Raw genomic sequence first — 115,343 nt, forward strand, 5'->3', positions numbered from 1 at the left:
TTTCACTTTCAAAAACCTAAATGTCCAAAGTGGGAAAGTGGGAAAGTGGGAAACATTTTGGCGAAAAGTTTGGTTGGTATAGATAAATTGCTTATATTTGCACTCGAAAGTATTCAAAGCCTAAAATATAAGGATATACTAATTAATTTAAACACCTGTTGAAACATCAAGTTTTTATGCGAATTATTTGGCGATGTCATTTTTTCTTTTTATCTTTGCATTTAAATAACTAATTACTAATTTTGAATGATGACTAAAAAGTATCTAATGACCCTCTTAGCAGTTCTTTGCTGCGCCATGACAATGGTGGTGATGACCGCATGTTCAAACGATGACGACAATCTGGCACCTGGTGTCGACAAAAAGATTGTGGGCAATTGGTTTTCCGACGTGTCGGGCATGACCTACGCCAAGTGGAATTATGGCAAGACGTGGCAGAACACTGAGTTCAAGACCGACGGAACAGGCAGCACCCGCATCTATTACCTCATAGGCGACAATGCCATCGGCTGCGAAAAGATCGACTTCACCTACACGGCGTCGGCCAGTGGTGAACTTACTATGACGCCAACCGACAGGGACGTGATGACGGCTAAGTGGCAGGTAGTAGGCGATGAACTTCGCTTTGGCGATGGCGATGACATCGATTTGAGTTTCAAGAAGACCACCAGCGACATGGCCGCTAAGTTCGACACCTGGAGCAAGACGGATGGCATGATCGAAGTGCCGCAGCCAGCCAAATACACCGTTTTCGTATATGGCAATGCCGGTGGCAGAATGGATGATATCATAGAAAAGGGCTTCTGGGAGAAAATACAGAAGTACCTGACTGACCACAACAACGTACGCGTGGTGTGCATGTATAAATATGGTAAGGACGAACCGGATGCAGGAAACCCCTTTAAGGGCAAATATGCAAAACCCGGCGACATCGTGTGGTTTGAACTGACAGACAAGACCGACCTCAACAAGATTAAGGAAAGTGGTCTGCAGGCTATCGGCATGGGTGAGGAAGCCAAGCAACTGAAGATATGCAATCCTAACACCATGCGCATGTTCCTCGAGTTCAGCAGCCTGCAGTGCCCGGCATATGAATACGTAATGGGCATCTGGGGCCACGGCTCAGCCTTTGATGCTATGAACGACGTGCCAGGCAAATATGAGATTAAGAATCCGACGCGAGGTGTGATGGCCGACGAATGGGTAGATGACGAGTGGATGGACATGTACGAAATGAATGATGCCATGAAGGCTGCAGGCATCGACCATTTTAATACGCTGATGTTCCACAACTGCTATATGGGTAATATGGAGACACTGACTCAGGCACGCACCTTTGCCGACTATATCTTTGCTTCGGCCCATGTGCTGAGCAGCAACGGCGAGCTGATGACGGGATTTGTACGTGGACTCGTGGAAACAGGCGATCCCGTGAAGGCAGGAGGGTTGATGTTCGAATACAGTACACCTGTATGGCAGAACAGTTATTTAGCTGAAGATGAAGGTATCATCTATAACGGCGACTACAAGATGATTCGCACTGATAAGTTCGAGCCCATCGTCGATGCCGCCAAGCAACTCTGCGACCGTCTTCTGGCACTCTATCCCACACAGAAGGATGCCATCGATCGTGCCACCAAGAGTGTGTATCGTGTTGAGCCTATCAGGGGTAATGAAAGCTTAAAATTCGAATGGGAGAAACCCTTCTTCGACATAGCCGACTATGCCCAGCTGCTGGCTAAGGAGACAGGCGATGCTGAGTTGAAGACCATCTCGGCCACGTTGGACAACGCCTTCAAGGAGGCTTTCATTCACTATCGCGATGTGAACTACAGCAAAGAGCATCTCGACCATTACACGCTGAGTGTGTGTCTGTTGAACCATAAGTATTACAGCCATAACTATCATAATGTTATCACACCGGAGCCGCTCAACAACTACAACGAGGGCTACGAGAAGTGCGACTTCCACAAACTGACGGGCTGGGGCAAGTGGCTCGACACCAACGAGCAAGACCTGGGCAACAACCCGCAGAAAGGCAGCGGCGGTAAGTTGCTCTAGTCATGGGGACTCTAGTCATGGGGACTGGCACCTGGGTATGGGTGCCAGTTCTCCAAGGATGAGAAATAAAGAACGAGGCTTGCATCCCTGAGGGAGTTTGTCTCGCCTCGCAGTATTTCCCATTCATTCAACCCCAGTCAGCATGGCTTAAGCTGAAGGCCTTACTGATGGATGATCCCGCTTTAGCGCACCTTACGCAATTGAAACGCTGCACGTTTCTCCCGTCAGAAGTCAACATTATTTACCAACCTTGGGCACCCATAAAGCGCCCTTTTTTTAGGCCTTTTCGCACTCTCAGACTTTGTGCCGTATAAACTCAGACGCCATGAAGCGTAAGCCCCAGCTTTATGACGAATGAATTTCAGTTTTATGCTGAAGTGTTTCCATACTGTCCACGCTGGTGGTACACGTGGTACATGGTACAAATGGTACATTTACAATTTTGAGAGATGATGAAAGAACTTGACACCATATTAACTCCTGCGAAATCCAGCACGACCTTCTCTTAATCGTTTCATCGCCCCATCGACCCATTGCGTTTTTTCAGGGGACTTTGTCGGAATCTGATGATTTTTCCGCATTAATGTTCGATTTGTGCTCTAAAAATTCTTTTATTTCATAAAAAAGTAGTAATTTTGCGCCCGATTCTCGTTGCCAGTCACATTTGTGGGGCAAATCAGAGACTTTATATGAGCACATTGTCTAATGTGAAAACTCGAAGAGGCGAGACGATTCCTCCTTGCGCTGGGCTTACACCTGGTGCCTCCCCCGAAGCGTTATTTGACGAAAGAGGGGTGTCGGTAGAATACGCCCCAGAGGTTCATAGCTGAAGATAAATGGCTAATCATCGTACAGACGGCAAAACTTACGGTAACCAGTGGTTGTATAGCACGCTGATTCAGGGTCTGAAGATTCTGAATATCCGCGTGTTCTACTGCTTCATGTCCATCTGCGTGATTCCCTTTACGCTGATTTTCAGTCCCGGGGCGCGCCTGACCTATCGTTACTACCACCTGAGGCGGAAGTATGGCTGCCTGAAAGCGTGGTGGGCAACGTATAGGAACCACTGTCTGTTCGGACAGACGGTGATCGACAAGTTTGCGATGTATGCCGGGCATAAGTTCAAGATGGCTTATCAGGGCAAGGATACCTACGACGCGCTGCTGGCACAGCCCGAGGCTTTCATCCAGTTGAGTGCGCACATCGGCTGCAGTGAGATACTGGGTTACACGCTCCACGTGAGCAAGCCCTGCAACGTGCTGGTGTATGGTGGTGAGAAGGCGTCGCTGATGAGTTACCGCAAGGCCTCGTTCGGTGATATGAACATCCGGATGATCCCCGTGGGTGTGGAGGATTCGCACAGTGAGGACATCGTGGAGGCACTCGACAGGGGAGAGATCCTGAGTGCCTTCGCCGACCGGTTCATGAATATCAACAAGGTTGTGGCTTCTACCATCCACGGCTTTCAGGTGAATCTGGCCAAAGGGCCCTTCTCGCTGGCTACGACGCGCGGTATCGACGTGATCATGGCCAGTGCGATGAAGGAGAAGGACGGCTCGTATACGGCCTACTTCACGCCGCTGCCTTACGACCGCAGTCTGCCCAAGGCGCAGCAGCGCCAGCAGATAGCCGATGCCTATACGGCAGAGATCGAGCGGCTGCTCGACAAGTATCCCTATCAGTGGTTTAATTATTCCAATCTATTTATATGAATTTATCACCTGCCTTGAAGAAGGCATATACCAAAGACCAGCTGTCGGCCCGTGAGGCCCAGAGGCTGGCAGAGTTCATCGCCTGGGGACCAGTGGTGTTCCAGGCTTCACGACTGTTGGTGAAGTTCGGTATCCTGCAGATGATCCTCGACTCGAAGGACGGTCTGACGCGTGCTGAGATCGTGGAGAAGACGGGTCTGAGCGACTATGCCGTGAAGTGCCTCGTGGAGGCCGGTCTCTGCATCGGCACGCTGCTCGTGGATCCTGAGACCGACAAGTTCTCCTGCTCGAAGACGGGCTGGTTTGTGCTCAACGACCCCGCCACGCGTGTGAACTTCGACTTCAACCACGACGTGAACTACGAAGGGTGGTTCCATCTGGAGGAGGCCCTGAAGGAGGGGCGCCCTGCTGGACTGAAGCACTTCGGTGACTGGCCCACCATCTATGAGGGCTTGTCGCAGCTGCCTCCGCAGGTTCAGAAGAGCTGGTTTGGTTTCGACCATTTCTATAGCGACTCTTCATTCCCCGAGGCGCTGAAGATCATCTTCGACGAGCACCATGTGAAGTCGCTCTACGACGTGGGCGGCAACACCGGAAAGTGGGCCCTGCAGTGTGTGGGCTATAACAAGGAGGTGGAGGTGACCATCCTCGACCTGCCCCAGCAGATCGGCATGATGCAAGAGAATGTGAAAGGTAAGGAGGGTGCTGAGCGCATCAAGGGCTATGGCATCAACCTGCTCGACACCGAGGCACTCTTCCCGAAGCGCGAGGGTGGGCTGGACGCTATCTGGATGAGCCAGTTCCTTGATTGCTTCTCGATGGAGGAGATCGTGGGCATCCTGAAGCGTGCGAAGGAGGCGATGACGCCTGAGACACGCATCTATATCATGGAGACGCTCTGGGACCGTCAGCGCTTTGAGCCTGCAGCCCTGTGTCTGACCATGACGAGCCTCTATTTCACAGCACTGGCCAATGGTAACTCGAAGATGTATAACACCGAGGATATGGAGGCTTGCATCCGTGAGGCCGGACTGGAGATTGAGACCATCCACGACCATCTCGGACAAGGACATTCGATAATCGTTGTTAAGAGCTGATGGCTGAGAAGAAGTGGGAAGGAACGACGTATGGTAACGGGCTGATGCACCGTTGGCTCATCCGACTGTTGAGAATCATCGACATCCGGGTGATCTACGTGCTGGCCTATCTCTTCGCTGTGACACCCACGCTCACGAAGCCTGGCTTCAAGCACGCCTACCGCTTCTTCCACGACCGCTTCGGCTATTCCAAGTTGCGCTCGCTGTGGCTGGCTTATAAGAACCACTGCCTGTTTGCGCAGGCCGTAATCGACAAGTTCGCCATGTATGCGGGGCATCATTTCGACATCGAACTGGAGGGCTACGACCACTTCCTGGAACTGGCAGCAAAGCCTGAGGGGTTTGTGCAGCTGAGCTCGCATGTGGGCAACTACGAGATTGCGGGCTACTCGCTGGTGGCAGAGACGAAGCGCTTCAACGCCCTGGTCTATTCGGGCGAGAAGGAGGAGGTGATGAGCAACCGCCAGAAGCTCTTTGATCATGCCAACATCAACATGATCCCCATCAAGGGCGACATGAGCCATCTGTTTGAGATCAATGCGGCGCTGGCCAATGGCGAGACGGTGAGCATCCCTGCCGATCGTATCTGGGGAGCCCACAAGGCCGTGAGGAAGACTTTCCTCGGGCGTGAGGCCAACCTGCCGGCAGGTCCCTTCCAGGTGGTGGCCTCAAGAGGGCTCGACGCACTGGTGGTGCATGTGATGAAGACGGGCACCAAGCGCTATAAGATCTACGTCACACCTCTGCAGTATGACAAGAACGCCCCGCGCAACCGTCAGATCGATGAGTTGGCCGATGGGTATGTGAGGGAGTTGGAGCGCATTATCCGCCAGTATCCCACACAGTGGTATAACTATTTTGACTTTTGGAATCAGAAATAACATTTTTAAGAATTATGACAAGAACAGAAATTGAAGAGAAAGTAAAGGCATTCTTGATTGATGACCTTGAGATTGAAGAAGAAAACATTTTCCCCGAGGCTAAGCTGAAGGAGGATATGGGTATTGACAGCCTCGACTATGTGGATATCGTAGTGATCGTGGAGAAGAACTTCGGCTTTAAGATCAAGCCCGAGGAGATGACCACCGTCAAGACCCTGTCGCAGTTCCATGACTACATCCAGTCCAAAGTTGGATAATCTCAGGGAGCTCCCCATTACGGACCTCATCCCCCAGCGCCCGCCGTTTGTGATGGTGGACAGGGTGTTGAGTTGCGACATGGAGGAAGCCGTGACGGAGCTTGTGGTGCGCGAGGATAACATCTTCCTCGACGACCAGAAGCTTGCGCCTGCGGGCATGATAGAAAACATGGCACAGTCGTGCGCGGCGCGCATGGGATGTGTCAACAGGTTGCGTGGCGAGTCGGTGAAGATAGGCTTTATAGGCGATATTCGCGACTGCCGGATCATCCGTCAGCCCCGCTGCGGGGAGACGCTCACCACGCAGGTACATATCATTGAGGAAGTGTTCAGTCTGACCCTCGCCAATGTATCGGTGATGGTGAACGACGAGGAGATTGCCTCGGCACGTATAAAAATTGCCTTAAGTGAAACGCCTGCAGTCGACATTCAGCATTAAGATCCGCTTCAGCGAGATCGATGCCATGCGCGTGGTGTGGCATGGGGCATACGCGAAGTATTTCGAGGATGCCAGAGAGTATTTCGGCGAGGCGTATGGTATCGGCTATAAGGTGATCGAGAAGAACGGCTACTTCGCCCCGTTGGTGGACCTCTCGTTTCAGTACAAGAAACCGCTGACGTATGGCATGACGCCCGAGATCACCATTACCTACCAGCCCTCGGAGGCAGCGAAGATTGTCTTCGACTACGAGATACGCGACAAGGCAACGCAGGAGGTGATGGCCACAGGCCACTCCGTACAGGTGTTTATGGACCTTAACTATGAACTCGTCTGGACGAATCCGGACTTCTATGAGGCATGGAAGAAACAGTGGCTGAAAGATTAACGGTCGTCGTGGCCGATCATATCGTATCGCCCTTAGGGTTTTCTACGAGCGACAACTATGCTGCAGTGAAGGCAGGCCAGACGGGTTTGCAGCGGTATAGTGGTAAGTGGGGTCTGCCCGAGCCGTTCATGGCTGCGCTCATCGATCGCGATGAGGCGCTGGCCGTGTGTGAGCGGGCGGGCATCCATGGTCATTACACCTTCTTCGAACGGCTGGCCATCCTGTCTGTCCAGCAGGCCCTCCAGCAGTGTGAGGTGGATGTGACGTCGAGCAGAACGCTCTTCATCCTCTCGACCACGAAGGGAAATGTAGACCTGTTGCGGGAGTCGCAGGAGGGCATTGCCGAGGAGCGCGTGTTGTTGGGTGAGGCTGCGAAGACCATCGCTGCCTACTTCGGTAATCCCAACCAGCCCATGGTGGTGTCGAACGCCTGTATCTCGGGCGTCTGTGCCCAGATAGAGGCAGAGCGGCTGTTGAAGGCGGGTGTCTATGATGCCGTCATCGTGTGTGGCGGAGATATCTTGTCGCCTTTCATCGTGTCGGGCTTCCAGTCGCTGATGGCACTGACGGATACGCCGTGCCGTCCGTTTGATGAAGACCGCACAGGCATCAACCTGGGCGATGCCGTTGCCACTATTATATATAAAGGTGTAACGGAGCGGCGTGAGGGCGTCTGGACGGTGGCGAAAGGAGCCATCCGCAACGACGGCTATCACATCTCGAGTCCGTCGAAGGTGGGCGAGGGTAGTTTCAGGGCTTTGCGCCACATTCTCGAAGGCGTGGACCCCGAGGAGATTGCCGTGGTGAACGCCCATGGTACGGCGACGCTCTTCAACGACGAGATGGAGTCGGTGGCTATCGACAGGGCTGGTCTTGGCGGTGTGGCTGTGAACAGTCTGAAAGGCTATTACGGACACACGATGGGGGCAGCGGGCATCTTGGAGACGATCATCACGATGCGTGCCCTCGACGAAGGGCTGGTCCTGGCCACGAAGGGTTATGAGAACTTAGGCGTGAGCAGACCTGTCCAGGTGACGAAGCAGAACCTGACGACGCAGAAGCGGACGTTTGTGAAGATGATCTCGGGCTTTGGAGGGTGTAATGCAGCGATGCTGCTCAAACATTGAATCATGAAGATGGTTGCGGAGATAGAGATAACAACTGAGGGGATAAGCCTGAACGGGCATCCTGTGGAGACGAAGGGCGTGGGTGCAGATATGCTGAACGAAGCCTATCGCCACTACGTGAACGACTATCCGAAATACTTCAAGATGGACGGTCTGAGTAAGTTGGGCTTCCTGGCATCAGAACTGCTGTTGCAGCAGCTCGACGAGGAGCGGTTTGTGCCTCGTGAGGACAGGGCCGTGGTACTCTTCAACCGGAGCGGTTCGATAGAGGCCGACCGTCATTATCAGTCTACCATCAGTGATGCAGACAATTTCTTCCCCAGTCCTTCGGTGTTTGTCTATACATTGCCGAACATCGTGACGGGCGAGATTGCCATCCGTAACAAATACCTGGGCGAGACCTCGTTCTGCGTGCTGGACCATCAGGATGAACAGAAGATGCAGCAGGTGATAGAGGGCGCGTTTCAGGATGGTGTGACTACCAGTATCTTAACAGGCTGGGTGGACTATGCCGACCACAGCCATTTTAGTGCGAACATCAAATTAATAACCAACAAAAACGAATAAAGTAAATGGAAGATTTAGTATTAGAGTTGAAGAATGAAATCATCGAGGCCCTGAACCTTGAGGATGTGAAACCCGAGGATATCAATGACGATGATCCTTTGTTCGGTAGTGGTCTGGGTCTTGACTCTATCGACGCCCTGGAGCTGATTGTGCTCTTGGAGCGTAAATACGGTATCAAGCTGAAGGATCCCAACAAGGGTAAGGAGGTCTTCAAGAGTATCAATGTGATGGCGAAGTTCATCACTGAAAACCGTACGAAGTGATTCCCATCTATATCACTGGCAGTGGAGTGGTCTCGGCCATCGGCGTCGGGAAGGAGGCCACGTTGGCAGCACTCCAGGCAGAAGAGACGGGCATCCGGAAGTTGAAGTATCTGGACTCTTGTCATGAAGAACTGCCCGTTGGTGAGGTTCAGCTGAGCAATCACGAGATGAACCAACTGATGGGTGTGGCCGATGATATCCGGCATACACGTACGGCACTGATGGGCAGACTGGCCCTGCGCGAGGCCTTGAAGGAGGCCCGTCTGGAGCGCAACGACCTGAAGGCGATACCTTTTATCTCTGCCACCACCGTGGGCGGTATGGATCGTCGTGAGGCTTATTACGCCGAGGAAGCCAACTGTGACTTGGTGCATGCTGAGATCTCCACACACCATTGTGGAACGTCTACGGAGATGATTGCCGAGCCGTTTGGGGAGTTTGCCTCGATGGCAACGCTCTCTACAGCCTGTTCTTCTGCGACGAATGCCCTCATCACCGGTGCCAATATGCTGCGCTGTGGCATGGCGGATATCGTGGTGGTGGGTGGCTCCGAGAGTCTGTCGAAGTTTCATCTCAACGGCTTCAATGCCCTGATGATCCTCGACCACGAGCAGTGCAGACCTTTCGACCGCAACCGTGCCGGACTGAACCTCGGCGAGGGAGCTGCCTATCTGGTATTGGAGACAGAAGCCTCGGTGAAGCGACGTGGGGTAAAGCCCCAGTTTGTGCTGAGCGGCTATGGCAATGCCTGTGATGCGTTCCATCAGACGGCCTCGTCGCCCGACGGTGAGGGTGCTTACCTGGCAATGCAGGAGGCCCTGCAGTTGGCTGGCCTGAAGCCAGAGGATATCCAGTATATCAATGCCCATGGTACGGGAACGCCCAACAATGACGAGAGCGAGGGGCATGCCATCCAGCGCGTGTTTGGTGAGCATCTGCCGCCCGTATCGTCAACGAAGTCGTTTACAGGTCATACTACGAGTGCCTCCGGTAGCATCGAGGCTGTGTTTTGTCTGCTGGCCCTCCAGCACCAGTTCCTGTTGCCCAACCTCAACTGGCACGAGCCGATAGAGGGTGGAATCATCCCGGTCATGGAGCAGAAGCCTCAGGGGGAGATCCGTCATATCCTGAGCAACGCCTTCGGATTTGGCGGTAATGACTCTTCGATAATCCTCTCAAAACTATGAAGAAAGTATTTATACAGGCGGCAGAGCAGGTGTCGATCCAGGAGCCACTCTCAGAGCGGTGGATGACGGAGCCCCTGAGCTATGACGAGCCTCTCGTCAAGGCCCAGAACCCTGCATTTCGCGACTATATGGCTGCCAACGAAGCCCGCAGGATGGGCGGCTTGATGAAGCGTGCCCTCGTTACAACGCTGAAGGTGTTGAAGGAGACGGGCATCGAGCATCCTGACGCCATCATCACTGGCACCTGTCTGGGTAGTCTCGACTATACGGAGCGCATCCTCGATGCGATGTTGGAGAATGGGGAAGAGGCGCTGAGTCCCACCCATTTCATGCAGTCGACGCACAACACCGTGGGTTCGGCATTGGCCATCTACACCAAGACGCATGGCTATAACACCACCTATTCGCATGGTAGCATCAGCTTCGACCTGACCGTTCAGGATGCCTGGATGCAGATGCAGCTGGGCAAGATCTCCACGGCTCTGGTTGGTGGTCATGACGAGATGACGGAAGGCTATTTCAGTAAGTTGCAGCAGGTGAAATATGTTGGTGTGGAGGGGATGGTGCCCTGTGGCGAGATGGCTATGTCGATGCTGCTGAACACAGACTCCAGCGTAGACCACCTGGCAGAGTTGGCTGGCATCCGGATGAGTTTCCGACCCTCAGGTGAACAGTTCCAGCAACAGTTGGATTCGCTATTGGCTCAGGCAGGTATGACACTGGATGATGTCAGTCTGGTGATGACAGGCATGAATGGCAATCCTGCCAACGACCAGCTTTACAAGCCCATGCTTGATTCATTGTTGGCAGACAAACCCACGATGGACTACAAGCATGTTTTTGGTGAGAACTATGCCGCCTCGGCACTGGGCCTCTATGCCGCTGCCCATCTGTTGAAGCAGAAGGATGAGCTGAAGGCTATCCTGTTGTTGAATCTGACGCTGACAGGCGACTGTTCGATGATGTTGGTTAAGAAATAAGAGATAAGAGGATGATACTGAAGCTGTTACCAATCTCAATCCTGCAATGCATGCTCCTCTCCGGAGGGCAGGTGTTGATGAAATACGGCTTGACCAAAGCGGGTGACTTCTCGTTTACATGGCAGTATTTCGTGAGGCTTTTCACCAATTGGCAGTTTATCAGCTGTGGCCTCTGCTACGGAGCAGGTTCCATCCTGTGGATGTATATCATCAAGCACTTCCCGTTCAGCATGGCCTATCCGATGGTGAGCCTGAGTTACGTGATGGGTATGTTTGCAGCCATCATCTTCTTCCACGAACAGATACCTATGACCAGATGGATCGGGGTATTCCTGATCATGTCTGGATGTGTGCTGATTGCAAAATGATTGAAGATTGAAGATTGAAGATTGAAAATGAGAAAAATACTATTGTCTTGTCTCCTTGTCTCCTTGTTTTCTTGTCTCCCTGCTTGGTCGCAGACGAAGCTTACGGCTGAGCAGCAGAAAGAGATTGTGGCCAAGGTGGACAAATCGGCCTCTGCCATGACGCAGATGCAGTGTGAGTTTTCACAGACCAAGAGCATGAAGCTGTTGAGTAAGGAGATGCAGTCGAAGGGCGTGATGTATTTAAAGAAGCCAAACAAGTTGCGCTGGCAGTATACATCGCCTTATGACTATACCTTCATTATGAATGGCGACAAGGTGCAGATCAAGTCGACGAAGTCTACCAAGAACATTGATGTCCAGGGAAATAAGATGTTCCGTCAGATTACGAACATCATCCTGAACAGCGTCACTGGCGGCACGTTGAAGAGCTCGAACGACTTCACGGTGGAGATGTATAAAGCCGATGCCGGCTATTATGCCAAGCTGTTGCCCAAGAAGAAGGAGCTGAAGCAGTTGTACCAGTATCTGGAGATCTGGTTCAATCCAGCCCTGACGATGGTGAGCAGTGTGAAGATGGTGGAGAAGACGGGCGATGTGACCGTGGTGAAGCTGACCAATACCAAGATAGGTGTTGCCGTTGATGAAAAACTGTTTGCTATTCATTAGTCTGCTGTTCCTGTTGTGTCAGCCGTGTGTGGCTCAGGAGACGGGCGACTCTGTGGTCAGCAGGGAGTATAATCTGTTGATGCAGGTGAAAGGGCAGGAGCTCACGAGCATCTGCATGATGAACGTCTCGCCCGATGGCAGCATCGTGGGTACGGTGGTCAGTGAGATGGGTATGAAGGCTTTCGACTTCACCTATGACCATGGTAAGGCCAAGGTGCTGAATGTGGTGGCCTTTCTGAACAAGTGGTATATCCGCAGGGTACTGAGAAAGGATCTGGCCTATATCCTGCCCAAGTTGGAACCGGATCAGGAGTGTCACTACAAGCGACGCTGGATAACGTACACATTTACCCCCATGAATAATGAAACTGATTAATGATTTTTTTGAGATCGTGTCGAAGGAGTCGGGCGAGGGCACACTGAAGTGCAAGGTCAGACTCCATCCCGAGCACTTCATATACCAGGCCCATTTCCCTGGCAACCCTGTGACGCCAGGCGTCTGCCTGGTGCAGATGGCAGCAGAGATCTTAGGACAGGAGTATCAGCAGAGTCTGATGCTGTCGCTCTTGAAGAACATCAAGTTCAAGAAGATTGTGCACCCGGAGGATGAGCCTACATTTGTCTTTACCAAGGTGGTGAAGGCAGAGGGGATGCTCAGTGCGAACGTGAGCATCGAGGACGAAGAATCCCAATATGTCAAAATGTCGCTGCAATATATGTGCGATCATTCCAACGTATAATAACGCTGGAACGGTCAGACAGGTTATCGATGATGTCCTCAGACACTGCGATCAGGTGATCGTGGTGAATGATGGCAGTACCGATGAGACGGCCGCGGTCCTACAGGCACTCCCTGCAGGTGTCACCGTGGTGACGCATACTGAGAACAAGGGTAAGGGTCATGCGCTGGTGACAGGCTTCAGGAAGGCGAAGGAGATGGGCTTCACCCATGCTGTGACCATCGATGCCGACGGGCAGCATTTCGCAGATGACATCCCTCTCCTGGTGGAGGAGATGAGACGGGACCCTGAGGCAATCATCGTGGGATGCCGTAATCTGACGGAAGAAAACATGCCCAGACAAAATACGTTTGCCAACCGTTTCTCGAATTTCTGGTTCAAACTGCAGACGGGCATTCCCTTGCCGGATACACAGAGCGGATTCCGACTCTATCCCTTGGCCTTGCTGAAAGGGCTGAGTCTGATTACCTCGCGCTATGAGGCAGAGCTCGAGCTGTTGGTGTTTGCCGCCTGGGCTGGTGTCTCCGTGAAATCGGTAAGTGTCAGGGTGTATTACCCGCCAGCAGAAGAGCGTGTGAGTCATTTCCGTCCGGTATATGATTTCTTCCGTATCAGCGTGCTGAACACCATCCTGTGTGTCGTGGCGCTGTTCGTGGGGCTCAAGCAGTGGGCCTATACCATTTTCTCGTTTGCCTATTTCCTGTGCTTTGCCCTCGACATGACGGTGAGGGGCTTCTTCCTCTTAACGTTGGGAGGGGCTACGAAAGAGCACAAGCTGAAATATCATACCATCCTGCAGAGGAAGTCGCGCTTTGTCATCAACCATGTGCCTGGCACGACCTTCTCTTATAGTAATCCGAATGGAGAGACGTTCGACAAACCTGCGATGATCATCAGCAACCACCAGTCGCACCTCGACCTGATGGGTATCATGATGCTGACGCCCAAGGTGATCATCCTCACAAAGAACTGGGTGTGGCACAATCCTTTCTATGGCATTGTGATCCGCTATGCCGATTTCTTCCCCATCACAGATACCGACCAGATGATGAACGACCTGAAGCAGAAGGTGGAAGAAGGTTACTCGGTGATGATCTTTCCCGAGGGAACGAGGTCGGAAGACTGTCGCATCCAGCGTTTCCACCGCGGAGCGTTTTATCTGGCCGAGCAGTTAGGACTGGATATCCTTCCCGTCTATATCAATGGTTTCGGAAAGGTGTTGCCAAAGAAGTCGTGGCATCTGCATCCTGGACACATGTCGGTGGAGGTGATGCCGAGGGAAAAGATGACGGAGGGCTATCGGGCGATGGCTCGGAAGATGCATAAGAAATTCGTTGCGGGCTTTGCCCTCAATGATGAATGATAAATGATGAAGAAGTGTGTGATCATAGGTAGTGGACTGGGAGGCTTGGCCTGTGGCTGTATCCTGGCGAAGAATGGTTACGAGGTAACCGTTCTTGAACAGGGTGCTCAGATAGGCGGCTGTCTGCAGTGTTTCCGTCGTGGTGATGCACTTTTTGAGACGGGCATGCACTATATCGGTAGTGCGGAGCCCGGACAGGTGCTCTATACATTCCTCCATTATCTGGGTGTGGATCAGAAGATCCAACTCTCGAAACTGAATCCCAAGGGTTATGATGTGATTTCTTTTAAGGGACAGCATTACCTGATGGCTAACGGCAAGGAGGCATTTGTTGAGACCCTGGCACAGCAGTTCCCTCAAAGTCGGGAGGAATTGAGCCGTTATTACGACTTAGTGAAACAGGTGGCCTCGTCGTGGGCCATGCATTCGCTGCGTAAGGATGTAGACCTGAACGTGAATGCCGAATACCAGATGCGTAGTGTCAATGAGGTGATCGACAGTCTGATTTCCGATCCCACGCTGCGAGAGGTGTTGGCAGGTATCGTACCCCTCTATGCGGGGGAGAAAGACCATACACCGTTTTATGTCCATGCCCTGATTGCCGACTCGTATGACCAGAGTGCCTCGCGCATTGTGGGAGGGAGTAGTGTGGTGGCTGATGCACTTGCTGATGCCATCAGAGAAAGGGGAGGACAGGTGTTAGTGAAACGTATGGCTTGTCAGATTGAATGTGATGACAAACAGGCTACTGCCGTTATCACCTCGGATGGTGAGCGGTATGCTGCCGATCTCGTGATCAGTGCCATCCATCCTGCCAAGACCATGCAGATGGTCCAGAGCCGACTTATCCGCCCTGCCTATCGTCAGCGTATCATCGAGGGACGTAACTCCACCTCAGCCTTTACAGTCTATCTGAAGTTCCGTAAGGACAGCGTACCCTATATGGACCATAATTTCTATTACTACCGTGGCGACTCCGTATGGGGTTGTGAACAGTATGACGAGGCATTGTGGCCCAAGTTCCTGTTGTATATGCATTTCTGTCAGGAGGCGAATCCCGTCTATGCAACGACGGGTGAGATTCTGACCTATATGACGATGGACGAGGTGCGCCAGTGGGAGGGAACCCATGTGGGCCGTCGTGGTGAGAGCTATGAGGCCTTTAAGCAAAAGAAAGCAGAGGCAGCCATCGCCGCGCTGGAGGAGGAGATGCCTGGCTTGAGCGAAAAGATAGAAGCCTATTACACGTCGACACCATTGACATATATCGACTATACGGGTGTACCGGAAGGGGCGTTGTATGGTATGATGAAGGATGTCGACCTGTTGGGTTCGGCAGGTGTGACTAGCAGAACACGTGTTCCCAATCTCCTGTTGTCAGGACAGAGCATCACGCTTCATGGTATGATGGGTGTGCTGGCAGGTAGTATGGTGACGTGTTCGGAAGTGCTGACGATGGAAGAAATCATTTCTCAACTGAACCAAGCATGATCGTCGTATTCTATTATACTCAGAGTGGTCAGGCGTTGGATGTTGCCAAGCGCATCTGTCAGCCATTGGCAGAGGCAGGCACAGAGGTGGTGTGGAGACCCATCATTCCCCAGCAGACGTATCCTTTCCCCTGGAATAAATACGAGTTCTTCGACTCTTTCCCAGAGACGCGTCTGGGTATGCCGCCTTCTGGCATCCAGCCATTGGATTTCTCAGGCATTGAGAAGGCTGAGCTGGTGATGATTGTCGGGCAGTCGTGGTTTTTGTCGCCTTCGCTGCCCCTCCAGTCGTTCTTCGAGAACGAACAGGTAAAAGCTTATTTGGAAGGAAAGAAGGTCGTCTTCGTCAATGCCTGTCGTAACATGTGGCTGATGACGGGTAGGGCTGTGAAGGCTTATCTCCATGAGATTAAGGCCTGTCAGGTGGGGCATATTGTCCTACAGGATACAGCACCGAATCTGATCAGTGCCCTGACGATAGTGCGCTGGTTGTTGTATGGAAAGAAACAGTCATCTTGGCTGTTGCCCGCTGCTGGTGTCAGGAAAGCCGATATCGAGGATGCCTCACGGTTTGGCGACATCATTAAGATTGCCATTGAGAAGAATGACTTCCAGCATTTGCAGCCACAGCTATTGGCTGCAGGGGCTATCGACTATAAACCCTCCATTCTGCTTCTTGAGAAAACTGGTCACCGTATGTTCGGTCACTGGGCACACTTTATCAGGAAACGTGGCGGATTCAGGGATCCATGCCGTCGTACGCGCGTGAACCTCTTCTTTTATTATCTGCTAGTGGTACTGTTTGTGGTTTCACCCTTTGCCCAGCTTTTTTTCTATCTCACCTATCCGCTGCACTGTGTAGGGAAGCATAAGCGTGAGGATTGTTACATCGAATCAAACAATTAAAAGATATACATTAATCATGATGGACGTTTTTATAACAAAAGCATCGAGATTCTTGCCCAATGATCCTGTCGAAAATGACGATATGGAGGCTTTTCTTGGTATGGTTGACGGGAAACCGTCAAAAGCTAGAAGGGTCATTCTCCGACGTAACGGTATCAAACAGAGGTACTATGCCTTAGACAAGGATGGTAACGTGACACATACGAATGTGCAGATGGCGGCCAATGCCGTACGTGGGCTTCTGGATGACCAGCTGACCATTGATGACATTGATCTGTTATCCTGTGGTACTGGTTCTCCGGAGCAGCTGATTCCCTCGCATGGTGTGATGGTACATGGAGAGCTCGGAGGTAAAAAACATATGGAGGTCGTATCGTTTGCCGGTTCTTGCTGCTCTGGCGCCGATGCCCTGAAGTATGCGTATATGGCCGTGAAACTCGGTCTCTCGAAGAATGCTGTCGCTGTGGCATCAGAAAGGTCTTCGGCTTGGATGCGTGCAAGCTATTTCCAGAAGGAGTCGGAGCAGCTGGCACAACTGGAAGATCAGCCGATGTTGGCTTTTCAGAAAGATTTCCTGCGTTGGATGTTGTCTGACGGTGCTTTCTCGGTGCTGTTACAGGGAAAGCCTTCCGCCTCAGGACTCTCACTGCGCCTCGACTGGATTGACATCACATCGTATGCCAACACCAAGGAGACCTGTATGTATGCAGCTGCCGATAAGGATGCTGATGGTCGTGTGAAGGGTTGGGCTTCTTTCCCACAGAGTGAGTGGCTTACGGAATCTATCTTTGCCATCAAACAGGATACACGTATGCTTTCGGAGTATATCGTGCCGCTGGGTGTACAGTATCTGATAGAGATGGGTAAGAAGCATCAGTTTACGCCTGATGACGTAGACTGGTTCCTGCCTCACATGTCGTCGATGTTCTTTAAGGATGTGATTATCGAGGAGTCGGCTAAGCAGGGATTTGCCATACCAGAAGAGCGCTGGTTCTATAACCTGCCTAAGATTGGTAACATCGGTTCAGCCTCGGCTTTTGCCATGTTGGAGGAACTAATGGATTCTGGTCTGCTGAAGCAGGGACAGAAGGTGCTGGTAATGGTACCCGAGAGTGCCCGTTTCTCGTATTGCTATTTCATGCTTACCGTCTGCTAATGAAGATTGAGGAAGTTCCACAGGACTTGAAATACTGTGAGGGTGCCGTCATGCGGGATCAGAACTATGCCGTCGATGAGGAAGGCCGTTACCATATGGTCAAGAGCGACGGCTGGGCACCCAAGAACGATGCTCTCGATCTAGCCTTGGAGGAAGATAAGGACAAGGAGGAACGCAGCCGCATGGCGATGCGGACCTCTACTGATTTCCAAGGGTTTGAGTTACCCCTTAGTCACCAGCCATCGGCTCACTGTGAGAATGGTGCTATCTCGACGCTGTTGCGCTATTACGGCATCGAACTGTCGGAGCCGATGATCTTCGGTCTGGCCAGTGGTCTGTTCTTTGTCCACCTGCCATTCATCAAGATGTCAGGCATGCCTGTGACGGCTTTCCGTACCTTCCCCGGGGTGTTGTTTAAACGCATCACAAAACTCCTAGGTATCAAGACCGAGACCCGTCGGTATCTGAGTCAGGAACGAGCCATGAAGGCCCTTGACCATATACTTATCGACCAAAAGACCCCTGTGGGCTGTGTGGTGGGCATGTTTGATTTACCTTATTTGCCTCCCGAATACCGTTTTCGCTTCAATGGTCATAATATCTGCATCATCGGCAAGGATGAAAAGTCAAACCATTATTGTGTGCTCGACTCTAACGCTACGCAGAAGGTGACCATCAGTCGTGAAGACCTGATGAAAGTGCGTTTTGCCCCAGGTGGTACTTACCCCTTATTGGGACAGATGTATTGGATAAAATCTGTGCCCGAGCAGTTGCCTGACATGAAGACCCTTGTGGTGAAATCCATCAGGAAGACCTGTTGGTATATGGTGTCTCAGCCTGGTTTCATCCACATTGCAGGCGCCAATGGCATCCTCTATCTCTCCCGTCGTATCCGTACTTGGGAGCAGACCATGGGGGCTCGCAGGGCAAAACTCAATCTGGCACAGCTGATCCGTATGCTTGAAGAGATTGGCACGGGTGGGGCAGGTTTCCGTTTTATCTATGGTGCCTTTCTGCAGGAAGCTGCCGAGAAGACGGGCCTCAGCTTCCTAAACGATTATTCTGTACGTATTACGGAAATTGGCGACCTGTGGCGAGTGTTTGCCTATAAGGCTTCACGTATCATTAAAAAACGTGCAGGCGAGAACTATACCTACGATGACCTGGCAGACTTGTTGCAGGTTATTGGTGATAAAGAAAAGGCCTTTTTCAGAGAATTGGCAGAGGCTGTTCGTTGAAACATAAAATGACCATCATTTCATTATTCCAATTATGAAGAAAAAAGATGTCCCTCAGGACCTGAAGTATTATAAGGGAAGTGTCATACGTGACCTGACTTATGCAGTAGATGATGAAGGAAAATACGAGCCTGTCAGGAGTGACGGTTGGGCTCCCAAGACAGAAGCTTTGGACTTGTTTCTCGACACGCTTGACGACAAAGAAGAGCGTGATAAGATGGAGTTGCTAGTGCCGACGGAGTTTAGTGGTCACGAGTTAAAGATTAACCATAGACATGCAGCCCATTGTGAAAATGGTACCATCTCATCGCTGCTCCGTTTCTATGGCATAGAGATGTCGGAACCTATGGTGTTCGGTCTGGCCAGTGGATTGTTCTTTGCTCATCTCACCTTTGCCAAAATGGGTGGTCTTCCCGTGACAGCCTTCCGCACCTTCCCAGGTGTGCTGTTTAAGCGTATCACACGGCTCCTTGGCATTAAGTCGGCCTCAAAGCGATATCTCAGTAAGGAGAAAGCCATGCGTAAGCTCGACCAGCTGATCTTGGAAGAGAAAATACCAGTAGGTTGTGTGGTGGGTATCTATGATTTGCCTTACTATCCTCCAGAAAACCGATTCCGTTTCAATGGGCACAACATCTGCATCATCGGAAAAGATGAGGAGAGTGGTGACTACCGTGTACTTGACTCCAATGCTACAGAGAAGGTGACTATCAGTCGGGAGGATCTTATCAAAGTGCGCTTTGCCAAGGGCGCCTATCCTTTGTTTGGACAGATGTATTGGATTAAGTCTATCCCTAAAGACCTGCCTGAGCACCTGCGGACGGACAAGCCTGACAAGGAATTCCTGAGACCCTTGGTACTTAAGGCTATCAAGGATACTTGTAAGAATATGACATCACAGCCCAAGTGGTTCCCGTATGTTGGCGTCAATGGCATTCATTACTTGGCACAGAGAATGCGTACGTGGGAACAGAAGGAAGGCAAACGCCGTGCACGTATCTTACTCGTTCAGGTAATCCGTATGCTCGAGGAAATAGGAACGGGTGGCGCAGGCTTCCGTTTCGTCTATGGTGCCTTCCTGCAGGAAGCTTCAGAGCGGACTGGCATTGCCGAACTAAACGACTATTCCATTCGCATCACCGAGATAGGCGATATGTGGCGTGATTTCGGCTATAAGGCCTCAAAGGTGTTCAAACGTCGTGCTGGTGATGATCTGACCTACAACGATCTAGCTGATATGGTTGAAAAGATCGGCGAGGCAGAGCGCTCGTTTTTCCTTGAATTGCAGAAAGCAGTTGAACGTTATATGAAATGATCTCAAGATATTACACATTCATCATTGTTCTCCTAGTGTCGCTGAGCGTGAAGGCTTATAAGCTCACGGCCTATATTCCACAGGAAAACCCCACAGGGACAGGGGTGATTGTTTGTCCCGGCGGCAGTTATTGTTGGCTCGACAAGCAGGGTGAAGGACATGATGTTGCCCAGTGGCTTCGTGATAATGGTATAGCTGCATTCGTCTTGGAGTATAGTCACGCAGGTTGGGCTTCGTTCGCCTTTCATGTCCATATGGCATCCCGTTCTTTTCCAGCAGGTTTTAATGATTTACGTCATGTGCTCGACAGCATACGCTGTCATGCTTCAGAGTATGGTGTGCGCCCAGAGAGGATTGGTTGCATGGGATTCTCGGCTGGTGGGCATTTGGTGATGCACGGTGCAGAACAACTTGCTGGCACGCCAGAATCCATGTTCTTTGTGGCGCCGCTCTATCCCGTTGTGTCGATGACGCATCCTACGACGCACAAGCGTTCGCGCCGTGGGCTTCTGGGTGAATCTCCGTCTCAGGAGATGAAAGACTCCCTGTCGTTGGAGCACCATGTGTCTGCCAAGTGCCCACCGGTGTTTCTGATGAACTGTGACGACGACCCTATCGTACATTATCATAATGCTGAGATGTTGGACTCAGCCCTGACCGCTCATCATATCCCTCATCAGTATGAACATTACCGTACAGGTGGTCATGGATTTGGCGTATCGCCAGAGAAGACAACATCCGAGGCCATCCAGTGGAAGGAACGCTTCCTCGACTGGTTACACCGTTTAATCAAGAATAGCTGATGGTAAATTTTTTCCTCCGAATATTCGATTTGTTACAGCGACGTCGCTCACTCTGCATGTGGCTGTTGGTAGCCTTGACGGCAGTTTTGTTTGTCATGGTTGCCTCGCTGAAGTATAATGAGAATATCTATGATTTTCTGCCCGTTAGTGGCAATGAGCAAAAGGCAATAACCCTATATCAGGATATCTCGGGCGGACAGCGTGTCTTTGCCATGTTCCGTATGAAAGAGGGTGAGACTCTTGATCCCGATCGTCTGACGGAAGCTGTTGATTCCTTCGCTCAAGGCTTACAACCAGTGTTGGAGTCTGGACATATCACAGAGGTAACCTCACAGGTAGATTTCGAGAAGGTGACAGGCATCACCGACTTCGTCTATCAGAACATGCCGTTGATGCTGCGCGACTCTGATTATGTGCGCATGGAGCAGATCCTCTCGTCACCAGATAGTATCGACAAACAGTTGGCAAATGATGTCCAGATGATCATGATGCCTGCAACAGGCTTCTTCTCATCGAACATCAGCAATGACCCGCTGGGACTCTTCGCCCCGGTGATTGACAGGCTGCAGGCCCGTCAGTCGTCGATGCCAATGGAGATTGACAATGGTTATATCTTCTCTTCTGGACGGAAGATGGCGATTGCGATGATGACGTCACCTTACGGAGCTATGGAGTCGGCGAACAACAGCATGCTCGTCAACGAGGTTGATAGTGTGGCCCAGCAGACGATGCTAGCTGTTCCCGGTGTCGATGTGGCTACTACGGGAGCTCCTGTTATTGCAGTAGGTAATGCCTCTCAGATCAAGGAAGACAGCAAGTGGGCCATCTCTATCTCTGTGACGCTGATCCTCTTACTCCTCGTATTCTCCTTCCGCAAGGTGAAGAACCTGCTGCTCATCGGAGTGGCCATCATCTTTGGCTGGCTTTTCGCCATGGGCTTCATAGCGGTCATGCGTAGCGATGTGTCGCTGATAGTGCTGGGCATTGGCTCTATCATCATCGGTATCGCTGTGAACTATCCTCTTCACTTCGTATTGCATACCGACCATAGTGGTACGGTGCGCGAGGTGCTGAAGGAAATGGTGTCGCCTCTGCTTATTGGTAACATTACTACCGTTGGTGCCTTTGCCAGCTTGATACCGCTCGATGCACCAGCTTTGCGCGACTTGGGACTATTCGCAGCCTTTATGCTTGTGGGCACCATACTCTTTGTGCTTGTCTTCTTGCCACATCTTGTGAAGAAACGCCAGGCAGAGGAAGAGGAACGCCTGACATTCGGCAAGATATCATCGATGTCGCCAGAGCGTCACCGTTGGCTGCTCTGGGTCATTCTGGCGCTGACGCTTATCTTTGGTTGGTACAGTCTCGACACCTCGTTTGATACGAACATGCACCATATCAACTACATGTCGGATACCCAGACAGAACTGTTGTCGAGCATGCGGGCTACTGCAGGTTTAAATGATACGGCGAACGTGTACGTCGTCGCGGAAGGCGAGACGTGGGATGAAGCCCTACAGCATCGTCAGGCGATAGCCCCCCTGCTCGACAGCCTTAAGTCGGCAGGAAAGATGCACTCTTATACCGATGTGACAACCATTATCTGCTCACAACAGGAACAACAGCTTAGAATCGACCGTTGGAACGATTTCTGGGAGAATCATCGAGCTGAAGCGATGGCACAGCTACGTAAGAAGGCACCTGCCCATGGCTTCAATGTGGAGGCTTTCAGTGGTTTTGAGTCGATATTGTCAGATACCTATGAACCGAGGTCTTTCGATTATTTCGAACCACTGCGTTCTGTCTTGTTCAGTGGATCGTTTAGCGAGAGTACAGGCCGTTGCTCAGTTGTCGATGTAATAGATGCCGGTGGCCTTGATCCTGTACCAGTTGAGGAGGTGTTGAACGAACGTCTCGACGGCGTCGGTTATGCCTTCGACTTCGTGGGGATGAACAGCGCCATTGCCAACTCGCTCTCCAGCGACTTCAACTATATCGGCTTTGCATGCGGATTCATCGTGTTCCTCTTCCTTTGGATATCCTTCGGACGGTTGGAGCTCAGTTTACTTGCATTCCTGCCGATGGCATTGGGCTGGATATGGATTCTGGGTATCATGAGTATGCTCGACATGCAGTTCAACATCGTCAATGTCATCCTCGCCACGTTCATCTTCGGACAAGGCGACGACTATACTATCTTTATCACCGATGGTCTGCTCAACGAGTATGCTTATCGGAAAAAGTTGCTGCCCTCGTATAAAAACAGCATTGTTATCTCGGCCCTTATCATGTTTATAGGTATGGGCTCACTCATCGTAGCAAAGCATCCTGCCCTCCATTCTTTGGCCGAGGTCACTATCGTGGGCATGTTTACCGTAGTGCTGATGGCGTGGGTGGTTCCTCCTTTGATCTTCAATTGGTTGGTGCGTCGTCATGGTGAGGTGCGTCCAGAGCCTATCACGATCCCCTTCCTGCTACGTAAGCTGATAGGCTATCGTAATCCTCATCAGCCTGGCACTACCCATTATTTCCACCATTACCTTATCGGCAAATACACTTACAAAGGCTTTGGTATCGAACGTGAGACACGCCAGTTGCTGAATCGTTACGACGACTTCAGTGAATGGATAGATGGCTACAAAGCTAAGTCGGGTAGGGTGCACGTCCTGAATGCAGGTCGTGGACAGTTCTCATTGCTTTTCGCCCTCGTCCATCCAGAGATAGACGTTTGGTCGTATGCTTCTGACCCTGACGATGTAGCCTTGGCTGCTGCCTGTGAGCCCATGCCTTCCAATCTCCACGTCTGCAGTGCCACCGCTGAGAAGCCTGCTGGCGGAGATATCCTCGATCTTCAAGAAATCGTAAAATAGTAATATATGACAACAGAGTTTGATGACATCCGACCCTATACCGATGAAGAAATACCGTCGGCCATGAGTCGCATCGCCAGCAGTCAGATGTTGCCCTTGCTGGCATCATATGTCTGCCCAGAACAATCGCTCGACGCAGTGCGCCAGATGCTGCTTAGTTTCAAGTCCATCCATGATTTCCAGTTAGGCATCATGTATCATGTCAACGAGCAGATTATCGCCAATAGTATCACTGCCTTCACCTATGGCGGCACTGAACATATTGAGAAAGACCGTCCTTACCTGTTGGTTAGCAACCATCGTGACATCATGCTTGACGCCTCGCTGTTGCAAAACCTGTTGGTTGACTTAGGTCTTGAGACGTCGCAGATCACCTTCGGTGCTAACCTGATGATGAACCCCTTGGTGGTTGATATTGGCAAATCGAATAAGATGTTCCGTGTGGAGCGCCCAGGTGGTAGCATCAAGGACTTCTATAAGAGTAGCCTCCATCTCTCGGCATATATCCGCCATGCCGTTTGTGACCAGCATGAGTCTGTATGGATTGCCCAGCGTAACGGACGTACCAAGGACGGCAACGATCAAACGGATCAAGGCATCATCAAGATGTTCTGCATGAGTCGCCAGGAGGATAAAATTGCCGCCCTGAGTGAACTGAACATTCTGCCTGTGGCTGTCTCTTATGAGTGGGAGTCGTGTGATATCCTTAAGGCTATAGAGCTTTATGAGAGTCAGAAGGTGAAGTACATCAAGAAACCTGGTGAAGACTTGAACAGTATCCTTACTGGCATCCTCCAGCCAAAAGGTCGTGTGCATTTCGAGTTCTGTCCGATGGTCACTGCTGATGAGTTAGCTGTCTACAACGAGTGCACTAACAACGATTACCATAAGCAGGTGGCCCATCTAATAGACAATCGTATCCATCGTGCTTACCGTCTGTGGCCCAATAATTACATTGCCCACGACATGCTCTATGGTCAGCAGCGGTTCCGCGACCAATATACGGAAGCTGAGCGTCTGGCTTTTGAGAAACATCTTTCGAAGTTAGACAACTACGATAGCGATCTCGAAGTGCTCCGCGATCTACTCCTCGGCATTTATGCCAACCCGGTAGAAAACAAAATAAAAGTAAATAGTGAAGAATTATGAAAGAAAAGATAAGAGAATTACTGGAAGCGGCGCTGCCGCTGGTGGACTTTGATTCCACGTTCTTGTTCAGCGAGCTCGATTCGCTGGGTGTTACCACCATCCTGATGACCCTTTCCGATGAGTTCGGTATCAAGCTCGAGGCTCAGGATGCAACCCCGAAGAACCTGAAGACCCTCGATAGCATCGTCGAAATGGTAAAGCGCAAGCTCGAGCAATGATGCATCTAGAAGATTATTTGGAACAGGATGCGCGCCAGTGGCCTGACAAGACTGCTGTGGTGTGCGATGATTTAGAGGTGACCTATGCTCAGCTCTATGCCCGTACCGTACAGCGTGCAGAAGAATTGCGCGCATCGGGTTTAATGCCAGGTCAGGTGGTTTGCTTGCGTTCTTCTGCCTCTATCGACTTTCTTGTCGACTACTTCGCCCTCCATATGGTAGGCTGTGTAGTGGCTCCTCTGGAGCGCGACATTCCACAGGAAAGTTTCGATGTCATCGCCTGTGAGTTGGGTAGTCATAGCGTACCTGATGGTACAGCCGATATACTCTATACCACTGGTACCACAGGCCAGTCGAAAGGTGTGATGATCAGCCACCGTACGATTGTGGCCGATGCCGAGAACCTTATCGGAGGTCAGGGGTTTAGCCATGAACTGGTGTTTGTCATCAATGGCCCGCTCAACCATATCGGTAGTCTTTCGAAGGTCTATCCCGTCATCTTGCTGGGGGCTACTCTGATGATCGTCGATGGTCTGAAGGATTTGAACAAGTTCTTCGCCGCTTTCGACTATCCCTCCACGAAGATGGCCACGTTCCTCGTGCCTGCCAGCATCCGCATGCTTATTGAGTTTAGCGCAGAGCGGCTCGCAGCACTTGCTGCCAAGATGGATTTCATCGAGACTGGTGCCGCTGCCATCTCCCATGCCGATATGCTGACGCTCTGTCGCCTGTTGCCCAACACCCGGTTGTATAACACCTATGCCTCCACTGAGACAGGTATTATCTGTACCTATAACTTCAACGATGGTCGTTGTATGGCTGGTTGCTTGGGGCGTCCGATGCGTCATTCTCAGGTTACTATCACCCCCGAGGGACTTATCGCCTGCAGTGGTGCCACATTGATGAGTGGCTATATAGGTGACCCAGAACGCACAGCTACTGTGCTCCACGACGATATGGTCTTTACCTCCGATATTGGGCGACTTGATGACGAGGGTATGCTCCACCTGTCTGGTCGTGAGGGCGACGTTATCAATGTGGGTGGCTTTAAGGTTGCTCCCACTGAAGTCGAAGATGTTGCCATGGCTTTCCCTGGCGTCCGCGAGTGTATATGTATCTCTGTCGAACACAAAATTACGGGCCGTGCCCTTAAACTCTTGGTGGCGATGACAGAGGGCCAGACACTCAATCGTCGTGAGCTGGCACTGTTTTTGAAATCAAAACTTGAGGCTTATAAGGTTCCTATGCTTTACGAGCAAGTAGAAGCTGTGGCTAGGACATATAACGGCAAAATCAACCGAAAATACTACCGTCTTCCTGTTGGATAAGTTCTTCCTTCAGGAGATAGTCGAGCGCGGCATCCAGTTCTGCAGTGGGCAACTGGATGTCGCGCAATTCTGTTATGGGGTGTGGTTTCCCATCACTCACCAATTCTAAAATCTTTGACATAGCCTCATTCAGTGCAGGTTCAGATACCATGCCCTCGCTGCGATGACTCAGGCATACGTCGCATTGGTGGCAGTCGTGATCGTTGGCCTCACCGAAATAGCGTAACAGATACCGGCTTCTGCAGATATCGTCCGAGGCGGCATAGCGCGTCATGGCGTGGATACGTTCACGGAACTGTTGCTTGCGCTCTTCATAGACGACAGGCATCAGCAGAATCTGCTCCTTGTCCTCGCGGCGCTGGGTATAGCGAATGTAAGGAGTCTTTTTCTGTGGAATGAAATGTAGGATATGTCTCTGGCCAAGTCCTTTCAGAATCATATAAAGCTGGTGGGTCTGCAGACCGCACTGTGAGGCTATGAATGCCTCGTCGATATAGTTGTAGTCCGTAAACAGCCCACCATAGTTCCTCAATAGCGCAGTAATCACTTTCTCCTCGTTGGGCGTGGTGTTCTCCAGTCGGTAGAGTTCGTTACGACTAATAGTGAACATCACCCTGGCCTGATTGTCCTGCTCTTCCGTGTATTCAATATACCCTGCACGGGTTAGGATCTTTAATGCTGCATCCACTTGAATGGGGAAGTGGTGGAAAGCATGACAGAACTTGTCGATATTGAATTCAAAAGTATAACCGAAACCCGAGCCAACGCCAATCTGATAGAAGTAGGCCAGATGCTCATAGATTTCGCGGATGAAGTCTTTCTCGGGGAAATTGTCGGTAATCCTTTTCTCCAGTTTCCGTTGGTCTCCATCGTTGTAGAGCAACACAGCGTAGGCTTTCTGTCCGTCACGTCCAGCACGGCCTGCCTCTTGGAAATATGCCTCGACGCTGTCGGGACTGTCGATGTGAATCACAAGCCTCACATCAGGTTTGTCAATCCCCATGCCGAAAGCATTCGTTGCCACCATCACCCTAACTTGATCCTCTTGCCAGGCCTTCTGGCGCTTGTCTTTCTCTACACTGTCCAGTCCTGCATGGTAGAATGTGGCAGTGATGCCTGCCTGCTGGATTAGGTCGGCTATTTCTTTTGTGCGCCGCCTGCTACGGACATATACGATGGACGAGCCCCTCAGACTGCTAAGGATGTGGATAAGCTCTTTCTGTTTGTCCTCCGATCGTCTCACGACATATGCCAGGTTCTTTCTTTCGAAGCTCATACGGAAGACTCGCTTCTCATTGAATGAGAGACGGTCTTGGATATCATCAACGACTTGAGGTGTGGCCGTAGCCGTCAGTGCCAGTACCGGCACTCCAGGTAACATCTTACGAATCTTCGCAATTTCCAGATATGATGGCCGGAAATCATAACCCCATTGTGAGATACAATGAGCTTCGTCTACAGTGATAAAGCTCACCTTCATATGCCTGAGTTTCGTCTGGAATAGGTCCGACGAAAGGCGTTCTGGTGATACATATAGGAATCGGATATCACCGAAGATACAGTTCTCCAGAGTGATGATAATCTCTTCGCGGGTTAGTCCTGAATAAATAGCAGCCGCGCGGATGCCTCTTCGTCGCAGGTTTTCCACCTGGTCTTTCATCAGAGCAATGAGTGGGGTAATCACAACACATGTTCCCTCCTTTGCCAGTGCCGGCACCTGGAAAGTGATACTCTTGCCACCGCCTGTCGGCATCAGTCCTAATGTGTCATGACCACTGCCGATAGACTCGATGATCTCCCGCTGAATACCACGGAAGTCATCATAGCCCCAATACTGTTTTAAAAGTGATAGGTAGCTACTCACTTCTCACTCTTCACTTTTTACTCCTCTGATGGCTGAATATCCTCAATCTGCAACTGCACCTCTGTGCGCTTATAAATATTGTCCTCGATAGTGTAGACAATATCAAACGAGCGCTTCGATTTGATATAGCGCGCAGCTGCACTCTGTCCGAAGGCGATACCATTGAGTACGTTGCTCGACTTAGAGTCCACCAGTTCCAGTTTGATGTGTTCCTGCTGACGGCCCACAACCTTCGACGTACCATAGTCATATACATTGCGTGTACAGAACAACGGCTTGGGATTATCAGGTCCATGAGGCGCAAATTTCTTTAGGTCATTGTGCAGTTTCTTCGTCACGTCTTTGAAGTCAATCACTGCATTGATATCGAGTGTTGCCTCTGTCTGCTCCGGCTGGATATGCTCCATCACATATTTCTGAAACCGCTTACGGAACTCTGGAATGTTCTCAATCTTCAACGAGAGCCCTACGGCATACGTATGTCCACCGAAGTTTTCCAGCAGATCGCGGCAACTCTTGATGGCATCATACACATCGTAGCCTGCCACACTGCGTGCCGAACCTGTGGCAATGCCATTAAACTTCGTCAGCACCACCGTCGGCCTATAGTAAAGCTCCGTCAGTCGTGAGGCCACAATGCCAATCACGCCCTTCTTCCAATTCTCGTCGTAGAGTACGATACTCGACTGGTGGCTCTGGCTCTCAAGCTTTGCCACAATCTGGTTGGCCTCCTCAGTCATCTGCTTATCCACATCCTTACGCTGTTCGTTATACTCGTTGATGTGGTTCGCCTCGGCCAGCGCCTTCTCAAAGTCACGTTCTACGAGAAGGTCCACTGCCTCTGTTCCGTTCTGCATTCGTCCTGAAGCATTGATGCGTGGACCAATCTTAAACACAATATCGCTCATGGTAATCTCACGACCTGTCAGACCGCAGATTTCGATGATTGATTTCAGACCCGTCGAGGGCGATGTGTTCAATTGCTTCAGTCCGTGGAAAGCCAGGATACGGTTCTCGCCCATGATAGGAACGATATCTGCCGCAATGCTTACCGCACAGAAGTCGAGTAGGGGAATGAGTCTGGAGAATGGGATGCCGTTGTTTTTGGCAAACGCTTGCATGAACTTGAATCCCACACCGCAACCGCAGAGATGCTTGAAGGGATAGGTAGAGTCCACGCGCTTAGGGTTCAGGATGGCCACCGCATTAGGTAGTTCATCGTCGGGCACGTGGTGATCGCAGATGATGAAATCAATGCCTAAGCTCTTCGCATAGGCGATTTCATCGATTGCCTTAATGCCGCAATCGAGCACAATGATGAGTGTGATACCCTTCTCTGCCGCATAGTCCAATGCCTTTTTACTGATACCGTATCCCTCCTCATAGCGGTCGGGAATATAGTATTCAATGTTGGAATAGAACTGCAGCAAGAACTTGTACACTAAAGCTACCGCCGTACATCCATCGACATCGTAGTCGCCGTACACCATGATACGCTCTTTATGCCCCATGGCATCATTGAGCCTGTCGACTGCTACGTCCATGTCGTTCATCAGGAACGGATCTATCAGCTCATTTAGCATCGGACGGAAGAAACGCTTCGCTGCGCTTTCCGTTTTGATGCCACGCTGAATGAGTAGGTCTGCGAGGATTGGGCTCATCCCAATCTTCTCTCCCAGCTCTTTAGCCGCCGTCTGTCGTTCTGATGTAGGTGGTTCGTAATTCCATTTGAAATGCATTAATATATTTATTTTTATTCTTGTCGCTTTAGTGGCAAAAGGGTACAATAACCCAATATAGCGCCCAAAGGTAAGCATAAAAAATGAAAAAATGGCATAATCTGTTCATTTTTTAACAGATTATGCCGTTTTTTACCTATTTTATAATAAATCAAAGGCCGAGTTTCTTGCGAATCTCTGCGGGGATGGCGTTTTTGTTAATGAGGAAGTCCATCGTGTTTGCGGCGATGAAGGCCTTGGTCATATACCAGGTGCCCTTGTAATCTCCGGACTCGCCCCAAGAGTTCTTCACCATGTAATACTCCTTACCGTTCTGGTCTTTGGCAACGCCATAGATGAGCATGCCGTGGTCGTCGGTAAGTTCCCAGTTGTCAAAACGCTCCTGACGCATCTCCTGAGTGGGGATTACCTCGGGTACGGTGCAACCCAGAGAGTCGATGATGTTACGCTTCTTGTCTGTGGTTAACTTAAGCCATTTGGCCATGTCACTGCCCTGCAGACTTTGGGTCTTCTTGGCATCGATAGCGTAGGCGAGGCCTTTACGGGTAAAGCCATCTTCAGACACGTCACCGCCCCAGGCCACAGTGTAACCCTTCTCAACGGCATTGTCGATAATCTGCATCATCTCGTCCATCGGCAGATTGTAAGAGAGGGGGAAACGCCAGTTATCCTGAACCTCTACGGCAAAGGCGGTGTAGAAAGGATGGTGTGTGTAGCTGGTGATGCTTACGTAGTCATCCAGATTGATGCCCAGTGAAGCCATGAAGGTCTTTGGGGTGTACTCCTTGCCCTCATAGGTGAACTTCTCGGGGCACTTGCCGAGGTAAGCATCGAGGATTCCCTGCATACCGTTCTTCCAGGCATTGGAGATCTTCTTAGCCTTGTTCTTGGCTATAGCGTTGACATAAGGCTCAAGTACAGAGAAGAACTCATTGAAGTTGTTGAGTGAGTCACCATAGAGCGAGCCGGGGAAAGGCATGGTGCCCTCAGGTACGATACCGTGGGTCTTCATCGTCTGGAGCACATCCTCGGAACTGCCGCCCTGGGCGAACTGACAGTCACCATGGTAACGAACCACCTGGATGGCACGCTCCAGATAGGTCTTGTTGGCAACAAACGATTCGCAGAGGTCATAGGTTTTGCCTGTAGCCTTCAGAATCTCTGCCTCAAAGAAAGAAAGGGTGGAGTAGTCCCAGCAGGTTCCTGAACGGTTCTGGTCCTTGATGCTGGTGATGGGGTTCTCCTTAATGATGGTAAAGACGGGCTTGTTGGCGTCTTTTGCGGATGCCTTCTTGTTGGCAGCCGATGCACTGAGGGCCATGATGGCCATGAGTGCGAGTGTTAGAATCTTCTTCATAAAAATGTTTTATTGGTTATTGTTTGCCATGAATGCTTCTACATCCTTTGGATGATATGGGATGCGCTTTGATCCGAGGAAACGGCAGCCTTCCTTGGTAATCAGAATATCGTCTTCGATGCGGATGCCTCCGAAGTCCTTATAGGTCTCGAGTTTCTCAAAGTTCAGGAACTCCTTGCAGTGGCCGCTGGCTTTCCAGTCGTCGATGAGGGCGGGAATGAAGTAGATGCCAGGCTCGTCGGTAAGCACAAAACCTTCTTCCAGACGACGGCCCATGCGCAGGCAGTTGGTGCCGAACTGCTCAAGGTTAGGACGGGTCTCATCGTCGAATCCCACATAGATCTGTCCAAGTCCCTCCATGTCGTGTACGTCCATACCCATCATGTGGCCAAGGCCGTGGGGCAGGAACATGGCGTGGGCACCAGCAGCGACGGCTGCATCGGTGTCGCCTTTCATCAGGCCGAGCTCCTTCAGTCGCTCCGTCATCAAACGACAGACGGCAAAGTGTACATCGGCATATTTTACCCCTGGCTTGGCCACTTCGAGCACGTAGTCGTGACAAGCTTCTACGATGCTGTAGATTTCAAGTTGGCGCTGACTGAACTTGCCGTTGACGGGCATTGTCCGGGTGTGGTCTGAACAGTAATCGTTAAGTTCGCAGCCCGCATCACACAATACCAGACGACCGTCTTCTAGTTTGGCGTCGGAGGGAGAGCCGTGCATGATCTCTCCGTGTTGGGAGAAGATGGTAGCGAAACTGTTGCCCTGGGCGAGGCTGCGGGCGATGCCGTCTACCTGTCCGGCTACGAAACGCTCGGTAACACCAGGACGGATGAGCAGCTGGGCTGTAGTATGCATGGCGTAGCCCACGTCGCAGGCAGCTTCGATATAATCAATCTCCTCAGCACTCTTTGTGGCGCGCATTTTTACTATTGCCTGAATAAGGGGCAGCGAGGCTGCCTCTTTCTGCTTGGCGGGATGGATGCCAAGGAGGTCCATGATCTGGATTTTTGTGTCGTGGCGATAGGGAGGCAGGAAATGGATGTCTGAAGACTGATGTTTGATATAGGATGTAAGTTCCTTCATCGGAGCAGTCTTGCTGACACCAACCTCAGCGGCGAGGTCAGCCACAGAGGGGGTATAGCCCATCCATACAATGTCCTCGACATCGATATCGTCACCGAAAAGGATTTCCTCGTCATTGTCGATGTCGATGACGCCCACCAGTCCGTCGCGATGCTGTCCGAAATAGTAAAGGAACGAAGAGTCCTGACGCATCGGGGCATAGGCATTGGCAGGATAATTGGCAGGCGACTCATTGTTGCCGAACAAGATGATTACGCCGTTACCAACAAGTTTCTTCAGTTCAGAACGGCGCTGTATGTATGTCTCCTTATTAAACATTTGTTGAGTTAATCGTTTTTATGATCCAAATTTTCGGCAAAGATACATATTATTTATTAAAATACATCAGCATCATGTCATTTTTTTGCATTATTTATGCAGAGATAGAGAAAAACGCTCGATTTGTACTTTTGTCTGAAATAAAATTATTAATTTTGCAGCCAAATTAGAAATCAATACAAATAAAAATGGGAAAAGTAATACTTACCGGTGACCGCCCCACCGGAAAACTCCACCTCGGACACTATGTTGGCTCACTGCGCCGTCGTGTCCAGTTGCAAAATGCGGGCGACTACGACCGTATGTTCGTGTTTATGGCTGATGTACAGGCACTTACCGACAATGCGGATAATCCTGAGAAAATCCGTCAGAACATCATAGAGGTAGCCCTCGACTATCTGGCAGCAGGCCTCGATCCTGAGAAGTGTGTACTCTTCATCCAGAGTCAGATTCCTGAGCTGGCTGAGCTGACCACCTATCTGATGAACCTGGTATCAGTAAGTCGTGTACAGCGCAACCCCACAGTGAAGACAGAAGTGAAGATGCGTGGCTTTGAGGGTGAGAGCATCCCCCTCGGATTTTTCTGCTATCCTGTGTCTCAGGCTGCTGACATCACCCTGTTCAAGGCAACTACAGTTCCTGCTGGTGAGGACCAGGAGCCTATGCTGGAGGTGACACGTGAGTTAGCTCGTCGTTTCAATCAGATCTATGCCCCAGTACTGGTAGAGCCGAATATCCTCTTGCCTGAGAATTTGTCTGCCCGTCGTTTGCCTGGTACTGATGGTAAAGAGAAGATGTCGAAGTCGCTTGGCAACTGCATCTATCTCTCTGATTCTGCTGATGACGTATGGCAGAAGGTTCGTTCAATGTATACCGATCCTGAGCATATCAACTTAAACGATCCCGGCCATGTAGAAGGTAATGCGGTGTTTACTTATCTCGATGCCTTCTCATGTGATGAGGACTTCAAGGAGTTCTGGCCCGACTATCAGAACCTCGACGAGCTGAAGGATCACTACCGTCGTGGAGGTCTTGGCGATATGAAGTGTAAGAAGTTCCTCAATCAGGTGCTCAATAAGTTCCTTGAGCCCATGCGCCAGCGTCGTGCTGAGTTTGAGAAAGATATCCCTGAGATCTATAATATCTTAAAGAAGGGTACGGAACAGGCCCGAGAGGTTGGTGCCCAGACGATGGATGAGGTTCGTAAGGCTATGCGCATCGACTACTTCAACGATGCCGAGCTCATCCGCCAGCAAGCTGAGCGCTTCGCTAACAAATAAACAATTCACCCCGCCAATCGGCGGGGTGTTTGTTTTATAAGTCATGCTTCGTTTCGGCTATAATTCAGGTAGAAGCAATTGATACCGTTCATGTACTTGTGTTCGATATTCTTGCACAAGCGCGACAGTAAGGCTCCTCGTAGATTTTTCTCATCGAGATCCATTAATTCCTCGTCTGCATATTTGTAAATCGGATTTCGCAGGGGACCTTTGCTCTTGACCACTACCGTAAATTCCTTTTCCTTGTCGATGATACGTACATCGAAGGCCTCATCCTCCTTGGAGGTATCCGCTTCATGCGTCTCCACAATCTCATAGAGCAGTTCCTCCAGTGCCATGTCCGCAGCCATACCGTCTTTCAGCTCGCATGCCTCTACAAAGGGGCGCACCTGGGTCAGGAATGCCTCTACGCCCTCAGTGGTATAAGGTACGGAGACAGTGACGGCAGGGTTCGACGGCACAGAATCCTCCAATGTAGGCCAGTCATAAAACGGATTCATGCGATGCACCACATACGCCATTGCCACTATTACCAACAGCAGGAGCCAGGAGGTGACAGGCAGGATATACCAGATGAGACTAGGGGTGTAGATGGCCATGATGACAATAATGCCGATGGTTCCTACGTTGGTAATGATTTCTATCCATCGGCAGAGCTTCTGATGCCCCTGCACGAAGTAAAGCACGCTCAGTGTCTCTGACAGGGCATTGGGCAGGAAGGCGAGGCTCATCAGGCGGAACGGGGTGTAGCACTGTGCTATCAGATCGTCTTCAGCGCCATATATTCTTGCCAGCATGTCGGGGAAGAGGAATATCAGCAGGCTCACCGCCACCATCACCATTGTCAGCAGGCGGAAGATGCGCCGTATGAGCATGCGGAAGCTGTCGTAATCTTCTTCGCCCAACAGGATGCCGCCGATATTGCTGATGGCAGTGTTCGAGCCGGACAAGGCCAACATACAGATGCCGTTGATCTGGAAATAGATGGTAAAGATATACATGCCGTCGGCGCCGAGCTTTCCTATAACCAGCGAGTTCATAGTGAAGGCCAGAGCCGGAGCCAGCAAGGCTGATATCAGCATAGGGAGTCCGATGGAGAAACACTCACGATACTGTTTGATGCTGCATATCTTCTCTGGTCGCCTGAGTCGGAATATCTTACTGTTCTTGCGCATATAGCCTGCCAGCGAGGTGAAAGCGAGCAGATTGCTGAGTCCTGAAGCATACGAGGCACCAGCCAAACCCATATCGAACACGCCGCAGAGCAGCAGGTCGAAAATGACATTGAGTATCTGAGAGATGATGATACGACGGGTGATGAGGCGCGGATTGCCGTTGGTGATGATGTAGGAGATGGGCACACCACAGACGGCTGCTATGAAGATGGCGAACATGTCGGCATGAATATAGGGCTTCAGCATGGGCAGCAGCCGTTCGTCGGTGGTAATAATGCCTGCCACCACGTCTAGGAAAGGCAATACGAGGACGATGAGCAATAGTGTGGAGAAGACGACATAGTACAGGTGGTTATTGAACACTCGGTTCACCTTGTCGTAGTTCTGGGCACCAATGCCTCGGGCGCTCAGGAAACTGGCTCCGGCACTCATCATGCCGATGATGATGAACATACAGCTCGCAAAAGGCTGCCAGATACGGACGACAGACAGTGCATCGGGCGACACCAGATTAGACACTACGATGGAGTCTGTGAAACCACCCAACTGTCTCATCAGAGCCGACATGACGGTCGCCAGGAAGAACGAACCGAACATGTTCTTCAATACATATTCACTCCGCATCATGGTCTATAAATCTATAAACCGCCACACCTATCATGGTGAACTTATCCTTCATATAGGTGTAGGCATCCGTGTTTGAAAGTCCTAACCCATTTCCACTGGCATGATAGAAGTGTAGCCTGCCGTCGATCCACTTGGCTATCAGCAGGTGCTTGATCTCCACACCTCTTGCCCAGCTGTGCTGGTCGCACACTACGGCCATGATGTCGCCATCGCGAATCACGCCCAGCTCCGAATCCTGCGGCATGTTCAGCAGTTCGCGGGGGATATAGGTAAAGCGCACACCCTGCTGCTGGCGGAGGGCGATGGCCTCGTAGTTGTCTTTGTTCTCCATCTGTGGCAGGAACAGATGCTTGTTTGTGGTCATGTATGTCGGCTGCAGATCCTGAACCCCCGTAAAAGGGAATACTGGCTCATCGGGACTGATGCGCTCCACGAATCCCTCTTTGATGGCCGACTGCATGATCCAGGTGAAGTAATGGTTGCGGGTGGCAAACGAGATTATGCCGTCTTGATAGTGCATCCGCCGGTAGTAGTCCTTCAGGTCATCCAGCGTGGTGCGCCCGTCTCTGTAACAGAGCGCCAATGCCAGCACATCCTCCATCACGGTGGTACAGTCCACATGACTCAGACTCACTATCAAGTGCTCTTCCTCCATCGGCTGCGTGAATTCTGTAGGTCTGCCGCCCTCCATCAGTTGGCGGAAGAAATATTCTGTCAGTGGCATCGACTGATCCACGTTTTTCATCGCACGCTGCAGTATCTGCTCGTTTTGCGCATCAAACTGCTGCTCATTGCGTCGCAGGCGGCGGAGAAGTCTTTTCCAATAAAAATTTCTTGTAATACGACCGAGGGGCGTCCTTATGCAGAACACCAGCCACAGTGAGCGCAGTGCTGCCAGCTGCTCGCGCCAGAAGTAGGGGTTGGACTTCACCTTCTCATAGTCGCTGATGTCAATGCCCCACGCATCATAACCCAGCCATCGGGCAATGCGCAGCGAACGGGCGATGTGGAAACTGCTGGTCAGGATGTAGAATCGGGTTTGCTGGAAATATTGATCCATGTTCCATAACGAGCGGAAGGTGTTATAGCCACAGGAGTCCAGCACGAAGCGCTCTTCAGCGATATGGTATTCCTCTACCAATGTGCGGTAGATGACGGTAGTGTCGGCACGGCAACCTGAGATGTAGAACGTCCAGTCAGGATAGGCATTGGCAAGGATGCTCACCAGCCTTACCCGCAATTGCAGGATAGGCGACAGCGAGTTGTCAGGGCGTAGTTTGGCGCCTAACACCAGGCATACCTTCACGTCCTCTGCCAGAGGTGCCTGCAATCTGTCGTTATGTAACTTAACATACCGCATCGTCGGATTCGTGCATTTTTTCTTCTATTTTATGAAGAAGAATGATCTGCTCTCTGACACTGGCGGCAAACGCATCACCGTTTTCCAGAATGTAGTCCTTTAGTTCGGCGATGTCCTTACATTTCAGATGGTGTATCACCGTAAAATGCAGGCCCCATCCTTTAGTATGTTGCCCTGTACCATCGAAGGAAGTCACCCTACCGTCAATCACATCCTGATTAGAGCGTGCCCACAGGTGGAATATCCTGTCAATGGCATGAGTTCGATCGTTGTCAGCATGGCAATAGCAAACCAGTTCGTTAGGATGCTCTTCCAGGTACTGGGTAATCACCGCCACAATCATCCGCCCCACTTCCTTGTCAGGCGCACCGCCACGCTTCCCGTCGGCAAGCCTGAGCAAAAAATAGAGCACCCGATGACTGCCCATCTCCGCCACCTCAATAAAATGAAGCACATAAAGACGATTGGCGGCATTGTAAAACTCCACCGCCGAATCGCCTCTTTTCCTTAACACCAGCTTGGATATGGTGTTAATCTTCGCTATTCCTTCTTCAGATATAGAATTCGTTGTTTCTCTCTGCGATAAAGGTTATTATCTGTCCTTCACTGATGCACACCTTCCAAGATCTCTGTCATCTATCGTTCTCTGCACATAGTCGTCGAGATTCAGTGCCTGTGCGGAAATAATACTAACAGGTGATTTTCTGATTGCAAATGGATTGTCATTCTTAGCCATAATCTTCAAAATTATAAGTTTATAAATAATTATTAAAAGCCTTACGCTTTACTTATCGAGGGCAAATGTACGAATAATCCTTTTATTTATACAACTTTTTTATGTTAATTTGTGTTAACGAGGGCGATAGATGTCCTTTGAGATTGTTATCATCCTTTATCGAGTAGGTCTGGACGTAATCGTTTGGTGCGCTCCATAGCCTGTTCCAGTTCCCAGTTACGGATCTTGGCTTCGTTGCCACTCAGCAGAATCTCGGGCACCTTCCATCCTTTGTAGTCGGCAGGACGGGTGTAGATGGGAGCGGCAAGGATGTCATCCTGGAAGCAGTCGGAGAGGGCACTCTGTTCATCGCCGATCACACCAGGCACCACGCGCACTACTGCGTCGGCAATCATCGCTGCCACCAATTCGCCACCAGTCAACACAAAGTCACCAATGGAGATCTCACGGGTGATGAGATGATCGCGCACCCGCTGGTCGATGCCTTTATAGTGGCCTGCGAGGATAATCAGATTACCCTTCAGCGAGAGCTCGTTGGCCATATGTTGGTCGAAGCGCTCCCCATCGGGCGAGGTGAAGATCACCTCATCGTAGTCGCGTTCCGCCTTCAAGGCTGTGATACAGCGGTCGATAGGCTCGCACTGCATTACCATACCAGCGCTGCCGCCATATGGATAGTCATCCACCCGACGCCACTTGTCGAGGGTATAGTCACGCAGGTTGTGCAGATGGATCTCTGCCAGTCCTTTCTTCTCTGCCCGTGCCAGGATCGACTCATGAACGAAGCCCTCCAGCATCTCTGGCAATACGGTGATAATATCTATTCTCATGATTCTTTATACTTTGAGCTTTGAGCATTAAGCTTTAAGCATTGTGATTACTATAAAAGTCGATGATCTGGTCGAGGTGTTCTTTGCCCTTGCGTCGTCCTATCTCATAGACGCGGCGCATGTTCTCCGGGTCATGGGAGATATGGCCGATGGGCAGCTTCTCGTCTGGTCGGATCACCAGGCAACGCCCTTCGCGCTCTGCCTGCCTTACATATTCCAACTCCTGATTATACATCAGATGGCGATTCTCCATGGCCTCAATCATCTTCGGATATTGCCTGAGGGCGAGGCGCATAAGGGGCATCAGGCGATTGGGCTCCTTGACATATCCCTCGGGCTGGGTGAGGATGACTACATTACGCTCATAGCCGATACGCTCGAAATACGCCAAGGGGATGGAGTCGGCCACACCACCGTCGAGCAGCTTCCTGCCTCCGACCTCAACAACCTTTGAAGCTAACGGCATGGATGCCGAAGCGCGTAGCCATTCCAGCTCGTCGAACGTTACACGGTCCATTTGGTGATAGACCGCCTTTCCTGTCATCACGTCGGTACACACAAAGACAAACACCAGACGGTTCTGTTCGAAAGCCTCAGTATCGAAGATGTCATACTCTTTGGGCACGATGTGATAGCCAAACTCTGCATTGAAATAGTCGCCAGTCTTAATCAGCGAGCGCAGTCCACTGTAGCGCGGGTCCTTGGCAAACCGTGTGTTGTAACGCACGGCACGACCAGGCTGTCTCGACTTGTAGTTGCAGCCAAAAGCCGCCCCTGCCGATACGCCGATGAGGCCGTCGGGCTCCACGCCAGCCTCCATCATCACGTCGATGATGCCAGCCGTGAAAAGCCCCCTCATGGCGCCGCCTTCTAACACTAATCCCTTTTTCATGGGGACAAAGATAGTGCAAATTGAGCGAAAAACCAAAAATTTTTTGAGTTTTTCCGAAATGCAGCCTATCTTCGAGCTTCGAATGAAGCTCAAAGGTACGAATTACTGCGTGAAAAACCAAATTTTTGGTAAAATATCATTGAATATTTGGCAGTTTCGACTATTCTCAGTACTTTTGCACGATGATGAGAAAGATAGGATTCATTCTGTGTTGGTTATTGGTCTCGCTGAATGGCTGGTGCCAGATGCCTACCGACGTGAAGTGCATGACGATGATGGATGTGCCCTTGGAGGGGACTGACTCTGTGTTCATACCTGCACTGCAGGGCGCCGGGTTCCAACAGGTCGTTTCGGCTGACGATGATCCGGATACCTATTATTTTAAGGGCGACTTCTATGGCATTAAGGATGCCAAACTGATGGTCTCCGTGAATGAGAAGACGCGTCTGTTGACGGATGCGACGGTGATGTGTGGCCCTTATCGCACCAGGGAACTCTTTGAGCGCAACCAGAAATACCTCATTGGCAAACTGCAGCGTGAGTGGGGTAACTTCAAGGCGAAGGGCGACGGTTCGCTCCACACGATGACGGACTACGGCTATATCCGACAGTCGACGGATCTCGACGAGGAGGGGCGCCGCACCATCAAGTACTTCTATATGAACATGTCACCTTATTATAAAGATGCAGCCAACATGGGTCTGAAGGGATTCGTGCAAGAGGTGATTACCGAGAACCCGGTAGGCGAGGAGGCTATCATGCATTTCGACGAGTGGGGAAAGCTTGAGGAGTCAGGACTTACCGACCGCCAGTACAGTGGTTTTGGTTATATCCAGAAGGCGGCTCAGTTGGAGGCCTCTGGTGAGAAGAGCACCATCACCTATGAGTACGACGATGACTGCAACCTGCATCGCCAGACCATCATCAACACGTCGTCAGGTCTTAAGGTGGTGAATGAATTCAAGTACAACGACAATGGCGACATCACCCAGCAGAGCAAGAAGGTGTTCGACAAGCAGAACGAGTGTGTGATGTCCATCAATATGAAAAACAGCTTTGAGGAGCGCGATGACACAGGCAACTGGACGAAGAACACGCTGAACCTGACTTATTGGGAGACAGGCCAGCGTGCCCAGATGATGAAGGTGGATCAGACGCGCACCATCAGCTATTGGGATGAGTGAGTTGGGCTTTGAGCTTTAAGCATTAAGCTTTAAGCTTTAAGCATTGAGCATTTCCAGGAACTCGTCTTCACTCATGATCCTGATGCCGAGCTTTTCGGCTTTCTGAAGTTTGGAGGGCCCCATGTTCTCACCCGCAAGGATAAACGATGTCTTGTTGGAGATCGAACCTACGTTCTTACCACCATTCTGCTCGATGATGGCCTTATACTCATCACGACTGTGATGGGCGAAGACACCACTGATCACGATACTCTGACCTTCGAGTTTAGTTGAGAGTTGAGAGTTGAGAGTTGAGACTTCCATCTGCAAACCATAGTTGCGCAGACGCTGGATGATCTCCAGGTTCTTCTCGTTATGGAAATAGCTGATGATGCTCTTCGCCATCACCTCGCCAATGCCCTCAATCTCCTGCAGCTCTTCCAGTCCGGCATTCATCAGGGCGTCGATGTTCTTGAAATGGCGCGCCAGCAGCTTGGCAGAAGTCTCTCCCACGAACCGGATGCCCAGGGCGAAGACCACACGTTCGAAGGGCACCTCCTTCGAGGCAGCGATGCCATTGACGATGCGCTGGGCTGACTTCGTACGACTGCCGTCGCCGTTAATCTGCTGAACGTCAATATCATAGAGGTCTGCGACATTATGGATGAGCCCCTGACGGTAGTAGTCGTCGATGGTCTCTGGGCCCAACGAGTCGATGTTCATGGCCTTGCGGGCAATGAAGTGCTCGATGCGACCCTTGATCTGTGGCGGACAACCCGTATCGTTGGGACAATACCAGGCAGCCTCGCCCTCGTAGCGCACCAATGGCGTGCCACATTCCGGACAACGTTTGATGAACTCCACAGGCTGGGCGATGATAGGCCTCTGGTCTATATCCACACCCACAATCTTGGGGATGATCTCGCCACCCTTTTCCACGTAGACATAATCGCCGATATGCAGGTCAAACGAACGGATAAAATCCTCATTGTTCAGCGTGGCGCGCTTCACGGTGGTGCCTGCCAGTTGCACAGGATCCATATTCGCCACAGGGGTGATGGCACCTGTGCGCCCCACCTGATAAGTCACCTCATTCAGTCGCGTACAGACACGCTCGGCCTTAAACTTATAGGCGATGGCCCAGCGTGGACTCTTCGCTGTGAAGCCCAGTGCGCGCTGCTGACGTAAGGAGTTGACCTTCAACACGATGCCGTCGGTGGCTACGGGCAGATTCTTGCGCTCCGTATCCCAGTAGTTGATGTAGTCGTAGATCTGTTGCAGGGTCTTGACCTTCTTCATGCCCTCGCTGATCTTGAACCCCCAGCTGCGGGCTGTCTCCAGGTTCTCGTAATGCCCCTCGGCAGGCAAGTCCTCACCTAATAAATAATAGAGGTACGCATCGAGTTGTCTTGAAGCCACCAGACTCGACTTCTGACTCTTCAGCGTGCCACTGGCAGCATTTCTCGGATTGGCAAAGAGGGGCTCTTCTGCCTCTTCGCGCTCCTTGTTCAGTCGCTCAAACACAGCCCAAGGCATCAGTATCTCGCCTCGGATCTCAAATTCACGCGGGTAGGCTGGTGATGCGAAAAGGTCGGTAGGGTCGGATGGGGGAGCCAGCACCAGAGGGATCGATCGGATGGTCTTCACATTCGCCGTCACATCGTCGCCATGCACACCATCGCCACGGGTAACGGCCTGCGTCAGCTTTCCGTCGACATAGGTGAGGGAGATGGAAAGTCCGTCGTACTTCATCTCACAGCACACCTCGAAATCCTCACCGGCCAAGCCCTTCTTCACACTCTCGTACCAGTCGGCCACATCCTGCTCGTTATAGGTGTTAGCCAGCGAGAGCATAGGGTACTTGTGCTCCACCTGTCGGAACTCCTCGTTCAGGTCGCTGCCCACACGCTGGGTAGGTGAATTGGGGTCGGCCATCTCTGGGTGCTTCGCCTCCAGATCCTGAAGCTCGTGCATCATGAAGTCGAACTCCTGGTCGCCAATCGTAGGCTGGTTCAGCACGTAGTAACGGTAATTATGCTCGTGCAGTTCCTTGCGAAGCTGCTCTATTCTCTTGATTTCATCCATAATCTGCTTATTTGGCTACAAAGATACGCATTTTTTTTGTACGTACCAAAAAAAGTAGTAATTTTGCACCCATAAAAATGTACAATCATCAATATTCAATATCCAATGAACAAAAAGCTCCAAGCGCATAGTGCCATCTTCTTTGCCAACACCATCTTCGGACTGGGTGTCCCTGTCACCAAACTCCTGCTCGACCAGTGGGTCACTCCTATGGGATATATGGCCTCCCGCTCGCTTGGAGCCTGCATCCTCTTCTGGATCATTGCCGCCTTTATGCCAAAGGAGCATGTGGAGCGTAAAGACCTGATAACCATACTCTTCGGTGGACTGCTGGGCTTTGTCATCTCCCAGACGCTGACGGCTTGGGCGCTCGACTTCACGAGTCCTGTCTACTTCTCGCTGATTGCCACGCTGACGCCTGTGGCTGTGATGCTCTGTGCTGCCCTGACGATAGGCGAGAAGATCACCCCCATGAAATCGTTGGGCGTACTCCTAGGTATTGCCGGAGCTGTGCTGATGGTGCTGATGAGCCAGTCTTTAGGCTCTGGCAAGAACGATCTGATAGGCATCCTGCTCGCCATCCTCAGCGTACTAACCTGGGCTGTCTACCTGATCATCACCCGCAATGTGGCCTCGAAATACTCCCCCGTCACGCAGATGAAATATGTGTTCCTTATCTCTGCCGTCGTCACAGTGCCCATCGCCATCCCAGAATTGCCCGCAAATGCGCTCTATACCTCAGCCTGGGGCTGGGACGGCATTGCCGAGATGGCCTTTATCGTGATTGGCGCCACAGCCCTTGGCTACTTCCTCATCCCCTTCGCCATGAAGTATCTGCAGGCCACCACCGTCTCCATCTACACCAACCTGCAGCCCGTCATCGCCTCGTTTGTCGCCATCATGCTGGGGCAGGATATCCTCACCTGGGACAAACCCGTCGCAGGCATCCTCGTCCTCCTCAGCGCCTACATCGTCACTGTGGCCGCCGCCAAAGAATGAGCCGAGAAGGGTGGGGGTAACCTTTAGGTTGTTCAGATAGTCTCCACGCGCTATCCGGATAGTCTCTTACTCGTGTTCAGATAATCCCTTTGCCCAATAAGGAATATTCAGAATGAGTGCCTCGAAACATCTGGACGAAACTCCCCTTTTTTTGTCTTTTCCACCACGCGGTTACGCGGTTACACGGTTTCATTTTGTTTTTTCTATTTCCTCCCCAGCTCCGAGAAGAGGGGGGAAGGGTGGATGGGAGGGAGATTCAAAACATCTATATTATTTATATTATTATATATATTAATTTATTATATATTATAATATATAATAAATATATAAGACCCTTTCCGCGCCCCCAACCGAAACTGCGAAATCCAAAATGAAACCGCGTAACCGCGTAACCGTGTCCCCGACTGACTACCATAGGCCTAGAGGAAAAGTTTTTTTAAACTTTTATGGGAATTTATTTGGTGGAATCAAAATTTTTTTGTACCTTTGTACCCAAACAAAGCGTTGCAACCCAAAGGATAATTTGCATAAACCATGTCAATAACAAAATACTTAAAACCCTCCATCTTGCAAAAAACAATAGCATTGCTATTAAGTTCCTTCCTGTCACTGACGACACTGGCGGCTGAAGGCGACTCGACAAGAGTCTATACGGAGCAAAATCCGCTGGTGTATGAGGACGCCTGGGACCTGTGGCCATACGCCTTCCTTAACGACAACGGCGAGCCTGACGGCTTCAACATCGACCTGATACGCCTGATCATGAAAGAGCTCAATATCCCCTATACCATCAGGCTGCGCCCACAGCAACAGGCTTTCGAGGATTTGAGAGACAGGAAGTCGGACCTGATGCTGGGACTGGCCGTAGGCTTCCACGACCAGTACGGACTATACGGCAATAACGCCATCACCCTGTTTACCCAGAGCCTGGCAGCACCCAAGGGCAAACCGACTGAGATCAAGACGTTTCGCGATCTGGGCAAGGAAGGCGTCAAGGTGATAGTAAACCCCAACAGCATGAGCTACCACCTGATGATGGACTACGGATGGGGAGAGAATGCCATCCCAAGCAGCGACCTGAGAGAGGTGATACAACAGGTGAGTGCCCACGAAGACGGACAGATCGTGTGGAACACGCTGTCGCTGAAATGGCTGATGAACCGCTACCATATCGACAACCTGCAACTGACACCTGTCAACATGCCTCACGGAGAGTATAAGTTCATGTCAAACAATCAGCAACTGCTCGACCGTCTGGACGAGGCCTACACCAAGCTCTACACAGCCGACAAGATCACACCACTACAGGACAAGTGGTTCTACCCCGAGCGACTGAAACCCGAGCCCCCTCAGTGGATATGGTACGCGGCGGGAATAGCCCTCCTGCTGATAATCTTTGCAAGTGCATACGCCATCAGCTACCGCATACAGAGCACCAAACTTAAACTGCAGAACCTGAAGCGCAACAGACGGTTGGCACTGATACTCCAGACCAGTCAGGTGAGAATATGGACCTACGACATCGAGAAGAACCAGTTTGCATGGCGCAACGATAATGGACAGGTGGCCTACACCTATTCGATGGAGGAGTTCTCACAGCGCTACAGTCCTGAGGACTTCGTGAGACTGAAGACGGCTCTGGAACGACTGTCGAAGGGTACGAAGACGGAAAAAGAGGAAGAGCTGACACTCAGTCTGAGGGCGAAGGACGTGGAAGGCGGAGACACCGATCTGCGCGACTATTATATCGTGCTCTCCGTGCTGCGTCGAGACAAGGAAGGCAAGCCCACAGTGATTATCGGCACCAAGAAGGACGTGACGAAGGAAAGTCAGCTAAAGCGTGACGAAGAAGACCGGACGCTGCGCTACTGGTCGATATTCTACACCCCGATAGTGGGTATCATGCTTTTCGACAAGGAAGGCAAGATCGTGAACATCAATCCCAAGGCCTGCGACATGTTCTGCTGCGAAGCCGAGGATATCATTGCGGAAAAGGCCTCGATACAAGACTTACTCGGTATCAGCGACCTGAATCTGGAGAGTCTTGACGGATTCAACGCCACCCACATCATCGACCTCGACAGGATTCCGGATGAAGAACGGAAGATCAGGAGCATCAAGGCCAAAGGGAAAGTCTATAATGAGTTCAAGCTGATGACCGTATATGACGATTCCGAGGATCTGCTGGGCGTATTTGCCTTCTGCCGCGATATCACCACGCTGGTGAGCGGTATCGACCAGGAGCAGGAGATACAGAAGGAGATGAGCCAGGTGACGGGCGTACTCGACCACTATGGCAATGCCATCGATGCCACCATCGGCGACACCGACATCCGACTGGTCAGATACTCGCCAGGATCGCACACGCTCACCATCTTCAACGGCACAGACAAGATTCAGCACAAACTGACACAGACACGCTGCATGGCATTAGTGGGTGAACAGTCGAAACGTGCTGCCATGCGACTGTTGAACGACATGGACGACCGCGCCGACAAGGTGATAGAGCACAACATTCAGACAGCGCTGCGGGCCAAGGGTGGTAAAACGCTTACACTGTATTTCAATCTGAAGCCAAAACGTGACAAGAACGGAGACATCAAGGAGTATCTGGGACTCCTGCGCGACATCAGCGATCTGATGGCATTAGAAAAACAGATGACAATAGAGACTGCCAAGGTGCAGGAGGTGGAGAACACCAAGAACAGTTTCGTGAAGAACATGGTTCAAGACATCAAAGAACCTATGAACACCGTGATGGAATATGTGTCGCAGATAGGTGAGAATGCGCCTACCGACAACGAGGAAGAATTGTGCGCGGGAATAGCACAGAATGCCGACTACCTGCTACACCTCATCGACAACATACTCTATCTGTCGCGGCTGGAGGCCAGAATGGTGGAGATCAAGAAAGATCCATGCAATTTTGCTGAGATCTTCGAAGAGCAATGCACTACCGGCTGGATGAAATACCAGAATGCAGATACACGCTACATCGTCGAGAATCCCTACGAGCAACTGGTCATCGATATCGATGCCGACAATCTGAAACATGCCATCGCCCAGATAGCGGCCAACGCTGCCCAGCATACCAAGAGCGGCATGGTGAAGGCGCGCTACGACTATATCGGCCGACGACTGATTATCTCGATCGACGATACAGGCGAAGGCATACCGGCTGCACAACTCGAGAAGATCAAACTGGAGAAGCCAGGCGGTGCTCACACCACCAAAGGACTGGGACTGGCCATCACCAAAGAGCTGATAAGTCAGATGGAAGGAACTCTGGAGATTGTGTCGGAAGAAGGTTCGGGCACCATTGTCTACATCACCATCCCCTGTCATGCCTCAGTCATCAAACGCAATAAGTTAGCTTAGCCTTATGAAGAGAATACTGTTTATACTGATAGCCTTACAGACTACGATAGTCCCGCTGCTGGCCCAGAGCCTCAGTGAGAAGTACAATAAGGAAAGGCCTGTAGTGGTGGTCTGCGACTGGGACAAGCCACCTTACGAATTCCTCGATGACAAGGGTATGCCGGCAGGTTCGAACATCGATGTGCTGAACGCTGTGATGGAAAAGCTCGATCTGCCCGTGAAATACGTGATGAAGGAATGGAGCATTGCCCTGAAAAACTTTGAGCGAGGCGATGCCGACATTATTCTTGCCAATGCACGCCGATATAGGAAAGGCCACTATGCCATATCCGAGAACATCGTCAACTACAACCGCATTCGTGTGGCTATGCACTCCGACTCCATCGGCATGGTGACTCTCAAACAGCTGGAACGTGAAGGAGCCGTATTCAAACCTGGCGACTATTCGGCCTACTACTTCCAAGACGGCGATACCATCAATACCAGCTTTATGGAGTTCCAGACACCCAAAACGGCCTTGACGGGGCTGATTAATGGCGACTACAAATACTACGTCTGGGGCGAGGCGCCACTGAAGTGGAAAATCAAGGAGCTCCAATTAGAGGGTATCATCCTGAACGATGTGAGCATACCCATCTCCGAAATACATATCATCGGGCACGATAAAGACCTGATAGAGCGTATGGACGACCAATACTCACGATTGAAGCAGAGCGGAGTGATAGCCCAACTGCAAGACAAGTGGTTACATCCTGAGCGTGTGAAAGACGAGTCGGCACCTGTCCTATTATATATAGGTATAGGCACACTGATACTGATAGCCCTCATCTACCTGTTCATCCGCCTGGCCAAAGCGCACGTGAAGAGCGCCACCCGTCGGTCGACAGAACTTAACGACATGATGTACAAGGCGCTGCACATGGGCAACTTCAATGTGATGGAGTATGACATCAAGAACGATCGCATGACCAACCATTACGGCCATATCCTGCCAAAGGAGGGCATCTCGCTGGCAGAATATACCAGGCGAATACACCCCGACCAACAGGCAGAGTTTACCCAGAAGATGAAGAGGCTGATTGAGGGGCGCGAGAGACATTTCGAACTGAACAAACGATGGAACAAGGGAACCGATGACGCACCCGACTGGCTGAACTTCCAGGGCCACGCCATATCCGAACTCGCAGCCGATGGTCATCCGGAATACATTGTGAACGCCATTCACGACGTGACGAAGGACATGGAGGAGGATAAGGCCGGACGCGAGCTTGTCAGGAAATACGAGCGACTGTCTAACATCCCATTTATCGCCATGTCGTTCTACAGCAAGGAAGGATGGCTCATGGACCTGAACGACTCGATGAAAGAGCTGTGTGGCATGGATGACCCTGAGACCAAGCGCTTCTGGGAAAGCGTCTGCATGTTTGACGTCCCACTGTTCCGCAATGTCTATTCCCCCGACGATCGCAATGACCTGCTGGTATGCCAGCATATGGATTATCCGGAAATGGGTATCGACCGCTATATCGAGTTCAACATCCTGCCGTTGTTTAATGCCGATGGCGAGATAGCCAACTACTTCATTACAACCCTCGATGTCACCGACGACCGTACTCGCGACCACCTGAAGCACCTACAGGACAAAGACATCCAGCTGATGCAGGCTGAGATAGAGAACCGGAAGCAACGTCTTAACTACCTGTTGAAGAACAGTCAGCGATTCCTGTGGCACAGCGACATCGAGAACCGGATGCTGTACTACTACCGTCAGTTTGGCGAGCCTGAGATCAGTATGGATTTCGATACCTATCTGAGTTATCTGGCAGAAGAAGACCGCCATCGCACGCTTGAGATACTGAATAGTCAGGAGATGCTCAACAACGACTTCCATGGCGACATCTACCACTTCAATTACACGACGACTGGTCCTGAGGAGGGATGGTTTGAAATAAGCGGCAAACCTATACGCAACAAGGACGGCAAAGTGACAGGCCACTTCGGCGTTTCGATCGACATCACGAACTTTATGAAGGCCCGTAAGGAACTGGAGGTTGTGACGAAACAGGCCAGCGAGAGCGTCAGGATGAAGAGCGGATTCATGGCATCGATGACTCATGAACTGCGCACGCCACTGAATGCCATCGTAGGCTTTACGAGTGTGCTGTCTGCGTTCGCCGACTCGCCTGAGCGTCCGGAATATGTGCGTATTATCCGAAACTCGAGTGACATGCTGCAGCGACTTATCAACGACATCATCGATGCCTCGTCGCTGACCGATGGTGTCATCAGCATCAAGCCTGAGCAGGTAGACTTTGCCAGAATGTTCGACGATATCTGCTTCACACTGCAACAACGCATTGAAAAGCCCGAAGTGCAGTTCTGGAAGGACAATCCCTACAAATCGTTTGTCACCACCATCGATCCCGGGCGCATACAACAGGTTCTGACGAACTTCCTGACCAACGCAGTGAAGTTTACCAAGGAAGGGCATATCCGTCTGGGCTACCGCTACCAAGACGATGGTCTCTACCTGTTCTGCGAAGATACGGGCGCAGGCATCCCCAAAGATAAACAGCAAATCGTGTTCAACCGCTTTGTGAAGCTCGACGAGTTTGTTCAGGGCACTGGTATGGGTCTGGCTATCTGCAAGTCGATAGCAGAAAGTTGCGGAGGCAAGATCGGTGTGGATAGCGACGGGGCTGGCAAAGGCTCCACCTTCTGGTTGTGGATTCCGTGCAAGCAGGCTGTTTAAATCTGCGGCTTATTTAATCTGTACGCAGAGCATTGTGAGGTCGTCGCTCTGTTCGGCATCACCCGTGAACTGCTCTACAACCGCCATCATCCTGTCAATGAGATAGTGAGAGCGACTCTTGGGCAGGCGCTCGCCAAAAGGCTGGCTCGATTCGTTGAGCACATGCAGCATACGCTTCTCGCCAAAGAGTTCCTGATCGCTGTTTGCGGCCTCATTCACACCATCGGTATAAACGAAAAGAGAGTGGTCGTGGATATTGTCGATATGCTCGCCTTTGAACTCCAATTCTGGCCATAGTCCGATGGGGGCATTCGACTCCATCTCGATATAGCGGAACACTGTCTGCGAGGTATGAGCCCTGTGCTGGCCTAAAATAGGAGCATTATGTCCGCAGTTACAGAAGTCGAGTCGACCTGTCTTCATGTCGATTACACCGATAAACATCGTGACAAACACACAGTTTTCGTTATCCGTAGAGAGCGTGTCGTTCAGTCGGTTGGCAATAACCTCAGGAGGACAGCCCTCCTTGGCCACCGCGCGGAACAGATTGACCACCACTGACATTGTCATCGAGGCAGGCACTCCCTTGCCACTGACATCACCCACACAGAAATAGAAACTGTCGCCCTGCATGAAGAAGTCATAAAGGTCGCCACCCACCTCCTTGGCGGGTTTCATCACAGCGTAGAGGTCGATGTCGTTACGCTCAGGAAAAGCAGGGAATTTTCGGGGTACCATACCCATCTGGATGTCGCGAGCAATGCGTAATTCACTATCGATACGTTCCTTGGCAGTAGTGGTGTCCTCCAACTGGTCGTAGGCCTGACGCAACTCCTGTAAACGCTTGCGGCGACGATACTGATAGAAACCCATAAACGCCATCGTAATAACAAGGATGATAATCCCCGCCCGTATCTCTATCGACTGGTTGGAAAGTCTCAGCTCCTTGGCCTCGTTCTCGGCACGCGACAAATCAAGTTGTGATGCATACTCATAAGACAACTGCTGCACCTCGGCAGTATTAACGGAGTCGACATACTTCTTATACCGCTTATGCCAGAGATAGGCATTCTTGTAGTCACCCATCTCGGCATAGATGTCAGATGTCAAGTTAAGGCGGTCGGACATCGCATTAAAGCCCTTGGCCATCTTCAAGGCCTCTTCAAGACGACCGTTTTTCCTTGCATAATAGCAGTTGACCGTTTCGCCAAACATATCATCGTGGCCATAGGACTGTTTCACCTTTTCACGCTCAGCATACGCCTGGTTGAAGTCGTCTTTCGTGTAGTGCGGGTCAGCATAGGCAAAGCAGATGTAACTCCAGGCAGACAGCTTATGCTGCATGATGATGCCAGGCTCGGCCAGTGCCTTATGGGCACAATCCAACACCTTATCCAACCTGTTGGTGTTGACATATATCTTGGCCAAGCCCAGATAAGGTGCTGCTGCACTCTCGTCTGGAAAGTAGCGGTGCTGATAGTCGATAGCCTCATAAAAACTTTTCTCGGCTTGGTCGTATCGTCGCAGGTTTCCCTGCATCGTTGCCATAGCATAGGTTGAGGTAAAGAGTCCGAACTTGCTGTCGTGCTGGATGGCATAGTCATATACCTGCTGTGCCATATTGAGACCACGATTGCGGTTGATGCGGGTGAAATAATAAATAGCCTGATTGGCCCAGCACTTGTAAAAGAGATGTTCCTGACTGGCACCGGCCTTCTGACAGGCCTCCTTCAGCCGTTCGGTGACAAGCATGAAGCTGTCGCTCTCGGATGAACTGAAGAATCGGTACATCTCTTTCTCAAGAAGCTTGATGGTTGCAGAATCCGTTTGAGCCGCCATCGGCAGCGGCATCAATACAATGGTCAGGGCAAACAGTAATCGCTTTATCGTCTTCATCTCACGGAGGTTCTTTTTTGGATATGAAAGAATCCCGCTAACTGGCGGGATTCTTTATTAATTAGCTGATTCGAATTCTTCGAGGAAGCGGGTGTCGTTCTCGGAGAACAAACGGAGATCGCTGACGCGATACTTCAGGTTGGTGATGCGCTCCACACCCATGCCGAAGGCATAACCAGAGTAGATCTTCGAGTCGATGCCGCACTGCTCGAGTACGTTGGGATCGACCATTCCGCAACCTAAGATCTCTACCCAACCGGTATGCTTGCAGAAGCCGCAACCCTCACCGCCACAGATGAAGCAGGAGATGTCCATCTCGGCACTGGGCTCTGTGAAGGGGAAGTAGCTGGGACGCAGACGAATCTTGGTGTCGGCACCAAACATCTCCTTGGCAAAAGAGAGCAGCACCTGCTTGAGGTCGGTGAACGATACGTTCTTGTCGATATAGAGTCCTTCCACCTGATGGAAGAAGCAGTGGGCGCGGGCTGTGATGGCCTCGTTACGATAAACGCGGCCTGGGCAGATGACGCGAATAGGTTCAGAGAGCTTGCCGTCCTCAGTGTGCAGACGCTCCATCACACGAGCCTGAACAGAAGAGGTGTGTGAACGCAACAGAATGTTCTTTGTTACATCGTTGGGATGCTGGCTGACAAAGAAGGTGTCCTGCATATCGCGGGCAGGATGATCGGCAGCAAAGTTCATCTTGGTGAACACATGGAGATCGTCTTCCACCTCAGGGCCGTCAGCAAGGACGAAACCCATGCGGGAGAAAATGTCGATAATCTCGTTGGTGACGATGGTGAGCGGATGGCGTGTACCCAGCTGGATGGGGTAGGGTGTGCGCGTGAGGTCGATAGCCTCGTCACCAGTCTCCTGGGTCTCGCACTCCTCACGCAACTGGTTGATGCGCTCAGTAGCAAGTGTCTTGAGTTCATTGATCTTCATGCCGACGGTCTTCTTCTGGTCGGCAGCCACATTGCGGAAGTCGTTCATCAAGGCTGTAATCTCACCTTTCTTGCTGAGATATTTCAGTCGGAGCTGCTCCACTTCCTCTGCGTTTTTGGCGCTTAATTCCTGTACTTCTTTCAGGAGTTCGTCTATCTTATCAAGTATCATAATAGCGTAAATTTGCAAATTTGCGTGCAAAGGTACAAAAAAAATGAGAATTATGATGAAGAATTAAGAATATTTTGTACCTTTGCCGAAATTTGAGAGAATAAACGATTTGATTAGGAGACTTTTTGCTAGATGAAAAGGTTTTTTATTGCGATTGCTGCAAGTGTGCTGCTGATGTTTTCCTGCACAGGAAACAGGACTGGACAGGGCGGTGAGATGCCTGAAGACTCAGTGGCTGATTCCACGGATACGGTGGAGATTGACACCATGGAATTATTGATTACCCAGACACCGATGCCTCGTGCTGCTGATGCCATGTTCGACGATTTTCTCTTCAACTTCTTGGCGAACAAGCGGTTGCAGAAGGAACGTATTGTCTTCCCCCTGCGTATCTTCGAGGGCAACAAGGTTGAGCAGATGGAGGAGCGCCAGTGGCAGATGGAGCATCTGTTTATGCGCCAGGGCTACTACACGCTGTTGTTTAACGACGAGCAGCAGATGGCGCTGATGAAGGACACGGCAGTGAGCGAGGCCATCGTGGAGAAGATCTTGCTGGCAAAGAATCAGGTAAAGGACTATATGTTTCGTAGGATTCGTGGGGCATGGATGCTCTGCGAGGTGCGGGTGAACGAGGTGGACCAGAATGTCAACGCTTCGTTTCTGAAGTTCTATCAGAAGTTTGCATCCGACAGCGCCTTTCAGGTGAAGAGCCTGAACGAGACGGTGCAGTTCGTGGGGCCTGATCCTGATGACGACTTCAATATGATGGAAGGTGTGATTACGGCTGACACCTGGGAGGCTTTTGCACCAACACTGCCTGCCAAGTCGATATATAACGTGATTTACGGCAAACCTCAGGAGGAGGGGAACAATAAGATTTTCCTGCTTAGAGGCGTGGCCAACGGTCTGGAACTTGAGTTGAGGTTCAAGCGTGCTGGCGACAAGTGGCTGCTGATGAAGATGACAACCTGATGAGAGATTTAAGAGATTATAGTCTGAAAGCGCACAACACATTTGGCATCGAAGCCAAGTGCAGCCGCTTCTTGGAGTACGAGACGATTGCTGAGGCACAGGAGGTGGCGGGGATTCTGCGTGAGAGTCATACACCTTATATAATAATAGGTGGTGGCAGTAACCTGCTGCTGACGAAGGATTACGAGGGCGTCGTGGTGCGCTCGGATGTGATTGGTATACAGATTGCTGACGACAGAATGACCTGTGGCAGTGGTGAGGTGTTCGACGAGATGATCGAGGCTTCGCTCATGGCTGGGCTTTACGGACTGGAGAATCTTTCGCTGATACCTGGTGATGTGGGAGCCAGTGCCGTACAGAACATTGGGGCTTATGGCGTTGAGGCCAAGGACTATATCGAGCGCATTGAGGCGGTGGAGATTGCTACTAGCCGGGTGGTGACGATTCCGGCTGAGCACTGTGGGTATGGCTATCGCCAGAGTAAGTTCAAACAGGAATGGAAAAACCGCTATCTCATCACACATGTGACATATCGTCTGTCAACAGACTTTCAGCCCCATCTGGACTATGGAAATATACGCGAAGCTCTCCGACAGGCTTATGGAGCTGATGATGTATCAGCGCTTACGGCCCAACAGTTACGCGATGCCATCATCGGAATCCGTAATGCCAAGTTGCCCGATCCGAAGGTGATGGGCAATGCCGGCAGCTTCTTTATGAATCCGATTGTGAACCGTGAGAAATACGAACGGCTGGCAGCTCAGTATCCGGTCATGCCTCATTACGAGGTGGATAAAGACCATGTGAAAATACCTGCAGGATGGATGATTGACCAGTGCGGCTGGAAGGGTAAAGCCTTAGGCCGGGCAGGCGTTCACGACAAGCAGGCTTTGGTGCTGGTGAATCTTGGCGGAGCCACAGGTGACGAGATCGTCAGGCTTTGTCAGGCGATTCAGAAAGATGTGGAAGCCAAGTTTGGCATAGTCATTCATCCAGAAGTGAATATTATATGAAACTGACTTTTTTAGGAACGGGAACATCGTGTGGCGTGCCAGTGATAGGATGCCAATGTGAGGTGTGTCGGAGTGCAGACCCCAAGGATAAGCGTACGCGCTGTTCTGCTTTGGTAGAGACAGAGAACACACGACTGCTGATAGACTGCGGGCCAGATTTCCGACAGCAGATATTGCCACAGCCTTTCCGGAAGATTGACGGAATTCTGATTACCCACTCGCATTATGACCACATGGGGGGCATGGATGATATCCGGCCATACTGTCAGTTTGGTGAAATCAACGTCTATGCCGACCCCTTTGCGAAGGAGTCGATGCTGGAGATGTTGCCATACTGTTTTGCTGAGAACCGTTACCCAGGGGTGCCAGCCATCGGCCTGCATGAGATTCTGCCTCATGTGCCGTTCAGAATTGGTGATTTTGAGATCGTGCCTTTCGAGGTGATGCATGGTAAACTGCCCATCCTAGGCTATCGGATAGGTCCATTGGCTTATATCACAGATATGAAAACTATCAATGATTCAGAAATGCCATATCTTGAAGGTGTGGAGGTGTTGGTGGTAAATGCCCTGCGCTTTACCAAACCTCATCATTCTCATCAGCTGGTGGACGATGCCATTGCTTTTGCCCAAAGAGTAGGGGCCCGTCGTACACTGTTGATCCACATGTGTCATGATGTGGGACTTCATGAGGAGGTGAACCCAAAATTGCCAGAGGGTATCGAACTGGCTTATGATGGTCAGGAAATTATGCTTTGATGTTAAAAAAGGAGCCTGGAAAAGTGTTGTAATGTTAAAATGATTTAAATTAGAAAACTTTTTAGGGAAAAATCCTTGGAATGTCGAAATTAATCCGTATCTTTGCACTGTGTTTTTCATAGTATTAGATTTAAGGTTAACAAAGGTTTGGGTCACAGCGGTGACCCTTTTTTTATGTTTTACTACTTCTTTTTCTTCTTTTTCCCAAACAGAAATCCATATCCTTTCATCAGTTTTCGGATGAGGAGAAAGGTGTCGACAGCCAAAAAGCCATTGCTGACCAAAGCGGCGATATAGTCGCCTTTGGAGTTGCCTTCTTTCTTGAGGAACACCTGATTCCATAGTGTGGTAAACTTGGTGTTGTCCAGCTGGATCTCATCGGCCAGCTTCTCTTTCCGCTGACGTATCTCGTCGAGCGTTCGATAGTCGGTGGTTGGTTTCTTAACAGGAAGCATAGTGGAAAATCATTTGCTGAGCAAGAGGCTGGCTAAGAAATGTACGAGTGGCTTTTCAATCCAGTTTTTCCGGAATGTGAAAAAAAGGATGAAAAGCAGCAGATGCAGCCCTGCCACGATGAAGAATGCGAGTGCAGTCCCAGTGAAGTTGGCCAGCCAGTAGGCAAAGGCAAAGGAGAAGAACATCAGGACTGCGATAATGATCAGGAAGAAAACGATTGCTAAGGCGGCGGCCGTTAACAGGCGCACCACCTTATCAATCACGTCAAGCTTCAAATATTCAGTCTGAAGCCCGAGGTAATGTTTCAGCACCTCAATGAGTTGTGCAATCGTTTCAACGTTCTTGTCGCTGGAAAGCATAGCTTATTCCTCCTCTGCGGCATCCTGGATGTCGTCAACGAGGTCAACTACTTCCTTGCGGCTGAGCTTGATGTTGTGCTTCTTCAGGAAGTCCTCAACGGCATCAGTGATCTTTACGCGGGTGTCCTGTCCCTTTTCGGGAGCCATCAGGATTCCCAAAGCTGCGCCGGCGATAGCACCGCCAAGAAATGCGCTTAAGTAACCTAAACTTTTCATAATTCTATTGTTTTAATTAGTAAACAGTAATGAATTGTTGTGCAAATATACAAAAGTTTTCGATAGTAACGTAAAAAACTGCCAATTTTTTTGTAAAAAAGTTGTGTTTTCCGCGATTTAACAAACTTTATGTGCTTTTTTCGCTCAAGTTTGCGCGATATTTTGTAATTTCGCAGCAAATATTGAATTAGTAACAATTTTAAATAACAAACAAAATGAAAAAGTACACCCTTTTATGCGTTGGTTTATGCGCAGCAATGGCTTTTACAAGCTGTAAGTCAAGTGAGAGTGCCTACAAGAAGGCTTATGAGAAGGCAAAGCAGTATGATACTGCCCAGCAGGCTTCCCAGCAGCAGGATGAGACTGCTGTTGTGGCTCCTGTAGAGGCTAAGCCTGCTAACGATACTCGCGTTGTAGACAATCTTGACAACGTATCTGTACGTCAGGAGAATGTTTCTCTGATCAGTGGTACAGGCTTGAAGGCTTTCAGCGTGATTGTAGGTTCATTCAGCGTACGTGCCAATGCCGACGGTCTGCAGCAGCGTCTCCGCGATGCCGGTTATGATGCTCAGATTGTGAAGAATGAGTCTAACAATATGTTCCGTGTAGTAGCCTCTACCTTCAGCGATAAGTTGGGTGCTGTGAACAGCCGCGACCAGCTTCGCGCCACCTATCCTGACGCATGGCTGCTCTATAACGCCCAATAAGATTCGCTCTTGGCGCGGATATTATCCATCGATTACGGTAAGAAACGTACCGGTATAGCAGTCACCGACCCTCTGCAGATTATAGCCGGAGGGTTGGCGACTGTTTCTACATCGGAATTGTTCGACTGGCTGAAGGCCTATTTGGCAAAGGAGCAGGTGGAGTGCATTGTGATTGGTGAGCCTCGTCAGCCCAATGGTCAGCCAAGTGAGAATCTGCAGCGTGTGCAGCAGTTCGTGAACCGTTGGCGCAAGGCCGTTCCCGATGTCCCCATTGATTATTTTGATGAGCGCTTCACGTCTGTATTGGCCCATCAGGCCATGATTGACGGTGGTCTGAAGAAGAAAGCCCGTCAGGACAAGGGCCTTGTCGATGAGATCAGTGCCACGATCATCTTAGAAGACTATTTAAGAAGTAAGAAATGATATTACCTATTTATATATATGGCCAGCCAGTGCTTCGCAAGGTGGCCGAGGATATTACCCCTGATTATCCCCAGTTGAAGGAGTTAATCAATGACATGTGGGATACGTTGGCCGAGTCGGAAGGTATCGGACTAGCTGCCCCTCAGATTGGTAAACCGATCCGTCTGTCGGTAATCGACCTCGATGTGCTGTCAGAGGATCTGCCTGAATATAAGGGCTTCCGTCAGGTGTTTATCAATCCTCATATTGTGGAGTACGACGAGTCGAAGACTGACACCTCGGAGGAAGGCTGTCTGTCACTGCCTGCCATCCATGAGAAGGTGATTCGCCCCACTCGTATTCACGTGGAATGGGATGATGAAACGTTCCAGCACCACGATGAGTGGATAGAGGGTTATCTGGCCCGTGTGATGCAGCATGAGTTTGATCATCTCGATGGTAAGATGTTTGTTGACCGTATCTCACCGCTTCGTAAGCAACTTATCAAGAGTAAGTTGCGTGCCCTCATTCAGGGACGCTACCGTTGTGGGTATAAGACCAAACCTGTCAAAAGATAAAAATGCGACGCATTTTATATCTTTTGATCGTTTGGCCTATACTGGCGAATGCCCAGTTCAATACCGACCGTCTGGTCATGATAGGACGTTCGGCGCTCTATTATGAGGATTACGTCTTGTCTATCCAATATTTTAATCAGGCCATCAGTCAGAAGCCATGGCTCTTTGAACCGTGGTTCTTTCGTGGTGTGGCCAAGTTCTATCTCGATGACTACCGAGGGGCTGAGAGTGACTGCTCTCAGGCCATCGAGCGCAATCCATACGTGGTGAGTGCCTATGAGCTTCGTGGTCTCTGCCGTATCAATCAGAAGAAATATGCAGAGGCGGTGGAGGACTACAATCGCGCACTTCGTTATGACCCTGAGAATCAGGGACTTTGGCATAATCGCATCCTTTGCCTTATCCAAGACAAGAACTATGACATGGCTTTAGCCCAGATAGACACGATGACTACCCGTTGGTCGAAATATGCCCGAGCCTATTCGATGCAGGCGGAGGTCTATCTGTTGCAGAAGGATACGACGAAAGCTGTGAAGTCGCTAGACAAGAGTCTGGAACTGGACCCTTATGATGGCAGTACTTGGGCAGAACGTGCTATCATCAGCCTGGCCCGTCAGAAGTGGAAGGAGGGAGAAGAATACCTCTCGAAAAGTATTCATTTGTTGCCAAAACATCCCGGCAACTACATCAACCGTGCGATGGCACGCTATAATCAGAATAACCTGCGTGGTGCGATGGCTGACTATGATACGGCCCTCGACCTCGATCCCAATAATTTCCTCGGCCATTACAACCGTGGTTTGCTTCGTGCCCAGGTTGGTGACGACAACCGTGGTATAGAGGACTTTGACTTTGTGTTGAAGTTGGAGCCGGATAACCTCATGGCACTCTTTAACCGTGCGCTGTTGTTGGAACAGACAGGTAACCTGCGTGGTGCTGTCAGAGACTATTCGAAAGTTATCGAAGAGTATCCAAATTTCTGGTTCGGACTCCAGCACCGAGCTTCCTGCTATCGTCGTTTGGGTAATACCAAACAGGCAGAGCTTGACGAGTTCCGCATCCTCAAAGCACAGATGGATAAGCGTTATGGCAAACAGCCTCGTCTCTCAAAAAAACAGATGCGTAAGCGTAGCGATGAGGATTTGGAGAAATACAATCAACTTGTCGTGGCTGATGAACAGGAGGTGGAGCATGAATACAAGAGCGATTATCGGGGCCGTGTGCAGAACCGAAAGGCAGAACTCTCGTTCCTGCCGATGTTCAGTCTCTCTTTCCACCGTCCTGTCAGCGATGTCAAGACAGAGATACCTTACGAGGAGAGTGTTGAGGTCTTTAACAGTCGCTCTAAGTCACGTATTATCTATATCTCCAACGATCAGGCGAAGTTGAGCGAGGATCGCATGAAGCAGACCTTTGCTTTCATCGATTCCCTCAGTACGGCTATTGATGCTTCCAAGAGCGCCAGCAGCGTGAAGCCTTTGCTCTTCCTGAGGTCGATTGCCTACAGTTCTATTCAGAATTTTGAAAACGCTATCGATGATCTGGGTATCTATCTGCAGATCGACTCCACCTCTTCGTTAGCATATTGGCAGCGTGCCGTCTGTCAGGCCAAGGTGAATGAGTTCAATGCTTCTCAAGGTACAAACATCGAGTTGCAGATGGCCAATGTGTTAGGCGATCTCTCGGATGCCATCAAGCGTGCGCCTAAGAATGCCTATCTTTATTATAACCGTGGTACACTCTATGCCTTGCGCAGCGATAATATGCGTGCCATCGATGACTATACCGAAGCCATTAAGCTGGAACGTAATCTGGCGGAGGCTTATTATAACAGAGGTCTGGTGTATATTCGCCTGAAGAAGACAGATGAAGCCATTTCCGATCTCAGTAAAGCAGGTGAGCTCGGGCTTTACCAAGCTTACAGTGTCATCAAGAAATATACAGGAAAATAATCACATTATAAACAAATTAGTATAATTATGAAGAGGATTCTAGTTACTGGCGGAGCAGGCTTTATTGGTTCCCATTTGTGTGAACGTCTGGTAAAAGAAGGTAACGACGTTATCTGTCTTGACAACTTCTATACGGGAAGCAAGGAGAATGTATGGCATCTGCTGGGCAAACACAATTTCGAGATTGTCCGTCATGATGTGTGTCAGCCTTATTGGGCAGAGGTAGATGAGATCTATAACCTGGCTTGTCCGGCTTCTCCTGTTTACTATCAGACAGACCCTATCCAGACCACTAAGACCTCTGTATTTGGTGCTTACCACATGCTGGGACTGGCTCGCAGAACGAAGTGTAAGATCCTTCAGACTTCTACCAGTGAGGTGTATGGTGATCCTAATGTGCATCCACAACCTGAGTCATACTGGGGCAATGTGAACACCATAGGTTTACGTTCATGCTATGATGAGGGAAAGCGTTGCGCAGAAACTATGTTCTTTGACTATCATCGTCTGCATGGTGTACGTATCAAGGTAATCCGAATTTTTAACACCTATGGGCCTCGTATGGCAGAAAATGACGGACGTGTGGTTTCTAACTTCATCATGCAGGCTCTGAGAAACGAAGACATCACCATCTACGGCGATGGTACTCAGACCCGTTCTTTCCAGTATGTGTCAGACCTGATTGAGGGTATGATCCGTATGATGGAGAGTGGGGATGATTTCCTTGGTCCTGTGAATATTGGTAATCCTGGTGAGTTCTCCATGCTAGAGCTGGCTGAGAAGGTGATAGAGAAGACAGGTTCAAAGAGTAAAATCGTGTTTAAGCCACTGCCTTCGGATGATCCGAAGATGCGCCGACCTGATATCACGCTGGCAAAGTCAAAGCTTGACTGGGAGCCGAAGGTGAAACTGGATGAAGGTCTTGAAAAGACCATCGAATATTTCAAGACTAAGCTCTAAGTTGCTGTTGCGAACTCGGCCTCTACCAAGCCTACAGCGTCATCAAGAAATACACCGGAAAGTAATTCCCCACTTATCTGGCATTCTTTCTGTGGTTTTATATCATCAGGCTGGGAAATATAATTTTTCCAGCCTTTTTCTTGGTTGTTTAAGAAATAATCTTTATCTTTGCAGTATCGTTCTGTAAAAGGGCGATGATATGACTTAAAACTATAATATATGCGAGCTAACGATATAGAGCCGCTTCTATATGATTTGTATTCTATTCACGCTATGACAGGGCGCGAATGGCCTATGATAGCTTTTATTCGGGAGTTTGTTTCGAAGCATATTCCTGAGGCGGAAATCAGGATGGATAGGCTGGGCAATCTCTATATCACCAAAGGCGATTCTGGTAAAGGCTATCCCACACTTGTCTGTCATATGGATCAGGTTCAGACTGTTCATAGCGATGACTTTGAAGTACGCCATGAGGGCGATATGCTTTATGGTTGGAGCGAGCAGAATCAGCAGCGCGAGGGCTTGGGGGCTGATGATAAGAATGGTATCTATATCGCTCTACGCTGTATAGAAGATTGTCCTCGTTTAAAAGTCTTCATGGCGATTGGCGAGGAGAAAGGTTGTATTGGCAGCAATCGAGCTGATATGAGTTTCTTTGAGGATAGCCTCTATGTGTTGGAACCCGACTGTAAGGGGGGAAAAGAGATTCATACTGTGCTTCGAGGCATCCCTTGTGCCAGCAAAGACTTTGAGGATGCCTTGCAAACTGAGGCTAATGGCTTTGAGATAACAGATGGCAAAACCAGCGACATCCTGGCTCTGACACTGAACAACATCGGAGTCAGTTGTGCCAACATTCCTGCAGGCTATCACAATCCCCATAAGGATGATGAATATACATTGCTCCCAGAACTGGAACATACGCTTGCTTATATCCAGCAGACGGTTACCCGACTCCAAGAGCGATTCCCTCATACTTATATATCAGAAACCCAGCAATGGACAGAAAAAGAACTGAATAACTAATTATATATGGCTAAAGAACTGATATTTAAACTGAACGGAACAGACTATGGTTCTGCACCCGTGAAACTGGAGAGAAAGAAGATCTACGGTTGGACAGACGTTGTGGCTACCGACCGTAGTGGTAGTGTGTGTGGCTCAGCCTATCTGTCGCCTGACGATGCGCTGATTATTCCCAAAGGCGGACTGGATCAGGGCACAGTCGATGAAGACGGACGCTGGTTGGAGAAGGGAGATCTGACGGCTTATAGCGAAGACGGTCAGGAGGTGCTGCCCAATCTGCCCTCGTCGTTTGATGCCCCCATCGAACTGAAACTGAAGGCAACGGCGGAAGAGTTCCTCGACAACGACTGGGAGGCCGTCTATCAGTTGGTAAATGCTGATCTGGCAACTGCCGTTGGTGACGATATCTATAAGTTTGAGTTCAGCTATCGTGGAGGCACGAACCACAACGACGGCTATCTGATCAATACGCCAGGCGGATTGTTCCTCTTTGCTGGCGACCGTCAGGAGTTCCCCCTCGTCTCTTTGGCCGAGGAAACCACCATCGACGACACAGAGGAACCCGTAGAGGAAGAGATTGATGAACTGGATTTCAGTATGTTCTAAATAGAAATTAAGGAGTATGCGAAAGATAAATCTATCCAATGATGTGAAGCGTGATGCCGAGGTGGCTTTTGGTACCACGTTTCATCGTCCGTCGCCTGTCTATAAGACCGCGGACGGCAAAAAGAGTGTGAACGAAAGACTGGTACGTGCCACGATGAAGACCACTGACGAGGCCCTGCTGGCACAGTTCGGCGCAGAGGGTTTGGCTGATGCGTTAATCAGTGGCGATCCCGAGGTGGATATGGAACAATTCGGCCTGAAAGTCGAAGGACTGAAAAAAGTCTATGTCACACCTGAGCAGAAAGTGGCCTATGGCGTATCGCTGAACGAACACGTCTATCTGGCTGATGGTACAGAGAAAGAGGTGCGTCCTGAACAGACTACTTCTGCCAACATCTCGCTCGATGGTGTGCCCCTTCGCTGGACGGGTAAACTCATTCCCCGTCAGAAAGCTATGCGGATGTTCATGTTTAAGAAGAGCTATCAGGTGCAGCACGTCAATGGTCTGACCTATGACTTCCTCTTCGATATGGCGAAGAAACTCGCTGAGGCTGATTCGATGATGCTCGTGGGTGGTGGTCAGAAAGGCACTGATCCTATAGTGATGGCCAACGGTGGCACGCCTTATCGCGCCTTCCTCGAAGGTCGCGTCGATGGTGATCGTTACGCCCTCATCCTGCGCCTGACAAACATGGAATTGAAATCAATTGAATAACATAAGACTCATTAACTATGGCAGAATATGAAATAAAAGATGGAGTGGGAATCATTCCTGAAGGAACGAAGATAATAGAATCTTACGCATTCAAGAATCGTGAAGAACTGAAGAGCATTGTCATTCCCAAATCGGTGGAGGTGATTGAACACCGAGCGTTTAGTGGATGCAAAGGTCTGACGAACGTCGTCATTCCAGACTCTGTAACAACCATTGAAGCGTGGGTATTTGAAAAATGTATTAGTTTGTCAGAAATAGTGATTCCTGCCTCAGTAACAAAACTGGGAGATGTCCACTTTTGTTTGGGTGGTTGTACAAACCTTACCAAAATAGTCGTTGCAGAAGGGAATCCAAAGTATGACTCCCGTGGCGACTGTAACGCCATCATCGAAACAGAGAGCAATGAACTGGTTGCAGGCTGTGGCACTACTGTCATTCCTGATTCGGTGACGAGCATAAGACAGTGGGCATTCCATAATTGCGACCAACTGGAAACAATAGCGATACCAGCATCCGTAAAGAAGCTTTCTCGTGACTGTTTCACTGGATGCTCCAACCTGAAAAACATAACGATAGCAGAAGGAAATGAAGTATACGACTCGCGCAACAACTGCAATGCTATCATTCGCACTGAGGACAATGTGCTCATCGTTGGTGGCACGGAAACCGTTATCCCAGATTCTGTAACTGAGATTGGTCCGTTTGCTTTTGATCATCGCGCAGGACTAAAGAAGATCGTCATACCTGATTCGGTAACGAAAATAGGTGATTTAGCTTTTAATGAATGCTCTGGACTGACCGATATCGTGATACCTGCATCGGTAACAACCCTTGGCGATGGAGCATTCTCTGGCTGCGCAAATCTGAAGACGGCATCTGTTCTCGGCCCCGTCAAGGCGCTGACAGAAACGTTCAGCAGTTGTAAGGCTTTGAATACAATAACATTTGGAGCTGGCATCAAGAAAATAGAAAGAGCCTTCCAATACGATCCAGGCTCACTCTATGATGCTAAAGAGGACTATTATTTGAAGACCATCAATGTCCCCGCTAAGAAAGCTAAATACTACAAAACCCGCCTGCCCGAAAAACTGCATGGCATTATTGTAGAACTTCCAGTAGAGAAGGCTAAGAAATAGGATAATTGAAAATGAATATAAAACCTCTCGATGTATAGGCAATCGTTAAAACTGACCTATGGCAAAATACGAAATAAAAGACGGCGTGGGAATTATCCCCGAGGGAACGACCGTAATTGAATATTATGCTTTCGAGAAATGTGCAGAATTGAAAAGTGTTGTTATCCCAGACTCAGTGACTGAGATAGACGATAGCGCTTTCGAAAGGTGTTCGGGCCTAACCAGCATAATTATCCCAGACTCTGTGACGAAGATTGGAATGAGAGCTTTCGAAATGTGTTCGGGCCTGACCAGCCTTGTCATCCCTAACTCGGTGACGGAGATTCGAAGTTTCGCATTTAAGGACTGTACAGGCCTGACGAGTTTGACTATCCCCGACTCGGTGACAGAGATTGGAAAGGCTGCTTTCCGCGGCTGTACTGGGCTTACAGAGATTTCGATTCCCGATTCGATAAGTGTGATTGGAGTCACTAATTTTGAAAATTGTGAAAGTCTGAAGAGCATCGCTATTCCCAACTCAGTGACAAAGATTTCGGCTTCGGCTTTTCGAGGCTGCGAAAGTCTGACGAGTATTATTATCCCCAACTCGGTGACAGAAATAGAAGCTTACGCTTTTTGGTGGTGCGCTCTGACAAGTATTGTTATTCCAGAGACGGTGACTGAGATAGGATCAAATCTTTTTTTCAATTGTACTAACCTGAAGACAGCCTCCATTTTAGGTCCTGTCAAGGAACTGAAAGGTCTTTTTGATGGATGTACGTCATTAGAGACGGTAACTCTTGGTGCTGGTATTAAAAAAATCAATAAAAATACTTTTGATGGTTGCAAATCTCTCAAGACCATCAACGTGCCTGCCAAGAAATCCGACTATTACAAGAAGCGCTTGCCTGAAGAACTGCACACCCTCATCGTGGAACTGCCAGTAGAAAAAAAGTCTAAGAAATAAAAAGCAATATGATAGAACAGAAATATATCCAGACCGCCATAGATTATAAGAAAAATGTGGCAGGTAAGTTTGTGCTGGTGGAAGGTGCAAAACTGAAACAGCGCATTGACGGACAGCGCTTTGCTGTGACCCGTAAGATTGACGGACACATGCAAGTGGTGTTCTATGTCGATGGGCAGGTGTTTATGCTCAATGCAAGTGGCAAAGAGCGAGCAAGCGGGTTGAAATGCCTCGATGCTTTTGCTGAGGCAGTGAAAGCAGCTGGGTTGAAGCAGGCGATCATCGCTGCAGAACTCTATCTGCCTCGCGATGGTGGAAGACCCCGTTGTGGCGATGTGCAGGCTGCATTAGCCGATGATGCCAAACGCGACCAATTGGCCTTGGCTCCTTTCGACATCATCGAACTCGATGGGGAAGCGTGGAAGGCAGAGCACTATGCAGATACGCATAACAAACTCTGCACCATCTTCCAGAATGAACAGGTAAAGCCCGTTCAGATGCGCAATGCATCCTCTAACGATGAGGTGCAGCAGATTTACGAAGAATGGGTAGAAGGCGAGGGTGCCGAAGGACTGGTGGTTCACTCAGAATCCCCCATTGTCTGGAAGGTGAAGACTCGCCACACCATTGATGCAGCAGTCATTGGTTATACCACAGCTGAGCGTGGTATTCGCGACTTGATGTTTGCCGTGCGTCGCCCTGATGGACTCTTCCAGATGTTTGCCTTAGGTTCTACAGGTATGACTGATGAAGACCGTGCTGACATCGCCAAGCGTCTGAGCGAAAAGCATGTGGAGTCACAGTATGTGCTCTCGGATTCTCGTGGCATTGCCTATCAGATGGTCAAGCCGGAACTGGTGTTTGAGATCAGTGTATTGGAACTCGTGGCTCGTGGTAATGACGATAAGATCAAGATGAATCCATTGTTGAAGTACGATGAGGCTCAAGGTTGGCTGATGGAAAGCACGACACCTGGCGTATCTGTTCTTGGTATCACTCTAGAGCGCGAACGTACTGACAAACAGCCCAATGAGACGGATGTACGCATCTCGCAACTCACAGACATCTGTCCTTTCGAGGAACCAGAAGGTGGCAAGGCTGAATTGGCAAAGAGCGAACTCTTAGAGCGTCATGTTTATAAAAAGGTGTCAGGTGAGAAAGTCATGCTGCATAAGTTCCTGCTCTGGAAAACCAACAAGGAACAGAGTGGCCGCTATCCTGCCTATATCATCTATCATACCGACTTCAGCTCCAGCCGTAAGGAACTTATCAAACGCGATATGCTCTACTCCAATGACGAGCAGCAGATCCGTGACCTCCTCGCAGCCGAGATTGCTGATAACATCAAGAAAGGTTGGGAAGAAATAAAATAATGATGTGATTATGGGACAGACATTTGAGATTGACGGTAGCACTTACACAGAAGAAGAGCTTATCGACATTTTGCGTGAACAAATACCTGGTCTTAAAAAGTATTCGCACTTTGCTGATGCTACTATCGAATTCTGTAGTAATAATAAAGAAGGTGAAATCTTCTTTTACGTTACCAAGAACGATGAAGATATGATGGTGAAAATCGGACAGGATGGGAATATCTATTGGGACTGGACTGGACAGGTTTTTGGATAACTGAAACATCCGTAACAGTCGAATTGAATAACAAATAAAAAAACTCACGATGTACAGGTAATCGTATATTTATTTATGGCAGAAAACAATAAAATATATACTTTAGATGAAAGAATAGAAAATAACTTAAAGGAAATATATGAAAATGAAATTGTTCCGCTGAAAGAAATCATTGAATTTGTGGAACAATACAAAAAGTTCAAGTTGTCTGGAGCTGAGAAACTTTGTGAACTCTTTAAGACCAAAACAGAAACAGAGGCAGAAGAGGTTATCTCTACTCACGGATTGCCAGGCTTCTTTGCAGGAAAGCGTGATGCTGACACGGTGATGCTAATGCTGAACCCTGGCCAAGATGTCGCCTTGGCAAATAACCCGATGATTACCTATGAAAGAATAATGAGAGGTAAAAAGATTGGGAAGGGTATTAATATTAATTCACTCGATGATTTCATTTCCACGTATAGGGAAAGTAGTATATATTATGGGGAAATAGATGAAGATCGCGCAGATAATTTCGATCTAAAGCAAGCTGCTTTCTTAAAACATTGGAAAGATTGTGGCGTTGATTTAGCAGGTTTCCTTGATGATAATTATAAGAAGTTGGTGGATAATTATAAGAATTATAAGAAGTTGGGGAAAGCAGATAAGGAAGAAATTGAAAAAATTAAGGAAGAAATTGACAAAATAAACAAAGAAGCCAAGAAAAATGTTTTAATGGAAAAATTGAGCATGGATTTAATTCCTTACGCTTCTCGAAAATTCGACGGCATCGATCCTGATCAAATTCCATTATTATTCCCATATTTGGAAACTCTGTTTGACGAAATATTTAAAACGAAACGTAAGTATGTGATATTTTGCTCTGACTTCTATAAAAATCTTTTCAAACAATATAATGGGAAAGGAAAATGGATAATTGAAGGAGTTGATAATGATGATAATAAAAAATCCACCAATACAGTTTTTGACCAAAAGGCTGGTAAAAAAGAAAGGCTCGCTTATTGTACTCCAATCATAATACGTCAAAAAGATAATGGTAATCAACAAAATGCAATCATTGCCCACACATTTCCCAATCAATCTCTGCCTAATGCATACGAAAAAATGGAGGAGTATGGTCGCTTCTGCTTTAAGGTGTGGACAGATGAATTTGGAGAAATATAAGGAGAGATAGCTTGCAATTTTGCAGAACCGTAATGTATAAACAATGCCCGCCGAGCTATTAACAGTTCGGCGGGTTCTATCTGACCCGAAATACAATTTTACATTCATTTACCACAAAGTTACCAAATGAAATGCCACAAAGTTACCAAATGAATTATCAGTCTATGATACGATTACTGCAAAAACAGTCGAATATTCGACCATTTTTGCAGTACAAATGTATATGCAGCTAAAAAGTGAGGGCTTAAATGATGTTAATTGCGTACGCCATAAGAAGAAAAAACTCCCAAATTATTGATTTTATTTCCAAAAATCACTATATTTGTAGAGTTTTAGAAACAAAACGGGTGTTATAGACTTTCTGACATTCCTGGAACGGAAGTAAGTGTCTTATAATTTAAATTATAAATATGTACAGCGGAATACGTCTTTTCAAGACAGCGTATATGAACACGCGACGTCAGATATATGTATCTGGAATCTTTTTGATAGCAATAACCTGTGTGCTAACGGTCATCCTATATCTTGCAGAAAGTCGTGTGGATCCCAACTTTAGTTTCTGGGATGCTTTTATCTGGCCATACGAGAAATATCTTGGTGACCCAGGTAAAGTCGTTGATGACCCCTTGATGTCTCCGATTGGCAAATTTATCGGTACACTTGTGGGTATCATGGGAGTGGCCATCTTTGCTGTACCTGCCGGTCTCATTGGTTCCGGACTAACAGATGCAATGGACGAGGACAAGCGCGAGAAGGAATTAGATGAATTTCGAATTCGTATCCGTAAATCCTTCCGTCGTTTACTCAATAAGAAAACCCAATATAGAGTTGCTCCAAGAAGAGTCATCCTTACCTCTCTTCAGGCAAAGAAAGGCATGACGGAGAATGATATAATTGACACGGTGTCGAAGTTTGATGAATTCCGTCTTCGTAATCTTGCTGATTCACAGGTGGCAAGCGAACATCCTCAAGACCGTCTTGTCATAGAGATGTTACCACTTGACAAGAAAACTGTGGATGGATTTGATATTGTTCGCAAGAATTACGGCATAATGATTGACCGTCAATCCAACGTTACCATCATTGCCCCCACAGCAGCTACCGAAAATAGCATTGGGCATTTTGCATACTATCTGGCCCAGTTCGGTGGTTTCAACTATGTCAGTCGAGAGTTTGTCACAGATGTGGATGAGCCAGTTAGCTATTTTACCATAGAAGGGAAGGAAGTTGATTGGGAAACTCCACTGAAAGAATTTGTTGGAGATGTTAAACAATTGAGCAAAATCAAAGAACATTGGAATATTGTTCTTGCTTCTGCGGATAATGTTCATGACACTCAATTCCATTTCGTACATCGTGCCAACGAGAAGAGTGGACTTGAAATGACTACCCTTGACGAAACAAAATTCCAAGAATTCTTTATCGACTTTTCTGAAAGGATGAAGACAGAATACGAATACATGTCCGATATGGATGAAAAGTATCGTCCTGTAGGGAAGAAGAACATAGGAATTAAAGCAGGAGGTGGTGTTACGAACAATGCCTTCATTCTTCGTATTTCATATAGCGTAACAACTTGGTCAGACAGACCAGCACCGATTATTGTAGATATGGCTAAGGTCATCAAACAACATCTGGAAAAGCCAGAGCGTAGTACTTTTGAAGATAATCCTTCATGGAAGGATACAGGCTGTGGCTATGGAACCGATAAAAACCAATAAGATATGAAAGGACTGTCAAAATCACGTTACACGGCTTTCTGCCAGTGCCCGAAAAATCTCTGGCTGAAGGTGTTTAAGCCTGAAGAGGCAATAGTTGATGCCGGTATACAGGCTCGTTTTGAACAGGGAAATGTCGTGGGCGACCTCGCCATGCAGCTCTATGGCGACTTCAAGGAGGCGCATGCTGAATTGCCAGACGGCAAACTCGACCTCGGCAAGATGGTGGAGCAGACGCGTCAGTGGATGAAGGAAGGTGTGGAGAACATCGCTGAGGCCTCGTTTGTATACGAACGGGAGCATCGTGTGGAAAACGCGCTACTTGATCCTGACAAACCCTTGTTTAAGACATGGAAGGAATCACATTATTGCGCTGTGGATATCCTACGCAAGACGGCTGACGGTTGGGCTATCTACGAGGTAAAAAGTACCAGTTTCCCTGAGTTCAACGGTCAGGAAACCAAGTTGGAGAAGTACGCCCCAGATATCGCTTACCAGAAGTGGGTACTCACCCAATGTGGCATCAACGTGACTGGCACCTATCTCGTCTGCCTTAATAGCGACTATGTGCGTCAGGGAGGGCTCGACATCCAGCAGCTTTTCGTTGTCAAAGACATGAAGGCGATGGTGGATGATGAGTATCTGAAAGTGCCTGCCCGAGTCAGTCAGGCTTTAAAAGTTCTCAAGAGCGAGCAGGAGCCTGATCTCGACCTGTCGGAATGCTGTATGAAGCCTTACGGCTGTGCCTTCTTCGACTATTGCAAGCGACAGCATGGCGTAACATCGCCCTCAGTCTTTGATCTCTATGGTGTTGGTTTCAGTTTCAAAAAGAAGTTGGATAGCTACCATCAGGGACTAATTACTTTTGAGGATTTGCGCTCGACGGACATCGGTCCCATTCAGAACATGCAGATAGAGGCCGCCCTCACTGGTAAGGAGTTTATCAATCCTGCAGGCATCCGTAAGTTCCTCGAAAAGCTTACTTATCCGCTTTATTTCCTCGACTTCGAAACGATGCAGGATGCCGTGCCGCAGTATGACGGTGCAAAGGTTTATGCCCAGATCACCTTCCAGTATTCTTTGCATATCAAACCCAGTGCCACTGCTGACTATCAGCATACTGCATTCTTGGCACCCAGTGATGGTAAGGATCCCCGTCGTGCTTTGGCAGAACAGCTTTGCGAGGACATCCCTAAGGATGTTTGTACGCTGGCCTATAATAAGATGTTCGAACGTGGACGCATCCTTGAATTGGCTGCGCTCTATCCAGACTTGAGCGATCATTTGACGAATATCGCTGAGCACATCGTCGACCTCATCGATCCCTTCCGTGCTGGCGACTACTACGTGCCAGCTATGGGAGGTTCGTTCTCCATCAAGAGTGTGCTGCCAGCCCTCTTCCCTGGAGATCCTGAACTGAATTATCATAACCTCGATGATCGTTGTCAGAATGGTGGTGATGCCATGACGATCTTCCCTCGTATCAAGGATATGGATCCTGAAGAAGCCGCAGCCAGTCGCCAGGCCCTTCTCAATTACTGTAAGCTCGACACCTGGGCAATGGTAAAAGTATGGGAGCGTCTGGTGCAGGAAGCAAAGATTTGAAAATAGTTCCTCTGAATTTTGAATTTTTCTCGGAAAGTTACTATATTATGCCAAAGTAAACAAATAAAAAGTAAGAAATGGAGATACTTGGAATTATAGGAATCATCATACTGATAGGAGTAGTATATGTTATCGGTGGTTTGTTAGGCTGGGGACTGAAGGGACTTGGTGAGATATTCACTTTCTTGGGTAAAGGCTGGGGCTCATGCATAAGCGTCATCTTCTGGATCTTCGCGATTTGCATTATCCTGATGGCATTGGCAATGTAACTTTATTGGCGAAATTTGTAAAATAACGCGTTCTGGACATCCGAAATATTGTAAAATATTGCATTCTAACAATGTGAGATTTGTAAAATAACGCGTTTTGAGGTATTAAAAACTTGTAAAATATCGTATTTTAGGAAGAATTTTTGTATCTTTGCGCCATAAAACTTAATTGCGATGATAGACAAAAGAACGTTAGAATTCATTCTTTCAGACCAACAGGAAGAGTTGGAAGCGAAGTCAGAAGATGTGTTCTGCCACAGAAAAGAGGAATCACTTGTTGACATGACAAGTCCACAAGCCCAAGTAGTGATTGGTGTTCGCAGAAGCGGCAAGTCTACACTCTGTTACCAGGCTCTCCAGAGCAAAGGTGTCAGATTTGCTTATGCCGATTTCGACGATGAGCGTTTGGTAAACCTCCAAGCCAATCAATTGAATGATGTGTTGGAGATTTTATATAAGATCTATGGCGACTTTAATTATCTCTTTCTCGATGAGATTCAAAACGTCGAGGGTTGGCATCTGTTTGTCAATCGTATGCTTAGAAAGAAAATGCATGTCATCATCACAGGCTCCAATGCCAAATTGTTGAGCAGCGAACTGGCCACACACCTTTCTGGCCGCAATAAGGAGATTCCGCTCTTTCCGTTCTCCTTCAAAGAATTTTGTGTGATGAAGGGTGTTGATACTGATAAAAAAACCACAAAGGCAGAAGCTTTCCGCAGAGCAGCTTTTGATGAATACTTAAAGCAAGGTGGATTTCCTGAATTGCTGGTTATCGAAGACAACAAAAACTATGTCAAGAATCTCGTCGACAATATTCTGAAGCGAGACATTGAGCAAAGACATAAGATATCATACAAGGCAGAGTTTGAAAGTCTTGCCCATCACTTGTTGAACGTATCACCAACAATTGTCGTATCCTCTGATTTAGCTAAGATTTTCAATTTCAAGTCAGAGCATACTGCCAAGAATTACGTTGACTTTCTAAAGCAAGCTTATATGCTCTTAGGCGTTCAGAAGTATTCCCAGAAAAGCAAGCGTCGGGCAGTTCAGGAAAAGGTATATGCTGTTGACGTTGCCATGATGGACCAACGCGACAATGCTTTTGCTGGAGATAATCTGGGCCATCGCTTGGAGACAATAGTCCTTATACATCTGCTTCGTATGTGCAAGATGAACGACTATGACGTTTACTATCTTAACAACCGCTCTGGTGAATGCGATTTCGTTGTTTGTAAAGGCAATCAAGTTGTTCAGGCTATACAAGTATCCTATGACATATCAAACGTCAAGACACGTAAACGCGAGATCAATGGTCTATTACTTGCCGCCAAAGAAACCAAATGTGAGAACCTCCTGCTCCTTACAGATCACGAAAGCGAAACCACAATAGAGTCTGGTCATCAGATCAAGATCCAGCCCGTCTACGAGTGGAGTCTGGAGTTTGGAGTATAAGTTGGGTGTTACTATTAAATAATAGTTAATATATTTGTGGTCAATAATTGAGAGTTCGAGATGAGAAAGGTCGTATTTTCTATATTATTACTGATGAGTCTCTCTGCCAATGCCCAGCAGAGGCAGATCTCTTATGTGGAAACATCGTCATCTGGGAGTTGGTATCATGTGTATGATACGAACGGCAAGAAGATCACGACGCTTGCCCAACAGAGCGTTGGGGAGTTGATAGGGTGGAGTGCTGAGATTATCGTCACGAAGTCGGGTTCATGGTACAAAATTCTCGATCCACAGGGTAAAACCTTGAAGACCATGAGTGAACAGACTTTAGGAACGGTTATCTCCGTATCCGGCAATACCTTCACCAGTCGCTCTGGCAATTGGATATCCATCTATGATAAAACAGGCCGCAAAATCTCCTCTCGCCCAGCGAATTAAAAAAGCCTCCCCGAGGGGAGGCTCTTTAGTTACTGGAGCTTCTGCCAGAGGTTGGAGTCGATCTTCTTGATGAGATCTTCCTTTACCCAGCGGTAGATGATGGTTTTCACCACAGGCGACTCGTGATTGGCCAGACGGAGATTCACCAGGTCTTCCTTTGTGAATTCCTTGGGCAGCAAATCCAGATAACGGATGTTACCCTTTGAGGCCTGAGGACTCAGCGCACCATCGTGAAGCGCATCGACCTTGTTGCCATAAATCTGCAACTGATACTGGAAACAACGCTCAGCATACCAGACGGCGAACTTAATGGCGCGCTCCGTTTCCTGACGACCTTCGAGCAGATAGGCGATGATACCGGCTCGGAAACCATTCAGGGCTGCTCGACGACGGAACACATCGATGGAATAGCGCAGCGTCTGCAGATACTCCTGACGCTTGGATTCATCCCATTCTTCGATGGCTTTGTTGATGAGCGGCAGACTGACTTCGCCTTCCTCGTCCATCAGACAGAGGCACTGGCGCTTCACCTTCTCAATCTCATCCTGACTCCAAGCCTTGAACTGAGGCATCTTCGCACCCACCATATCTGGTAGAATCACAGGCGTTACTCGGCTCACCAATCCACTCTCGGCATCAGCAAAGAAAGCCCGGCACTTGTTAGGAGTTCCACACATCACCATGTTATAATACAAGGTGACCTTGCCAGAGAACGAATCCTTCGAGATGCGATGCTGACCCCAAGGCTTGTTGTCGTAAGCCAATCGGAAGAGGTCGTTCTTCTCAGTCCACGCGCCACCCTTGTTGTTCTTCAGAACAGTCTCAATCTCAGGGGCATAGGTGAACAGATGCTTGCCCTTGGCATAGAGGGCTCGCTCCAGGAAAGCACTCACACCGATGTTAGGCTCGAGAATGCGAATCTGACTGCAGGGATTCTCCACTTCCTGACCGTCTTTCTTAGCCAGTGAGTACTCGATTTCCTTCTGCCATTCCACCTCATCCTGCTTGATGATAGGATCCATCAGCAACTCAAACTCATTGTCGACGAACGACTTACCCGTAGCCTGAGGTGCCTCGATATCCACAATGAAACTGGGCGAATTCAGCTTCCCATCGCGATACTTGGCTCGGATGCCTGTGGCCAGCGTGCCCAACATAGGCATGGCTGCAATCAGTGTGGCTTCCTTGAACTCCTCTGGAGCGTGGTCAGAGAGATCCTGAAGAATACCAGGCAACTCCTTATTCACAGGGACAACCAGCGAATCATCAGCCGTTTCTGAACCAGCCTCAGTAGCTGCTCCCAGCATCGAAAGTACCTCGTTCATCTGCGAGGGAATCCCAGCAGGACGAGTGCTGCTCACAGCACTCTTGATGGTGCTCATCACCTCATGGTCCGACAATCCCCAATGGGGTAGGATAGCAAAGAGTTTCTGCTCATCGAAGTCGCAGATGAAACGCAGATAACGGCACATCGTATAGAGAGCCATATTACGCTCACCCTCGGCAGGAGCATCGCCATAGCCCAACTTCCAAAGCATCGACTGAACGATTTTCTCGTAAGGAATGCCCTTGTAATTCATTGAACATTCAACATTGAACATTGAACAATTCTGTTCATCTGAATTTGTAGTTCGGCTGGAATCATCACTCGCGTACATCTCCTTCTGCTCTTCCGTCAGAGGTTCGAAAACCACAGGGTCGAGCAATTTCACATACTGCTCACTCACCATGAAACAACAACGAGCCAGATCGGTAACATGCGAGTCATAGCTCACACCCAGGCGACTCGCCAGCTTCTGGATGTTCTCCTCGATAGAAAGTCCTGGTGTGCGCCAAGCCCAGATGTGGGTTCCTCCGCCAGCACTCTCAGCGAAGTACACGATTCGAAACTCCTCGATGAGATTTTCGTCCTGTACCTTCTGCCAAAGCTGCTCAGTAAGACCCTTCTCATCGATGTCGAGGAAGTAGAGTCCTGAAGGCACAGCATCTTCAGCCTTGCGCGTACCATTGTTAAACGACTGTGCAAGTGGGAGCCAAACGGGCAGCTCCTTCTTGCGTTCTACATTTTTGTTCTGCTTCACGTCTGTGAGGATTTCTTCTACGTGATTCTCCGCCAGCAGTTGACGGTAAGCAGCCATGCTCGCCTTGCGAGGCTTGCCGCTAAAGTTGTTTGCAGTGCATATCATACTCTTGGTATTTTTGCGCTGCAAATCTCGCAAGGGACGTTGCACCTTCAAAATGGGATAATTCCCAGAAAAGTGCAACTATTGCTTTTGGTGTGCTAAGTCGTTGTGTTTCTGATAGATAGACTTAAAAATATTTTGTGTAAGAATGTCCTCATTTCCCATTCCTTCCTGAATATTCTTCCTATAAGTGTCCACATATCGCGTTTCTGTGAGCTTCATGGCCAAGTCGCGATCAGAATGACTTCCAAAAACTGACTTCTTTTTCATCTCTCCCACCAAGTGGCAGAAGAAACGGGCAGTAAATAGATTGTTATGCGGACTTTGGCGTGTAATCTTTAGATGGGAGAAGATGGTTTCATTCTGTACCAGCTCCTGCCACATGGTCTCATAATGGGAGCCCCACTTATTATCCACCAAATCATGGAGTTTACCAGCAGCCGAGAGCACAGCTTCGCCTACACGCTGCAGTTCATTGTTCACCAGCTGTTCTTGGCCAAACCTGGTCGTAGGATCGAGTTCACGGGCTATCTCCGACAGCGATGCCAGATGGAAGATGAAACTACGCAGGGCATCGTCGCTGAGATGGGCCTCGAGAAAGTCGGCTTCGAAAGCCTCTTCATCGGTGGTGTACTTGGCAAACAAGCCTCCTGGCACCTTTCCCAGTTCTGTGCGCTCTTTGCTCCGCTCCTCAATCATGATGTCCTTCCACGAACAGTCATCGCTTACCACACGAAGCGTCTCGCGGTGTTCGTTCCAGTAGTTAAACCAGGCATTACTCTCACGTACGCGCACCAGTACCTTATTAAATAGATGGGCCATCACTTCGCTCTTGCCCCGTTTCTCTTGCATCAGCCGCACTATCAGTCCTGGAATTAGCATCAGCAGCAACAGCCATATCAGCATCAGCTGCAGACTCTCGCTCATCTTCTCGGCCAGACCATCCATTGCCTGTCGCATCAGTTTCAGATGGTCGGCAGTCTCCTCCTGACTCATCGGAGCTTCGGCGTTGATGTTCTGAATAACTGAGGCAACCATCATCAGGTCGTTGGGCTGCAGATATTGGGCAAATACGGAGAAGGTGTACTGAAGTGGTGATGCCTTTTCCTGAATGGCCTTCTGGTCTTCGGGCGACAAGGCAAAGTGCTGCGATAGCGTCTGGCTTAGCAGATCGAAGAATGACGAGGGCTGATTGCGCTGGTTGTCGCCTATCAGCCGTTCTAAGAGTTTTACCACCGACTGACGTATGCTGGTATCCGACACGCTCTTGGCGATGCGGTCGATATACTCGGAAAACAGGTAGGCAGTAGGGATCTTGTTCAGTTCCATCAGCGCCATTACGGCACTCTGCATACGCATCATGGCGGCATAGATCTCTGCCTCTACACATATTTCCATGTCGGATTCCATGTCCTCTATCAGCGCCTCCAGTCGCGCAGAGGCCACTTCCCAATGACGACACAGCTGGGCAGTCAGTTGTTCAGCACGCTCATCGTCAACCATTCTTTTGATATCTTCTGTTGTCATATTCTTTGTTGTTGTTGGCCTTATCGGTCACATGGTCACAGCTGTGACCATGTGACCATTCTGCCTCGGATTGTCGTAAAATAATTGTATAATTGTCTGTAAATCATTGTGTTATTGTAGATGCCTGTCTGCTCTTTACACTCTGCGGTCACATGGTCACAGCTGTGACCATGTGACCATCTGTTAGGTGGTGAAGGCAGAAGGATGCAGGGGCGAACCATGCTTTAAGCAGGGAGAAAGTACGTACTAAACTATCGTTTGCCTTTACCCAAACGATTGTGCGCCTATACGCAAACAATCATTCTCCTATACCCGATTTGAAACGCTTTTCCGCCCAAGCTTGCTCTTAAATCTCTGTATAGAGATGCTCCTTGCCTCTGGGTGTCATCAGCAGTTTGGGGTTGTCGCCCTTGGTCCACTCGTTCAGCTGTTTGCGGGCAGAGTAGAGGGTCAGACCAGAGGCGCGTGAGAACATACCAGCCGTGATGTAGCCGTGATGCTGCTTGATGCAATCCCTCATCACCTGCTCCAGCTTCTCCTTGTCGGCCATGATCTCCTGCGTGTCGGCATTCTGGTAACGACGGAACCCGTCGAGCCACTTCTCAATCTGCTTGTCCCACAACTTACCTGGATTATACTCCACACCCTCGAGCCTTACATCGCGGTCTTTCACATCATCTGCATCCGTAATCTGACGTGCCAGCGACAGCTTCGGGGCAAACGAGCCGATGGGTGTCTCGATGCGATAACCTTCGGCCAAAAACCACCCCGCTGCTCTGATAAAAATATCGAAGGCGCGGCTCATCTCACCATAGCGAAGGGAGTAGTTGCGTTCGCAGTAACTCTCCAATTGCTTCATTGTCATTTTCTGTCCGCTTTTCGGACGGACATATACCAGGTTCTTCCCGTTCTCGCCCTTCACTGGGGTAGGGTGAACCTCGTACCACATTCCATGATTCTTTCTTGGCATAATTACATAGTTTTGTTTCGGACGACAAAATTAATAAAAATACTGCAGATTTTTGAATGAAAGTAAAAAAAGTACCCCTGTTTTTTGAATTTTTTCTCGAATGTGTTTATATTATGCCCATCGAACATTTAAAATTCAAAATATGAAGAAACAAAGTTTAGAAGAACTCCTTGTTGAGATTGGTCGTTCGCCATTGCTGACTCTTGAAGAAGAATTAGCACTGCTTAAGGTTGTGCAAGAGAAGGGTACTGACTGCGACGAGATGAAGCAATTGGAAAAGGCTAATATACGTTTTATTGTCAGTGTGGCGGTTCAGTATCAGAGACAAGGGTTAACACTCGAAGAACTGATTGAGGCAGGAACCGAAGGACTGAGAAAAGGTGCCATAAAATATAACTTCGAAGCTGATTACAAGTTTATCGCCTATGCCGTTTGGTGGATTCGTCAATCCATATTGCAGGCCATCGAAGAGAAGAAGTAATGGAAAATAAGAACCAGTCGTAGAAAGTTTCGCTTCGACTAAAGGTCGAAGTTTCTATGAAACCGGAGGCTGGCAGGCATCCTTCTAATCCTGTAGTAGAAAGGTCTTGGGATGCCGTTTTATATACAACCGCCCGCCGAGCAATTAAAAGTTCAGCGGGCTGTTTGACTGATTATCGAAGATTCTTACTTCTTTTTGTCTGCGGGCAACTCCACGATGAGGCTGTGCAGATTTTCTGGCAGGCGCTTCTTGTAATAGTCGGCCTTCTTAGCAGGAACGTTAATCGTCTTCAGGGCTGTGCAACCCTTGAAGGCATCCTTGCCAATCTTCTTAATACCAGCGGGGAATTCTATTGTTTTCAAAGCAGCACAGTCACGGAATGCGTTATCATCTATTTGGGCAACAGGTCCTTTGATGACTACAGACTTCAGATTGTTGCAAGCTTCAAAGGCAAATCTTCGAATCTCTGTCACACCAGACGGGATTGTTATCTTTTCTATTCCAGAATGGTCAAAATTGCAGATGCTTGTCAACGATTCTGGCAAGGTAATTGTTTTAAGGCTTGTGCACCTACTGAAACTGCATTGACTAAAATCTGTAATAGAATTGGGTAGCTCGACTGTATGTAAGTTGGTGCAACTGGAAAATGGCGACTTTCCTATTTCAGTTACGGACTCAGGAATTCGAATTGAGAGCAAATCGTTACAATTGCAAAATGCATAATTAACTATCTTGGTTGTTCCTTCGGGAATGATTCCGACACCATCCTTAACTTCATATTTGGGGAATTGGCCATCTTGCCAGAAACCTGGGAATGTTTCTAATTCTTCAAACCACAGGAACATGTACTCATTCAACTCGACATTAACCTGGAAAATGGAATAGTTTTCGAAGCGATTGCGGTTCTTTAATGACTTCGCAATACACCAGGGAATCAACAGAATGAAAGTGGCATCCCAGCCATGAAAACGCTCAAGGAACGACTTTCCTTCTTTCTGAGCTGATGCGTATTTCTCAACATAAGCATTAATCTCCTCCTGGCTGAAATCCATCTGGAGTGTCTTCTCCATTTCTTCCTTATTTGGGTGATTTTCGACGTATTTATTCAGGCTCTCTACATACAGCTTGCCCAATTCGTTTTCTTCATCATCCGCAAAAGGTTCATAATTGTATGTCTGCCGGTTAATATCTTCGTATTCATCACGCTCTTCAGGACTTGCCGCCCTTTGATCCTTTTCGTTGTAGTCGAACATAACGTTCAAAGAAAAAGCATACTCAGTTAGTTTCATATTAATACTGACGATTGGCCTACACATCGCGAGGTTTTAAGTTATTGTTTCGTACTTTCAAAGCACAAAGATAGACAATTAATTGCTAAAAAGCGTTGCCCCCCCCCCTTAAATGATGTTAAATAACGACTTGGCAGCAAAAAAGCGGTCATGTTTTTTGAATTTTTACTCGAATGTGTCTATATTATGCACATTGAACATTAATAATTTGAATTATGAGCATTATTGAAACAGTTATATTCATTGTGGGGTGGAGTACCATGATCGGTATCTTCAACTACCTTGAAAAGGAATCGCATTTCCCTTAATTGTCGTTAAAACGGCAAAACGGGGCAATGATAACAAAAGAATTGCTTATCTTTGTGGTCGAAAAGGACTAAGAACCACCTTCAAAACCTCGCGATGTATAGGTAATCGACATAATACAATGTCAAAATTAGTTATTGATAAAAACTTTAAACTTGCTCCCCATACATTAAAAGAAATCATGGAGGTAGAGCAGCGGAATCTATGGCTTCAAGCAACAGAAAGCGTAAAGAAACTAACTGAAGTGCAAAAGCGGGTTGTGGAGTTATTACCAGAATATAGGAAGCAACTGCCTTCAAATTTTGAGGGGTTGGATGATTCTAACGCTCAATCTGCCTTGAAAAACCATATCCGGCTACGTTCTCTTTATGCTCTTACTGAAATGATATGGGAAAAGATAGAGGAAGAATGTAAGGTTTTGGCTAATTGCTCAGGACATAATGATTCAGAAGAAAGAGATGCACAAGAGGTCCTTCAAACCACATTGACGGCTGTCGAAGAGTTTCCTTTTGATTCTATTATTGATGATAATGTCACAGGTTTGCTTCGATTTAATGATGAACTAAAGATAAAAATCAAGGAACGCCTTCTCGGTGTATATAAGAATTGGAGCTTTGATGACATTATTGGCACAATTAATAGATACGGAATTAAGTATGAGCAACTTTGGAAATCCGCTATCGATAGCCAGGATCCCCAAAGTGTTAATTTGAAGGATCTTCTGGATGATGATACGATGGTAAGAGTTTATTGATAGTATTAATTTTGAATATAATTTAAAATATGAACCTCGCGATGTACAGATGTTGGTGAGATCGTTGGCGTATCCAACAGTACCATCACCAGCCGCAAAGGCAGTTGGATATTCACATGGAACAAGGAGGGAAAGAAAATCAGTGCCAGAAGTGGCCATTGAAAATAAGGACGCGAATAATGAGTTTTAACGATTATTGGAAAGAAAAGGCTGCTAAGCGCAGGAAGTCGTGGGTGAGCAAAGCCAAACGGTTTGCTGATCAGCACACGCAATTGGAGGATATCCGCAAGGAGGTGTATCTTCCACTAGATTTTGGTGTGAATTTCAGTTTTGAGGACTATAAGTCTGAGCATTTCATCAAACTAAATCCCATTGTCTGTTGGCAGAATATGAATTTCTGTTTCTCAGAAGAAGGGCTGCGGGCTGCACTCGAAGCTGAAGGTGCTGATTTGAATAGTTTCAAGATGGAGGTGAATCGCCAGTCCCTTAAAGGTAAGGAGGCTCCGCAGCCAAAGAATAGATGGGAAACTTATTCCTATATGCCAAACAAGGTTTTTGACTATGAAAAGATATACCTTGACTGGCTGCAAAGGATGTATGAGATTTGCACTGATGTGGAAACGATACACTTGTCTTATGGTCAAATCACGATGACCATCAAACGCTATAGTACAGAGGGAATGCCTTTTGGCTATTACGAACTGAACCCCTGCGAGCAGTTGACGAAATCGGCTATGCTCTTGCAGGAAACTGACTTCTATTCGCTGAACGTAGCGACTCTGTTGATGGAAGCTGCTGCGGAATGGGAATTGCGACAAGAAGAATTCAACTACTATGCCAAGAAGTTGAAAATACGTACGATGGAGGCTGCTATTTCTGACAGCATAGAGTTCGAACTGTGGGATGACAAGAAGTTGCAGAAGAAGATCCAAGAATACATCGAGAAGGATTATCAATTAGACAAGATCTTGGAACAGGTGCTCCGTCCCTGGAAGATGGCTATCAAGAAATATATCGATGCTGCCACAGAGCGGACAGTGAAAGAGCAAGTGCAGACTTTTGAGCATTTTAACCATTGGAATAAAGATATATTTTGGGAAAAAGAACTTGTTCCCTATCTGAATAGTTTAGGACTGCAAGATATGGAGATTAATGCGTCTGAGGACAAAATGAATATAGCCATCAAGACCGAGGGCTTCCAGTGTTCCATCATCAGTGCTTATGATAGCATATATTTGTACCCAAATAGTCATTACGAGAGATGTCAGATTGAGATATTACCGAAGACACCACTTAGCGCCATTGGTGAGTATCTGAAAATGATGCCTAGGCTCAGTCAAAAGATGGAAGAGGCACTCATTACAACCATGCATATCCATGATCAACAAATGATGCAGAAGCCTGAGTATCGGCATTTTGTTGAAATCATGGAGCCTCTTGCCGTTCAAAACGCAGGTAAACCCGTAGGTAAATTGCTGAAATATATGCGTTGGGAGGCTGGACGACTATATACAACAAAAATTTTATCTTCCGCAATTAAAATTACCAGCGATACAAGATTTTGCTATGTCGTAAGGGATGAAGTGCGAGAACAATATGTCGATGCAGAATGCCACAATGTATTCGTTTTCGACCCTGTAACAACAGACGTTGATGCTTGGATAGCCGCCAACCGACACGGGAAAGGCACTCCAAGATATAAGTTAACGGTTGGAGATTATGTGCGCTCATTCATGTCCGGGAACTACAATAATCTTTTCATATCTTTCGATTTCGTTGATCAAAAACTATAAAACAATATGGCAATAGCAATTAACAGTAAAGAACTGCTGACACTTTTGGAGGTGACTCCTTCGTGGCAGAACATCATGTTGACGGGCCGGCATGGTATTGGTAAGTCGCAAATTCTGACGAAATACTTTGAGTCGAAAGGCATGCGCGTTGTAGCCCTTTTCCTCGGACAGATGAGTGATCCAGGCGACCTGTTGGGTCTGCCCAATAAGGATGAGGCAACAGGTAAAACCACCTTTATGCCGCCTTATTGGTTCCCCATGGACGGTAAACCCATCGTGCTTTTCTTGGATGAGCTGAACCGTGCCCGTCCTGAAATCCTTCAGACGGTGATGGATCTGGTGCTGAATCGCAAGCTGGCAGGTCGGCCTTTACCAGAAGGCAGTCGTATCATCTCGGCTTGTAACGATGGTGATGAGTATCAGTTGACGGATCTTGACCCAGCGTTGGTTTCCCGCTTCAATATCTATACCTTCCGTCCTTCGGCAGAGGAGTGGTTGCTATGGGCAGAGCGTGAGGGACTGGATGAGCGCGTTATCAGTTTCATCAGTGCCAACCCTGAGATACTCGACCGTAGTGCTGATACCAAGGAAGAACAGGGGCTGGAGAAAGATCCTGACCGTCGTGCCTGGGAGAAGGTGGCACGACTGTTGGAAAATGTGCCAAATCCGTTGCCAGTGCATCAGAAGGTAGTAGCCGGTATCATTGGCATACAAGCTGCTGCGCAGTTGTTCCTCTCATTCCGTAAGGAGGATCTTACACCCATTGACCTGTTGACGGACTTTAAGAAGGCCAAGAAGCAACTTGACAAGTATGAACTGCATCAGTTATCGTTGCTCAACGATGCACTGGCCCGTTTCTTCGAGACTGACAAGGCCGATACGCTGGAACGTAAGACGGTGTGCGAGAACCTGAAAGCCTATCATGACTATCTGCTCAAGAAGAATCGTGAGGCTTATGCCCATTTCGTATCGCTCATTGATGGTACAGGTTATAAGCAGATGCTGCTCCTGATTAATAAGGAGATGCCAGAGACCTATAAGCAAATCGTGGAATTCATCCAGACACTATGACGGCCCGAGAGCGCATACAACAGGAAGCGGAACAGTGGTTCTTGACAGAGCCAGTGCTTTTTGCTGTCTATTGCAGTCATCGCCTGACGATGAATGCCAATATGCTGTGTCCGCTGCGGACGGGGAAAGGGCGCATTGAATACAATCCAACTGTCATCGATGCCCTGCAAGATAATCAGTTGAAAGACTTGCTGAAGGTGGAGATGATTCGCATCCTGCTGCAACATCCCTATGCCCGTCAGCCGCTGGGATGTCTACCTGTGATGCTTCAAACTGCCAGCGATATGGTCATCTCACCTGCCTATAAGTTTTCGTGGATTGACCTTGCAAAACCTGAGGACTTTGGATTGCCCCAAGGGCAGTATTACGAGTGGTATGCCAATCGGTTGAACGACATGGTTCAAGGCCAACAAAGTCAGAGCCAAGGTGAAGAACAAAGCCAAGACCAGAATCAAAGTGGAGGGCAAGGTCAAAAACAAGAAACGGATTCAACAGAAAAGTCTGCGGAATCAGCAACATCAGGAACAGATGGCGCGGATTCTGGTGAAAACGATAAGATGGGGGGAAAGTCAAAAGGTACTGATTATACCTCGCTCTGGGAAGAAGACCAATTCCAGGCCCGTCTAATTACAGACCTCGTTCAGAGTTCGACACAGTGGGGTAGTTTGCCTGGCGATATGGTGGAGCTGATCAAGAAGGCTGCTGAGGGAAAGATTGACTACCGCGGAGCCCTGCGCACTTTCCGCTCCAGCATCCTCTCGCAGAAACGTCGCCTGACTCGCATGCGCCCCAGTCGTCGCTTTGGTTTTGAACAGATGGGCAGTCACTATGACTTTACCACCCGTCTTCTTATCGCTATTGATACCAGCGGCTCTGTTGACTCAGATATTCTGGGACGATACTTCCGTATCATCACCACCTTCTTCAAATATGGCATTCAGGAGATAGACGTGCTGATGTTCGACCATGAGGTTCAAGGCATGCCCATCAAATTGGATGAAGCCAAGAAGAATAAGCAGGAGTTCAAGGTGAAAGGACGTGGCGGCACAGACTTCCAGGCACCCGTCGATTATGTCAAAGAAAACCCCAATTACGATGGTCTTATCATCATCACTGATGGCTATGCCCCAACGCCAGAAGTGCCACCATTCCTGCGCACCAAACTCCTTTGGGTTATCGACAACGAGCAATCCTATAAACTGAGATACGAATCCCTGCGAAAGACAGGCCGTGTCTGTCTGATGGAACTATAAAAATTTGCCGAATCTTTGAATTTTTGACGAGAAGTAACTATATTAATAACAAATATCAAATCATTACAGTTATGGCAAACATTTGTGCTACCAATTATGTCATCGAGGGTGAGAAGAAAGAACTCGATGCACTGTATCAGAAGATGAAGGAACTCCAAGGCCAAGACCTCGGACTACTAGTTAAGGCCTTGGGCAAGAATCCTGATGAGATGGAATGTCGAGGTGAATGGACAGAACTTGTTCGCGAGGATGAAACCCTTCGCATGATTTTCGAAACGGCTTGGACACCTTGCTACGAAGTCACTCAGTTGATGAAAGCTGTTTATCCATCGCTTCGTATCTTCTACAAAGCAGAAGAACCTGGTTGCGAAGTCTATTTGAAGAACGATGCCGAGGGCAAGTATTTCCCTGAGACAGAAGCCGATGGCCATCCTTTCAAGTTGATGACTGGGGAAGATGAGAATGAGCAAATCCGCCTCATCCGTGCTATTCAGGAAGGAAAGATTAAGCTTGAACCAAAGAAGTAACGGCTTCCTGAAAAAAAGTTGCCATGTTTTTTGAATTTTTTTTCGAATGTGTCTATATTATGCACATCGGATATTTAAAATTCAAAAGATATGGCAACAACTATTAAAAGTAGAAAGAAAAATCAACAGAAGTCTGTACCCACACTGCTGCAGGCTATTGAGAAGGTGGTGGAACTGGCAGAGGACTCGAAGATGAGCGAGGAGTTCATGCTGAAGGCTGCACCAGAGATCTGTCTGCTGGCAGAGAGCTTTGGCATTACAGAACGACAGGCTGTGCTGTTCTGCGTCTGTATGGAGAAAGGACCGAGAAGGGTGGATTATGATGATCTGGCCTCGTATCTGGATCTGAATAAAATAGGTGTGCTGAGTTATGCCAGTGATATCGATGCCCTGGTGCGTCGCCGTCTGTTGAAGTTCCGTGATGTGAAAGATGAGGATGACTTCGATATTCCCTCCGTCGTGATCCGCTATCTGAAGCATAACGAGGTGTATCAGTTACCTCAGCGCAAAGGGCTGGACTGTGCTGCGATGTTTGAACTGCTCGACCAGTGGTTTGAGGATCTGGATGATGATGCCATCTCGCCCCGTGCCCTTTGTGAAGAACTGCAACAGCTCTTTGAAGATAATCCACAGGTGGGCTTTGTGAAGCACCTGAAGGAGTATTATCTGAGCGATGAAGATGAGATGATGGTGGCCTTCTTTGCTCATCGGTTGGTGAATCGCGACGATGATGACATCCGCTTTTGCGATATCGAGGACCTGTATGACAGCAGAGCAGACTTTACCAATGCGAAGAGTGAACTGAGAATAGGGGAGCATAAGTTGCAGGAGAAGAAACTGATTGAGCATAAGTGTGTGGACGGGCTGGCGGATGTGACCAAATACAAACTGACAGATGCGGCCAAGCGAGATTTGTTGGCTGAGATGAAGATTAATGCTACAGAGGAGAAACTGGCCGATATGCTGGATGCCAGCAAACTGACAGAGAAGAAATTGTTCTTTCCCAAGGATATTGAGCGACAGGTGGAAGAGCTGGGCAGTTTCCTGCAGCCTGAGAATTATCAGAAGATTCAAGAGCGTATGAAGGAAAAGGGCTTCCGCTATGGTTTCGCCTGTCTGTTCTATGGTTCCCCCGGTACTGGCAAGACGGAAACGGTCTATCAGTTGGCTAAAAAGACAGGACGGAATATCATGGTGGTGGATGTGCCGCAGTTGAAGAGTATGTGGGTAGGTCAGAGCGAGAAGAATGTGAAGGCACTCTTTGACCGCTATCGTGAACAGGTGAGTAAGGCCAAGTTGACACCTATCTTATTATTTAACGAGGCAGACGCCATCATCGGCAAGCGCAAGAACGGGGCTGAGAATGCGGTCGATAAGATGGAGAACTCGCTGCAGAACATCATCCTGCAGGAGATGGAACAGCTGGATGGCATCATGATTGCCACCACGAATCTTCAGCAGAATATGGACAAGGCTTTCGAACGCCGATTCCTCTACAAAATCAAGTTCGAGAAACCGACAGAAGAGGCCCGTGTCAGCATCTGGCATTCGATGATACCAGACCTCAGCGATCTGGATGTTCACACCTTGGCCTCGAAGTATGACTTCAGTGGTGGTCAGATAGAGAATATCGCCCGCCATTATGCCATCGACACCATCCTGCATGGGCAGGCCGAAGATGTGCTCCCTATGCTGATCCGCCACTGCGACAACGAACGCCTTGACGAGACGAACGTGAAAAAGATAGGTTTTTAGGCGGAAAATTTGGTGGTTTCGGTGAAAGTGTGTACCTTTGCAGGCAATTTCAAATTCAAACATATATTGTAGATATGATGATTAACATTACTTTCCCAGACGGATCTGTTCGTTCGTATGAGCAGGGCGTGACTGGCTATCAGATTGCAGAGAGCATCTCTCCGGCTCTTGCACGCAGCGTTGTAAGCTGTGGAGTAAACGGTGAGACAGTAGAGTTGAACCGTCCAATTAATGAGGACGCTACCATTGCACTCTACAAGTTTGAAGACGAGCAGGGTAAGCATACCTTCTGGCATACCTCCGCCCACCTGTTGGCAGAGGCTTTGCAGGAGTTGTATCCTGGCATTCAGTTCGGTTTCGGACCTGCTGTCGAGAATGGCTTCTTCTATGATGTCTTGCTGAAAGATGGTGAGATGATCAAGGAGAGCGATTTCCCCAAGATTGAGGCTAAGATGAAGGAACTGGCTGGCAAGAAAGAGCCTGTGGTTCGTCGTGAGGTACCTAAGGCTGAGGCCCTGAAGCAGTTTGCTGAGTGGGGACAGACCTATAAGTGCGAGCACATCGACCAGGATCTAGAAGACGGTTCCATCACAACCTATACACAGGGTAACTTCACTGACCTCTGTCGTGGTCCGCACCTCGTGGATACAGGCGAGATCAAGGCTGTGAAGCTGACCTCTGTGGCTGGTGCTTTCTGGCGTGGAGATGCCAGTCGTGAGCAGATGCAGCGTTTGTATGGTATCTCTTTCCCAAAGAAGAAGATGCTCGACGAGTATCTGGAGATGCTGGAGGAGGCTAAAAAGCGCGACCACCGTAAAATCGGTAAGGAGATGGAACTCTTCATGTTCTCAGATAAGGTAGGTAAGGGCCTGCCCATCTGGTTGCCGAAGGGTACGGAACTGCGCTTGCGTTTGCAGGATCACTTGCGTAAGGTTCAGAAAAGATTTGGTTATCAGGAGGTTATTACTCCGCATATTGGCTCAAAGAACCTCTATGTTACCTCTGGTCACTATGCCCATTACGGCAAGGATTCGTTCCAACCCATCCATACACCTGAGGAGGATGAGGAGTACATGCTGAAGCCAATGAACTGTCCTCACCACTGTGAAATTTTTGCTTGGAAGCCTCGTTCATATCGTGACCTGCCGCTACGTATTGCTGAGTTTGGTACCGTTTACCGTTATGAACAGAGTGGTGAGTTGCATGGACTGACTCGTGTGCGTTCGTTCACTCAAGATGATGCCCACCTGTTCTGCCGTCCAGACCAGGTGAAGCAGGAGTTCCTGAATGTGATGGACATTATCGGCATCGTGTTGACAGCCTTTGGATTCAACTTTGAGGCTCAGATTTCGCTGCGTGATCCTAACGACCACGATAAGTATGTTGGTACTGACGAAGATTGGGCACTGGCCGAGAAGGCTATTGTTGAGGCTTGTCAGGAGAAAGGACTGCCTGCCAAGGTTGAATACGGTGAGGCCGCTTTCTATGGTCCTAAACTCGACTTCATGATTAAGGACGCTATTGGCCGTCGTTGGCAGTTGGGCACTATTCAGGTGGACTATAACCTGCCTAAGCGCTTCCAGTTGGAATATACCGACGAGGACAATACGAAGAAGACACCTGTGATGATCCATCGTGCACCGTTCGGTTCACTGGAGCGCTTCTGTGCTGTGCTGATTGAGCATACCTCAGGTCACTTCCCCCTTTGGCTCACACCAGACCAGGTGGCTATCTTGCCGCTTTCTGAGAAGTACAACGACTATGCTCAGGAGGTTGCCAAGAAATTTGATCTGGGTGGCGTTCGTGCTACCATCGATCTGCGCAATGAGAAGCTGGGTCGTAAGATTCGCGACAACGAGTTGAAGCGTATTCCCTATATGGTAATTGTAGGCGAGAAAGAGCAGGCTGACGGAACGGTCGCCGTTCGTCCTCAGGGTGGTGGTGAACAGAGTGTCATGACTATTCAGGAGTTTATCGATGAGGTGAACGCTCGTGTCGCTGAAATGACGAAAGACTTTTAGCTTTTAACTTTGAGCTTTGAGCTTTATGATTTGCTAATGATGGAATGGTATAAAATCATAGCATTATATGGGTTTATTGTTAAATTTATATAAATGTTATCATAAAGTTTAAAGCTCAAAGCTTAATGTTCAAAGAAAAATAGTAATTTTGCACCCGATTTTCTAAAAAACAGTTGATGAAGAATGACAAATTGAAGAATCAGTACCGAATCAACGAACAGATTCGAGTACGTGAAGTTCGCATCGTAGGCGATGATGGCTCGTCTGTTGTTCCTACCCGTGATGCTCTTAACATGGCCCGCGAACAGGGCGTGGATCTCGTAGAGATTTCCCCTAACGCTAATCCGCCCGTTTGTCGTCTTATCGACTACTCCAAGTTCCTTTACCAGCAGAAGAAGCGCCAGAAGGAAATGAAGGCCAAGCAGGTGAAGGTGGAGGTTAAGGAAATTCGCTTTGGTCCCCAGACCGATGAGCACGACTATCAGTTCAAGCTCAAGCATGCCAAGGAGTTCTTGGAGGAAGGCAATAAGGTTAGAGCCTATGTATTCTTCCGCGGACGCTCCATCCTGTTTAAAGAGCAGGGCGAGGTATTGCTGCTGCGTTTCGCAAATGATCTTGAGGAGGTAGGAAAGGTTGAGGGTATGCCTTCTCTCGAAGGAAAGAAGATGTTCCTCTACCTGGCTCCTAAGAAGGCAGGTGAGAAGAAGAAGAGTCAGCAGGCTCGTGACCGTGAGGCTGCAGAGGCCGAGGCTAAGGAAGCCAAGAAGGCACAGCAGGAAAAGGTTGCTGAGGCAGGTGCAGAGATACCCGCCAACGGTGGTCTCTTTGCCAATGCCAAGATTAGTGCCGATGCCCTGAAGAAACTGACTGAGGATCAGGAAGGGTAATGTAAAAAAGAAAAGAAAAAGAAGACGGCGCGCCCGGTATATGCGTTGCCGCCGATTATTAATAACAATTTAAATATTTAAAACAATGCCAAAAGTAAAGACAAACTCCGGTGCCAAGAAGAGATTCTCATTCACCGGTACAGGTAAGGTAAAGAGACGTCACGCTTACCACAGCCACATTCTGACAAAGAAGACCAAGAAGCAGAAGCGCAACTTGGTAGGTACAACAATCGTTGATCCGTCAAACATGAAGCAGGTACGTGACCTGTTGTGTCTCCGTTAAACCTATTGTCGAACATTTTAAAGTAGAAAAACTATGCCAAGAAGTGTAAACAACGTTGCCTCAAGAGCAAAGCGTAAGAGTATTTTGAAGCTTACCCGCGGTTACTTCGGTGCCCGCAAGAATGTTTGGACAGTAGCCAAGAACACATGGGAAAAAGGTCTTACCTATGCCTATCGTGACCGTCGTAATAAGAAGCGCAACTTCCGTGCCCTGTGGATCCAGCGTATCAACGCTGCCGCTCGTCAGGAGGGTATGAGCTACTCAGTATTCATGGGTAACCTTGCTAAGGCAGGTATCGAGATTAACCGTAAGGTGCTCGCTGACCTGGCCATGAACAATCCCGAGGCTTTCAAGGCCATCGTGGAGAAGGTCAAGTAAAGAAGATAAGTCTTTAAAACGAGAAATCCTCCCCAACTGGGGAGGATTTTTTTATTTCAGGGAGAGAGAAATACGATGGCGACGATGGTCGACCTCAATGACACGCACCTTGAGGTGTTGGTGGAGCTTCACCACATCGGAGGGATGGGCGATGCGACGGTTTGCCATCTGCGAGATATGGATGAGTCCGTCTTGATGGACACCGATATCAACAAAAGCTCCGAAGTTGGTGATGTTGGTCACGATGCCAGGAAGGATCATGCCTTCTACCAGATCGTCGATGGTGTTGACATTCTTATCGAACTCAAACTCTTCTAACTGTTCACGCGGGTCTCGACCAGGTTTTTCCAACTCCTGCATGATGTCGGTGAGAGTGGGGATTCCTATCTCGGAGGTGACGTAGCGTTTGATGTCAATAGCCTCGCGCTTCTCTTTGTTGTTGATAAGGTCGGCTACGGAACAACCCTGATCTTTGGCCATCTGCTCAACAACAGCATAACTCTCCGGATGAACGGCAGAGTTGTCGAGTGGGTTCTTGGCGTTGGGAATACGAAGAAAACCTGCACATTGCTGGTAGGCTGAAGGTCCAAGGCGTGGCACTTTCTTCAGTTGAGCGCGAGAGGTGAATGCTCCATTCTCTTTCCTATAATCCACGATGTTCTTGGCAAGGGTCGGTCCAAGACCACTGACATACATCAGCAGATGTTGGGAGGCTGTGTTGAGGTTGACGCCAACGAGGTTGACACAGCTCTCAACAGTCTGATCTAGGGAATGTTTGAGCTTTGTCTGGTCTACATCGTGCTGATACTGTCCCACGCCAATACTCTTGGGGTCGATCTTGACCAATTCTGCCAACGGGTCCATAAGTCTACGACCAATGGAGACTGCACCGCGGACAGTGACATCCTCATTAGGAAATTCATCGCGGGCAATCTTGGAGGCAGAATAGACGGAAGCCCCATCTTCGCTGACAGTAAAGATCTGAGGCTTGGGTGACTCGTCTTTTTTCTTGGTATCGATATTATAGCGGCCTGCCAAAACATCCTTGATGAAATCATTAGTTTCACGACTGGCAGTGCCATTTCCTATGGAGATAGCTTCAATCTTGTATTTCTGAATCATCTTCTGAATGGCGATGGCCGACTCTGTGCGCTTGTTGACAGGCGGGTGGGGGAAAATGGCTTCATGGTGGAGCAGATTACCCTGTGCATCGAGACAAACCACCTTGCAACCAGTTCGGAATCCTGGGTCGACGCCCATGACCCGTTTCTGACCTAGGGGTGCACCAAGCAGTAGTTGGCGCAGGTTCTCTGCAAAAACGTGGATGGCTTCTTCATCGGCCTTCTCCTTGCTAAGGGCTGCAAACTCTGTCTCGATAGCAGGCTTGAGCAACCGCTTGTAACCATCTTCAATGGCATCGGCCACGAGTTGTCCACAAGGGGTGTTTCCATAGACATAGTGGCGCTTCAGACGTTCTGTGGCTTCTTCGTCATCAGGAGAGATGCTGATACGGAGGACGCCTTCACTCTCACCACGACGCATGGCCAGCAGACGATGGGAAGAACAGCGTTTCAGAGGTTCTTCCCAATCGAAGTAATCGCTGTATTTGGCAGCCTCGTCGCTATCGGCCTTGGATTTGACCACTTTAGAAGTTATGAATGCCTGACGACTGAAAGCATTGCGGAGTTGCTGACGGGAACGCTCGTCTTCGCTGACGGTCTCGGCAATGATGTCCTGTGCCCCCTTGAGTGCCATATCTGCATCCTTCACATCGCCTTTTACGAAACGTTCTGCAGCCCTTTCCGGATCACGTTCGCGCTGAATCATAAGGATGTTGGCCAGAGGCTCCAATCCCAGTTCACGGGCCACCTGAGCACGGGTACGGCGTTTGGGCTTGTAGGGGAGATAGATGTCTTCCAACTCTGTCGTGTCCCAGCAATCGTGGATTCGCTTTTCCAATTCTGGCGTCATCTTCCCAAGGTCGGTGATGGTCTTCGTGACAGTCTCTTTTCGCTTCTGTATCTCCTGTAGTTTCTCGTATCGGTCGCTGATGGCGGCTATCTGTACCTCGTCGAGCCCTCCTGTACGTTCCTTGCGGTAACGGGAGATAAACGGGATGGTACAGCCTTCCTCCAACAATGCGATGGTGGCACCTACGGCCCGTTCCTGAAGGTTCAGGGCGCTGGCAATCAGTTGCGCGAAGATATTCTTTTCCATATGTATGCCTATTAATTCGTTAATTTGTGTGCAAAAATAATGTATTTTCATGAGAAATTAGTACTTTTGCATCTTGAAACTGACAAAAGATGAGAAAAAAAATAGTTTTGATGGTGTTGATGCTGCTGACGGTGCTGTGTTCTGTCCATGCGGAGGAGACACCTAATTCCCGTCAAGCGCGTCGTATTTTCAACCAAGCCTACCAACAGGTATTCGGAGAACAGGGGGCCACCTTGCACTATGATGTGAATATCACAGGCCTCTACAAGACCAGCGGAACCATCTGGTATAAGGGCAAAAAGAGCAAGTTCGAAGATGCGAGGATGAAATCTTGGAATGATGGTCAGGTGGTCTACATCATAAAAAAGAGGAAAAAGAATGAGGTGGAGATCCATGATGCCAAGAACAATAAGTCGGACAAGTATTCGAGCAAGTTCAAGTTTGAGCCAGAGAATTTCGACTATAGTGTCTCTGAAGATCCTAAAGGACTGATGTTGACACTCAAGGCGAAGAAAGGCAAGAAAGGTATCAAGGAGGTGCGGGCGCTGGTGGAGCGAAAGACGTATAACCCCATCAGTGTGCGTGTCAAGATATCTTTCATCTGGACGACCATTAAGATCTCCGACTTCAAATCGGGCGATATCACTGACGCGATACTCCGTTTCCCAAGGGAGGACTATCAGGGATATAAATATGTAGACAAACGATGATTTCAATAGAAGGACTGAGAGTGGAATTTGGCATCAAGCCATTGTTCGTGGATGCGAGTTTTGTCATCAACGACAAGGACCGTATTGCCCTTGTGGGTAAGAACGGCGCTGGCAAGTCGACGATGCTGAAGATAATATGTGGTCAGCAGAAACCAACGGCTGGCAACGTGAGTGTGCCCAACGACTGCCGTATCGGCTATCTGCCCCAGGTGATGATTCTGCAGGATGATACGACTGTTCGCGAGGAGGCCCAGAAAGCCTTTGCCGATATTACGCGGATGAAAGAACGGCTCGACAAGATGAATCTGGAGCTGGCAGAGCGCACGGACTACGAGAGTGAGAGCTATCTGGCACTGATTGAGAAATACACCACAGAGCATGAGCGCTTCTTGATGATGGGTGCTGAAAGTCGCGAGGCAGAACTGGAGCGCACGCTGATGGGACTTGGGTTCCTTCGTACGGACTTTGATCGCCCTACCTCGGAGTTCTCTGGAGGTTGGCGTATGCGTATCGAACTGGCGAAAATCCTTCTTCAGAAGCCTGATGTGCTGTTGCTCGACGAGCCTACCAACCACCTCGATATCGAGTCGATTCAGTGGCTGGAGCAGTTCCTGGCTCAGTCGTCGAGTGCTGTCGTCCTTGTGAGTCATGACCGTGCCTTTATAAATAATGTGTCGAACCGCACGCTGGAAATCTCTTGCGGGCAGGTGGTCGACTATAAGGTGAAGTACAATGAGTATGTCGTGCTGAGAAAGGAGCGCCGCGAGCAGCAGATAAGGGCCTATGAGAACCAGCAGAAGGAGATGGCGGATATGAAAGCCTTTATCGAGCGCTTCCGTTATCAGGCTACGAAGGCTGTTCAGGTGCAGCAGAAGATCAAGCAGTTGGAGAAGATTGTGCCCATCGAGATCGATGAGGTTGACAACTCTGCAATGCACCTGAAGTTCCCTCCCTGCCTGAGAAGTGGAGACTATCCGATTATCTGCGATGAGGTGCGTAAGGACTATGGAGCCCACACAGTCTTCGACCATGTGACGCTGACGATTAAGCGAGGCGAGAAAGTGGCCTTCGTGGGTAAGAACGGTGAAGGAAAGTCCACGCTGGTGAAATGTATCATGGGTGAGATACCCTTTACGGGCCATCTGAAGGTGGGCCATAACATCCAGATTGGCTACTTTGCCCAGAACCAGGCACAGTTGCTCGACGAGAATCTCACTGTTTTCCAGACCATCGACAACGTAGCGAAGGGCGAGATCCGTCTGCGTATCAACGATATCCTTGGCGCCTTCATGTTTGGTGGCGGGGAGTCGGATAAGAAAGTGAAAGTGCTCAGTGGTGGAGAGAGAAGTCGCTTGGCGATGATCCGTCTGCTGTTGGAGCCGGTAAACCTGCTGATTCTCGACGAGCCTACCAACCATCTCGATATGCCTTCGAAGGATGTACTCAAAGAGGCCATCAAGGCCTTCGACGGTACTGCCATCATCGTGAGTCACGACCGTGAGTTCCTTGATGGCTTGGTGACGAAGGTCTATGAGTTTGGAGGCGGCAAGGTGAGAGAGCATCTGGGTGGTATCTACGACTTCCTCCAGGCCAAGAAGATAAGTGAACTGAACGAACTCGGGCGGAATCAGGCAGAAACCAAGAGTCCCACCCAAGGAAACTCCCAGTTCCCACCGAGGGAACAAATAGTTCCCACCGTGGGAACAAACAGTTCCCAGCATGGGAACAATCAGGAAACTCTGTCTAAAGCCCTCAACTATGCCGAGCGGAAGGAGCAGCAGAAGCGCAGAAACCGCGTGGAGAAGGCTGTCAAGGAGTCGGAGCGCAAGATTGAGAAGATGGAACAGCGGCTGAAGGAGCTCGACGACCTGCTGATGGTTCCTGAAAATGCCTCCGACATGACCCTTGTGACGGAATACACCTCGACAAAGAAAAGTCTTGACGAAGAGGTGGAACGCTGGGAGAAACTCAGTGAAGAACTCGAAAGTTTAACAACAAACTAATGATAGATTTATGAAGAAAATTGTAACAATGATGGCAATGGCTTCCATCTCTTTGATGACGATGGCACAGAAACCGTTGAGTTCTGGCCTGGACAAGACCGACTTCAACACCAGCGTGCGTCCTGGTGATGACTTTTACGAGTATGCCTGTGGTGGCTGGATGAAGAAAAATCCCTTGCCCGCAGCCTATTCTCGCTATGGCAGCTTCGACCAGCTGCAGGAGAACAACGACAAGCGTATCAACGGCATCCTTGCCGAACTCCAGAGCAACACCTATGAAAAGGGTACGATCGAGCAGAAACTCAGCGACCTCTATAAGCTGGCGATGGACTCTACGCGTCGTAATAATGAGGGTGTGGCTCCTGTCATGCCCCTGATTAAGCGTCTGGAGGCTGCCAAGACCAATGCCCAATTGCTCGACATCCAGTTGGAACTCACTCCCTACGGAGAGCAGGAGTTCTTCTATGCTGGCTTCGGAGCCGACGAGAAGAATGCCACGCAGAATATCCTGAACGTCTATCAGGGTGGTCTTTCTTTGGGCTTGAAAGAGTATTATCTTGACAATGATAAGGCTACGGCGGATATACGTGAAGCATTTAAGAAGCACATAATCAAGATGTTCCAGCTGTTTGGCTTCAGTAAAAGTGCGGCCACGAAGAAGATGAAGAACATCATGAAAGTAGAGACGGAACTGGCCAAGGTCAGCAAGTCGCGTACGGAGCTTCGTGACCCAGAGGCCAACTATAACAAGATGACTCTCAAGGAGTTTACAGAGAAGTATCCGAATCTGCCTTTGGAGAAGGTGATGAAAGCCTCTGGCGTGGATGTCAAGTATATTCAGGAAATGGTTGTAGGACAGCCTGCGTTCCTCGAAGGTGCCAACAAATTGGTAGGTGCCATCACGCCAGCAGAGTATCGTGACGTGATGGAGTGGGGCGTCATTTCTGGTGCTGCCAACTATCTGAGTGATGCCGTTGTTGCAGAAAGTTTTGACTTCCGTGGTCGTGTGATGTCTGGCCGTAAAGAGAACCATCCGCTTTGGAAGCGTAGTACTAGTCAGGTAGAGCGTATGATGGGTGAGGCTCTTGGTAAGATATATTCGGAGAAATACTTCCCTGAGTCTTCCAAGCAGCGCATGATTACGTTGGTAAAGAATCTTCAGATTGCCCTTGGCGAACGTATTGCTGCTCAGGACTGGATGGACGATTCTACGAAGGTGAATGCCCTGCTGAAACTGAACACCTTCTATGTAAAGGTGGGCTATCCTGACAAGTGGACGGATATCTCTGGACTCCAGATCGATCCGGAAAAATCTTACTACGACAATATGCAGGAGTGTGCCAAGTTCTGGCAGGCTTGGGGCGTGGAGCATCGTGTAGGCAAACCTGTGGATCGTGACGATTGGCATATGACGCCTCAGACGGTTAATGCCTATTATAATCCCACTACCAATGAAATCTGCTTCCCCGCAGGTATCCTGCAGTATCCTTTCTTTGAGCCGACTGCCGACGATGCCTTCAACTATGGTGCTATCGGTGTGGTGATTGGTCATGAGATGACTCACGGATTCGATGATCAGGGTCGTCGCTTTGACAAGGATGGAAACATGAAGGACTGGTGGACGGAAAGTGATGGAAAGAACTTTACATCTCGTACGGATAAGTATGCAGACTTCTTCTCTGCCATTAATGTGCTGCCTGACTTGAAGGGTAATGGACGTCTGACGCTTGGTGAGAATCTGGCTGACCACGGAGGTCTGCAGGTGGCTTGGGCTGCTTATAAGAATGCCACAAAGCGCCAGCCCCTTGAAGAGAAGGACGGCCTGACTGCCGATCAGCGTTTCTTCCATGCCTATGCTGGTGTTTGGGCTGCCAATATTACGGAGGCTGAGATTCGAAACCGCACCAAGAGCGATCCCCATTCACTGGGTCGTTGGCGTGTAAACGGAGCCCTTCCGCATGTCGAAGCATGGTATGATGCCTTTGGAGTCAAAGAAGGCGATAAAATGTTCATTCCGAAGTCAGAACGCTTGCAATTGTGGTAATTTTGTGCCGAAAATACAGAAAAATGCCGTCGTAAATGTAAATTTACGGCGGTTTTTTTTGTGAATTAAGATTTTTTGTTTACTTTTGCACCTAACTTAAGTTAAAACACGTGTTGATATGAATGATATTACTCAAAACCCGGAACGTACGAACAGAGCCTCTCAGCCATTACAGCGTGAGGAGCTAACAAGAGTGCGCACGGAAGAGCCACTTACCCAACAGGCGATGCATATGAAATCTGCCAGTGGTATCGTGTGTCCGCATTGCGGAACCGTTAATGAGCCTGAGGCCCTCTTCTGCTCCTCCTGTGGCAATGCTATCGGCATGTCCACCTGCCCTAACTGTGGCGCAGCCGTGGAGCCCGATGCCGATTTCTGTGAGTCTTGTCGCCATTATATCCGAACTGACATCTGCTCTTTCTGTGGCGCCCATCTGACAGGTCATGAGGCTTTCTGTCCTGAGTGCGGTAGTCCGCGTGGCGGAATCGTTTGCCCGGTTTGCCATACCCTTAACGACTTCTCTTTCTGTAAGCAATGTGGTACGCCGCTGACTGACGAAGCCCATCAGCTGATGACGAAAATCAGGGAATTGCCTGAATATAAAGAGATGCAGCGTCTTGCCAATGAGATCCAGCAGTTGGAGATGACCATCCCCTATAATTCTGAACGTGATGTCCTCCGTGATCAGAAGAACATCAAGCTTCGTGAGCGGGTGCTGAAGCTCTTGGCAGAAGACAGAGGCATTGCCAATCCTGTCATCCCTGAGTCTCAGCATAAGCGCATGAGCAGGGAAGAGTATGATGCCAAGAAACAGGAACGACTGGACAAACTTGCTGCTATCCTTGATAAGATGGTACAGGAACCTCAGCCGAAGCCGGCACAGGTGCGCAACTATGCGATGGCCTGCAAGCCCCAGGGCGTCAGACTGGCGTGGGAGTGCAATTTCAAGCATGCCCTCCACTCAAGTCCTTGCGGATGTGCCAAGCCTCAGATGGGAGGTAAGTGGGTAATCCTTGGTAAGAACACAAGAAAAGAAATTAAAGACGATATCTGATGAGTACAGAAAAAACGATACGGCCAGAAAACCTTGACAGTACGGTACGCGCGACCAATCTAGATGGAACGGTTCGCCCTCCGCATCCCGATGGGACGGTACGTCCTGCAAATCCTGATGGGACACTACGTCCGGCTAATCTTGACGGAACGCTTCGTCCAGCCAATCTTGACGGAACGGTTCGTGTAACCAGTATGGTTTCTCCTTCGTTGGGAATGGATGGAACTGCCAGGGCTGACAAACAAGCCATACAGCAGGACAATGTCAATGATGACAGTTTCCTGCTGAAAGGTGTCAAATATAGAAATATCCAGTGCCTGAGTGATAACTCTGGTGAGGCTCAGGTGTTTCTTGTTGAGAAGGATGGTGAAGAATATGTATTGAAGATTTATTATCCCAACTTCGATGTCAACAAGAACATTCTGCAGGCTGTGCTGAATTTCGATTTTGAGATGATTGTCAGGGTCTATGACTATGGTAAGACATACGTTGAAGGTAAGCATCGCTACTATGAACTGATGGAGTATCTGCGTGGCGGTTCGATGGCTGACTATAAGCTGGGAGGAGATATTGATAAGTTCCGTCGAATAGCCCTGCAGGGTGCTGCCGCCTTGGCATATTGTCATGAATGCAATATTCTGCATAAGGATATCAAACCAAGTAATTTCTTCTTCCGCGACAAGGAACATACGGAGCTGGTTTTAGGCGACTTCGGCATCTCAAGTATGCTGGAGCAGGATGGAAAGTCACATAAGACCACCCAGGCCAGGACCCCGATTTATGCAGCACCAGAGATGTATTCCGATGTGATTGACGGTGTGGTGGAAATATCTCCTTCTGCCGACTTCTATTCCTTAGGTATCTGTCTGATGGCCCTCTGGTTGGGTGAGAATCCAATGAGCACCAATGAGCGTGTGATGATGCGCCAGAAGAATGAAGGTCGTCTGCCTCATATCAATGAACTGCCTGAGCGTGTTAAGATGATTGTTCAGGGTCTGACGGTGGTCAATCCGATTAACCGTTGGGGATACGAGCAGGTGGAACAATGGTTCCAGGGCGGAAGTCCGAAGGTGGACCTCTCTTCACCGTTCTTGAAGTATAAGAGCTTCATTGTGGATCCAGACAAGAACCTCGTAGCCGACAATATCCATGAACTGGTGCCAATCCTTTTGGATAATCAGAAATTGGCCATCGGTTATCTGTATAATGGTAAGATCGGTTCATGGCTGGAGTCTTGTGGTAATGAGAAACTCAGTACCATAGTCAAGGACATTGTTGTCAACCGTTATCCCGTTGACCAGAAAGCAGGCCTGATGGCGGCTGTCTATATGATGGAGCCGACTTATCCGTATAAAGATGTGAAAGGCAATCTCTGCGACGACGTCCATAGTGTAGCCATCTCGCTGTTGAGCTATCAGAACGATTACAGCATGTTGCTGACAAATCCGAACGACTCGTTGTTCCTGTATCTGGAATCTCATACCAAGTGCGATGTAGACCGTCTGCGTTCTTATTTCGCCAATAAAGATAAGAAAGAGATGCGCGTGCCTATCATGCGACTTGTCTATGAGATTGATCCGGAGATACCTTTGTTGGCGAAATATCCCTCTTCGACCATTAAGGAAATCGTGAAGACTTTCGGTCGTGAGAACCTGACGGAGGACGACTGGCACTGCCTGACTGATGGTCGTCTGCTCTCCTGGATGTATAGTCATGAAGACCATATGGCTTGCGAGAGTCTTCGCATCATGACGAAAGGTCAGCCCTATTCGTCGGCACTGGCCTATAAGGTACTGTATAACCTGGACCGTGAGTCGGCCTATGATTTACAGGGCGCGTTCACGCCGATGCAGGTTGGTGAACAGCTGAACGAACGATTGAAGAGTGCCGAGCATCTTAGTGACCAGGAGTTCCTGGAAAAGATGAATGATATGATAGAAGTTGGCGGACGTTTCTCGTACTACGCCCAGTTGCATGGCTGGACCGAGATGTATAGTGAGCATAACCGCTGCTTCGACTTCAAGAGTGAAGAGAATAAGGAGCGTCTTGGAGCATACGATGCCAGAACGGCTCTCTACCGTTTCTGCCGTATCCTTGGCGTAACTCCTACTTACCTGATGCCTGATGGTACGGAGTTGTCGAATGGAAAGAATCTCGACCAGGATGACTTGTCACAGTACAAGAATGAATTGCGTCAAGGCTCTTTCGCCCAATGGATGGCTGTGTTCTATCATGAGGATCCCTTTGCTGACTTCTCTGCAGAGTATGCCTACGAGCATTCTTTGGAGGACTGGCTGATGGCACTTGGAAAGATCGATGTGACACAGCCTTACTACAAGCGTTTTATCAATGCCAGGGAAGAAACTTCCAACAGAGTGAAGGATGTACGTGACAATTGGGCTCGTGCCAAGGGTAGGGAAAAGATTTGGCGTACGTCATTCTATGCCTTGAGTGGTATCTGGGTTCTGCTGGTTCTCATCTTCGGTGTGAAGGATACAAGCTATCTCCTGAGCCACACGTTCCTGAGTATAGGTCTGCCATTGGGAGGCATGACTGCCCTCATCGTTGGCACCCGTGCCTATTTCAGAGGCTATGATTTCATGTTCTCTTGCCTCTGGGGTGTCTTGGGCGCGCTATCCTCTTTTATACCTATTATTATATTAAGGTACATGAACCAGTCGCACCCCAGTTATTTCAGCCTGGCAATTGTCGCCATTACATTGGTCTATATCCTCATCTGCCATCTGACAGACTTCCGCGGAGACCAGAAGGCAGACAATAAGCTGATAACTGAAGTGCTCGACAACGATATCAAGTCTACGCTGTTAGAACCTCTGTATTATACCTTTAAGACTAAATCTTATAAGTTCAAGGGTTCTAAGTTTGGTTTACTTAACGATGTGACAGATCAGGTACGTTCCATCAGCGGTGAGAGTGTGCTCCATTATATCCTTTGGAGTTTGCTTGCCCTGATATTCGTCCTTGACTTCATCATATTTAGTCCGAGTCTTATGAACGTCAAAAATCCTGGCGACGTAACGATAAATGCCTCGAAAATAATCAAGCAAATAGAAAGAGACGTAGAATAATGGTTTGTCAGAATTGTCATAAAGAAAACAGAAGCATAGCGAAGTTCTGCAAGTGGTGTGGCCAACCGCTTGTCAGTCAGGACTTGCTTGATAAGCTGGTGGGACTTGACGAAGTGAAGCGTCAGTTGAAGACCATTGTCGACACCTATGCCTATCTCCGCTCACGTAAGGATATAGCCAACGTGCGAATCTCGGTGAATGCTATCGTGATAGGTGAGACTGGTACGGGAAAGACTGCCCTTGCGGAGATTCTCCGTGACTACTTCTACCAGCATAAGATTATCGAGAAGCCGAAGCTGACGATGGTGGATGCGGTGGACTACCAGCGCTTCGTCGATAAATGGGATGAGAATATCAAGAAGGCCAAGAATGGCATCCTGTTCTTCGACAATGTTCAGAAACTCTTGCCCGACAAGTATTCCAATCAGGTGAATCCGCTTGACAAACTCTTTGTGGAGATGGATAAGTGGGAGGATAATCCAATCGTGATTATCTCTGGTCTGACGAAAGGTTTGGAGGACTTCCTGGAGAGTAACCCGGCTGTAGCTAACCGCTTCAAGTATACGTTCCGTATGCCGACGCCTGGTTATCAGGAACTTGCAGAGATTTGTAAGCTTAACCTGCGCATGAAATATGGCATCACGGATTTCTCTGAAGAAGCCGAGAGCCAGTTGTTGCGTTTCTTTAAATATCAGGTAAAGATTAAGGATGAGACTTTCGGAAATGGTCATCTGGCCACAAAGACCTCTGAGGACATCTTCACACAGTTCATCAGCCGTGGCGCTGATGCCAAGCAGGTGGAGAAAGACGATATCAAGGGTTATGTGCCTGAGGAACGTTCGGTAGAGGATATCCTGAAGGATCTCGATTCGTTTATTGGCATGGATGAGGTAAAGAGTGCTGTCAAGGAGATGGCTTACTCTGTACAGAATGCCATGCAGCGTGCTGAACGCGGATTGGGTGAACAGGAGAAGATGTCAATGCATATTATCCTGACAGGTAATCCTGGTACCGGTAAGACAACGATTGCCAGAAAGTTAGGTGAGATACTTGCGTCGATAGGTTATCTTGACAGTGGTCATGTGGTAGAAGTCGATCGTGCCAAGATGGTTAGTCCTTATCAGGGCGAGACGCCGAAGGTGGTAGACCGTCTTTGTGACAAGGCCAAAGGAGGAATCCTCTTTGTCGATGAGGCCTACACGCTGGCACCGCTTAGTGCTTCCGGTGATCGTGACAACCAAGGTGCTCAGGCTTTGGAGAAGTTGATGAAACGTATGGAAGACGACCGCGGACAGTTTATTGTCATTGCTGCCGGCTATCGTACGGAGATGGAGAACCTCTTCCGTGTTAATCCTGGCTTCCGTAGTCGCTTCAATTATTTCCTTGATATCAAGGACTACTCACCGGAGCAGTTGTTCGAGATAATGCAGGTATTCGCCAAGTCCAAGAAGTACATCTTCTCGAAGGATGCTGAGGAACTGACCCGTAAGATGATTACGGAGATGTATAATTCCCGTGATAAGGACTTCGCCAATGGCCGTACGATGCGCACGCTCTTTGATCAGATATGCAAGAAGCAGGCCCAGCGTCTGCAGGGTGTGGATATCTCATCGATGAGTAATGAGGAACTGATGACCATCAATAAGGAGGATATTCCATATGAGGCTCCACAGTCTGTGAATGTCGGAGATTGCCTGCAGAAGCTTGACGGTCTTGTCGGACTGAAGGCTGTGAAGAAGGAAATCTCCAACCTGACAGCTTTCCTCAACTTGCAGATCCGTCGTGGCGAGACGCAGACCTTCCAGGGCAAACACTATGTGTTCACTGGTAATCCTGGTACTGGTAAGACAACTGTGGCACGTATCATGGCTGATATATTCAAGACCTTAGGTGTAGTGTCACGTGGTCAGTTGGTTGAGGCCGACCGCGCCAAACTGGTGGCAGGTTATGCTGGTCAGACAGCTATCAAGACCAACCAGCTGGTAGATCAGGCCCTTGGTGGTGTCCTGTTTATCGATGAGGCCTATACTTTGAAGTCGAGTGATGGTGATACCTTTGGTGCTGAGGCTATTGACACGCTGCTGAAGCGTCTGGAGGACGACCGTGGTAAGTTCATTTGTATCGTAGCGGGCTATACCGACCAGATGCATGACTTCATCGACACGAACCCAGGACTGAAGAGTCGCTTTACGCAGACAATTCATTTCGATGACTATACGCCAGACGAGCTGACGGAAATCTTCCTGCATCTGGCACAGGACAAGAACTTCACTATCGATGATGATACCCGTGCAGCTATCCATCGCCAGTTTGAGCAGCTTTATCTGCGTCGCGACAAGAACTTCGGTAATGCCCGTGAGGCACGCCGTATCTTCAATGAGGCAGTAGAGCGTCAGAGTCAGCGTCTTGTCAAACTGATGAACGATCCGGGCTTCCAGGAGAAAGACATGTATAGCCTGACGAAAGATGACCTGCCGATGGCACAGAGCGAGGCTGCCCGTCCGTTGGATGAGGTGCTCAACGAACTCGACGAGTTTATCGGCATGCGTTCTGTCAAGAACTCTATCCGTCGTTTGGCTGTCCAGAGCATGTTCATGAAACAGCGTGCTGCCATGGGTGCCGGTAAGGTTCAGCAGATGTCGATGAACTTTATCCTAATGGGTAATCCTGGTACGGGTAAAACCTCCATTGCCCGTAAGATGGGTGAGATTCTTCAGGCGATGGATATCCTTCCCACATCCCGAGTCATAGAGGCCAGTCGTGCCACTTTGGTAGGTAAGTATATGGGTGAGACCCCAAAGATTGTCAATAATATGTGTGACAAGGCGATGGGTGGTATCTTGTTTATTGACGAGGCCTATACCCTCAGTGATGGTGGCGACCAGTATGGTAAGGAAGCCATTGATACCCTGATGAAGCGCATGGAGGACGACCGTGGTAAGTTTGTGGTGATTGCAGCAGGCTATAAGGATAAGATGGAGGAATTCCTGACGATGAATGCCGGGCTGGCCAGCCGTTTTACCCATAAGCTGCATATCGAGGACTATAATGAGGATGAGTTATTAGCCATCTTTAAGCATATGGCTCAGAAGGAGCAGTACACGCTGTCACCGCAGGCTGAGTTCAAGGCTCTTGATACTATCTATAAGATGGTACTTGCCAAGAACGAGTCGTGGGGTAATGCGCGAGAGATGCGTAATCTCCTTGATGCTACTATTCAGAAACTCTCGGAGCGTGTGTCTCACATGCCGCCGGAAGAGGTTACAAAGGAAACATATCAGATTATATTACCAGAAGATATATAAAAGATGATCATTTGTCCAGCTTGTAAAGAAGAGATAGAGGACGATTCCCACTATTGTGATCAATGCGGACAGGCATTGCTCTTTTGCAATCAGTGTGGTCGTGTAGGACTCGGCAGACGTTGTACGCACTGCGGCGGACTGATGGTTTCTCCGGATGCCCGTCAGGCCCAGAAACAGCCAGAACAGTCTGGTATGTCTAATTTCTCGACGAATGTATCGACGGGAATGGGCGTCTCCCAGAACAATGTGCCAAAGGGTGGTATGCCTGTGCTGACACTCGCCAATGACAGTCTGAACATCCGTATCGTTGCCATGAATGGTGCCATTATCGGCCGCCGTAAAGGACCGTACACACAATTCTTTGAACAGCATGCCTATGTGTCGGGTGTTCATGCGCAACTGAAATATAAGGCTGATTCAGGTTGGTGCGTGACCGACAAGCATTCTTCAAATGGTACGAAGTTGAATCAGCGTACCATACAGCCAGATGTAGATATGTCGTTGAACAATGGTGATGTGCTCACGATTGCAAACCTCAATCTGCAAGTCATAATCAGATAAAGGAATGATAAAAATAGATATAACAGCAGCCAGTAGGATTGGTTGTGTGAGACACCAGAATGAGGACATGATACTTGTGGGAAACCATTTCGTCAGAGATGATGCTTTCTCCACATGGGTAGAACTGACTAATCAAGACCGATATATCGTCGCAGTTGCCGATGGTATGGGAGGCCATAATCGAGGTGATATCGCCAGTAGCGATGTCCTGCACAATCTTCAGTTCTATTATAACGACCTTCCAACAGGTTATGGCCCTAGTGAGTTTAATGAGATGGTGGTGGAATGGCTCGACGGCATCAACAATATGGTGGCATCAAAGGGACGTGCCGATGAACAGTATAAAGGTATGGGTACAACCCTAGTTGGCTTCGCTTTTTATGAGGGGGAGTACTACTCCTTGAACTGTGGTGACAGCCGCCTGTATCGTTTCCGTCAAGACGATCTGTTTCAGTTGACGACCGACCACTCTCTCAGCAATCTCTTGGGAAGGGAAAAGCACACAAGCATCATTACCAACTGTATAGGAGGTGGATGTTCCACGTCGTATATTGATATCGTCAGGATGACCTCGGACATCATGGTAGACGATGTGTATCTGTTGTGCAGTGATGGATTGACGGACATGCTGAGTAATCAGAAGATTTCCCGTCTTTTGGCGGCAGGTGCTGATGCCAACGCATTGTGCGAGGCTGCGATTGCTGCAGGTGGATTAGACAATGTATCCTGCTGTCTCCTTAAGTTTTAAAATACCGATAGAACAATGCCACTTAGATTACCAGACAGACTTCCAGCGATTGATATCCTGAAGCACGAGAATATCTTCGTTATGGATAATTCTCGGGCTACCACACAGGACATCCGCCCGCTGCGGATAGTCATACTGAATCTGATGCCACTGAAGATTACAACGGAGACCGACCTGGTCCGTCTCCTCTCCAATACACCGCTTCAGTTGGAAATCAGTTTTATGAAACTGAAGAGTCATACGCCCAAGAATACGCCGATAGAGCACATGATGATGTTCTATCGTGACTTTGAGTCGATGCGCAAAGAGAAGTTCGACGGTATGATCATTACAGGTGCTCCTGTGGAACAGCTTGAGTTCGAGGATGTAAGCTACTGGGACGAGATTACTGATATCTTTTCCTGGGCTCGCACTCATGTCACCAGTACCCTGTATATCTGCTGGGCAGCTCAGGCCGGCCTGTATTATCATTATGGTGTACCTAAATACCCGTTGGCAAAGAAGATGTTCGGTATCTTCCCGCAAACTCCCATTGACACGCCACTGCCGATCTTCCGTGGCTTCGATGATGTGTTTATGATGCCTCACAGCAGGCATACAGAAATCCATCGTGAGGACATCCTGGCTAATCCGGAACTGACATTGATTGCTGAATCACCCGATTGTGGGGTCAGCATGGTGATGGCGCGGAATGGCCGTGAGTTCTTTATCACGGGTCATTTGGAGTATGCGCCCAACACGCTTGATAATGAATATAAGCGCGACCGGGATATTCGTGATGATGTGGATCTGCCGAAGAACTATTATCGGGATGACAATCCCGACAATCCGCCTGTCGTTACCTGGCGTGCTCACGCCAATCTGCTCTATGCCAATTGGATTAACTATTACGTTTATCAGGAAACGCCATATAATATCGACGACATTAAATAACTGCATATATTGACTCCTCTAGAACTGTTGGCTCCGGCTAAGAATTTAGCGTGTGGCATCGCGGCTATCGACCACGGTGCCGATGCTGTCTATATTGGGGCGCCCCATTTCGGTGCCCGTGCTGCTGCTGGCAATAGTCTTGAGGATATTCGTCAGTTGTGTGCCTATGCCCATCCTTTTGGTGCCAAGGTATATGTGACGGTCAATACCATCCTTTACGAGGAAGAACTGGACGATGTGAAACAGATGCTCAGCGATTTGGCTGAAGCAGGTGTTGATGCCATTCTTGTTCAGGACATGGCTGTGTTGAGCCTTTGTCCTAAAGGAATGACTCTTCATGCTTCCACTCAGACCGACAACCGTACGCAGGAGAAAGTGCAGTGGCTCAAGAGTCTAGGATTCTCCCGTGCAGTTCTGGCCCGTGAGTTGTCTGTTGAAGAGATTGCCGGCATTCATCAAGCCGTACCCGACATGCCGTTAGAGGTGTTTGTGCATGGTGCCTTATGTGTCAGTTATTCTGGTATCTGCTATGCTTCGCAGTATTGTTTCCGTCGGAGTGCCAACCGTGGAGAGTGTGCCCAGTTTTGTCGTATGCGCTTCTCTTTGGAAGATGCCGACGGCAAGGAGATTGAGCATGAACGCTATCTGCTCTCTCTAAGAGATATGAACCAGAGCGACAACCTGCTGGCCTTGGCCGAGGCCGGGGCTACTTCCTTTAAGATCGAAGGCCGTTTGAAGGATCTCTCTTATGTGAAGAATGTGACAGCAGCCTACAGCGAGCGCCTGAACGAGATTATCCGACAGCATCCTGACAAGTATTGTCGTGCCTCGTTGGGGCATTCCACTTATACCTTCCAGCCCGATTTGAGAAAGACATTCAACCGTGGGTATACAACCTATTTTGCCCACGGCCGTCAACCGAATATTGCTTCCTTTGATACGCCGAAGGCCGTAGGTGAGTTTGTGGGCACTGTGAAGGAGATTCGTCACGACTCTTTTAACGTGGCGGGAACGGCAAGTTTTGCCAACGGCGACGGACTATGCTTCCTCAATAAAGAGCACCAGTTCGAGGGCCTTCGTGCCAATCGCGTGGCCGGAAATCGCATCTGGCCTTTCCGTATGCCTCAGGGCTTGCGCCCAGGCATGGCTTTATACCGAAACAACGACCAGGAGATGGAACGAGTACTCTCCAAGACGAGTGCTGTACGTAAGATTCCTGTTTGTCTGTCGCTTCAGGCTGTTGACGGCGGCTTTGAACTTTCCGCCAGTATAAACCCGTTGCCGTCGGTTAGTTGTTATTTCCCATTAGAGCATCAACAGGCACAGAAACGGCCTCATGAGAATATCATCCGACAACTTACAAAGCTTGGTGATACTGTCTATGAGTGTAAAGATGTCCATCTGCCAGACAACTTCTGTTTCTTTATCCCAAACAGCATCCTCTCTGAGATGCGCCGGGCTTTGGTGGATCAGCTCCAGAAAATGAAAACCCCTTCAAATGAGCCGACCCCATCTCGTGGACTCCCTGCAAAGGCTCCTGCATATCCATATCCTTACCTCTATAATATCTCAAACCACCTCTCCCGTGATTTCTATGCCGTTGATGATCTGACGGCTTTTGAATTGAAGGGTGGGGAAGGCCCGCTGATGCAGTGTCGTCATTGCATCCGCTACAGTCTGGGCTATTGTGTAAAGCGTGGTGGCAGGCGCCCGGAATGGCGCGAACCCCTTTCTCTCGTATTAGGCGATGGTCGCCGTTTTCGCCTTGAGTTTGATTGTGCCCAATGCCAAATGAACGTTTATGCGGCCTGCGGCCAGAATGATAAATGATGATTGATAAAGAATACAGGCGCGGTTGGTGCCATAGGCTGAGAAGATGGATGATTGTTTTATCATTCGTCATTTATCATTTGTCATTTACCGTAGCGTGTTACAACAAGGGACCTATTACGCCCGATGCCTGGGATCTGACAAAACAGCAGCTCGACTCGATCTCTTTCTATACTACTCATCATTACACGCAGAACTATAATTTCGTGGTGACGGGCGACTCCTTGGTGGTTGTAGCTCAGCAGCCAGAGGATATGGCAGTGCCCGAGGTGGTATCGATAGAGATAGAGGCGATAGGTAAGGAATGGCAGAAAGACTCTATCACACTACGGAAGAACGAACGTATTGTTGTGGCTGACATTAAGACCGTGCCTTCGGATACCATTGACTCTGTCTGGGTGAAGGTGGCACGCGACCAACTGACCTTTGGCTGGGTACATGAGAATGAACTGTTGGCCAAGGTGTCGCCCGATGACCCCATCAGCCAGTTCATCGATTTCTTCTCCGATACCCATCTGCTCATATTCCTGGCTTTCTGTGTGGTCATCGTTGCAGCTTATGGCGTGCGCCGTCTGATGAAACTTGGAGCGAAGATTGTGCATTTCAATGACATTCCGTCGTTCTATCCCGCCACATTGTGCCTCCTGGTAGCTACCTCGGCCGTCATCTATAGCAGTATTCAGGTGTTCGGCCCCGAGTCGTGGCGCCATTTCTATTACCATCCCTCGCTCAATCCCTTTGCATTGCCGCTGCATTTAGGCTTGTTTGTCACCTCTGTTTGGGCCATCATCATTGTTGCCATCGCTACGGTCGACGATGTCACCAAGCATTTGTCCTTGGGTGAGTCTATCCTGTACTTAGGCGGACTGGCTGCCATCTGTGCCGTCGATTATGTCATCTTTAGCATCACCACTTTATATTATATAGGCTATCCCTTGCTGATAGCCTATTACGTCTTTGCCATCCGTAGGCTCTCCCAGCAAGAAGGCATCTGATACAATCATCTGCTATTTAACGCTATTGAAGGGGGAACATCATACGCTATTAGGAGTAGGATGTAAAGAAAACATGCCTAAAAAAGTGCCTCTAGGTTTGCTCGAAATAGAGAAACGGGGAGGCACTTTGGAGGTGTAAATGGGTTATATTACGACTAACTATAGGTTTGAAGTAAGCAAAGCATAGGTTTAGTTACGGTAAAGTATAGGTTTGTGACGTCCAAACCCTATCTCTTTTTAGGCCAAACCCTAGGAGTTTTGCATCAAAATAGGGGCTTTCCCGGGCATTTTGAGGGACTTTTTGGTAAAGAATCACAACACAAAAACCGTAACCACCACACTGTCAATCACTTACCAAAATGGCTCAAAACTCGCGTAATTACGGCCTCGGAATGGCTTGGGCTCTAAAATGGTCTGGATTTTAAGCCTTTTGTCAGATAATTATCAAGTTGCTCATCACCATGTCGCTGACGAAGAGGCCCTTGCGGGTAAGATTCAGGTGTTGGTTGGGAGATAACTGTAGCAGTCCACCGTCGATGGCTTGTTGTGCTTCTCTGAGGCAGTAGTGGCGGTGCTTGTCGGACAGCAAAGTGAGGTCGAGCCCCTCTTTAGTACGCAGGGCAGTGGTAATGGCATCGTTATAGCGGGTGTCGTCGTCGAGCAGTTCTTGTTCGAAGCATGGCTGTTCTTTCTCTATCCCCTCCATGTACTGACGGATGTTGCTGACGTTCCAACGACGGCAACTCTTCCCGTCATACGAGTGGGCGGCGGCACCGAGGCCGATATAGGGCGTCAGGTTCCAGTAGCTGGAGTTATGGCGGGAGCGAAAGCCTGAGCGGGCGAAGTTCGATATCTCATAATGCTCGTAGCCTGCAGCCTCAAGGCGGTCGATGAGGGTGTAGTACATCTGGCGTTCCAGCTCCTCATCGGGGAGGGAATCCCTTAATGGCTGATCCTGCGCAACCTGCTGATGGAGTGGGGTGCCTTCCTCAATCATCAGACAGTAGGCCGACAAGTGTTCCACTTCGAGCGCGAGGGCATTGTCGATATCGGCTTGCCAAGCCTCGATAGTCTCGCCGGGAAAGCCATACATCAGGTCGATGCTGATATTCTGGAAACCGGCCTGACGCAATCTGCTGACAGCTTCTCTAGCCTGTTGCGCCGTATGGCGACGGTGCAGAAAGTGAAGTCGCTCATTGCAGAAGGTCTGCACGCCCATCGAGACACGGTTGACGGGAAGGGCGGTTAATGCCTCGGCAAACTCTGGGGTGACATCGTCGGGATTGCACTCGATGGTGACCTCGGCAGACTTTTCCACCTTATTATATATATATAGGGCGTCGAAGAGTTGCTGGAGTTGGGGGATGGTGAGCTGCGATGGTGTGCCTCCACCGAGGTAGATGGTGCCAACAGGTTCTCCGGCGGGGCGACAAGAGGCCTCCTGGCAAAGGGCATCGACATAGCGCTGACGGAGCTTCAGGCCCGTCGTAGAATAGAAGCCGCAATAGATGCATCGGCTTGCACAGAATGGGATATGAATATAGATTCCTGCCATAATGAATGCAAAAATACTAATTTTGTTTAATATTTGCAAGAATCTTTTGGCTATTTCTCGAAAAATGTCTACCTTAGTGCCCGCTTAATAGAAATATTCACCTAAAACCAACAATGATATGAAAGTATATCAGACAAACGAAATCAAAAACATTGCACTCATTGGCAGTGCGGGTAGCGGCAAGACTACTCTTGCCGAGTCAATGGTCTACGAAGCTGGCATCATCAAGCGCCGCGGCAGCGTAGAGAGTAAGAACACCATGAGCGACTACTTCCCTGTGGAACAGGAGTACGGCTATTCGGTGTTCTCAACTGTTTTTCATGTGGAGTGGAATAACAAGAAGCTCAACATCATCGACTGTCCGGGAAGTGACGACTTCGTAGGTGGTTCTATCACCGCTATGAACGTGACCGACCAGGCTGTAATCCTTATCAACGGCCAGTATGGTCCTGAGGTGGGTACGATGAATGCTTTCCGCAACACTGAGAAACTGAAGAAACCCGTTATCTTCCTCGTAAACCAGCTGGATCGCGACAACTGCGACTACGACCAGATTCTTGCTCAGCTGAAGGAAGTGTATGGTCCGAACTGCGTGCCCGTTCAGTATCCTATCCAGACCGGTGCTGGTTTCAACAGCGTGATCGACGTGCTGCTGATGAAGAAGTACTCTTGGAAGCCTGAGGGTGGTGCTCCCATCATCGAGGATATCCCTGCCGACCAGTTAGAGAAGGCGAAGGAGTGGAAGGCTGCTCTGGTAGAGGCTGCCGCTGCCGGCGACGATACGCTGATGGAGAAGTTCTTCGAGAGCGAGGACCTCAGCGAAGACGAGATGCGTGAGGGTATCCGCAAGGGCTTGGTGACACGTTCTATCTTCCCCGTATTCTGTGTCTGCGCTGGTCGTGACATGGGTGTACGCCGTCTGATGGAGTTCCTCGGCAACGTGGTTCCCTTCGTCAGCGAGATGCCCGTCATCAAGAATGCTGCCGGCAAGGATGTGCCTGCCGACGCTTCTGCACCTACATCTCTGTACTTCTTCAAGACGGGTGTTGAACCCCATATCGGTGAAGTATCTTATTTCAAGGTGATGAGTGGTGTCGTGAAGAGCGGCGACGATCTGACCAATGCCGATCGTGGCTCTAAGGAGCGCATCGGCACACTCTATGCTTGTGCTGGTGCTAATCGTATTCAGGTTGACGAACTGCGAGCTGGTGATATCGGCTGTACCGTGAAGCTGAAGGATGTAAAGACCGGAAACACCCTGAATGGCAAGGATATTGATAATAAGTTCGACTTCATCAAATATCCTAACTCTAAGTTCTCTCGTGCCATCAAGGCCGTCAACGAGGCTGAGACCGAGAAGATGATGGCTGCCCTGCAGAAGATGCGCCAGGAGGATCCTACTTGGGTGGTAGAGCAGTCTAAGGAGTTGCGCCAGATTATCGTTCATGGTCAGGGTGAGTTCCACCTGCGTACCTTGAAGTGGCGTATGGAGAACAACGAGAAGATCCAGATTGAGTATATCGAGCCGAAGATCCCATATCGTGAGACAATTACGAAGATGGCCCGTGCTGACTATCGTCACAAGAAGCAGTCGGGTGGTGCTGGACAGTTCGGTGAGGTACACCTGATTGTAGAGCCATATACCGATGGCATGCCCGATCCCACATCGTTCACAATCAACGGCCAGGAGTTCAAGATGAACATCAAGTCTAAGGAAGAGAAGGATCTGGAGTGGGGTGGTAAGCTCGTATTCATCAACTCTGTGGTTGGTGGTGCTATCGACCTGCGCTTTATGCCTGCTATCCTGAAGGGTATCATGGAGCGCATGGAACAGGGCCCGCTCACAGGATCTTATGCCCGTGACGTCCGCGTCATCGTCTATGATGGTAAGATGCACCCAGTTGACTCTAACGAGCTCTCGTTCATGCTCGCAGCCCGTAATGCCTTCTCGGCAGCCTTCAAGGAGGCAGGTCCAAAGGTACTTGAGCCTATCTATGATCTCGAGGTACTGGTTCCCGCTGACTATATGGGTGATGTGATGAGCGACCTCCAGGGACGTCGTGCCATCATCATGGGTATGGACTCTGAGGCTGGCTATCAGAAGCTTTCAGCCAAGATTCCTCTGAAGGAACTCTCCAGCTATTCTATCGCCTTGAGTTCTCTGACCGGTGGTCGTGCATCGTTCACAACCAGCTTCTCAAGCTACGAGCTTGTGCCGAACGATATCCAGCAGGCACTGATCAAGCAGCACGAGGAGGAGATGAAGGAAGAAGACTAAGTCGCTGGTTTATCATATTGGAAATCCCTGCCATAGGAATATGGCGGGGATTCTTTGTTTAAAATATAACAATTAGTTTTGGATGATAGTGTTAATTTTACTGAATTAGCCCGAAATAATTAACACTACAAACCGTTCTTTTTAAGAATTGACGTATCTTTGCCCTCGATATGAAGAAAAGTACGATTTGGATCATAGCTATAGTCATGGGACTCTCGTTCGTGGGGCTCCTTCTCCTCCA

98 protein-coding genes (1 of these 98 running past the window's edge) are annotated in these 115,343 nt (G+C 49.0%); 77 read left to right on the top strand and 21 right to left on the bottom strand.

All coding sequences use genetic code 11. The annotated features are described in order from the left end of the window. The first annotated feature begins 246 nt into the window (after positions 1-246). The 27 genes from BMY16_RS12745 to BMY16_RS12870 all read left to right on the top strand — a co-directional run bounded on the left by BMY16_RS12745 (position 247) and on the right by BMY16_RS12870 (position 26,569). Positions 247-2,061 (top strand): clostripain-related cysteine peptidase, encoded by a 1,815-nt coding sequence (locus BMY16_RS12745; RefSeq protein ID WP_091843067.1) that lies wholly within the window; start codon positions 247-249, stop codon positions 2,059-2,061. A gap of 836 nt (positions 2,062-2,897) precedes the next feature. Beyond that, positions 2,898-3,773, top strand: coding sequence for an LpxL/LpxP family acyltransferase (locus BMY16_RS12750; protein ID WP_091843070.1), 876 nt, complete (start codon positions 2,898-2,900; stop codon positions 3,771-3,773). Further along, on the top strand, positions 3,770-4,870 hold the full coding sequence (locus BMY16_RS12755; protein ID WP_091843073.1) for a FlxJ family methyltransferase: 1,101 nt from the start codon (positions 3,770-3,772) through the stop codon (positions 4,868-4,870). The genes BMY16_RS12750 and BMY16_RS12755 overlap by 4 nt, the downstream gene beginning before the upstream one ends. Next, complete coding sequence (locus BMY16_RS12760) at positions 4,870-5,751, top strand: LpxL/LpxP family acyltransferase (RefSeq protein WP_244513056.1); 882 nt, start codon at positions 4,870-4,872, stop codon at positions 5,749-5,751. Before BMY16_RS12755 ends, BMY16_RS12760 begins: the two co-directional genes overlap by 1 nt. Before the next feature lie 14 nt (positions 5,752-5,765). After that, a complete protein-coding gene (locus tag BMY16_RS12765) occupies positions 5,766-6,008 on the top strand; it encodes an acyl carrier protein (protein WP_091843076.1) in 243 nt (80 codons plus the stop codon). Further along, the gene (locus BMY16_RS12770) at positions 6,001-6,447 is read left to right on the top strand and encodes a hotdog family protein (RefSeq protein WP_244513057.1); all 447 of its coding nucleotides are present in this window, start codon (positions 6,001-6,003) and stop codon (positions 6,445-6,447) included. Before BMY16_RS12765 ends, BMY16_RS12770 begins: the two co-directional genes overlap by 8 nt. Further along, on the top strand, positions 6,416-6,835 hold the full coding sequence (locus BMY16_RS12775; RefSeq protein ID WP_091843081.1) for an acyl-CoA thioesterase: 420 nt from the start codon (positions 6,416-6,418) through the stop codon (positions 6,833-6,835). The genes BMY16_RS12770 and BMY16_RS12775 overlap by 32 nt, the downstream gene beginning before the upstream one ends. Next, complete coding sequence (locus BMY16_RS12780; protein ID WP_244513058.1) at positions 6,820-7,962, top strand: beta-ketoacyl synthase N-terminal-like domain-containing protein; 1,143 nt, start codon at positions 6,820-6,822, stop codon at positions 7,960-7,962. The genes BMY16_RS12775 and BMY16_RS12780 overlap by 16 nt, the downstream gene beginning before the upstream one ends. A gap of 3 nt (positions 7,963-7,965) precedes the next feature. Further along, entirely contained in the window at positions 7,966-8,529 is a 564-nt protein-coding gene (locus BMY16_RS15870; RefSeq protein ID WP_091843087.1) for a hypothetical protein, read from the top strand. A gap of 5 nt (positions 8,530-8,534) precedes the next feature. Continuing rightward, on the top strand, positions 8,535-8,792 hold the full coding sequence (locus tag BMY16_RS12790; protein WP_091843090.1) for a phosphopantetheine-binding protein: 258 nt from the start codon (positions 8,535-8,537) through the stop codon (positions 8,790-8,792). After that, entirely contained in the window at positions 8,789-9,979 is a 1,191-nt protein-coding gene (locus tag BMY16_RS15565; protein ID WP_244513059.1) for a beta-ketoacyl-[acyl-carrier-protein] synthase family protein, read from the top strand. The genes BMY16_RS12790 and BMY16_RS15565 overlap by 4 nt, the downstream gene beginning before the upstream one ends. Next, on the top strand, positions 9,976-10,959 hold the full coding sequence (locus BMY16_RS15570; protein ID WP_170836103.1) for a beta-ketoacyl synthase chain length factor: 984 nt from the start codon (positions 9,976-9,978) through the stop codon (positions 10,957-10,959). Before BMY16_RS15565 ends, BMY16_RS15570 begins: the two co-directional genes overlap by 4 nt. Before the next feature lie 14 nt (positions 10,960-10,973). Continuing rightward, a complete protein-coding gene (locus BMY16_RS12800; RefSeq protein ID WP_091843335.1) occupies positions 10,974-11,327 on the top strand; it encodes an EamA family transporter in 354 nt (117 codons plus the stop codon). A 27-nt stretch (positions 11,328-11,354) separates the two neighbouring features. Then, complete coding sequence (locus tag BMY16_RS12805; RefSeq protein WP_091843093.1) at positions 11,355-11,993, top strand: flexirubin biosynthesis/transport protein LolA2; 639 nt, start codon at positions 11,355-11,357, stop codon at positions 11,991-11,993. Next, positions 11,968-12,369: a hypothetical protein gene (locus BMY16_RS12810; RefSeq protein ID WP_139207225.1), complete on the top strand. Its 402-nt coding sequence runs from the start codon at positions 11,968-11,970 to the stop codon at positions 12,367-12,369. The genes BMY16_RS12805 and BMY16_RS12810 overlap by 26 nt, the downstream gene beginning before the upstream one ends. After that, positions 12,356-12,733 carry an ApeI family dehydratase gene (locus BMY16_RS12815; RefSeq protein WP_091843098.1) on the top strand — a complete coding sequence of 126 codons (378 nt, stop codon included), beginning with the start codon at positions 12,356-12,358 and terminating at the stop codon, positions 12,731-12,733. The genes BMY16_RS12810 and BMY16_RS12815 overlap by 14 nt, the downstream gene beginning before the upstream one ends. Then, positions 12,687-14,096: a glycosyltransferase gene (locus BMY16_RS12820; RefSeq protein WP_091843101.1), complete on the top strand. Its 1,410-nt coding sequence runs from the start codon at positions 12,687-12,689 to the stop codon at positions 14,094-14,096. Before BMY16_RS12815 ends, BMY16_RS12820 begins: the two co-directional genes overlap by 47 nt. A gap of 6 nt (positions 14,097-14,102) precedes the next feature. Then, positions 14,103-15,587, top strand: coding sequence for a phytoene desaturase family protein (locus BMY16_RS12825; RefSeq protein ID WP_091843337.1), 1,485 nt, complete (start codon positions 14,103-14,105; stop codon positions 15,585-15,587). Then, complete coding sequence (locus tag BMY16_RS12830) at positions 15,584-16,492, top strand: flavodoxin family protein (protein ID WP_091843103.1); 909 nt, start codon at positions 15,584-15,586, stop codon at positions 16,490-16,492. Before BMY16_RS12825 ends, BMY16_RS12830 begins: the two co-directional genes overlap by 4 nt. 19 nt (positions 16,493-16,511) lie before the next feature. After that, complete coding sequence (locus tag BMY16_RS12835) at positions 16,512-17,648, top strand: dialkylresorcinol biosynthesis protein DarB (RefSeq protein ID WP_262987332.1); 1,137 nt, start codon at positions 16,512-16,514, stop codon at positions 17,646-17,648. Then, positions 17,648-18,886: a BtrH-related acyltransferase DarH gene (locus BMY16_RS12840; protein WP_091843109.1), complete on the top strand. Its 1,239-nt coding sequence runs from the start codon at positions 17,648-17,650 to the stop codon at positions 18,884-18,886. The genes BMY16_RS12835 and BMY16_RS12840 overlap by 1 nt, the downstream gene beginning before the upstream one ends. 34 nt (positions 18,887-18,920) lie before the next feature. After that, positions 18,921-20,201, top strand: coding sequence for a BtrH-related acyltransferase DarH (locus BMY16_RS12845; protein WP_091843112.1), 1,281 nt, complete (start codon positions 18,921-18,923; stop codon positions 20,199-20,201). Further along, positions 20,198-21,004 carry an alpha/beta hydrolase gene (locus BMY16_RS12850; protein ID WP_244513061.1) on the top strand — a complete coding sequence of 269 codons (807 nt, stop codon included), beginning with the start codon at positions 20,198-20,200 and terminating at the stop codon, positions 21,002-21,004. The genes BMY16_RS12845 and BMY16_RS12850 overlap by 4 nt, the downstream gene beginning before the upstream one ends. Positions 21,005-21,033: 29 nt before the next feature. Beyond that, positions 21,034-23,874 carry an MMPL family transporter gene (locus BMY16_RS12855; protein ID WP_170836104.1) on the top strand — a complete coding sequence of 947 codons (2,841 nt, stop codon included), beginning with the start codon at positions 21,034-21,036 and terminating at the stop codon, positions 23,872-23,874. 6 nt (positions 23,875-23,880) lie between these two features. Then, positions 23,881-25,023, top strand: coding sequence for a 1-acyl-sn-glycerol-3-phosphate acyltransferase (locus BMY16_RS12860; protein ID WP_091843118.1), 1,143 nt, complete (start codon positions 23,881-23,883; stop codon positions 25,021-25,023). Next, the gene (locus BMY16_RS12865; RefSeq protein ID WP_091843120.1) at positions 25,020-25,241 is read left to right on the top strand and encodes an acyl carrier protein; all 222 of its coding nucleotides are present in this window, start codon (positions 25,020-25,022) and stop codon (positions 25,239-25,241) included. The genes BMY16_RS12860 and BMY16_RS12865 overlap by 4 nt, the downstream gene beginning before the upstream one ends. Continuing rightward, complete coding sequence (locus BMY16_RS12870) at positions 25,238-26,569, top strand: class I adenylate-forming enzyme family protein (RefSeq protein WP_317614786.1); 1,332 nt, start codon at positions 25,238-25,240, stop codon at positions 26,567-26,569. Before BMY16_RS12865 ends, BMY16_RS12870 begins: the two co-directional genes overlap by 4 nt. On the opposite strand, the gene BMY16_RS12875 is transcribed toward BMY16_RS12870, so the two are convergent. The 4 genes from BMY16_RS12875 to BMY16_RS12890 form a co-directional block, all read right to left on the bottom strand. Beyond that, a complete protein-coding gene (locus BMY16_RS12875; protein WP_091843123.1) occupies positions 26,535-28,433 on the bottom strand; it encodes a RecQ family ATP-dependent DNA helicase in 1,899 nt (632 codons plus the stop codon). The genes BMY16_RS12870 and BMY16_RS12875 overlap by 35 nt on opposite strands. A gap of 17 nt (positions 28,434-28,450) precedes the next feature. After that, a complete protein-coding gene (recJ, locus tag BMY16_RS12880; RefSeq protein ID WP_091843126.1) occupies positions 28,451-30,172 on the bottom strand; it encodes a single-stranded-DNA-specific exonuclease RecJ in 1,722 nt (573 codons plus the stop codon). Positions 30,173-30,323: 151 nt separating this feature from the next. Further along, entirely contained in the window at positions 30,324-31,529 is a 1,206-nt protein-coding gene (locus tag BMY16_RS12885; protein ID WP_091843128.1) for a C1 family peptidase, read from the bottom strand. A gap of 9 nt (positions 31,530-31,538) precedes the next feature. Next, positions 31,539-32,933 carry an aminopeptidase P family protein gene (locus tag BMY16_RS12890; protein ID WP_091843131.1) on the bottom strand — a complete coding sequence of 465 codons (1,395 nt, stop codon included), beginning with the start codon at positions 32,931-32,933 and terminating at the stop codon, positions 31,539-31,541. 188 nt (positions 32,934-33,121) lie between these two features. Between BMY16_RS12890 and trpS the strand changes: the two genes are divergently transcribed. Then, positions 33,122-34,213, top strand: a complete 1,092-nt coding sequence (trpS, locus tag BMY16_RS12895) for a tryptophan--tRNA ligase (RefSeq protein WP_091843134.1) — start codon at positions 33,122-33,124, stop codon at positions 34,211-34,213. A 41-nt stretch (positions 34,214-34,254) separates the two neighbouring features. Here trpS and BMY16_RS12900 read toward each other — a convergent pair whose 3' ends face one another. From BMY16_RS12900 to BMY16_RS12920, 5 genes are all read right to left on the bottom strand, one after another. After that, positions 34,255-36,015 carry an MATE family efflux transporter gene (locus BMY16_RS12900; protein WP_091843136.1) on the bottom strand — a complete coding sequence of 587 codons (1,761 nt, stop codon included), beginning with the start codon at positions 36,013-36,015 and terminating at the stop codon, positions 34,255-34,257. Further along, a complete protein-coding gene (locus tag BMY16_RS12905; RefSeq protein ID WP_091843139.1) occupies positions 36,002-37,375 on the bottom strand; it encodes an N-acetylmuramoyl-L-alanine amidase-like domain-containing protein in 1,374 nt (457 codons plus the stop codon). Before BMY16_RS12905 ends, BMY16_RS12900 begins: the two co-directional genes overlap by 14 nt. After that, positions 37,362-37,889, bottom strand: coding sequence for a hypothetical protein (locus BMY16_RS12910; RefSeq protein ID WP_139207227.1), 528 nt, complete (start codon positions 37,887-37,889; stop codon positions 37,362-37,364). The genes BMY16_RS12905 and BMY16_RS12910 overlap by 14 nt, the downstream gene beginning before the upstream one ends. 371 nt (positions 37,890-38,260) lie before the next feature. After that, entirely contained in the window at positions 38,261-38,941 is a 681-nt protein-coding gene (trmD, locus tag BMY16_RS12915; protein ID WP_091843144.1) for a tRNA (guanosine(37)-N1)-methyltransferase TrmD, read from the bottom strand. 34 nt (positions 38,942-38,975) lie between these two features. Then, positions 38,976-39,833 (bottom strand): patatin-like phospholipase family protein, encoded by an 858-nt coding sequence (locus BMY16_RS12920; protein WP_091843147.1) that lies wholly within the window; start codon positions 39,831-39,833, stop codon positions 38,976-38,978. 182 nt (positions 39,834-40,015) lie between these two features. On the opposite strand from BMY16_RS12920, the gene BMY16_RS12925 reads away from it, so the two are divergent. Continuing rightward, positions 40,016-41,017 (top strand): hypothetical protein, encoded by a 1,002-nt coding sequence (locus BMY16_RS12925; RefSeq protein ID WP_091843150.1) that lies wholly within the window; start codon positions 40,016-40,018, stop codon positions 41,015-41,017. A gap of 36 nt (positions 41,018-41,053) precedes the next feature. On the opposite strand, the gene ligA is transcribed toward BMY16_RS12925, so the two are convergent. Continuing rightward, the gene (ligA, locus tag BMY16_RS12930; RefSeq protein WP_091843153.1) at positions 41,054-43,081 is read right to left on the bottom strand and encodes an NAD-dependent DNA ligase LigA; all 2,028 of its coding nucleotides are present in this window, start codon (positions 43,079-43,081) and stop codon (positions 41,054-41,056) included. A 105-nt stretch (positions 43,082-43,186) separates the two neighbouring features. Between ligA and BMY16_RS12935 the strand changes: the two genes are divergently transcribed. The 3 genes from BMY16_RS12935 (at position 43,187) to BMY16_RS12945 (ending at position 50,210) form a co-directional block, all read left to right on the top strand. Next, a complete protein-coding gene (locus BMY16_RS12935; RefSeq protein ID WP_091843156.1) occupies positions 43,187-44,080 on the top strand; it encodes a DMT family transporter in 894 nt (297 codons plus the stop codon). Positions 44,081-44,665: 585 nt separating this feature from the next. Further along, the gene (locus tag BMY16_RS12940) at positions 44,666-47,458 is read left to right on the top strand and encodes an ATP-binding protein (RefSeq protein ID WP_170836105.1); all 2,793 of its coding nucleotides are present in this window, start codon (positions 44,666-44,668) and stop codon (positions 47,456-47,458) included. A gap of 4 nt (positions 47,459-47,462) precedes the next feature. Beyond that, a complete protein-coding gene (locus BMY16_RS12945; protein ID WP_091843160.1) occupies positions 47,463-50,210 on the top strand; it encodes an ATP-binding protein in 2,748 nt (915 codons plus the stop codon). A gap of 9 nt (positions 50,211-50,219) precedes the next feature. Here BMY16_RS12945 and BMY16_RS12950 read toward each other — a convergent pair whose 3' ends face one another. Together BMY16_RS12950 and pheS are read right to left on the bottom strand one after the other, a co-directional pair. Continuing rightward, positions 50,220-52,106, bottom strand: coding sequence for a SpoIIE family protein phosphatase (locus BMY16_RS12950; RefSeq protein ID WP_091843164.1), 1,887 nt, complete (start codon positions 52,104-52,106; stop codon positions 50,220-50,222). Between the two features lie 57 nt (positions 52,107-52,163). Then, the gene (pheS, locus tag BMY16_RS12955; RefSeq protein ID WP_091843166.1) at positions 52,164-53,222 is read right to left on the bottom strand and encodes a phenylalanine--tRNA ligase subunit alpha; all 1,059 of its coding nucleotides are present in this window, start codon (positions 53,220-53,222) and stop codon (positions 52,164-52,166) included. Positions 53,223-53,354: 132 nt separating this feature from the next. On the opposite strand from pheS, the gene BMY16_RS12960 reads away from it, so the two are divergent. From BMY16_RS12960 to BMY16_RS12970, 3 genes are read left to right on the top strand one after another with little or no spacing between them, the layout of a single operon-like run. Next, positions 53,355-54,194, top strand: a complete 840-nt coding sequence (locus BMY16_RS12960; protein ID WP_091843169.1) for a DUF4348 domain-containing protein — start codon at positions 53,355-53,357, stop codon at positions 54,192-54,194. Next, positions 54,194-55,207, top strand: a complete 1,014-nt coding sequence (murB, locus tag BMY16_RS12965) for a UDP-N-acetylmuramate dehydrogenase (RefSeq protein ID WP_091843345.1) — start codon at positions 54,194-54,196, stop codon at positions 55,205-55,207. Before BMY16_RS12960 ends, murB begins: the two co-directional genes overlap by 1 nt. Continuing rightward, positions 55,204-55,965, top strand: coding sequence for an MBL fold metallo-hydrolase (locus tag BMY16_RS12970; protein ID WP_091843172.1), 762 nt, complete (start codon positions 55,204-55,206; stop codon positions 55,963-55,965). The genes murB and BMY16_RS12970 overlap by 4 nt, the downstream gene beginning before the upstream one ends. 182 nt (positions 55,966-56,147) lie before the next feature. On the opposite strand, the gene BMY16_RS12975 is transcribed toward BMY16_RS12970, so the two are convergent. The 3 genes from BMY16_RS12975 to BMY16_RS12985 are packed head-to-tail and all read right to left on the bottom strand — an operon-like array spanning position 56,148 to position 56,996. Further along, on the bottom strand, positions 56,148-56,420 hold the full coding sequence (locus BMY16_RS12975; protein ID WP_091843175.1) for a hypothetical protein: 273 nt from the start codon (positions 56,418-56,420) through the stop codon (positions 56,148-56,150). A gap of 9 nt (positions 56,421-56,429) precedes the next feature. After that, positions 56,430-56,780, bottom strand: a complete 351-nt coding sequence (locus tag BMY16_RS12980; RefSeq protein WP_091843177.1) for a hypothetical protein — start codon at positions 56,778-56,780, stop codon at positions 56,430-56,432. A gap of 3 nt (positions 56,781-56,783) precedes the next feature. Next, positions 56,784-56,996, bottom strand: coding sequence for a YtxH domain-containing protein (locus tag BMY16_RS12985; protein WP_036911040.1), 213 nt, complete (start codon positions 56,994-56,996; stop codon positions 56,784-56,786). 215 nt (positions 56,997-57,211) lie between these two features. Between BMY16_RS12985 and BMY16_RS12990 the strand changes: the two genes are divergently transcribed. The 18 genes from BMY16_RS12990 (at position 57,212) to BMY16_RS13075 (ending at position 74,302) form a co-directional block, all read left to right on the top strand. Beyond that, positions 57,212-57,703: an SPOR domain-containing protein gene (locus tag BMY16_RS12990; RefSeq protein WP_091843180.1), complete on the top strand. Its 492-nt coding sequence runs from the start codon at positions 57,212-57,214 to the stop codon at positions 57,701-57,703. Positions 57,704-57,712: 9 nt separating this feature from the next. Next, positions 57,713-58,126 (top strand): Holliday junction resolvase RuvX, encoded by a 414-nt coding sequence (gene ruvX / locus BMY16_RS12995; RefSeq protein ID WP_091843183.1) that lies wholly within the window; start codon positions 57,713-57,715, stop codon positions 58,124-58,126. Then, a complete protein-coding gene (gene def / locus BMY16_RS13000) occupies positions 58,123-58,683 on the top strand; it encodes a peptide deformylase (RefSeq protein ID WP_091843185.1) in 561 nt (186 codons plus the stop codon). The genes ruvX and def overlap by 4 nt, the downstream gene beginning before the upstream one ends. Before the next feature lie 2 nt (positions 58,684-58,685). Continuing rightward, entirely contained in the window at positions 58,686-60,635 is a 1,950-nt protein-coding gene (locus BMY16_RS13005) for a tetratricopeptide repeat protein (RefSeq protein ID WP_091843188.1), read from the top strand. Between the two features lie 27 nt (positions 60,636-60,662). Further along, on the top strand, positions 60,663-61,595 hold the full coding sequence (locus tag BMY16_RS13010; RefSeq protein ID WP_091843190.1) for a UDP-glucuronic acid decarboxylase family protein: 933 nt from the start codon (positions 60,663-60,665) through the stop codon (positions 61,593-61,595). Positions 61,596-61,889: 294 nt separating this feature from the next. Then, positions 61,890-62,621: a zinc-binding metallopeptidase family protein gene (locus BMY16_RS13015; RefSeq protein WP_139207228.1), complete on the top strand. Its 732-nt coding sequence runs from the start codon at positions 61,890-61,892 to the stop codon at positions 62,619-62,621. 6 nt (positions 62,622-62,627) lie between these two features. Beyond that, positions 62,628-63,227: a hypothetical protein gene (locus tag BMY16_RS13020; protein WP_091843196.1), complete on the top strand. Its 600-nt coding sequence runs from the start codon at positions 62,628-62,630 to the stop codon at positions 63,225-63,227. 16 nt (positions 63,228-63,243) lie between these two features. Next, positions 63,244-63,942 (top strand): hypothetical protein, encoded by a 699-nt coding sequence (locus BMY16_RS13025; protein WP_091843198.1) that lies wholly within the window; start codon positions 63,244-63,246, stop codon positions 63,940-63,942. 17 nt (positions 63,943-63,959) lie between these two features. After that, positions 63,960-65,078 carry a leucine-rich repeat domain-containing protein gene (locus BMY16_RS13030; RefSeq protein ID WP_091843200.1) on the top strand — a complete coding sequence of 373 codons (1,119 nt, stop codon included), beginning with the start codon at positions 63,960-63,962 and terminating at the stop codon, positions 65,076-65,078. 58 nt (positions 65,079-65,136) lie between these two features. Next, positions 65,137-66,024 (top strand): leucine-rich repeat domain-containing protein, encoded by an 888-nt coding sequence (locus BMY16_RS13035; RefSeq protein WP_091843203.1) that lies wholly within the window; start codon positions 65,137-65,139, stop codon positions 66,022-66,024. Between the two features lie 8 nt (positions 66,025-66,032). Then, entirely contained in the window at positions 66,033-67,397 is a 1,365-nt protein-coding gene (locus BMY16_RS13040; RefSeq protein ID WP_091843206.1) for an ATP-dependent DNA ligase, read from the top strand. 10 nt (positions 67,398-67,407) lie between these two features. Continuing rightward, positions 67,408-67,653: a hypothetical protein gene (locus BMY16_RS13045; protein WP_091843209.1), complete on the top strand. Its 246-nt coding sequence runs from the start codon at positions 67,408-67,410 to the stop codon at positions 67,651-67,653. A gap of 75 nt (positions 67,654-67,728) precedes the next feature. Further along, positions 67,729-68,817, top strand: coding sequence for a hypothetical protein (locus BMY16_RS13050; RefSeq protein ID WP_091843211.1), 1,089 nt, complete (start codon positions 67,729-67,731; stop codon positions 68,815-68,817). A gap of 410 nt (positions 68,818-69,227) precedes the next feature. After that, positions 69,228-70,538, top strand: coding sequence for a hypothetical protein (locus BMY16_RS13055; protein WP_139207229.1), 1,311 nt, complete (start codon positions 69,228-69,230; stop codon positions 70,536-70,538). Positions 70,539-70,541: 3 nt separating this feature from the next. Then, complete coding sequence (locus BMY16_RS13060) at positions 70,542-72,140, top strand: DUF2779 domain-containing protein (RefSeq protein ID WP_091843216.1); 1,599 nt, start codon at positions 70,542-70,544, stop codon at positions 72,138-72,140. A 77-nt stretch (positions 72,141-72,217) separates the two neighbouring features. Continuing rightward, positions 72,218-72,409, top strand: coding sequence for a hypothetical protein (locus tag BMY16_RS13065; protein WP_091843219.1), 192 nt, complete (start codon positions 72,218-72,220; stop codon positions 72,407-72,409). Between the two features lie 174 nt (positions 72,410-72,583). Continuing rightward, positions 72,584-73,864 carry an ATP-binding protein gene (locus BMY16_RS13070; RefSeq protein ID WP_091843222.1) on the top strand — a complete coding sequence of 427 codons (1,281 nt, stop codon included), beginning with the start codon at positions 72,584-72,586 and terminating at the stop codon, positions 73,862-73,864. 60 nt (positions 73,865-73,924) lie between these two features. Then, a complete protein-coding gene (locus BMY16_RS13075; RefSeq protein ID WP_091843225.1) occupies positions 73,925-74,302 on the top strand; it encodes a hypothetical protein in 378 nt (125 codons plus the stop codon). A gap of 29 nt (positions 74,303-74,331) precedes the next feature. On the opposite strand, the gene BMY16_RS13080 is transcribed toward BMY16_RS13075, so the two are convergent. The 3 genes from BMY16_RS13080 to BMY16_RS13090 all read right to left on the bottom strand — a co-directional run bounded on the left by BMY16_RS13080 (position 74,332) and on the right by BMY16_RS13090 (position 78,982). Beyond that, positions 74,332-76,488: a hypothetical protein gene (locus BMY16_RS13080; protein WP_091843227.1), complete on the bottom strand. Its 2,157-nt coding sequence runs from the start codon at positions 76,486-76,488 to the stop codon at positions 74,332-74,334. A gap of 78 nt (positions 76,489-76,566) precedes the next feature. After that, entirely contained in the window at positions 76,567-78,012 is a 1,446-nt protein-coding gene (locus BMY16_RS13085) for a hypothetical protein (RefSeq protein WP_139207230.1), read from the bottom strand. Between the two features lie 346 nt (positions 78,013-78,358). Next, positions 78,359-78,982 (bottom strand): HU family DNA-binding protein, encoded by a 624-nt coding sequence (locus tag BMY16_RS13090; RefSeq protein WP_139207231.1) that lies wholly within the window; start codon positions 78,980-78,982, stop codon positions 78,359-78,361. A 142-nt stretch (positions 78,983-79,124) separates the two neighbouring features. On the opposite strand from BMY16_RS13090, the gene BMY16_RS13095 reads away from it, so the two are divergent. Further along, positions 79,125-79,463: a sigma factor gene (locus tag BMY16_RS13095; protein ID WP_170836107.1), complete on the top strand. Its 339-nt coding sequence runs from the start codon at positions 79,125-79,127 to the stop codon at positions 79,461-79,463. 185 nt (positions 79,464-79,648) lie between these two features. On the opposite strand, the gene BMY16_RS13100 is transcribed toward BMY16_RS13095, so the two are convergent. Next, positions 79,649-80,752, bottom strand: coding sequence for a leucine-rich repeat domain-containing protein (locus tag BMY16_RS13100; protein ID WP_170836108.1), 1,104 nt, complete (start codon positions 80,750-80,752; stop codon positions 79,649-79,651). A 427-nt stretch (positions 80,753-81,179) separates the two neighbouring features. Here BMY16_RS13100 and BMY16_RS13105 point away from each other — a divergent pair, with 427 nt between their 5' ends. The 10 genes from BMY16_RS13105 (at position 81,180) to rplT (ending at position 91,780) form a co-directional block, all read left to right on the top strand. Then, positions 81,180-81,812, top strand: coding sequence for a hypothetical protein (locus BMY16_RS13105; RefSeq protein ID WP_091843240.1), 633 nt, complete (start codon positions 81,180-81,182; stop codon positions 81,810-81,812). 179 nt (positions 81,813-81,991) lie between these two features. Then, the gene (locus tag BMY16_RS13110) at positions 81,992-83,605 is read left to right on the top strand and encodes a hypothetical protein (RefSeq protein WP_139207232.1); all 1,614 of its coding nucleotides are present in this window, start codon (positions 81,992-81,994) and stop codon (positions 83,603-83,605) included. A 6-nt stretch (positions 83,606-83,611) separates the two neighbouring features. Beyond that, a complete protein-coding gene (locus BMY16_RS13115; protein WP_091843245.1) occupies positions 83,612-84,676 on the top strand; it encodes an AAA family ATPase in 1,065 nt (354 codons plus the stop codon). After that, positions 84,673-85,929, top strand: coding sequence for a vWA domain-containing protein (locus tag BMY16_RS13120; RefSeq protein WP_091843247.1), 1,257 nt, complete (start codon positions 84,673-84,675; stop codon positions 85,927-85,929). The genes BMY16_RS13115 and BMY16_RS13120 overlap by 4 nt, the downstream gene beginning before the upstream one ends. A 71-nt stretch (positions 85,930-86,000) precedes the next feature. After that, positions 86,001-86,456 (top strand): DUF1281 family ferredoxin-like fold protein, encoded by a 456-nt coding sequence (locus BMY16_RS13125; protein ID WP_139207233.1) that lies wholly within the window; start codon positions 86,001-86,003, stop codon positions 86,454-86,456. Positions 86,457-86,546: 90 nt separating this feature from the next. After that, positions 86,547-88,211: an AAA family ATPase gene (locus BMY16_RS13130; protein ID WP_091843252.1), complete on the top strand. Its 1,665-nt coding sequence runs from the start codon at positions 86,547-86,549 to the stop codon at positions 88,209-88,211. Between the two features lie 77 nt (positions 88,212-88,288). Next, positions 88,289-90,232, top strand: coding sequence for a threonine--tRNA ligase (gene thrS, locus BMY16_RS13135; protein ID WP_091843347.1), 1,944 nt, complete (start codon positions 88,289-88,291; stop codon positions 90,230-90,232). Between the two features lie 176 nt (positions 90,233-90,408). Next, positions 90,409-91,119 (top strand): translation initiation factor IF-3, encoded by a 711-nt coding sequence (gene infC / locus BMY16_RS13140; RefSeq protein ID WP_091843254.1) that lies wholly within the window; start codon positions 90,409-90,411, stop codon positions 91,117-91,119. 85 nt (positions 91,120-91,204) lie between these two features. After that, a complete protein-coding gene (gene rpmI / locus BMY16_RS13145) occupies positions 91,205-91,402 on the top strand; it encodes a 50S ribosomal protein L35 (protein ID WP_091843257.1) in 198 nt (65 codons plus the stop codon). Between the two features lie 33 nt (positions 91,403-91,435). Next, complete coding sequence (rplT, locus tag BMY16_RS13150) at positions 91,436-91,780, top strand: 50S ribosomal protein L20 (RefSeq protein WP_091843260.1); 345 nt, start codon at positions 91,436-91,438, stop codon at positions 91,778-91,780. Between the two features lie 51 nt (positions 91,781-91,831). On the opposite strand, the gene BMY16_RS13155 is transcribed toward rplT, so the two are convergent. After that, the gene (locus BMY16_RS13155; RefSeq protein ID WP_091843262.1) at positions 91,832-93,997 is read right to left on the bottom strand and encodes a Tex family protein; all 2,166 of its coding nucleotides are present in this window, start codon (positions 93,995-93,997) and stop codon (positions 91,832-91,834) included. 89 nt (positions 93,998-94,086) lie between these two features. Between BMY16_RS13155 and BMY16_RS13160 the strand changes: the two genes are divergently transcribed. The 11 genes from BMY16_RS13160 (at position 94,087) to BMY16_RS13210 (ending at position 111,269) form a co-directional block, all read left to right on the top strand. Then, positions 94,087-94,707 carry a LolA-like protein gene (locus BMY16_RS13160; protein ID WP_091843264.1) on the top strand — a complete coding sequence of 207 codons (621 nt, stop codon included), beginning with the start codon at positions 94,087-94,089 and terminating at the stop codon, positions 94,705-94,707. Further along, a complete protein-coding gene (locus BMY16_RS13165) occupies positions 94,704-96,710 on the top strand; it encodes an ABC-F family ATP-binding cassette domain-containing protein (RefSeq protein WP_091843266.1) in 2,007 nt (668 codons plus the stop codon). The genes BMY16_RS13160 and BMY16_RS13165 overlap by 4 nt, the downstream gene beginning before the upstream one ends. Before the next feature lie 10 nt (positions 96,711-96,720). After that, positions 96,721-98,754 carry a M13 family metallopeptidase gene (locus BMY16_RS13170; protein WP_091843269.1) on the top strand — a complete coding sequence of 678 codons (2,034 nt, stop codon included), beginning with the start codon at positions 96,721-96,723 and terminating at the stop codon, positions 98,752-98,754. 118 nt (positions 98,755-98,872) lie between these two features. Continuing rightward, positions 98,873-99,808, top strand: coding sequence for a zinc ribbon domain-containing protein (locus BMY16_RS13175; RefSeq protein ID WP_091843272.1), 936 nt, complete (start codon positions 98,873-98,875; stop codon positions 99,806-99,808). Beyond that, complete coding sequence (locus BMY16_RS13180; protein WP_091843275.1) at positions 99,808-102,897, top strand: serine/threonine protein kinase; 3,090 nt, start codon at positions 99,808-99,810, stop codon at positions 102,895-102,897. Before BMY16_RS13175 ends, BMY16_RS13180 begins: the two co-directional genes overlap by 1 nt. Next, positions 102,897-106,202 (top strand): AAA family ATPase, encoded by a 3,306-nt coding sequence (locus BMY16_RS13185; RefSeq protein WP_091843278.1) that lies wholly within the window; start codon positions 102,897-102,899, stop codon positions 106,200-106,202. The genes BMY16_RS13180 and BMY16_RS13185 overlap by 1 nt, the downstream gene beginning before the upstream one ends. A gap of 3 nt (positions 106,203-106,205) precedes the next feature. Next, positions 106,206-106,763 carry an FHA domain-containing protein gene (locus BMY16_RS13190; RefSeq protein ID WP_091843281.1) on the top strand — a complete coding sequence of 186 codons (558 nt, stop codon included), beginning with the start codon at positions 106,206-106,208 and terminating at the stop codon, positions 106,761-106,763. Positions 106,764-106,767: 4 nt separating this feature from the next. Beyond that, positions 106,768-107,511: a PP2C family protein-serine/threonine phosphatase gene (locus BMY16_RS13195; protein ID WP_091843283.1), complete on the top strand. Its 744-nt coding sequence runs from the start codon at positions 106,768-106,770 to the stop codon at positions 107,509-107,511. Positions 107,512-107,526: 15 nt separating this feature from the next. Further along, positions 107,527-108,444, top strand: a complete 918-nt coding sequence (metA, locus tag BMY16_RS13200) for a homoserine O-acetyltransferase MetA (RefSeq protein ID WP_091843286.1) — start codon at positions 107,527-107,529, stop codon at positions 108,442-108,444. Positions 108,445-108,453: 9 nt separating this feature from the next. Then, on the top strand, positions 108,454-110,274 hold the full coding sequence (locus BMY16_RS13205) for a peptidase U32 family protein (RefSeq protein ID WP_091843288.1): 1,821 nt from the start codon (positions 108,454-108,456) through the stop codon (positions 110,272-110,274). Beyond that, positions 110,271-111,269 carry a zinc ribbon domain-containing protein gene (locus tag BMY16_RS13210; RefSeq protein WP_244513062.1) on the top strand — a complete coding sequence of 333 codons (999 nt, stop codon included), beginning with the start codon at positions 110,271-110,273 and terminating at the stop codon, positions 111,267-111,269. Before BMY16_RS13205 ends, BMY16_RS13210 begins: the two co-directional genes overlap by 4 nt. 433 nt (positions 111,270-111,702) lie before the next feature. Here the strand turns inward: BMY16_RS13210 and hemW are convergent, their stop codons facing one another. Next, complete coding sequence (gene hemW / locus BMY16_RS13215) at positions 111,703-112,824, bottom strand: radical SAM family heme chaperone HemW (protein WP_091843294.1); 1,122 nt, start codon at positions 112,822-112,824, stop codon at positions 111,703-111,705. Positions 112,825-112,942: 118 nt separating this feature from the next. On the opposite strand from hemW, the gene BMY16_RS13220 reads away from it, so the two are divergent. Then, positions 112,943-115,102 (top strand): elongation factor G, encoded by a 2,160-nt coding sequence (locus BMY16_RS13220; RefSeq protein WP_091843296.1) that lies wholly within the window; start codon positions 112,943-112,945, stop codon positions 115,100-115,102. Between the two features lie 170 nt (positions 115,103-115,272). After that, a protein-coding gene (locus BMY16_RS13225; protein WP_091843299.1) for a sensor histidine kinase crosses the window boundary here: on the top strand, positions 115,273-115,343 show its start. 1,492 nt of this gene lie beyond the right edge of the window; 71 of the gene's 1,563 nt are visible here — the first part of the coding sequence; its start codon is at positions 115,273-115,275; its stop codon lies off the right edge, out of view.

The organism is Prevotella sp. ne3005 (assembly GCF_900110085.1).
Lineage (GTDB): Bacteria > Bacteroidota > Bacteroidia > Bacteroidales > Bacteroidaceae > Prevotella.

Coding starts and splice junctions, on each gene's coding strand:
- BMY16_RS12745 (WP_091843067.1), top strand. CDS start 247: ATGATGACTAAAAAGTATCTAATGACCCTCTTAGCAGTTCTTTGCTGC.
- BMY16_RS12750 (WP_091843070.1), top strand. CDS start 2,898: ATGGCTAATCATCGTACAGACGGCAAAACTTACGGTAACCAGTGGTTG.
- BMY16_RS12755 (WP_091843073.1), top strand. CDS start 3,770: ATGAATTTATCACCTGCCTTGAAGAAGGCATATACCAAAGACCAGCTG.
- BMY16_RS12760 (WP_244513056.1), top strand. CDS start 4,870: ATGGCTGAGAAGAAGTGGGAAGGAACGACGTATGGTAACGGGCTGATG.
- BMY16_RS12765 (WP_091843076.1), top strand. CDS start 5,766: ATGACAAGAACAGAAATTGAAGAGAAAGTAAAGGCATTCTTGATTGAT.
- BMY16_RS15870 (WP_091843087.1), top strand. CDS start 7,966: ATGAAGATGGTTGCGGAGATAGAGATAACAACTGAGGGGATAAGCCTG.
- BMY16_RS12790 (WP_091843090.1), top strand. CDS start 8,535: ATGGAAGATTTAGTATTAGAGTTGAAGAATGAAATCATCGAGGCCCTG.
- BMY16_RS15570 (WP_170836103.1), top strand. CDS start 9,976: ATGAAGAAAGTATTTATACAGGCGGCAGAGCAGGTGTCGATCCAGGAG.
- BMY16_RS12805 (WP_091843093.1), top strand. CDS start 11,355: ATGAGAAAAATACTATTGTCTTGTCTCCTTGTCTCCTTGTTTTCTTGT.
- BMY16_RS12810 (WP_139207225.1), top strand. CDS start 11,968: ATGAAAAACTGTTTGCTATTCATTAGTCTGCTGTTCCTGTTGTGTCAG.
- BMY16_RS12815 (WP_091843098.1), top strand. CDS start 12,356: ATGAAACTGATTAATGATTTTTTTGAGATCGTGTCGAAGGAGTCGGGC.
- BMY16_RS12820 (WP_091843101.1), top strand. CDS start 12,687: ATGTCAAAATGTCGCTGCAATATATGTGCGATCATTCCAACGTATAAT.
- BMY16_RS12825 (WP_091843337.1), top strand. CDS start 14,103: ATGAAGAAGTGTGTGATCATAGGTAGTGGACTGGGAGGCTTGGCCTGT.
- BMY16_RS12830 (WP_091843103.1), top strand. CDS start 15,584: ATGATCGTCGTATTCTATTATACTCAGAGTGGTCAGGCGTTGGATGTT.
- BMY16_RS12835 (WP_262987332.1), top strand. CDS start 16,512: ATGGACGTTTTTATAACAAAAGCATCGAGATTCTTGCCCAATGATCCT.
- BMY16_RS12840 (WP_091843109.1), top strand. CDS start 17,648: ATGAAGATTGAGGAAGTTCCACAGGACTTGAAATACTGTGAGGGTGCC.
- BMY16_RS12845 (WP_091843112.1), top strand. CDS start 18,921: ATGAAGAAAAAAGATGTCCCTCAGGACCTGAAGTATTATAAGGGAAGT.
- BMY16_RS12850 (WP_244513061.1), top strand. CDS start 20,198: ATGATCTCAAGATATTACACATTCATCATTGTTCTCCTAGTGTCGCTG.
- BMY16_RS12860 (WP_091843118.1), top strand. CDS start 23,881: ATGACAACAGAGTTTGATGACATCCGACCCTATACCGATGAAGAAATA.
- BMY16_RS12865 (WP_091843120.1), top strand. CDS start 25,020: ATGAAAGAAAAGATAAGAGAATTACTGGAAGCGGCGCTGCCGCTGGTG.
- BMY16_RS12870 (WP_317614786.1), top strand. CDS start 25,238: ATGATGCATCTAGAAGATTATTTGGAACAGGATGCGCGCCAGTGGCCT.
- recJ (WP_091843126.1), bottom strand. CDS start 30,172: ATGCATTTCAAATGGAATTACGAACCACCTACATCAGAACGACAGACG.
- BMY16_RS12885 (WP_091843128.1), bottom strand. CDS start 31,529: ATGAAGAAGATTCTAACACTCGCACTCATGGCCATCATGGCCCTCAGT.
- BMY16_RS12890 (WP_091843131.1), bottom strand. CDS start 32,933: ATGTTTAATAAGGAGACATACATACAGCGCCGTTCTGAACTGAAGAAA.
- trpS (WP_091843134.1), top strand. CDS start 33,122: ATGGGAAAAGTAATACTTACCGGTGACCGCCCCACCGGAAAACTCCAC.
- BMY16_RS12900 (WP_091843136.1), bottom strand. CDS start 36,015: ATGATGCGGAGTGAATATGTATTGAAGAACATGTTCGGTTCGTTCTTC.
- BMY16_RS12905 (WP_091843139.1), bottom strand. CDS start 37,375: ATGCGGTATGTTAAGTTACATAACGACAGATTGCAGGCACCTCTGGCA.
- trmD (WP_091843144.1), bottom strand. CDS start 38,941: ATGAGAATAGATATTATCACCGTATTGCCAGAGATGCTGGAGGGCTTC.
- BMY16_RS12920 (WP_091843147.1), bottom strand. CDS start 39,833: ATGAAAAAGGGATTAGTGTTAGAAGGCGGCGCCATGAGGGGGCTTTTC.
- BMY16_RS12925 (WP_091843150.1), top strand. CDS start 40,016: ATGATGAGAAAGATAGGATTCATTCTGTGTTGGTTATTGGTCTCGCTG.
- ligA (WP_091843153.1), bottom strand. CDS start 43,081: ATGGATGAAATCAAGAGAATAGAGCAGCTTCGCAAGGAACTGCACGAG.
- BMY16_RS12935 (WP_091843156.1), top strand. CDS start 43,187: ATGAACAAAAAGCTCCAAGCGCATAGTGCCATCTTCTTTGCCAACACC.
- BMY16_RS12945 (WP_091843160.1), top strand. CDS start 47,463: ATGAAGAGAATACTGTTTATACTGATAGCCTTACAGACTACGATAGTC.
- BMY16_RS12950 (WP_091843164.1), bottom strand. CDS start 52,106: ATGAAGACGATAAAGCGATTACTGTTTGCCCTGACCATTGTATTGATG.
- pheS (WP_091843166.1), bottom strand. CDS start 53,222: ATGATACTTGATAAGATAGACGAACTCCTGAAAGAAGTACAGGAATTA.
- BMY16_RS12960 (WP_091843169.1), top strand. CDS start 53,355: ATGAAAAGGTTTTTTATTGCGATTGCTGCAAGTGTGCTGCTGATGTTT.
- murB (WP_091843345.1), top strand. CDS start 54,194: ATGAGAGATTTAAGAGATTATAGTCTGAAAGCGCACAACACATTTGGC.
- BMY16_RS12970 (WP_091843172.1), top strand. CDS start 55,204: ATGAAACTGACTTTTTTAGGAACGGGAACATCGTGTGGCGTGCCAGTG.
- BMY16_RS12975 (WP_091843175.1), bottom strand. CDS start 56,420: ATGCTTCCTGTTAAGAAACCAACCACCGACTATCGAACGCTCGACGAG.
- BMY16_RS12980 (WP_091843177.1), bottom strand. CDS start 56,780: ATGCTTTCCAGCGACAAGAACGTTGAAACGATTGCACAACTCATTGAG.
- BMY16_RS12985 (WP_036911040.1), bottom strand. CDS start 56,996: ATGAAAAGTTTAGGTTACTTAAGCGCATTTCTTGGCGGTGCTATCGCC.
- BMY16_RS12990 (WP_091843180.1), top strand. CDS start 57,212: ATGAAAAAGTACACCCTTTTATGCGTTGGTTTATGCGCAGCAATGGCT.
- def (WP_091843185.1), top strand. CDS start 58,123: ATGATATTACCTATTTATATATATGGCCAGCCAGTGCTTCGCAAGGTG.
- BMY16_RS13005 (WP_091843188.1), top strand. CDS start 58,686: ATGCGACGCATTTTATATCTTTTGATCGTTTGGCCTATACTGGCGAAT.
- BMY16_RS13010 (WP_091843190.1), top strand. CDS start 60,663: ATGAAGAGGATTCTAGTTACTGGCGGAGCAGGCTTTATTGGTTCCCAT.
- BMY16_RS13015 (WP_139207228.1), top strand. CDS start 61,890: ATGATAGCTTTTATTCGGGAGTTTGTTTCGAAGCATATTCCTGAGGCG.
- BMY16_RS13020 (WP_091843196.1), top strand. CDS start 62,628: ATGGCTAAAGAACTGATATTTAAACTGAACGGAACAGACTATGGTTCT.
- BMY16_RS13025 (WP_091843198.1), top strand. CDS start 63,244: ATGCGAAAGATAAATCTATCCAATGATGTGAAGCGTGATGCCGAGGTG.
- BMY16_RS13030 (WP_091843200.1), top strand. CDS start 63,960: ATGGCAGAATATGAAATAAAAGATGGAGTGGGAATCATTCCTGAAGGA.
- BMY16_RS13035 (WP_091843203.1), top strand. CDS start 65,137: ATGGCAAAATACGAAATAAAAGACGGCGTGGGAATTATCCCCGAGGGA.
- BMY16_RS13040 (WP_091843206.1), top strand. CDS start 66,033: ATGATAGAACAGAAATATATCCAGACCGCCATAGATTATAAGAAAAAT.
- BMY16_RS13045 (WP_091843209.1), top strand. CDS start 67,408: ATGGGACAGACATTTGAGATTGACGGTAGCACTTACACAGAAGAAGAG.
- BMY16_RS13050 (WP_091843211.1), top strand. CDS start 67,729: ATGGCAGAAAACAATAAAATATATACTTTAGATGAAAGAATAGAAAAT.
- BMY16_RS13055 (WP_139207229.1), top strand. CDS start 69,228: ATGTACAGCGGAATACGTCTTTTCAAGACAGCGTATATGAACACGCGA.
- BMY16_RS13060 (WP_091843216.1), top strand. CDS start 70,542: ATGAAAGGACTGTCAAAATCACGTTACACGGCTTTCTGCCAGTGCCCG.
- BMY16_RS13065 (WP_091843219.1), top strand. CDS start 72,218: ATGGAGATACTTGGAATTATAGGAATCATCATACTGATAGGAGTAGTA.
- BMY16_RS13070 (WP_091843222.1), top strand. CDS start 72,584: ATGATAGACAAAAGAACGTTAGAATTCATTCTTTCAGACCAACAGGAA.
- BMY16_RS13075 (WP_091843225.1), top strand. CDS start 73,925: ATGAGAAAGGTCGTATTTTCTATATTATTACTGATGAGTCTCTCTGCC.
- BMY16_RS13080 (WP_091843227.1), bottom strand. CDS start 76,488: ATGATATGCACTGCAAACAACTTTAGCGGCAAGCCTCGCAAGGCGAGC.
- BMY16_RS13085 (WP_139207230.1), bottom strand. CDS start 78,012: ATGACAACAGAAGATATCAAAAGAATGGTTGACGATGAGCGTGCTGAA.
- BMY16_RS13090 (WP_139207231.1), bottom strand. CDS start 78,982: ATGCCAAGAAAGAATCATGGAATGTGGTACGAGGTTCACCCTACCCCA.
- BMY16_RS13095 (WP_170836107.1), top strand. CDS start 79,125: ATGAAGAAACAAAGTTTAGAAGAACTCCTTGTTGAGATTGGTCGTTCG.
- BMY16_RS13100 (WP_170836108.1), bottom strand. CDS start 80,752: ATGAAACTAACTGAGTATGCTTTTTCTTTGAACGTTATGTTCGACTAC.
- BMY16_RS13105 (WP_091843240.1), top strand. CDS start 81,180: ATGTCAAAATTAGTTATTGATAAAAACTTTAAACTTGCTCCCCATACA.
- BMY16_RS13110 (WP_139207232.1), top strand. CDS start 81,992: ATGAGTTTTAACGATTATTGGAAAGAAAAGGCTGCTAAGCGCAGGAAG.
- BMY16_RS13115 (WP_091843245.1), top strand. CDS start 83,612: ATGGCAATAGCAATTAACAGTAAAGAACTGCTGACACTTTTGGAGGTG.
- BMY16_RS13120 (WP_091843247.1), top strand. CDS start 84,673: ATGACGGCCCGAGAGCGCATACAACAGGAAGCGGAACAGTGGTTCTTG.
- BMY16_RS13125 (WP_139207233.1), top strand. CDS start 86,001: ATGGCAAACATTTGTGCTACCAATTATGTCATCGAGGGTGAGAAGAAA.
- BMY16_RS13130 (WP_091843252.1), top strand. CDS start 86,547: ATGGCAACAACTATTAAAAGTAGAAAGAAAAATCAACAGAAGTCTGTA.
- thrS (WP_091843347.1), top strand. CDS start 88,289: ATGATTAACATTACTTTCCCAGACGGATCTGTTCGTTCGTATGAGCAG.
- infC (WP_091843254.1), top strand. CDS start 90,409: ATGAAGAATGACAAATTGAAGAATCAGTACCGAATCAACGAACAGATT.
- rpmI (WP_091843257.1), top strand. CDS start 91,205: ATGCCAAAAGTAAAGACAAACTCCGGTGCCAAGAAGAGATTCTCATTC.
- rplT (WP_091843260.1), top strand. CDS start 91,436: ATGCCAAGAAGTGTAAACAACGTTGCCTCAAGAGCAAAGCGTAAGAGT.
- BMY16_RS13155 (WP_091843262.1), bottom strand. CDS start 93,997: ATGGAAAAGAATATCTTCGCGCAACTGATTGCCAGCGCCCTGAACCTT.
- BMY16_RS13160 (WP_091843264.1), top strand. CDS start 94,087: ATGAGAAAAAAAATAGTTTTGATGGTGTTGATGCTGCTGACGGTGCTG.
- BMY16_RS13165 (WP_091843266.1), top strand. CDS start 94,704: ATGATTTCAATAGAAGGACTGAGAGTGGAATTTGGCATCAAGCCATTG.
- BMY16_RS13170 (WP_091843269.1), top strand. CDS start 96,721: ATGAAGAAAATTGTAACAATGATGGCAATGGCTTCCATCTCTTTGATG.
- BMY16_RS13175 (WP_091843272.1), top strand. CDS start 98,873: ATGAATGATATTACTCAAAACCCGGAACGTACGAACAGAGCCTCTCAG.
- BMY16_RS13180 (WP_091843275.1), top strand. CDS start 99,808: ATGAGTACAGAAAAAACGATACGGCCAGAAAACCTTGACAGTACGGTA.
- BMY16_RS13185 (WP_091843278.1), top strand. CDS start 102,897: ATGGTTTGTCAGAATTGTCATAAAGAAAACAGAAGCATAGCGAAGTTC.
- BMY16_RS13190 (WP_091843281.1), top strand. CDS start 106,206: ATGATCATTTGTCCAGCTTGTAAAGAAGAGATAGAGGACGATTCCCAC.
- BMY16_RS13195 (WP_091843283.1), top strand. CDS start 106,768: ATGATAAAAATAGATATAACAGCAGCCAGTAGGATTGGTTGTGTGAGA.
- metA (WP_091843286.1), top strand. CDS start 107,527: ATGCCACTTAGATTACCAGACAGACTTCCAGCGATTGATATCCTGAAG.
- BMY16_RS13210 (WP_244513062.1), top strand. CDS start 110,271: ATGATGATTGATAAAGAATACAGGCGCGGTTGGTGCCATAGGCTGAGA.
- hemW (WP_091843294.1), bottom strand. CDS start 112,824: ATGGCAGGAATCTATATTCATATCCCATTCTGTGCAAGCCGATGCATC.
- BMY16_RS13220 (WP_091843296.1), top strand. CDS start 112,943: ATGAAAGTATATCAGACAAACGAAATCAAAAACATTGCACTCATTGGC.